The 115,343-nt window shown below is 57.0% G+C and carries 102 protein-coding genes and 1 pseudogene; 25 read left to right on the top strand and 78 right to left on the bottom strand.

Annotation, left to right across the window (positions count from 1 at the left end; genetic code table 11):
• Positions 1–377 precede the first annotated feature (377 nt).
• Entirely contained in the window at positions 378–1,493 is a 1,116-nt protein-coding gene (locus tag RX972_RS09290; protein WP_255885761.1) for a TIGR00730 family Rossman fold protein, read from the top strand.
• Positions 1,494–1,496: 3 nt separating this feature from the next.
• Here RX972_RS09290 and recX read toward each other — a convergent pair whose 3' ends face one another.
• The 3 genes from recX to RX972_RS09305 form a co-directional block, all read right to left on the bottom strand.
• Positions 1,497–1,964: a recombination regulator RecX gene (gene recX / locus RX972_RS09295; protein ID WP_231675597.1), complete on the bottom strand. Its 468-nt coding sequence runs from the start codon at positions 1,962–1,964 to the stop codon at positions 1,497–1,499.
• 6 nt (positions 1,965–1,970) lie between these two features.
• Positions 1,971–3,035, bottom strand: a complete 1,065-nt coding sequence (recA, locus tag RX972_RS09300; protein ID WP_316874538.1) for a recombinase RecA — start codon at positions 3,033–3,035, stop codon at positions 1,971–1,973.
• Positions 3,036–3,128: 93 nt separating this feature from the next.
• Complete coding sequence (locus tag RX972_RS09305) at positions 3,129–3,629, bottom strand: CinA family protein (protein ID WP_316874540.1); 501 nt, start codon at positions 3,627–3,629, stop codon at positions 3,129–3,131.
• A gap of 519 nt (positions 3,630–4,148) precedes the next feature.
• On the opposite strand from RX972_RS09305, the gene mutS reads away from it, so the two are divergent.
• On the top strand, positions 4,149–6,716 hold the full coding sequence (mutS, locus tag RX972_RS09310) for a DNA mismatch repair protein MutS (RefSeq protein ID WP_161628605.1): 2,568 nt from the start codon (positions 4,149–4,151) through the stop codon (positions 6,714–6,716).
• A 247-nt stretch (positions 6,717–6,963) separates the two neighbouring features.
• Positions 6,964–7,287 (top strand): ferredoxin FdxA, encoded by a 324-nt coding sequence (gene fdxA / locus RX972_RS09315; protein WP_316874542.1) that lies wholly within the window; start codon positions 6,964–6,966, stop codon positions 7,285–7,287.
• 553 nt (positions 7,288–7,840) lie between these two features.
• Here fdxA and rpoS read toward each other — a convergent pair.
• The 8 genes from rpoS to RX972_RS09355 all read right to left on the bottom strand — a co-directional run bounded on the left by rpoS (position 7,841) and on the right by RX972_RS09355 (position 15,061).
• Entirely contained in the window at positions 7,841–8,857 is a 1,017-nt protein-coding gene (gene rpoS / locus RX972_RS09320; protein ID WP_027898782.1) for an RNA polymerase sigma factor RpoS, read from the bottom strand.
• A gap of 101 nt (positions 8,858–8,958) precedes the next feature.
• Positions 8,959–9,825, bottom strand: a complete 867-nt coding sequence (locus RX972_RS09325) for a peptidoglycan DD-metalloendopeptidase family protein (protein WP_263270936.1) — start codon at positions 9,823–9,825, stop codon at positions 8,959–8,961.
• Positions 9,826–10,016: 191 nt separating this feature from the next.
• Positions 10,017–10,652 (bottom strand): protein-L-isoaspartate(D-aspartate) O-methyltransferase, encoded by a 636-nt coding sequence (locus tag RX972_RS09330; protein WP_176560666.1) that lies wholly within the window; start codon positions 10,650–10,652, stop codon positions 10,017–10,019.
• 41 nt (positions 10,653–10,693) lie between these two features.
• Entirely contained in the window at positions 10,694–11,443 is a 750-nt protein-coding gene (gene surE / locus RX972_RS09335) for a 5'/3'-nucleotidase SurE (RefSeq protein ID WP_231665647.1), read from the bottom strand.
• Complete coding sequence (truD, locus tag RX972_RS09340; protein ID WP_316874545.1) at positions 11,431–12,489, bottom strand: tRNA pseudouridine(13) synthase TruD; 1,059 nt, start codon at positions 12,487–12,489, stop codon at positions 11,431–11,433. The genes surE and truD overlap by 13 nt, the downstream gene beginning before the upstream one ends.
• Positions 12,486–12,959 carry a 2-C-methyl-D-erythritol 2,4-cyclodiphosphate synthase gene (gene ispF, locus RX972_RS09345; RefSeq protein ID WP_231675600.1) on the bottom strand — a complete coding sequence of 158 codons (474 nt, stop codon included), beginning with the start codon at positions 12,957–12,959 and terminating at the stop codon, positions 12,486–12,488. Before ispF ends, truD begins: the two co-directional genes overlap by 4 nt.
• A 53-nt stretch (positions 12,960–13,012) precedes the next feature.
• Entirely contained in the window at positions 13,013–13,858 is an 846-nt protein-coding gene (gene fghA / locus RX972_RS09350; protein ID WP_027898788.1) for an S-formylglutathione hydrolase, read from the bottom strand.
• A 90-nt stretch (positions 13,859–13,948) separates the two neighbouring features.
• Positions 13,949–15,061: an S-(hydroxymethyl)glutathione dehydrogenase/class III alcohol dehydrogenase gene (locus RX972_RS09355; RefSeq protein ID WP_231675601.1), complete on the bottom strand. Its 1,113-nt coding sequence runs from the start codon at positions 15,059–15,061 to the stop codon at positions 13,949–13,951.
• Between the two features lie 112 nt (positions 15,062–15,173).
• Between RX972_RS09355 and RX972_RS09360 the strand changes: the two genes are divergently transcribed.
• Positions 15,174–16,061, top strand: coding sequence for a LysR substrate-binding domain-containing protein (locus RX972_RS09360; RefSeq protein ID WP_164581730.1), 888 nt, complete (start codon positions 15,174–15,176; stop codon positions 16,059–16,061).
• A 208-nt stretch (positions 16,062–16,269) separates the two neighbouring features.
• Here the strand turns inward: RX972_RS09360 and ispD are convergent, their stop codons facing one another.
• The 23 genes from ispD to rpsB all read right to left on the bottom strand — a co-directional run bounded on the left by ispD (position 16,270) and on the right by rpsB (position 42,502).
• Complete coding sequence (gene ispD / locus RX972_RS09365) at positions 16,270–16,983, bottom strand: 2-C-methyl-D-erythritol 4-phosphate cytidylyltransferase (RefSeq protein ID WP_080237942.1); 714 nt, start codon at positions 16,981–16,983, stop codon at positions 16,270–16,272.
• 24 nt (positions 16,984–17,007) lie between these two features.
• Positions 17,008–17,286: a cell division protein FtsB gene (gene ftsB / locus RX972_RS09370; protein ID WP_027898792.1), complete on the bottom strand. Its 279-nt coding sequence runs from the start codon at positions 17,284–17,286 to the stop codon at positions 17,008–17,010.
• A gap of 189 nt (positions 17,287–17,475) precedes the next feature.
• Positions 17,476–18,762, bottom strand: a complete 1,287-nt coding sequence (gene eno / locus RX972_RS09375) for a phosphopyruvate hydratase (protein ID WP_027898793.1) — start codon at positions 18,760–18,762, stop codon at positions 17,476–17,478.
• 164 nt (positions 18,763–18,926) lie between these two features.
• Positions 18,927–19,772: a 3-deoxy-8-phosphooctulonate synthase gene (gene kdsA / locus RX972_RS09380; RefSeq protein WP_027898794.1), complete on the bottom strand. Its 846-nt coding sequence runs from the start codon at positions 19,770–19,772 to the stop codon at positions 18,927–18,929.
• Between the two features lie 17 nt (positions 19,773–19,789).
• Positions 19,790–21,421: a CTP synthase gene (locus RX972_RS09385; RefSeq protein WP_027898795.1), complete on the bottom strand. Its 1,632-nt coding sequence runs from the start codon at positions 21,419–21,421 to the stop codon at positions 19,790–19,792.
• 264 nt (positions 21,422–21,685) lie between these two features.
• Positions 21,686–23,026: a tRNA lysidine(34) synthetase TilS gene (gene tilS, locus RX972_RS09390; RefSeq protein WP_316874553.1), complete on the bottom strand. Its 1,341-nt coding sequence runs from the start codon at positions 23,024–23,026 to the stop codon at positions 21,686–21,688.
• A 137-nt stretch (positions 23,027–23,163) separates the two neighbouring features.
• Complete coding sequence (locus RX972_RS09395) at positions 23,164–24,111, bottom strand: acetyl-CoA carboxylase carboxyltransferase subunit alpha (RefSeq protein ID WP_027898797.1); 948 nt, start codon at positions 24,109–24,111, stop codon at positions 23,164–23,166.
• 113 nt (positions 24,112–24,224) lie between these two features.
• Entirely contained in the window at positions 24,225–27,746 is a 3,522-nt protein-coding gene (gene dnaE, locus RX972_RS09400; RefSeq protein ID WP_231675605.1) for a DNA polymerase III subunit alpha, read from the bottom strand.
• A gap of 74 nt (positions 27,747–27,820) precedes the next feature.
• A complete protein-coding gene (gene rnhB, locus RX972_RS09405; protein WP_316874556.1) occupies positions 27,821–28,471 on the bottom strand; it encodes a ribonuclease HII in 651 nt (216 codons plus the stop codon).
• An 11-nt stretch (positions 28,472–28,482) separates the two neighbouring features.
• Positions 28,483–29,622: a lipid-A-disaccharide synthase gene (gene lpxB, locus RX972_RS09410; RefSeq protein WP_231672729.1), complete on the bottom strand. Its 1,140-nt coding sequence runs from the start codon at positions 29,620–29,622 to the stop codon at positions 28,483–28,485.
• A 2-nt stretch (positions 29,623–29,624) separates the two neighbouring features.
• The gene (gene lpxA / locus RX972_RS09415) at positions 29,625–30,401 is read right to left on the bottom strand and encodes an acyl-ACP--UDP-N-acetylglucosamine O-acyltransferase (protein WP_027898800.1); all 777 of its coding nucleotides are present in this window, start codon (positions 30,399–30,401) and stop codon (positions 29,625–29,627) included.
• On the bottom strand, positions 30,398–30,838 hold the full coding sequence (gene fabZ / locus RX972_RS09420) for a 3-hydroxyacyl-ACP dehydratase FabZ (RefSeq protein WP_027898801.1): 441 nt from the start codon (positions 30,836–30,838) through the stop codon (positions 30,398–30,400). Before fabZ ends, lpxA begins: the two co-directional genes overlap by 4 nt.
• Before the next feature lie 111 nt (positions 30,839–30,949).
• Positions 30,950–32,005, bottom strand: a complete 1,056-nt coding sequence (gene lpxD, locus RX972_RS09425; protein WP_316874559.1) for a UDP-3-O-(3-hydroxymyristoyl)glucosamine N-acyltransferase — start codon at positions 32,003–32,005, stop codon at positions 30,950–30,952.
• A gap of 3 nt (positions 32,006–32,008) precedes the next feature.
• The gene (locus RX972_RS09430; RefSeq protein ID WP_027898803.1) at positions 32,009–32,512 is read right to left on the bottom strand and encodes an OmpH family outer membrane protein; all 504 of its coding nucleotides are present in this window, start codon (positions 32,510–32,512) and stop codon (positions 32,009–32,011) included.
• A gap of 45 nt (positions 32,513–32,557) precedes the next feature.
• A complete protein-coding gene (gene bamA / locus RX972_RS09435; protein ID WP_316874562.1) occupies positions 32,558–34,930 on the bottom strand; it encodes an outer membrane protein assembly factor BamA in 2,373 nt (790 codons plus the stop codon).
• Between the two features lie 79 nt (positions 34,931–35,009).
• Positions 35,010–36,362: a sigma E protease regulator RseP gene (gene rseP, locus RX972_RS09440; protein ID WP_316874564.1), complete on the bottom strand. Its 1,353-nt coding sequence runs from the start codon at positions 36,360–36,362 to the stop codon at positions 35,010–35,012.
• 60 nt (positions 36,363–36,422) lie between these two features.
• The gene (gene ispC / locus RX972_RS09445) at positions 36,423–37,613 is read right to left on the bottom strand and encodes a 1-deoxy-D-xylulose-5-phosphate reductoisomerase (RefSeq protein ID WP_099269918.1); all 1,191 of its coding nucleotides are present in this window, start codon (positions 37,611–37,613) and stop codon (positions 36,423–36,425) included.
• Positions 37,610–38,425: a phosphatidate cytidylyltransferase gene (locus RX972_RS09450; protein ID WP_263270920.1), complete on the bottom strand. Its 816-nt coding sequence runs from the start codon at positions 38,423–38,425 to the stop codon at positions 37,610–37,612. The genes ispC and RX972_RS09450 overlap by 4 nt, the downstream gene beginning before the upstream one ends.
• Positions 38,425–39,180 (bottom strand): polyprenyl diphosphate synthase, encoded by a 756-nt coding sequence (gene uppS / locus RX972_RS09455; protein ID WP_027898808.1) that lies wholly within the window; start codon positions 39,178–39,180, stop codon positions 38,425–38,427. Before uppS ends, RX972_RS09450 begins: the two co-directional genes overlap by 1 nt.
• A gap of 16 nt (positions 39,181–39,196) precedes the next feature.
• Positions 39,197–39,754 carry a ribosome recycling factor gene (gene frr / locus RX972_RS09460; protein ID WP_027898809.1) on the bottom strand — a complete coding sequence of 186 codons (558 nt, stop codon included), beginning with the start codon at positions 39,752–39,754 and terminating at the stop codon, positions 39,197–39,199.
• Positions 39,751–40,494 carry a UMP kinase gene (gene pyrH, locus RX972_RS09465; RefSeq protein WP_027898810.1) on the bottom strand — a complete coding sequence of 248 codons (744 nt, stop codon included), beginning with the start codon at positions 40,492–40,494 and terminating at the stop codon, positions 39,751–39,753. Before pyrH ends, frr begins: the two co-directional genes overlap by 4 nt.
• A 207-nt stretch (positions 40,495–40,701) precedes the next feature.
• Positions 40,702–41,571 carry a translation elongation factor Ts gene (tsf, locus tag RX972_RS09470; RefSeq protein WP_027898811.1) on the bottom strand — a complete coding sequence of 290 codons (870 nt, stop codon included), beginning with the start codon at positions 41,569–41,571 and terminating at the stop codon, positions 40,702–40,704.
• Between the two features lie 190 nt (positions 41,572–41,761).
• Complete coding sequence (gene rpsB, locus RX972_RS09475; RefSeq protein ID WP_027898812.1) at positions 41,762–42,502, bottom strand: 30S ribosomal protein S2; 741 nt, start codon at positions 42,500–42,502, stop codon at positions 41,762–41,764.
• 1,293 nt (positions 42,503–43,795) lie between these two features.
• Between rpsB and map the strand changes: the two genes are divergently transcribed.
• The 8 genes from map (at position 43,796) to RX972_RS09515 (ending at position 53,142) form a co-directional block, all read left to right on the top strand.
• Complete coding sequence (map, locus tag RX972_RS09480) at positions 43,796–44,578, top strand: type I methionyl aminopeptidase (protein ID WP_099267693.1); 783 nt, start codon at positions 43,796–43,798, stop codon at positions 44,576–44,578.
• 41 nt (positions 44,579–44,619) lie between these two features.
• Positions 44,620–47,316, top strand: coding sequence for a [protein-PII] uridylyltransferase (locus RX972_RS09485; protein WP_231677718.1), 2,697 nt, complete (start codon positions 44,620–44,622; stop codon positions 47,314–47,316).
• A gap of 76 nt (positions 47,317–47,392) precedes the next feature.
• Positions 47,393–48,586: a succinyldiaminopimelate transaminase gene (gene dapC, locus RX972_RS09490; RefSeq protein WP_316874662.1), complete on the top strand. Its 1,194-nt coding sequence runs from the start codon at positions 47,393–47,395 to the stop codon at positions 48,584–48,586.
• A gap of 301 nt (positions 48,587–48,887) precedes the next feature.
• Complete coding sequence (locus RX972_RS09495) at positions 48,888–49,799, top strand: hypothetical protein (protein ID WP_231677719.1); 912 nt, start codon at positions 48,888–48,890, stop codon at positions 49,797–49,799.
• Between the two features lie 257 nt (positions 49,800–50,056).
• A complete protein-coding gene (locus RX972_RS09500) occupies positions 50,057–50,398 on the top strand; it encodes an ArsC family reductase (RefSeq protein ID WP_027900581.1) in 342 nt (113 codons plus the stop codon).
• A 36-nt stretch (positions 50,399–50,434) separates the two neighbouring features.
• A complete protein-coding gene (gene dapD / locus RX972_RS09505; protein WP_122397370.1) occupies positions 50,435–51,469 on the top strand; it encodes a 2,3,4,5-tetrahydropyridine-2,6-dicarboxylate N-succinyltransferase in 1,035 nt (344 codons plus the stop codon).
• Positions 51,470–51,526: 57 nt separating this feature from the next.
• The gene (locus RX972_RS09510; protein ID WP_263270911.1) at positions 51,527–52,732 is read left to right on the top strand and encodes an aminotransferase class V-fold PLP-dependent enzyme; all 1,206 of its coding nucleotides are present in this window, start codon (positions 51,527–51,529) and stop codon (positions 52,730–52,732) included.
• The gene (locus tag RX972_RS09515) at positions 52,729–53,142 is read left to right on the top strand and encodes a SufE family protein (protein ID WP_263270909.1); all 414 of its coding nucleotides are present in this window, start codon (positions 52,729–52,731) and stop codon (positions 53,140–53,142) included. The genes RX972_RS09510 and RX972_RS09515 overlap by 4 nt, the downstream gene beginning before the upstream one ends.
• On the opposite strand, the gene tcdA is transcribed toward RX972_RS09515, so the two are convergent.
• The gene (tcdA, locus tag RX972_RS09520) at positions 53,118–53,963 is read right to left on the bottom strand and encodes a tRNA cyclic N6-threonylcarbamoyladenosine(37) synthase TcdA (RefSeq protein WP_027900577.1); all 846 of its coding nucleotides are present in this window, start codon (positions 53,961–53,963) and stop codon (positions 53,118–53,120) included. The two genes, RX972_RS09515 and tcdA, sit on opposite strands and share 25 nt — an antisense overlap.
• A gap of 516 nt (positions 53,964–54,479) precedes the next feature.
• Here tcdA and dapE point away from each other — a divergent pair.
• From dapE to RX972_RS09535, 3 genes are all read left to right on the top strand, one after another.
• On the top strand, positions 54,480–55,631 hold the full coding sequence (gene dapE, locus RX972_RS09525) for a succinyl-diaminopimelate desuccinylase (protein ID WP_231677722.1): 1,152 nt from the start codon (positions 54,480–54,482) through the stop codon (positions 55,629–55,631).
• The gene (locus RX972_RS09530) at positions 55,631–56,440 is read left to right on the top strand and encodes a putative RNA methyltransferase (protein ID WP_316874573.1); all 810 of its coding nucleotides are present in this window, start codon (positions 55,631–55,633) and stop codon (positions 56,438–56,440) included. Before dapE ends, RX972_RS09530 begins: the two co-directional genes overlap by 1 nt.
• A 77-nt stretch (positions 56,441–56,517) precedes the next feature.
• Positions 56,518–56,895 carry a hypothetical protein gene (locus RX972_RS09535; RefSeq protein ID WP_099267685.1) on the top strand — a complete coding sequence of 126 codons (378 nt, stop codon included), beginning with the start codon at positions 56,518–56,520 and terminating at the stop codon, positions 56,893–56,895.
• Positions 56,896–57,289: 394 nt separating this feature from the next.
• Here the strand turns inward: RX972_RS09535 and RX972_RS09540 are convergent, their stop codons facing one another.
• The 4 genes from RX972_RS09540 to RX972_RS09555 all read right to left on the bottom strand — a co-directional run bounded on the left by RX972_RS09540 (position 57,290) and on the right by RX972_RS09555 (position 60,225).
• A complete protein-coding gene (locus tag RX972_RS09540) occupies positions 57,290–57,838 on the bottom strand; it encodes a C39 family peptidase (protein ID WP_049826977.1) in 549 nt (182 codons plus the stop codon).
• 89 nt (positions 57,839–57,927) lie between these two features.
• Positions 57,928–59,181: a transporter gene (locus RX972_RS09545; protein WP_316874577.1), complete on the bottom strand. Its 1,254-nt coding sequence runs from the start codon at positions 59,179–59,181 to the stop codon at positions 57,928–57,930.
• A gap of 351 nt (positions 59,182–59,532) precedes the next feature.
• Positions 59,533–59,751, bottom strand: coding sequence for a hypothetical protein (locus RX972_RS09550; RefSeq protein WP_316874580.1), 219 nt, complete (start codon positions 59,749–59,751; stop codon positions 59,533–59,535).
• A gap of 15 nt (positions 59,752–59,766) precedes the next feature.
• Positions 59,767–60,225 (bottom strand): hypothetical protein, encoded by a 459-nt coding sequence (locus RX972_RS09555; RefSeq protein ID WP_316874582.1) that lies wholly within the window; start codon positions 60,223–60,225, stop codon positions 59,767–59,769.
• 3 nt (positions 60,226–60,228) lie between these two features.
• Here RX972_RS09555 and RX972_RS09560 point away from each other — a divergent pair, with 3 nt between their 5' ends.
• The 3 genes from RX972_RS09560 (at position 60,229) to RX972_RS09570 (ending at position 63,924) form a co-directional block, all read left to right on the top strand.
• Positions 60,229–60,516: a hypothetical protein gene (locus tag RX972_RS09560; protein WP_147471388.1), complete on the top strand. Its 288-nt coding sequence runs from the start codon at positions 60,229–60,231 to the stop codon at positions 60,514–60,516.
• Positions 60,517–60,617: 101 nt separating this feature from the next.
• Positions 60,618–63,119 carry a glycerol-3-phosphate 1-O-acyltransferase PlsB gene (gene plsB / locus RX972_RS09565; protein ID WP_255885749.1) on the top strand — a complete coding sequence of 834 codons (2,502 nt, stop codon included), beginning with the start codon at positions 60,618–60,620 and terminating at the stop codon, positions 63,117–63,119.
• A 115-nt stretch (positions 63,120–63,234) separates the two neighbouring features.
• On the top strand, positions 63,235–63,924 hold the full coding sequence (locus RX972_RS09570; protein WP_255885748.1) for a DUF4197 domain-containing protein: 690 nt from the start codon (positions 63,235–63,237) through the stop codon (positions 63,922–63,924).
• Between the two features lie 314 nt (positions 63,925–64,238).
• Here RX972_RS09570 and RX972_RS09575 read toward each other — a convergent pair whose 3' ends face one another.
• The gene (locus tag RX972_RS09575; protein ID WP_316874589.1) at positions 64,239–67,307 is read right to left on the bottom strand and encodes an efflux RND transporter permease subunit; all 3,069 of its coding nucleotides are present in this window, start codon (positions 67,305–67,307) and stop codon (positions 64,239–64,241) included.
• A gap of 6 nt (positions 67,308–67,313) precedes the next feature.
• A complete protein-coding gene (locus RX972_RS09580) occupies positions 67,314–68,414 on the bottom strand; it encodes an efflux RND transporter periplasmic adaptor subunit (protein ID WP_316874591.1) in 1,101 nt (366 codons plus the stop codon).
• A gap of 90 nt (positions 68,415–68,504) precedes the next feature.
• Between RX972_RS09580 and RX972_RS09585 the strand changes: the two genes are divergently transcribed.
• Positions 68,505–69,152: a TetR/AcrR family transcriptional regulator gene (locus RX972_RS09585; protein WP_122396157.1), complete on the top strand. Its 648-nt coding sequence runs from the start codon at positions 68,505–68,507 to the stop codon at positions 69,150–69,152.
• Between the two features lie 192 nt (positions 69,153–69,344).
• On the opposite strand, the gene RX972_RS09590 is transcribed toward RX972_RS09585, so the two are convergent.
• The gene (locus RX972_RS09590; protein WP_263270892.1) at positions 69,345–70,142 is read right to left on the bottom strand and encodes a class I SAM-dependent methyltransferase; all 798 of its coding nucleotides are present in this window, start codon (positions 70,140–70,142) and stop codon (positions 69,345–69,347) included.
• 96 nt (positions 70,143–70,238) lie between these two features.
• Between RX972_RS09590 and RX972_RS09595 the strand changes: the two genes are divergently transcribed.
• The gene (locus RX972_RS09595; protein WP_122396159.1) at positions 70,239–70,862 is read left to right on the top strand and encodes an energy transducer TonB; all 624 of its coding nucleotides are present in this window, start codon (positions 70,239–70,241) and stop codon (positions 70,860–70,862) included.
• A 105-nt stretch (positions 70,863–70,967) separates the two neighbouring features.
• Here RX972_RS09595 and RX972_RS09600 read toward each other — a convergent pair whose 3' ends face one another.
• From RX972_RS09600 to ppc, 7 genes are all read right to left on the bottom strand, one after another.
• On the bottom strand, positions 70,968–71,666 hold the full coding sequence (locus tag RX972_RS09600; protein WP_164581775.1) for an extensin family protein: 699 nt from the start codon (positions 71,664–71,666) through the stop codon (positions 70,968–70,970).
• A gap of 2 nt (positions 71,667–71,668) precedes the next feature.
• Entirely contained in the window at positions 71,669–72,502 is an 834-nt protein-coding gene (locus RX972_RS09605; RefSeq protein ID WP_231677731.1) for an oxaloacetate decarboxylase, read from the bottom strand.
• Positions 72,503–72,553: 51 nt separating this feature from the next.
• On the bottom strand, positions 72,554–73,423 hold the full coding sequence (locus RX972_RS09610; protein WP_316874598.1) for a DUF72 domain-containing protein: 870 nt from the start codon (positions 73,421–73,423) through the stop codon (positions 72,554–72,556).
• A complete protein-coding gene (locus tag RX972_RS09615; protein WP_027902465.1) occupies positions 73,420–73,731 on the bottom strand; it encodes a hypothetical protein in 312 nt (103 codons plus the stop codon). The genes RX972_RS09610 and RX972_RS09615 overlap by 4 nt, the downstream gene beginning before the upstream one ends.
• A gap of 266 nt (positions 73,732–73,997) precedes the next feature.
• Positions 73,998–74,672, bottom strand: a complete 675-nt coding sequence (gene tsaB, locus RX972_RS09620) for a tRNA (adenosine(37)-N6)-threonylcarbamoyltransferase complex dimerization subunit type 1 TsaB (RefSeq protein WP_316874599.1) — start codon at positions 74,670–74,672, stop codon at positions 73,998–74,000.
• Positions 74,673–74,762: 90 nt separating this feature from the next.
• Entirely contained in the window at positions 74,763–75,410 is a 648-nt protein-coding gene (gene adk / locus RX972_RS09625; protein WP_231677734.1) for an adenylate kinase, read from the bottom strand.
• A 276-nt stretch (positions 75,411–75,686) separates the two neighbouring features.
• On the bottom strand, positions 75,687–78,323 hold the full coding sequence (gene ppc / locus RX972_RS09630; protein WP_316874602.1) for a phosphoenolpyruvate carboxylase: 2,637 nt from the start codon (positions 78,321–78,323) through the stop codon (positions 75,687–75,689).
• A 247-nt stretch (positions 78,324–78,570) separates the two neighbouring features.
• Here ppc and RX972_RS09635 point away from each other — a divergent pair, with 247 nt between their 5' ends.
• The 3 genes from RX972_RS09635 to RX972_RS09645 all read left to right on the top strand — a co-directional run bounded on the left by RX972_RS09635 (position 78,571) and on the right by RX972_RS09645 (position 80,439).
• Positions 78,571–78,909, top strand: a complete 339-nt coding sequence (locus RX972_RS09635; RefSeq protein ID WP_316874604.1) for a pilin assembly protein — start codon at positions 78,571–78,573, stop codon at positions 78,907–78,909.
• Positions 78,910–79,167: 258 nt separating this feature from the next.
• On the top strand, positions 79,168–79,596 hold the full coding sequence (locus RX972_RS09640) for a DUF4398 domain-containing protein (RefSeq protein WP_027902470.1): 429 nt from the start codon (positions 79,168–79,170) through the stop codon (positions 79,594–79,596).
• A gap of 60 nt (positions 79,597–79,656) precedes the next feature.
• Positions 79,657–80,439, top strand: a complete 783-nt coding sequence (locus RX972_RS09645) for an OmpA family protein (protein ID WP_027902471.1) — start codon at positions 79,657–79,659, stop codon at positions 80,437–80,439.
• Positions 80,440–80,639: 200 nt separating this feature from the next.
• Here RX972_RS09645 and RX972_RS09650 read toward each other — a convergent pair whose 3' ends face one another.
• From RX972_RS09650 to RX972_RS09735, 18 genes are all read right to left on the bottom strand, one after another.
• Positions 80,640–80,969, bottom strand: a complete 330-nt coding sequence (locus tag RX972_RS09650; protein ID WP_316874607.1) for a hypothetical protein — start codon at positions 80,967–80,969, stop codon at positions 80,640–80,642.
• On the bottom strand, positions 80,966–81,820 hold the full coding sequence (locus tag RX972_RS09655; RefSeq protein ID WP_316874665.1) for an alpha/beta hydrolase: 855 nt from the start codon (positions 81,818–81,820) through the stop codon (positions 80,966–80,968). The genes RX972_RS09650 and RX972_RS09655 overlap by 4 nt, the downstream gene beginning before the upstream one ends.
• Before the next feature lie 192 nt (positions 81,821–82,012).
• Complete coding sequence (locus tag RX972_RS09660) at positions 82,013–83,290, bottom strand: flavohemoglobin expression-modulating QEGLA motif protein (RefSeq protein WP_027897880.1); 1,278 nt, start codon at positions 83,288–83,290, stop codon at positions 82,013–82,015.
• 14 nt (positions 83,291–83,304) lie between these two features.
• Positions 83,305–83,892 carry a hypothetical protein gene (locus tag RX972_RS09665; protein ID WP_255879358.1) on the bottom strand — a complete coding sequence of 196 codons (588 nt, stop codon included), beginning with the start codon at positions 83,890–83,892 and terminating at the stop codon, positions 83,305–83,307.
• Positions 83,893–83,917: 25 nt separating this feature from the next.
• Positions 83,918–84,649: a TetR/AcrR family transcriptional regulator gene (locus RX972_RS09670; protein ID WP_099267667.1), complete on the bottom strand. Its 732-nt coding sequence runs from the start codon at positions 84,647–84,649 to the stop codon at positions 83,918–83,920.
• Between the two features lie 289 nt (positions 84,650–84,938).
• Entirely contained in the window at positions 84,939–86,441 is a 1,503-nt protein-coding gene (gene lysS, locus RX972_RS09675) for a lysine--tRNA ligase (RefSeq protein WP_122396167.1), read from the bottom strand.
• Positions 86,442–86,514: 73 nt separating this feature from the next.
• Positions 86,515–87,610 (bottom strand): peptide chain release factor 2 gene (gene prfB, locus RX972_RS09680; RefSeq protein WP_316874615.1). Its coding sequence is split into 2 segments (ribosomal slippage): positions 86,515–87,537 and positions 87,539–87,610, totalling 1,095 coding nucleotides; the frame shifts between segments, so codons are not numbered across the junction.
• Positions 87,611–88,753: 1,143 nt separating this feature from the next.
• Complete coding sequence (locus RX972_RS09685; RefSeq protein WP_231676148.1) at positions 88,754–89,758, bottom strand: PleD family two-component system response regulator; 1,005 nt, start codon at positions 89,756–89,758, stop codon at positions 88,754–88,756.
• A gap of 45 nt (positions 89,759–89,803) precedes the next feature.
• Positions 89,804–90,814: a chemotaxis response regulator protein-glutamate methylesterase gene (locus RX972_RS09690; protein ID WP_316874617.1), complete on the bottom strand. Its 1,011-nt coding sequence runs from the start codon at positions 90,812–90,814 to the stop codon at positions 89,804–89,806.
• Entirely contained in the window at positions 90,811–93,216 is a 2,406-nt protein-coding gene (locus tag RX972_RS09695) for a hybrid sensor histidine kinase/response regulator (RefSeq protein ID WP_316874619.1), read from the bottom strand. Before RX972_RS09695 ends, RX972_RS09690 begins: the two co-directional genes overlap by 4 nt.
• The gene (locus tag RX972_RS09700; protein WP_027902619.1) at positions 93,213–93,902 is read right to left on the bottom strand and encodes a chemotaxis protein CheW; all 690 of its coding nucleotides are present in this window, start codon (positions 93,900–93,902) and stop codon (positions 93,213–93,215) included. The genes RX972_RS09695 and RX972_RS09700 overlap by 4 nt, the downstream gene beginning before the upstream one ends.
• Positions 93,899–95,200 carry a protein-glutamate O-methyltransferase CheR gene (locus tag RX972_RS09705; protein WP_316874621.1) on the bottom strand — a complete coding sequence of 434 codons (1,302 nt, stop codon included), beginning with the start codon at positions 95,198–95,200 and terminating at the stop codon, positions 93,899–93,901. Before RX972_RS09705 ends, RX972_RS09700 begins: the two co-directional genes overlap by 4 nt.
• Complete coding sequence (locus RX972_RS09710) at positions 95,197–95,736, bottom strand: chemotaxis protein CheW (protein WP_027902617.1); 540 nt, start codon at positions 95,734–95,736, stop codon at positions 95,197–95,199. Before RX972_RS09710 ends, RX972_RS09705 begins: the two co-directional genes overlap by 4 nt.
• Before the next feature lie 9 nt (positions 95,737–95,745).
• Complete coding sequence (locus tag RX972_RS09715) at positions 95,746–97,368, bottom strand: methyl-accepting chemotaxis protein (RefSeq protein WP_231676162.1); 1,623 nt, start codon at positions 97,366–97,368, stop codon at positions 95,746–95,748.
• A 515-nt stretch (positions 97,369–97,883) separates the two neighbouring features.
• Entirely contained in the window at positions 97,884–98,621 is a 738-nt protein-coding gene (locus RX972_RS09720; RefSeq protein WP_027902615.1) for a tellurite resistance TerB family protein, read from the bottom strand.
• Between the two features lie 232 nt (positions 98,622–98,853).
• Complete coding sequence (locus RX972_RS09725) at positions 98,854–99,960, bottom strand: NADH:flavin oxidoreductase/NADH oxidase (protein WP_316874625.1); 1,107 nt, start codon at positions 99,958–99,960, stop codon at positions 98,854–98,856.
• Positions 99,961–100,062: 102 nt separating this feature from the next.
• On the bottom strand, positions 100,063–101,778 hold the full coding sequence (recJ, locus tag RX972_RS09730; RefSeq protein WP_316874627.1) for a single-stranded-DNA-specific exonuclease RecJ: 1,716 nt from the start codon (positions 101,776–101,778) through the stop codon (positions 100,063–100,065).
• 174 nt (positions 101,779–101,952) lie between these two features.
• Positions 101,953–102,495, bottom strand: a complete 543-nt coding sequence (locus RX972_RS09735) for a YaeQ family protein (RefSeq protein ID WP_027902612.1) — start codon at positions 102,493–102,495, stop codon at positions 101,953–101,955.
• A gap of 277 nt (positions 102,496–102,772) precedes the next feature.
• Here RX972_RS09735 and RX972_RS09740 point away from each other — a divergent pair, with 277 nt between their 5' ends.
• Entirely contained in the window at positions 102,773–103,663 is an 891-nt protein-coding gene (locus RX972_RS09740) for a TIGR02285 family protein (RefSeq protein WP_231676166.1), read from the top strand.
• 171 nt (positions 103,664–103,834) lie between these two features.
• Here RX972_RS09740 and RX972_RS09745 read toward each other — a convergent pair whose 3' ends face one another.
• On the bottom strand, positions 103,835–104,131 hold the full coding sequence (locus RX972_RS09745; RefSeq protein WP_027902610.1) for a DUF3509 domain-containing protein: 297 nt from the start codon (positions 104,129–104,131) through the stop codon (positions 103,835–103,837).
• Positions 104,132–104,173: 42 nt separating this feature from the next.
• Here RX972_RS09745 and RX972_RS09750 point away from each other — a divergent pair, with 42 nt between their 5' ends.
• A complete protein-coding gene (locus RX972_RS09750; RefSeq protein ID WP_231676168.1) occupies positions 104,174–104,317 on the top strand; it encodes a hypothetical protein in 144 nt (47 codons plus the stop codon).
• Here the strand turns inward: RX972_RS09750 and RX972_RS09755 are convergent.
• The 10 genes and pseudogenes from RX972_RS09755 to ffh all read right to left on the bottom strand — a co-directional run.
• Positions 104,301–106,580, bottom strand: a pseudogene (locus RX972_RS09755) (transporter substrate-binding domain-containing protein); the annotation flags it as partial. The gene RX972_RS09750 and the pseudogene RX972_RS09755 sit on opposite strands and share 17 nt — an antisense overlap.
• A 173-nt stretch (positions 106,581–106,753) precedes the next feature.
• Positions 106,754–108,163, bottom strand: coding sequence for a threonine synthase (thrC, locus tag RX972_RS09760; RefSeq protein WP_027902609.1), 1,410 nt, complete (start codon positions 108,161–108,163; stop codon positions 106,754–106,756).
• Positions 108,164–108,269: 106 nt separating this feature from the next.
• On the bottom strand, positions 108,270–109,574 hold the full coding sequence (locus tag RX972_RS09765) for a homoserine dehydrogenase (protein ID WP_316874633.1): 1,305 nt from the start codon (positions 109,572–109,574) through the stop codon (positions 108,270–108,272).
• Positions 109,575–109,677: 103 nt separating this feature from the next.
• Positions 109,678–110,418: a DsbC family protein gene (locus RX972_RS09770; RefSeq protein WP_027902607.1), complete on the bottom strand. Its 741-nt coding sequence runs from the start codon at positions 110,416–110,418 to the stop codon at positions 109,678–109,680.
• Positions 110,419–110,568: 150 nt separating this feature from the next.
• Positions 110,569–111,465: a site-specific tyrosine recombinase XerD gene (xerD, locus tag RX972_RS09775; RefSeq protein ID WP_027902606.1), complete on the bottom strand. Its 897-nt coding sequence runs from the start codon at positions 111,463–111,465 to the stop codon at positions 110,569–110,571.
• 111 nt (positions 111,466–111,576) lie between these two features.
• Complete coding sequence (gene rplS, locus RX972_RS09780; protein WP_027902605.1) at positions 111,577–111,927, bottom strand: 50S ribosomal protein L19; 351 nt, start codon at positions 111,925–111,927, stop codon at positions 111,577–111,579.
• A gap of 42 nt (positions 111,928–111,969) precedes the next feature.
• Positions 111,970–112,722, bottom strand: coding sequence for a tRNA (guanosine(37)-N1)-methyltransferase TrmD (trmD, locus tag RX972_RS09785; protein WP_027902604.1), 753 nt, complete (start codon positions 112,720–112,722; stop codon positions 111,970–111,972).
• Between the two features lie 3 nt (positions 112,723–112,725).
• On the bottom strand, positions 112,726–113,262 hold the full coding sequence (rimM, locus tag RX972_RS09790) for a ribosome maturation factor RimM (protein ID WP_027902603.1): 537 nt from the start codon (positions 113,260–113,262) through the stop codon (positions 112,726–112,728).
• Between the two features lie 5 nt (positions 113,263–113,267).
• Positions 113,268–113,525 (bottom strand): 30S ribosomal protein S16, encoded by a 258-nt coding sequence (gene rpsP, locus RX972_RS09795; RefSeq protein WP_027902602.1) that lies wholly within the window; start codon positions 113,523–113,525, stop codon positions 113,268–113,270.
• Between the two features lie 248 nt (positions 113,526–113,773).
• Complete coding sequence (ffh, locus tag RX972_RS09800) at positions 113,774–115,150, bottom strand: signal recognition particle protein (RefSeq protein ID WP_099267649.1); 1,377 nt, start codon at positions 115,148–115,150, stop codon at positions 113,774–113,776.
• Positions 115,151–115,343: the final 193 nt, after the last annotated feature.

Consider the following 115,343-nt stretch of genomic DNA (forward strand, 5'->3'; position numbering starts at 1 on the left):
CCCCCGAGTGGTCAAACCAAGGCCGGTCAAATATCCAAAGAAAAAACCAACGGAGCTTAACTGACAGGCATTAGGGCTTGCCCGCGATAAGGGCGACTCGGTTCAACTGACACACCGAGGTGCCTGCATCGCGGGCAAGCCCGGCTCCCACAGAACCGCTTTGGCAACGGGTTCGCGATGGTGCCTGCCCGCCAGTGCTCCGTGTGCCCTCTATTCCATCCGCCAACCCCTCCCGGTTCGATCAGCGGAAATTTGATGCCATAAACAAACGTTGCCAGTTCCATGCAGGCTAGGCACATTATCGAATTGGAATAAGCGTCACGCTTCAGACGGCGGTGCGAGCTGGAGCGATGATTTCGCGCACGGAGAAGCCCTTAATGCCCTATGTACCCAACGACCTTTTAAGCAGCCACTTTCAAAGTAACGGTAACGACCTCATCAGCAAGATCGAGGAACAGATCAATCTGGTAGCCCCCAACAGCCCGAACCTTCCGCTTTACCGCGACATGATGCTCACTGTGCTGCGCATGGCTCAGGACGACCGCAATCGCTGGAACGCCAAAATCACGCTGCAAGCCTTGCGCGAACTGGACAATGCTTTCCGGGTACTTGAGCAATTCCGCGGACGTCGCAAGGTGACGGTATTCGGCTCGGCGCGCACGCCGGTTGAGCATCCACTGTATGCAATGGCCAAAGAGCTTGGCGCGCTGCTGGCCAAAGCAGATCTGATGGTCATCACCGGTGCAGGTGGCGGCATCATGGCTGCGGCCCATGAAGGCGCCGGGCTCGATCACAGCCTGGGCTTCAACATCACGTTGCCGTTCGAGCAACATGCCAATGCCACAGTGGAAGGGACCGGCAATTTGCTGCCCTTCCATTTCTTCTTCACCCGCAAGCTGTTCTTCGTCAAAGAGGCCGATGCGCTGGTGCTTTGCCCAGGTGGGTTCGGCACGCTCGATGAAGCGCTTGAAGTACTGACGCTGATTCAGACAGGTAAAAGCCCGCTCGTGCCTATCGTGCTGCTGGATGTGCCGGGCGGGAGCTTCTGGCAGAGCGCACTGGACTTCATCAAGAATCAGCTTGAAGACAACCGCTACATTCTGCCCAACGACATGAAGCTAATGCGTCTGGTCTACAGCGCAGAAGAAGCAGTTGAGGAGATTCATCAGTTCTACAGCAACTTCCATTCAAGCCGCTGGCTGAAGAACAAATTCATTATCCGCATGCATCATCCACTCACCGAGCAGGCGCTTGCGACCATGCAGGAAGCCTTCGCCGATCTGCGGCTGGCTGAAGACTTCCAGCAACATGCTTATCAGGGTGAAGAGCACGAGGCTGATTTCAGCCATCTGACGCGTCTGGTTTTTACTTTCAGTGGACGCAATCAAGGGCGTTTGCGGGAATTGGTGGACTACATCAATTTGTCGGAGAACTGGGCTCAGCCAAGAGCAGAGATGAAGATCCGGGAATCCGAATCGTCAAAGGAAACCTGAGAATCAGTCATCCTCGCCACGGCCGCTCAACAAGCGGCCGATCATATCCATTGGATAACCGCGATAACTCAGAAAGCGCCCCTGTTTGGCGCGCTCCCGCGCATCTGCTGGCAACTGACCGGCAAACTTGCGCTGCCAGGTTTCGTGCATCTTTTCCTGCCAGTTGAAGCCACACTCCCGAATCGCCTGCTCGACTTCCGCCCGTTGCAGCCCTCTCTGGTTCAGCTCCTCACGAATACGTGCAGGACCGTAGCCCGAGCGTGCACGGTATGAGACAAAGCTTTCGAGATAGCGAGCTTCGGACAGCAGCCCTTCTTCCACAAGACGGTCGAGGGCGGGTTCGATGAGTTCAGGAGTTGCGCCACGCTGACGCAGCTTGCGCGTCAGCTCGACACGACCGTGCTCGCGTCGTGCGAGCAGGTCCATTGCGGTGCGCCTTACGGCGACGGGTGTATCAAGTACCGCTGACATGATCTATCAGATATCAACGTCAGCTTCGGCCATGTCATCAGCTGGCGCTGGTGCACGGGAGGCTTCGGACTTGGTATCAACACCTGGGGTCAGCAGCTTCTCGCGAATCATCTTCTCGAGTGTGGCACCGACTTCCGGGTTATCTGCCAGAAACTTGGCCGAGTTGGCCTTGCCCTGACCGATCTTGCTGCCCTGGTAGCTATACCAGGCACCGGATTTCTCTACGAAGCCATGCAACACGGCCAGATCAATGATCTCGCCATTGAGGTAGATACCCTTGCCGTAAAGAATCTGGAACTCTGCCTGACGGAACGGCGGAGCCACCTTGTTCTTGACGACTTTGACACGGGTTTCGCTGCCGACGACTTCGTCGCCCTCTTTCACAGCACCGGTACGACGGATGTCCAGACGGACCGAAGCGTAGAACTTCAGAGCGTTACCACCGGTAGTGGTTGCCGGGCTCCCGAACATCACACCGATCTTCATACGAATCTGGTTGATGAAGATGACGAGGCAGTTGGCGTTCTTGATGTTGCCGGTGATCTTGCGCAGCGCCTGAGACATCAGACGAGCCTGCAGACCCACGTGCATGTCACCCATTTCGCCTTCGATCTCGGCCTTTGGCACCAGCGCGGCAACGGAGTCGACCACGATCACGTCGATGGCGTTGGAGCGCACCAGCATGTCGGTGATTTCCAGGGCCTGCTCGCCGGTGTCCGGTTGCGAAACCAGCAAATCGTCAACATTGACGCCCAACTTGCCTGCGTATTCTGGATCGAGAGCATGCTCGGCATCGACGAACGCACAAGTAGCACCCATTTTCTGGGCCTGGGCGATAACCGAAAGGGTCAGCGTTGTTTTACCGGAAGATTCCGGACCGTAGATTTCAACGATCCGGCCTTTCGGCAAACCGCCAATACCCAGCGCGATGTCCAGCCCGAGCGAACCGGTGGAGATAGAAGGAATCGCCTGGCGGTCATGGTCACCCATGCGCATTACGGCACCTTTACCGAATTGACGCTCGATCTGACCCAAGGCCGCAGCCAAGGCTTTCTTCTTGTTGTCGTCCATTGAAGTCCTCACGTAATCAAATTCAATTAGGGGCCTGACGGCCACAACACCTGTATAAGTAGCCAGTATTATTCCACAGGGTTGAGCGCGCGCCTACCCCTGAGTTGGTATTTCTGCATCGACAAGCTGGATCAGCCCTTTCAGCGCGGCCTTCACCGTTTGTCGGCGCACCTCGTCACGATCTCCGGCGAACTGTTCGCGACGGGAAATCAGCTTTTCACCCACACCCCAGCACAGCCATACCGTGCCAACCGGTTTCTCGATCGAGCCGCCATCCGGGCCGGCTACACCACTGACTGCCACGGCAAACCGTGCGCCGCTGTGACGCTGGGCACCCGACACCATGGCGCGCACCACTTCCTCACTGACCGCCCCGACACGAGCAAAGAGCTCGGCTGGCACTTGCAGCTGGAGATTTTTTTGATGATTGGAGTAAGTGACATAACCGGCTTCAAACCAGGCTGAGCTGCCGGGTATACGGGTAATCGCCTCGGCAATGCCACCCCCCGTGCAGGATTCGGCGGTAGTCACCTGAGCGTTGATTGATTGCAGATGCTCGCCCAGTGTCGCGGCAAGCCGGGTGATTTCATCCAAGGTGCTTTTCCTTTAGATAAGCAGGTAAAAGAAAGCCAGCTAAACCGTCACCGTACACGAGCGCTTTCAAGGTTCAAGCAGAAGCGGCCGCCAGGGACCGCTTCCTTCGAGCAATCATTTGTCTTTCGGTTTCGGGCAGTGCGGTTTCCTGATGGTTTCGACAGTCGTTTCTTTGGGGCGACGACGAGCCTCTTCAATGGGAATGAAACGCCCGCTTCCGGAATCCCTTCCGCGCTTGTTAGCCATAAAAATTCCTTTCACATAGACGCCTGCTCGGGATTGAGTGGCGACGCAGCAAAGTCTATACAGCGATTTCAATCTGTGGGCGCCTGGAAACGCGCCGTGACGAATAAGCCATTTTGCAGCGGGCCTGCGTCGCGAAGCCTCGCGTGGTAATCTTGCGCCCATCGCAAAACGCACGGACTTACCGACCTGTTAGCCCAAAAGGGATATCAGGCACGCCTCCGAATTTGCCCCATCTTTCTAACGAACTTGCCTAACTATCTGATGAATAAAGCAATTTCCGATCTTTCTTCACACACCCCGATGATGCAACAGTACTGGCGGCTGAAGAATCAGCACCCTGACCAGTTGATGTTCTACCGCATGGGCGATTTCTACGAAATCTTCTACGAAGACGCGAAGAAAGCCGCCAAATTGCTGGACATCACCCTGACAGCCAGGGGCCAGTCCGCCGGTCAGAGCATCCCCATGTGCGGGATTCCGTATCACGCTGCCGAGGGTTATCTCGCCAAGCTGGTGAAGCTCGGTGAATCCGTGGTGATCTGTGAGCAGGTTGGCGACCCGGCGACCAGCAAAGGCCCGGTAGATCGTCAGGTAGTACGCATCATCACCCCCGGCACTGTGAGCGATGAAGCTCTGCTGGATGAGCGTCGCGACAATCTGATCGCAGCCGTATTGGGCGATGAACGTCTGTTCGGCCTGGCGGTAATGGACATCACCAGTGGCAATTTCAGCGTGCTGGAAATCAAGGGTTGGGAAAACCTCCTCGCTGAACTTGAGCGCATTAACCCGGTAGAGCTACTGATTCCGGATGATTGGCCACAAGGCCTGCCAGCGGAAAAACGTCGTGGCGCGCGCCGTCGTGCACCATGGGATTTCGAGCGTGACTCGGCACTCAAAAGCCTTTGCCAACAGTTCTCCACTCAGGACCTGAAAGGCTTCGGCTGCGAAAACCTGACCCTCGCCATCGGTGCCGCGGGCTGTCTGCTGGGCTACGCCAAGGAAACCCAGCGCACTGCCCTGCCGCATTTGCGCAGCCTGCGTCACGAGCGTCTGGACGATACCGTCATCCTTGATGGTGCGACCCGACGCAACCTGGAACTGGACACCAACCTGGCCGGTGGTCGCGACAATACGTTGCAATCGGTGGTTGATCGTTGCCAGACCGCCATGGGCACACGCTTGCTGACCCGCTGGCTGAATCGTCCATTGCGCGACCTGTCGATCCTCAAGGCACGCCAGTCGTCGATCACATGCCTGCTGGAACGCTATCGCTTCGAGAATCTGCAACCGCAACTCAAAGAAATCGGCGACATTGAACGAATCCTCGCGCGTATTGGCCTGCGTAACGCCCGACCACGGGATCTGGCACGTCTGCGCGACGCACTGAGCGCGCTGCCTGAGCTGCAAGTGGCGATGACCGAACTTGAAGCGCCGCATCTGCAGGAGCTGGCAAGGATCGCGGGTGTCTATCCCGAGCTGGCCGACCTGCTGCAACGCGCCGTCATTGATAACCCCCCAGCGGTAATCCGCGACGGCGGCGTGTTGAAGACCGGTTATGACGCCGAGCTGGACGAACTGCAGTCTCTGAGTGAAAACGCCGGACAATTCCTGATTGATCTCGAGGCCCGTGAAAAAGCGCGTACCGGGTTGGCCCACCTGAAAGTTGGCTACAACCGGATCCACGGCTACTTCATCGAGCTGCCAAGCAAACAGGCCGAACAGGCACCTGCGGACTATATCCGTCGACAGACGCTGAAAGGCGCCGAGCGCTTTATCACGCCTGAACTGAAAGAATTCGAAGACAAGGCGCTGTCGGCCAAGAGCCGTGCGCTGGCGCGAGAAAAGATGTTGTACGAAGCGTTGCTGGAAGACCTGATTGGTCATCTTGCGCCGCTGCAGGACACCGCATCGGCACTTGCCGAGCTGGATGTGCTGAGCAACCTGGCCGAGCGCGCCCTTAATCTTGATCTGAACTGTCCGAAGTTCGTCGATGAGCCTTGCATGCGCATCGATCAAGGTCGCCACCCGGTGGTAGAGCAAGTGCTGACCTCACCGTTCGTGGCCAACGATCTCGACCTTGATGACAAAACCCGAATGCTGGTCATCACCGGCCCGAACATGGGCGGTAAGTCCACCTACATGCGCCAGACCGCGCTGATCGTGCTGCTGGCCCATATCGGCAGCTTCGTACCAGCGGCGAGTTGTGAATTGTCGCTGGTTGACCGGATCTTCACGCGGATCGGTTCCAGCGATGACCTTGCTGGCGGACGCTCGACCTTCATGGTGGAAATGAGTGAAACGGCCAACATCCTGCACAACGCCACGGACCGCAGCCTGGTACTGATGGATGAAGTGGGACGCGGCACCAGCACCTTCGACGGTCTGTCATTGGCATGGGCTGCGGCAGAATGTCTCGCCCAGTTGCGCGCCTACACTCTGTTCGCCACGCACTATTTCGAGCTGACTGTGCTGCCTGAAAGCGAACCGCTGGTCGCAAACGTGCACCTCAACGCAACAGAGCACAACGAGCGAATCGTGTTCCTTCACCGGGTGCTGCCAGGGCCGGCCAGTCAGAGCTATGGCCTGGCCGTAGCCCAATTGGCGGGGGTTCCAGCCAACGTCATTGTCCGGGCGAAAGAGCATCTACACCGGCTGGAGACCACCAGTCTGCCCCACGAACAACCTCGTCCCAAAGCAGGTAAACCGGCTGCGCCTATGCAGAGCGACATGTTCGCCAGCCTGCCGCATCCGGTGCTCGAAGAGCTTTCCAGGGCAAAACTCGACGATGTCACGCCACGTCAGGCGTTAGAGTTGTTATATGCACTGCAAACTCGCATCTAACGAGAACCGTAACAAGCTGTTAGAATCCCGCGCGGTTTGAGACGCTGACAGCTTTTAGCCTGGCTGAGCAGTTGATCCGGGCCGCGTGAGACGTAGCGAACCCAAGGTCGAACGCCCTGTCGTGCAGTCGATCTGCATTCAGCAGCGTTTACCTAATGCATGTGTTTCACACGGCACGGGAGAATCCCGAACCCGGCAACCCTAAACCGAAGGGCTCTGCTGTCGCCGCCTGAGGAGAGAATTAGAAATGACCTTCGTCGTCACCGACAACTGCATCAAGTGCAAATACACCGACTGTGTGGAAGTCTGTCCGGTGGACTGCTTCTACGAAGGCCCGAACTTCCTGGTGATTCACCCGGATGAGTGCATCGACTGTGCGCTTTGCGAGCCTGAATGCCCCGCTAACGCCATTTTCTCGGAAGACGAGATCCCTGCCGGGATGGAAAACTTCATCGAGCTCAACGCCGAGCTCGCGGACGTCTGGCCGAACATCACCGAGAGAAAAGACCCATTGCCAGACGCAAAAGAGTGGGACGGCAAAACCGGCAAGATCGCAGACCTGGAACGCTAAGAATTCCCGGCTGTTGAAGAAGGCCCCTTTCGGGGCTTTTTTTGTAGGCGTCGTCCGGACTTGAAAGCACTTTTCTCCAGACGAAAAAAGGGGCGGTATGACCCGCCCACATTTTTTCCCTAATCCTTTTAATCCCTTTCATCATCCTGATGAATCGCGTCCTGCGATGTCCTTGACTGTCTTCCTTGACGGCCTGTGCCCATCCGTGGGCACAGTTCTGATAGTAGTGATTTTTACGGCGCGAGCAAGCAGGTTAAATCTTTCAAGATCTTCCAGACCTGAACCGATCTAAAAATAAAACCATATTTATCAACAACTTAATAAACTACTACACTCGAAAAAGCCGATGTTGTTCACGGTATTTCGCAAAGACTTACAGCACGCGTAAGTAATGGCTTACAACGAAAGAGTCAAGTTACGAACCGACCGTGCAGTATTTGAAAAGCCACTAATGGCAGCCAGCTAGTTTCCCGTGCAATAAAAAACACCCCTGAACGGGGTGTTTGTTTTGTATGAAAGATAAACACACAGTTTATCTTCATGAACATTCACATCATTGAAACAATGACTCGCTCGACAGACCATTTTTTTCGAGGATCTCACGCAGACGCTTGAGGCCCTCTACCTGGATCTGTCTGACACGCTCGCGGGTAAGGCCGATTTCCAGCCCTACATCTTCCAGCGTGCTGCTCTCATGTCCGCGCAAGCCGAAACGCCGTATCACGACCTCTCTCTGCTTGTCGGTCAGCTCTGAGAGCCATTGGTCAATGCTCTGTGAAAGATCATCGTCTTGCAGCAACTCACACGGATCGGTAGGGCGATCATCGGTCAGGGTATCGAGCAATGTCTTGTCGGAATCCGGACCGAGAGAAACGTCGACAGAGGAAACACGCTCATTCAGACCAAGCATGCGCTTGACCTCACCCACCGGCTTTTCAAGCAGGTTGGCGATTTCTTCGGGAGAGGGTTCGTGATCGAGTTTTTGCGTCAGTTCGCGAGCAGCCCGCAAATAGACGTTGAGTTCTTTGACGACATGAATCGGTAACCGAATGGTGCGGGTTTGATTCATGATCGCACGTTCAATGGTCTGACGAATCCACCATGTCGCGTAGGTTGAGAAACGGAATCCACGTTCCGGATCGAATTTTTCGACTGCTCTGATGAGCCCGAGGTTGCCCTCTTCGATCAGGTCCAGCAATGACAATCCACGATTCACATAGCGCCTGGCGATTTTTACCACCAGCCGGAGATTGCTCTCAATCATGCGTTTGCGCCCGGCCGGATCACCTTTTTGCGAGAGCCTCGCAAAATGGACTTCTTCTTCCGGGGTGAGCAACGGGGAGAACCCGATTTCATTGAGGTACAACTGGGTCGCATCAAGCGCCCGGGTGTAGTCGATATATTTGTGCTGTTTGAGTGATGTGGAGTTTTTGGTTCTGGATCGGGGAGCAGAGGCAGCATGAGTCTGCTTCTCGTCCGTTTCAAGCTCCGACTCCAGAACGATGCCGGTTTCCATAAGGAGAACCTCATCGTCGATGTCAAACTCCGGCGCTTCTTTGCTAAGAGCCATTGTTATAGTCCTTTGGTGAGTTCGACCTCAAGCTCCAGCGACGCCAGTTCCATGGCAACGCTTGAGCCTGTCCCTCTACGCCAGGAACAGGCTGGCAACAATCAACGACGTGGCAGGAATTGCAGCGGATCTACAGGCTTACCTTGGCGGCGAATCTCAAAATGCAGCTTCACCCGGTCAGTTCCCGTTGACCCCATCTCGGCAATCGTCTGCCCAGCTTTGACCTGTTGCCCCTCCCGAACCAACAGCCTACGGTTGTGGCCGTAAGCACTTACGTAGGTATCGCTGTGTTTGATGATGACTAATTCGCCGTAGCCCCGCAACCCACTCCCGGCGTAAACCACTGACCCATCAGACGCAGCTAAAACAGGCTGTCCCAAATCTCCAGCGATATCAATGCCTTTATTCAAACTACCGTTTGAAGAAAATTTCCCGATCAAAACACCGTTCGACGGCCACGTCCAGCCCTTGGGAGACGGCCCGGCAGGCACTGTAGAGCTGCCCGCTGGAGGCGGAACCACCGTCACCGGCTTGGAAATAACCGTGGTTTTCACAGAGCCAGAAGGACTTGTTGTCGTTGAAGTCGTCGTGGACGCAACAGGTGGACGCCCGGTTCCAGATGAACTCGCGACGGCCGACGATGTTGAATTTGAACGCCCGTCGAAGCGAATCGTCTGACCCGGACGAATCGTGTAGGGTTCAGGAATCTGATTACGCGCCGCCAGCGCCTTGTAGTCCCAGCCGTAACGGAAGGCAATGGAAAAAAGCGTATCGCCACGACGGACGACATATTGTCCGGTGGTCACAGTTGGACGCTGAGGGGCAGCATTGTTATTACGATCGACAACACGCACGCCACCGGACGGCGCACTGGAACAACCGACCAAGAGGACACTGAGCGCAATGCCAATCACCAGCCGCTGAAAACTTGTTGAATAACTACGCTGCCGAATGACTGTGCGACTCACCCGCCACTCCCTTTACTGGTGACTGAATTAAAGATGCCTATTGTGCCGTAATAACGGCTGGCAGCTACTGCTTAATGCTTTGAAGCCAATGGATACATCAGGGCTCGCCGTTTCTCGAGCTCAACTGCGCTGCCGGCCCTCAATGCCATGAGGTAGACAGGCGGTGGTGCGCAGAATTCAGTGAGTTGTCATCAAGCCAGCGGACCATTGAGCAAAGGTACAAAACGTACCGCTCCCAGCACATGCCGGGAGAACCCGTTTTCCTCACGCACAATCAGCATCAACTGCTGCACCTCGCCCGATCCGACCGGGATAACCAATCGCCCTCCGGGTGCAAGCTGGTCAAGCAAAGCCTGCGGCACGTCGGTTGCTACGGCGGTCACGATAATCCCGTTGTACGGTGCCAGCGCCGGCCAGCCTTCCCAACCGTCGCCCCAGCGAAACACGACGTTGCGAAGGTTCAGCTCAACCAGACGCTCCTTGGCGCGATCCTGCAGGACCTTGATGCGCTCAACCGAAAACACACGCTCTACCAACTGTGCCAGCACGGCAGTCTGGTAGCCGGAACCGGTACCGATCTCCATGACCTTGTCCAGAGGACCTGCCGCCAACAGCAGCTCGCTCATGCGCGCGACCATGTAAGGCTGAGAAATGGTCTGGTTATGACCAATCGGCAGCGCCGTATCTTCGTAGGCGCGATGAGCCAGAGCTTCATCGACAAACAGATGCCGCGGGGTCTTGCGTATGACTTCCAGCACCTGCGCGTTGGACAGCCCTTCATCGTAGAGACGTTGAATCAGACGCTCGCGAGTCCGCTGGGAGGTCATCCCGATTCCACGACGTAACAGATCATCTTGCTCGCGCGACATCAAAGAAGGCCCTCCAGCCATTTGTTCAGGCTAGCGAACCCGTCCTGGTAAGTACGATCAAGCTGCAAGGGAGTAACAGAAACATAACCCTGCATCACTGCATGAAAATCCGTGCCTGCACCGCCATCCTCTGCGTCACCGGCAGCTGCAATCCAGTAGCCGGCCCGACCGCGTGGGTCGACGACCTTGATCGGCGCTGCAGCTCTCGCCCGATGACCAAGACGGGTCAATTGAATACCCCGAATACGATCAACGGGCAGATTGGGAATGTTCACGTTCAACACTGTGCGCGGTGGCAAATCAAGCTGCTCATGAGCCTCGACCAGCATTCGCGCGTAATGCGCAGCGGTCGCCAGGTTATCCGGCTGACGCGACAGGAAAGAGAACGCAAATGAAGGCTTGTTCAGGAATCGACCCTCAAGCGCTGCCGCCACGGTACCGGAATACAGCACGTCGTCCCCCAGGTTCGCGCCCAGGTTGATACCCGACACGACCATATCCGGTTGCACGTCCAGCAACCCGTTAAGGCCCAGGTGCACACAATCGGTCGGCGTACCGTTGACGCTGATGAAACCGTTCTCCAAGGCATGGGGATGCAAAGGCCGGTCGAGCGTCAACGAGCTACTGGCGCCGCTTTTGTCTTGATCGGGGGCGATCACCACGCACTCGCTGTAATCGGCCAGCGCCGCATACAACGCAGCGAGACCGGGTGCGGTGACCCCGTCATCGTTAGAAATCAGAATACGCATGAGCTGTCCGTCTGCCCAACCGGCGCCAGATCAACAAGTTCGCGCACCAGTACAGTGGCGAAGCATCCGGGCGGAAGGACGAATTCCAGTTGCAGAATGTCAGGCTCGGGATAATGCCACGTCAACCGCCCAATGGGCAGTCGCAGGATGCGTCGTTCGTGCTCCATTCCTGCTCTTGTGAGCCAGTCGCGCAATGCCGACTCGCGATTGGCCACGTCATTTTCCAGCGCGGCCGTGGCTCCGGAGGCTGGCGATGGGCCTTCTCCCCATTGCGGACCGGTCGGATGCAGATCGAGAATCGCCAGCCGAGGATCGCTGCATTCATTTTCGCCCGCCGGGAAGAAACTGCGGCTGTCGGTGAATGCCAGCAAATCGCCCACCTGAGCAACCTGCCATGAACCATCAGCAACACGGGACGCCAGGACCTGATTGAACAGGTAACTGCGAGCAGTGGATAACAGTCGGGAACGCACTGCACGCTGCTCCGGCAATGCCTGACGCGCAGCGTAATCGCGTGCTTCCCCCAGATTCCCGCCCTGGTAGCCAAATCGCTGGGCACCGAAGTAATTGGGGATCCCGGCCTTGGCGATCAACTCAAGTCGCGCGTTCAGCGCGTCTTTGTCGACATTCAGTTGGGTCAGACGCAACGTGAATCCATTTGCAGCATGGGCACCGCGTTGAAGCTTGCGCTTGTGACGGGTGCTTTGAAGAATTTTCAGGGTCTCGTTTTCCGCCGAACTCAAGTCGGGGTCAGCCTTGCCCGGCAACTGGATGCTGAACCATTGACGAGTCAGGGCCTGACGATCCTTCAACCCGGCATAGCTGACAGTCCTCAACTGAACGCCAGCAGCACGCGCCAGACGGCGGGCGGCTTCCTCAGTGTTGAGGCCGCGTTTCTCGACCCATAACCATAAATGCTCGCCATCGCCGGAGAGCGGGATGTCCAGCACTTCATCGACCTGAAAATCTTCGGCGGTCGCCTTGAGCACCGCGCTGCCCAGCGGCTGACCATAGGCTTGCGGGCCCAGCAGTTCTGATTCGGTCATGCGGACAGCAACAGCGCGACGGCGTGAACGGCGATGCCTTCTTCACGACCTGTGAAACCGAGCTTCTCAGTGGTGGTTGCCTTGACGTTCACTTGATCCAGCTCGACTTGAAGATCCTCTGCGATCAATGCCCGCATGGATTCGATATGAGGGGCCATTTTCGGTGCCTGAGCAACAATCGTCGCGTCCACATTGCCCACTTTCCAGCCCTTTCTTTTCACCAGCTTCAAGACGTGGCGCAGCAATGCGCGGCTGTCAGCGCCTTTGAACTGCGGATCGGTGTCCGGGAAATGCTTGCCGATATCACCCAGTGCGGCAGCGCCGAGCAATGCATCACTCAAGGCGTGCAGCAGAACATCACCATCGGAATGAGCGAGCAGGCCGAATCGGTGAGCAATGCGCACGCCACCCAGGGTGATGAAGTCGCCTTCAGCGAAACGGTGCACATCATAGCCATGGCCAATACGCATAAAAAAACGCCCTGAAAAAAGTCAGGGCGTGATTCTACCTACTTTGTCGACGCTTAGCTGTTCAACGCGTCGCCATGATGCCGCAGGTGGTCTTCAATAAAGCTGGCGATGAAGAAATAGCTGTGGTCGTAACCGGGCTGCATCCGCAATGTCAGAGGATGCCCCGCCGCTTTCGCCGCCTGAACCAGCGCTTCGGGCTTGAGCTGGTTGGCGAGAAAGTCATCGCGATCACCCTGATCCACCAGGATCGGCAGCTTCTCGCGCGCATCGGCAATCAGCACAGTGGCATCCCATTCGCGCCAGCGGGAGCGCTCTTCACCCAGGTAACGGGAAAAGGCTTTCTGCCCCCAAGGGCAATCCATCGGATTAGTGATCGGCGAAAACGCCGAGACCGATTTATAGCGCCCCGGATTACGCAACGCGCAGATCAGCGCACCATGGCCGCCCATGGAGTGGCCGCTGATCCCACGCGCCTGCGAAGCCGGGAAATGCTCCTCGACCAACGCAGGCAATTCGTTCACCACATAGTCATGCATGCGGTAATGCCTGGCCCACGGTTCCTGGGTGGCATTGAGATAGAACCCGGCACCGAGGCCAAAATCCCACGCGCCATCAGGATCGCCCGCAACACCAGGGCCACGCGGGCTCGTGTCCGGAGCGACGATGATCAACCCCAACTCGGCCGCGACGCGTTGAGCCGCCGCCTTCTGCATGAAGTTTTCATCAGTACAGGTCAGACCGGAAAGCCAGTACAGCACTGGTAACTTGCCACCCTGCTCCGCCTGCGGCGGCAGGTAGACAGCAAACACCATGTCACAGCCGAGCACCTCGGAATGATGCTTGTAACGCTTGTGCCAGCCGCCAAAGCTTTTCTGACAGGAAATATTCTCTAGAGCCATGGTCGTAAACTCCCAGGCACAAGCTACAAGCTTCAAGCTGCAAGAGGCGCGGAACCCTCTTGTAGCTTGTCGCTTGAAGCTTGCAACTGCTTAAAAGTGAATGACTGTGCGGATGCTTTTGCCTTCGTGCATCAGGTCGAACGCCTTGTTGATGTCTTCAAGCCCCATGGTGTGGGTAATAAAGGTATCCAGCGGGATTTCGCCTGTCTGAGACTTTTCGACGTAGCTTGGCAGTTCGGTACGACCACGCACGCCGCCGAAAGCCGAACCGCGCCAGACGCGACCGGTCACCAGCTGGAATGGGCGAGTGGCGATTTCCTGACCCGACGGCGCTACGCCTATGATCACCGATTCGCCCCAGCCTTTGTGGCAGCATTCCAGCGCGGCACGCATCAGGTTCACGTTACCGATACATTCGAAGCTGTAATCCACACCACCGTCGGTCAATTCAACGATCACATCCTGAATCGGCTTCTCGTGATCTTTCGGATTAATGAAATCGGTCGCACCCAGTTCACGGGCCACGTCGAATTTCGCCGGGTTGATGTCGATTGCGATGATCCGCGAAGCCTTGGCCATTTTCGCGCCGATGATCGCAGCCAGGCCGATACCACCCAGACCAAAGATGGCGACAGTCGCACCCTCTTCGACTTTGGCGGTGTTGAGCACAGCACCAATACCGGTGGTGACGCCGCAGCCCAACAGGCAGACTTTTTCCAGCGGAGCTTCTTTCGGGATTTTGGCCAGAGAAATTTCCGGCACCACGGTGTACTCGGAGAACGTCGAGCAACCCATGTAGTGATAAACCGGCTCGCCGTTGTAGCTGAAACGGGTCGTGCCATCAGGCATCAGGCCTTTGCCCTGAGTAGCGCGAACTTTCTGGCAAAGGTTGGTTTTGCCGGACTTGCAGAACTTGCACTCCCGGCACTCGGCGGTATAAAGCGGGATCACATGGTCGCCGACTTCCAGGGACGTAACGCCTTCGCCGATGGCCTCAACAACACCGCCGCCTTCGTGACCCAGAATGCACGGGAACACACCTTCAGAATCGGCACCGGACAATGTGTAAGCGTCGGTATGGCAAACACCGGAGGCAACGGTACGAATCAACACCTCACCGGCCTTTGGCGCTTCGACGTCAACTTCAACGATTTGCAGCGGTTCATTGGGGGCAAAGGCAACAGCAGCACGTGACTTGATCATCAATCTTTCTCCAACGAGGTTAAAACGATGGAGGGAGTGTAAAGCACTGCCGTTTGGTTAATAATCCGATCAAAAGCAAAACATTATTGCTGAACAGGGATAATAGATGTACATCAACCGCTGGGAAGGCCTGGATGAGTTCGTCGCAGTGGCTGAATGCGGGCAGTTCACGGCAGCAGCTGAACGTATGGGCGTTTCGTCCTCGCACATCAGTCGGCAAATCGCCCGCCTCGAAGAACGCTTGCAGACCCGCCTGCTGTATCGCAGCACCCGGCGGGTCGCCCTGACCGAAGCGGGTCAGACGTTTCTGCACCATTGCCAGCGCTTGCAGGATGGTCGCGAGGAAGCGCTGCGCGCAGTGGGTGACTTGACCAGCGAACCCAAAGGCTTGCTGCGCATGACCTGCGCGGTGGCTTACGGCGAACGCTTTATCACGCCGCTGGTGACGCGCTTCATGGACCTCTATCCGCAGATCCGGGTGGAAATCCAGTTGAACAATGACACTTTGGACATGGTTCATGAGGGACTGGATCTGGCCATCAGGTTGGGCCGATTACAGGATTCACGCCTGGTAGCAACCCGCCTCGCGCCACGCCGGATGTACCTGTGCGCATCGCCGTCCTATCTGGAGCGATACGGGCGACCGCACAGCCTGTCGGAGCTAAGCCGACACAATTGCCTGATCGGCAGCAGCGACACCTGGTTGCTTCAACAAAACGGACGGGAGTTTTCCCAGCGTGTTCAGGGTAACTGGCGCTGCAACAGTGGGCAGGCGGTGCTTGATGCTGCGCTGCACGGCGTGGGGTTGTGTCAGCTACCGGATTATTACGTGTTGAGCCATCTCAACAGTGGCGCGCTGGTTTCCCTGCTAGAGACTCATCAACCGCCGAATACTGCGGTATGGGCATTATATCCCCAGCAGCGGCATCTGTCGCCAAAGGTGCGCAAGCTGGTGGATTATCTGAAAGAAGGGTTGGCGTTACGGGATGAGTACCGGTAGCGGGCATTCGCTTAACCAGCAGGGAGTCGATGTCCGCGTGCTGGCTCAAAATCCCCTGTGGGAGCGAATTCATTCGCGAAGAGGCCGGTACATCCGCTAGTTATCGATCAATAGAAATACCGCCTTCCCGAATAAATTCGGTCCCACAGGTCCTCTGTTTTCCATCCGAGCGCGCTACGGCAAGATCACTGGCGAGCACCTAAAGAAACTAGCGATTGAACTCGCTACGCCGCTGCCGCAACCACTCAAGATCCTCAGGGCGAGTGACCTTGATGTTGTCCGAGCGTCCTTCGATCAATCGGGGCGACTGTCCTGCCCATTCGATGGCAGACGCTTCATCGGTAATGGCAACGTCGGAAACCAGACCGTCAGCCAGCGCACGGTGCAGCGCGCCCAGGCGAAACATCTGCGGGGTATACGCTTGCCAGATCAGGCTACGGTCTACCGTTTCGGTGACCCGGCCATCAGGCCCCGCACGCTTGAGCGTGTCGCGGGCTGGAACGGCCAGCAGACCTCCGACCGGGTCATCGGCCAGCTCACCCAGCAGGTTATCCAGATCTGAACGCGCCAGATTAGGCCGCGCGGCATCGTGCACCAACACCCAATCATGGTCATCCGCACCTTGGGCATGCAAATGCAGCAACGCGTTTAGCACCGAATCCGCACGCTCTTTGCCGCCATCAACCCGCGTAATCCGCGAATCCAGCGCACACGGCAGATTGGGCCAGTAAGGGTCGTCCACAGCCAGACTGATCACCAGGCCCTTGAGACGGGGGTGATCGAGAAAACAGAGAAGGCTGTGTTCAAGAATTGTCAGGCCGCCCAGTTGCAAATACTGCTTGGGACGATCTGCGGCCATACGGGCACCAACACCCGCGGCAGGAATGACTGCCCAGAAGGCAGGAAGGATGCACTTATTCACGAGGTAAGCTTCACAGAGCCAGCTTCATTGTGCCAACTGATAGAGCGTTTCGCCTTCCTTGACCATGCCCAGTTCATGACGGGCACGCTCTTCGACGGTTTCCATACCTTTTTTGAGCTCAAGCACTTCAGCGTCCATGACCCGATTGCGCTCAAGCAGCGCTTCGTTTTCGGCATGTTGGTCAGCGATCTGCTGATTAAGGCTGGCCACTTGCGCCAGACTCCCGTTCCCTACCCACAGGCGATATTGCAGGCCTGCAAGCATCAGGATCAGGACGAGAAACAACCAGTTAGGACTGCGCATTGAATATCAGGTACCCAGTAAAAAAGACAGCAGAGCCGACAACGTGAAGCCAACAATACAACAGGGACTGAGGGCATAGAGCCTGGCAGGGCCAGGCTCTATAGCGGTGTTAGCCGCATCAATGCTGATCAATCATCCGGGAAAGCAGGCGATTGTCACAGCACCGGCTGTCTTTTTACCATCTCGGTGTCAGCCGCGAAACTCGCCGCGACCACGGTATACCGCCTTGGCACCCAGTTGCTCTTCAATACGCAGCAACTGGTTGTACTTGGAAATACGATCAGAACGGCTCAACGAACCGGTCTTGATCTGACCCGCGGAAGTACCCACTGCCAGATCGGCGATCGTGGAATCTTCGGTTTCGCCAGAGCGGTGCGAAATAACAGCGGTGTAACCAGCAGCCTTGGCCATCTGAATGGCTTCCAGCGTTTCGGTCAGGGTACCGATCTGGTTGAACTTGATCAGGATCGAGTTACCGATTTTCTTGTCGATGCCTTCCTTGAGGATCTTGGTGTTGGTCACGAACAGGTCGTCACCTACCAGTTGCACCTTGTCGCCGATCTTGTCGGTGAGAATCTTCCAGCCATCCCAGTCGGACTCGTCGAGACCGTCTTCGATAGAGATGATCGGGTGCTTGCTGACCAGATCGGCCAGGTAGTCAGCGAAACCGGCGGAGTCGTACTCGCCCTCTTCGCTCAGAACGTATTTGCCGTTCTTGTAAAACTCGCTCGCCGCACAGTCCAGCGCCAGGGTCACGTCGGTCCCCAGCTTGTAGCCAGCGTTGGCAACAGCTTCGGCGATAGCGTCCAGTGCATCGGCATTGGAGTTGAGGTCAGGTGCAAAACCACCTTCGTCACCTACCGCGGTGTTCAGGCCACGAGCCTTCAGCACAGCTTTGAGGTGATGAAAAATCTCGGTGCCCCAGCGCAGGCCTTCGGAAAAGGTCTTGGCGCCGACAGGCTGAATCATGAATTCCTGAATGTCGATGTTGTTATCGGCATGCTCGCCACCGTTGATGATGTTCATCATCGGAACCGGCATCGAGTAAACGCCCGGCGTACCGTTCAGGTTGGCAATGTGCGCGTACAACGGCAGATCCTGATCCTGAGCAGCGGCTTTCGCGGCGGCCAGGGATACAGCGAGGATCGCGTTGGCGCCCAGGCTGGCTTTGTTTTCAGTACCGTCCAGAGCAATCATGGCGCGGTCCAGCGCTTGCTGATCAACCGGATCCTTACCCAGCAACAGGTCGCGGATCGGGCCGTTGATGTTGGCTACAGCCTTGAGAACGCCCTTGCCCAGGTAACGGCTCTTGTCGCCATCACGCAGCTCCAGCGCCTCGCGCGAGCCGGTTGAAGCACCGGACGGAGCGCATGCGCTGCCGATGATGCCGTTGTCGAGGAGCACATCTGCTTCCACGGTGGGATTGCCACGGGAGTCGAGAACTTCACGACCTTTGATGTCGACGATTTTTGCCATTGTTGTAAACACTCCAAGATTGACGAAAACGACGCAGCTGGGAAATGCCTGTCGCTCAAGGGCTCATTACAGGGCAGACCTTAGAGCGACAAACCCCGACCTGGGGCCGGGGGATGTAAACGTGCGGCACTTTACCGGAGGCTAACCTGCCGGAGAAGCCCGATTTAAGCGGTTTCTACTGCCGGGAAGCTTTTGACCAACTCATCCAGAGCCTTGAGCTGAGCCAGGAATGGCTCCAGCTTGTCCAGACGCAAGGCGCAAGGGCCGTCGCATTTGGCATTGTCCGGATCAGGATGAGCCTCAAGGAACAATCCAGCGAGGTTTTGACTCATGCCGGCCTTCGCCAGTTCCAATACCTGCGCACGACGACCGCCAGCAGAATCCGAACGACCGCCCGGCATTTGCAAGGCGTGGGTCACGTCGAAAAATACCGGGTAGTTGAACTGCTTCATGATGCCGAAACCGAGCATGTCCACAACCAGGTTGTTGTAGCCAAAACTGGTGCCGCGCTCACAGAGGATCAGTTGATCGTTACCGGCCTCCTCACACTTGCTCAGGATGTGTTTCATTTCCTGAGGGGCGAGGAACTGGGCTTTCTTGATGTTGATCACAGCGCCAGTGCGGGCCATGGCAACCACCAGATCGGTCTGACGCGACAGGAAAGCAGGCAGTTGAATGATGTCGCAAACTTCAGCGACAACCTTGGCCTGCTCTGGCTCATGCACGTCAGTGATCAACGGAACATTGAAGGTCTTTTTAACCTCTTCAAAGATCCGCATGCCCTCTTCCAGGCCAGGGCCACGGTAGGAGTGCATGGACGAACGATTAGCTTTGTCGAAACTGGCCTTGAACACGTAAGGGATTCCGAGCTTTTCGGTAACCCGCACGTATTCTTCGCAAATCTGCATGGCCATGTCACGGGACTCGAGAACGTTCATGCCACCGAAAAGCACCATTGGCTTGTCGTTGGCAATGTCGATTGAGCCTACGCGGATAGTTTTCTGAGCCATGTTCTGAGTTTCCCGAATCAAGAATTTTTCTTGTGTTGAGTCAGTGCGGCCTTGACGAAGCCGCTAAACAGCGGGTGACCGTCGCGAGGTGTCGAGGTGAACTCAGGGTGGAACTGGCAAGCCACGAACCATGGATGATCCGGGGCTTCGACCACTTCTACCAGCGCGCCATCACCGGAACGACCCGACACTTTCAGGCCGGCTTCCAGCAACTGCGGCAGCAGGTTGTTGTTCACTTCGTAGCGATGACGATGACGCTCGACGATCACATCGCTGGCGTAGCAGTCGTGCACCAGCGAACCTGGCTCAAGCTGACATTCCTGAGCGCCCAGGCGCATTGTGCCGCCCAGATCGGAGCTCTCAGTACGGGTTTCGACTGCGCCAGTGGCATCTTCCCACTCGGTGATCAGACCAACGACGGAGTGCGCGCCATTACGATCAAACTCGGTGGAGTTGGCGTCTTTCCAGCCCAGCACGTTACGAGCGTATTCGATCACGGCCACTTGCATGCCCAGGCAGATGCCCAGATACGGCACCTTGTTCTCACGAGCGAACTGAACGGCAGTGATCTTGCCTTCCACGCCACGCAGACCGAAGCCGCCCGGGACCAGAATCGCATCCACACCTTCCAGCAGCGCAGTGCCCTGGTTCTCGATGTCTTCAGAGTCGATGTAGCGCAGGTTGACCTTGGTACGGTTGGTGATGCCAGCGTGACTCATCGCTTCGATGAGCGACTTGTAAGCGTCCAGCAACTCCATGTATTTGCCGACCATGGCGATGGTGACTTCATGCTCAGGATTGAGCTTGGCGTCTACCACAGCGTCCCACTCGGACAGGTCTGCGCTGTTGCATTGCAGGCCGAAGCGCTCGACGACGAAATCGTCCAGACCCTGAGAGTGCAGGATGCCCGGAATCTTGTAGATGGTATCGGCGTCTTCCAGAGCGATGACGGCGCGCTCTTCGACGTTGGTGAACTGAGCGATCTTGCGACGCGACGAAATGTCGATCGGGTGATCGGAACGGCATACCAGAACGTCAGGCTGCAGGCCGATGGAACGCAATTCCTTCACCGAATGTTGGGTCGGCTTGGTTTTGGTTTCGCCAGCGGTCGCGATATAAGGAACCAGTGTCAGGTGCATCAGCATGGCGCGCTTGGCACCTACTTCGAAACGCAACTGACGGATCGCTTCCAGGAACGGTTGCGACTCGATATCACCCACGGTGCCGCCGATCTCGACCAGAGCAACATCGGCATCGCCTGCGCCCTTGATGATCCGGCGTTTGATTTCGTCGGTGATGTGCGGAATAACCTGAATCGTCGCCCCCAGATAATCACCACGGCGCTCTTTGCGCAGGACGTGTTCATACACACGGCCAGTGGTGAAGTTGTTGTTCTGGGTCATGGTCGTGCGGATGAACCGCTCGTAGTGGCCAAGGTCCAGATCGGTTTCGGCGCCGTCATGCGTGACGAACACTTCACCGTGCTGGAACGGGCTCATGGTGCCCGGATCGACGTTGATATAGGGGTCAAGCTTCAGCATGGTGACCTTAAGTCCCCGCGCCTCCAGGATGGCCGCCAATGAAGCCGAGGCAATGCCTTTCCCCAATGAAGAAACAACACCGCCCGTGACGAAGATGTAGCGCGTCATGAAAAACCCTAGAAGTCTGCGTTAAAGCGGTCAGAGCCGCCGGGGAAAGCGAAGGAAGGCCGAAGCCCCCGATTACCGACAAAATTCACGGTGAACTCCGAACTGCTGCGTTGAAACGGACTGACTGAAAAAGCCTGTCAATTGCGCGCCACATGTCAAGAATCATCCAGCAAAGACTGGTTGGTAACCGGCAACTCATGTCGATCCAAAAGGATCCACAGAAGCTGTATCAAGAAGGGAGCGTAGTCTACCGGAATTGGGCTTTCAGCTCAAACTTTGGTCATTCGTCGGCGGCACCCAATGCAACACCCAGCTTTCATGGCCGCAAACATTGAGCGCAGGCAGGTTTGCCACCGCCAGAATTTCGCCGTTCCGGAACAGCAGCGGCAATCGGCCGCGGACAAATAGCGGTATTTCGCGCTCATTGAGCAGACGCTTGAGATCGCGACGTCCGCGGCCCGGCAGGCTGAGCACCTCTCCTCCCTGGCGATAGCGCACCTCCAGCAGTCCCGAAGGAGTTTCACCGTCAATGAAAACCTGACCGTTACCAGGCAGCTCCAGCGCAAGTCGCGCGTCCATCCAGGATTGAGCGGGCTGCATCAGTGGCTGCAGCCAATTGTCGGAAAGCCACCAGATACGCCCCTGATCACGATGCAGTTCCCCATCGGCCAGCCGCCACACCGGGCGCCCGCCCGGCCCCGCGTCCCGGAGATTTTCCCAGCCAACCCAATGATCGCTGTCCGGCAGTCGGGTCAGCGGTGCAAGCCAATGGCGCAGCGCGTTTCGTTGCCTGGCGGGAGACAGGTTAGCCAGCTCAGGCAGTGCCAGAGAGGGCACCTTGAGCCAGCCAAATGCATGGAGTGATTGCGCCGACTCCAGATCAGCCTGGGCCAGTTCCTCAAGCAGTTGCTGCGCTTCATCCAGATGAGCGGCCGTGCGCGCCATACTCGCGGTCGCCTGCGGCCAGCGGGACTTCACTACCGGCAGCACCTGACTGCGCAGGTAGTTGCGCGAATAATGAGAGTCTTCGTTGCTGGGATCTTCGACCCACAGCAGACGATGCTTAGTCGCATAGGCTTCCAGCTCCTCCCGGGAAATACTCAGCAAGGGCCTGAGCAGATGCCCCTGTCCCAACGTGCGGCTAACCGGCATGCCCGCCAGCCCCCGAACCCCCGCGCCGCGCAACAAGCGAAACAGCAGGGTTTCAGCCTGATCGTCCTGATGCTGACCGGTCAGTAGCACTTCATCTTCAGCAAGGAGATCGCTGAAAGCGGCGTAACGCGCATCACGCGCGGCCTGTTCGAGGCTAGCGCCCGACTTCACCTGAACGCTGATCACTCGCAAAGGAACGCCAAGCGCCTCGCAAACCTGCTGGCAATGCAGCGGCCATGCATCAGCAACAGCCTGTAGGCCGTGATGGACATGTAGGGCATTTAGAGACGGCAGGCTTTCGCGTTTTGCGAGTTCAGCCAGAAGGTGAAGCAAGACAGTTGAATCCAGGCCACCGGAAAAACCGACATACCAGGCTGGCGCGCTACGCCAGGGTGCCAGGACTTGAAGAAGCCTGGCGGGGAGATCATGACCGGAGGGTTTGGATGTGGTCATTAGACTTCATTGCTTCCTGTGGGAGCGAATTCATTCGCGAAGAGGCCCGTACAGCCAAAACATCTTCACCGTCTTACTGAATGCCTTCGCGAATAAATTCGCTCCCACAAGAACGCGATTGAAGCGTCGCCTCTGAATCAGAGACCGTAGCTCATCAAACGATCATAACGACGAGCCAGCAGCGCATCGTTATCGAACTTCTTGAGCATCGCCAGCTGGCTGCTCAATTCCTGACGGATTGCCAGTGCAGCAGCGGCCGGGTCGCGGTGTGCACCGCCCAGAGGCTCGGAAATGACTTTATCGACAATACCCAGGCCTTTCAGGCGATCAGCCGTAATGCCCATGGCTTCAGCAGCGTCAGGAGCCTTTTCTGCGGTTTTCCACAGAATCGACGCGCAACCTTCCGGAGAGATAACTGCGTAGGTGGAGTACTGGAGCATGTTCAACTGATCGCAGACACCGATTGCCAATGCGCCGCCAGAACCACCTTCGCCAATAACAGTGGCAATGATCGGCGTTTTCAGACGCGCCATGACCCGCAGGTTCCAGGCAATCGCTTCACTCTGGTTACGCTCTTCGGCGTCGATACCCGGGTATGCGCCCGGTGTGTCGATGAAGGTCAGGATCGGCATCTTGAAACGCTCGGCCATTTCCATCAGACGACAGGCCTTGCGATAGCCCTCAGGACGCGGCATGCCGAAATTACGACGAACCTTTTCACGCACTTCACGGCCTTTCTGATGGCCAATGATCATAACCGGCTGACCTTCCAGACGGGCAACACCGCCAACAATCGCAGCGTCGTCGGAGAAGTGACGGTCGCCATGCAGCTCATCGAACTCGGTGAAGATGTGCTGAATGTAGTCCAGAGTGTACGGACGACGCGGGTGACGCGCCATGCGTGCAATCTGCCAACTGGTCAGGTTGCCGAAAATGCTTTCGGTCAGCGTGTTGCTCTTGTCTTGCAGTCGCGAGATCTCATCGCCAATGTTGAGCGAGTTGTCATTACCTACCAGGCGCAATTCTTCAATCTTGGCTTGCAGGTCAGCGATCGGCTGTTCGAAATCAAGAAAATTCGGGTTCATAGGCATCCGTCTTGGGTCGACGGCCAAGAGGCCGGCCGGTTGATCCGTTAGCGCCTTACCTTACGGGAACAGGCGCATTCAGGTCGAGTTTAAAAAATTCTGGGCTGATGCTTTCAGCGATACTGCAGGAAGACGTTCTCACGTCCGAACTGGTCACGCAGAGCTTGAATCAAGCTGTCTGCGGGATCAATTCGCCACGCTTCGCCGAACTGCAGCAAGGCCTTGGCATCCAGCCCGGTGTAATCCAGAGTAATCGGGCACGCACCGCGATGGCGCTTGCACAAATCGCCAAGCCAGCGCAGCCGGTCGCCTTTCAGCGCTTCGGCACGCACAGTCAGACGCAAGCTTTCTGCCAGATTTGTACGCGCATCTTCGATGCTCATCACGCGCTTGGCACGCAAGCGAAGACCACCAGAGAAATCGTCGTTGCTGACCTCACCCTCGACCACCACCATCGCGTCGGTCTGCAGCAAGGCCTGCGCCGAATGAAACGCTTCGGCAAAAAGCGAAGCTTCTATTCGTCCAGAGCGGTCGTCAAGGGTGATAAACCCCATCTTGTCGCCCTTCTTGTTCTTCATGACCCGCAACGCGATGATCAGACCTGCGACGGTCTGAGTGTCACGCGCCGGCTTGAGGTCGATGATTCGTTGCCGTGCAAAACGGCGAATCTCGCCTTCATATTCGTCAATCGGGTGACCGGTCAGGTACAGCCCAAGGGTTTCCTTCTCGCCGCGCAAACGGTCCTTGAGACTACCTTCCTTGGCCTTGCGATGATTGGCATACACATCGGTATCTTCTTCGACGAACAGTCCGCCGAACAGGTCCGAATGGCCGCTGTCATGACTGCGTGCAGTCTGCTCGGCGGCCTGAATCGCTTCTACCAGGGAGGCCAGCAACACTGCGCGGTTGCGGTCGATATTGGCTTGGTACGCTTTGGGTTCGGTTTCAAAGTAAGGACCGAGACGATCAAGTGCACCACTGCGAATCAGACCATCCAGGGTCCGCTTATTGACGCGCTTGAGGTCGACACGGGCGCAGAAATCGAACAGATCCTTGAACGGTCCGTCTTCACGGGCTTCGGTAATCGCTTCAACCGGGCCTTCACCCACCCCCTTGATCGCGCCAAGGCCGTAAATGATGCGGCCGTCTTCACTCACCGTGAACTTGTATTCGGACGCGTTCACATCCGGCGCATCCAGGCGAAGCTTCATGATCCGCACTTCTTCGATCAAGGTCACGACCTTGTCGGTGTTGTGCATATCCGCCGACAGCACCGCGGCCATGAACGGCGCCGGGTAATGGGCTTTCAGCCAGGCCGTCTGATACGACACCAGGCCATAGGCAGCCGAGTGAGATTTGTTGAAGCCATAACCGGCGAATTTTTCCACCAGGTCGAAAATGTTACCGGCCAGATCCGGGTCGATATTGTTGGTCTTGCAACCCTCAATGAAGCCGCCGCGCTGCTTGGCCATTTCTTCGGGTTTTTTCTTACCCATGGCACGTCGCAGCATGTCCGCACCGCCGAGGGTATAACCGGCCATGACCTGGGCGATCTGCATTACCTGTTCTTGATAAAGAATGATGCCGTAAGTCGGCGCCAGAACAGGTTTGAGCCCTTCGTATTGATAATCGACGTGCGGATACGACAGTTCAGCGCGACCGTGCTTACGGTTGATGAAGTCGTCCACCATGCCCGATTGCAGAGGCCCCGGACGGAACAGGGCCACTAGTGCGATCAAATCTTCCAGGCAGTCGGGCTTGAGCTTTTTGATCAGCTCCTTCATGCCGCGCGACTCAAGCTGGAACACCGCTGTCGTTTCAGCTTTCTGCAGCAACTGATAAGTCGGCGCGTCATCCAGCGGAATGAAGGCGATATCCAGCGGCTCTTCGTTGACCTTGGCACGGTCACGGTTAATTGTTTTCAGCGCCCAGTCGATGATGGTCAGGGTCCGCAGACCGAGGAAGTCGAACTTCACCAGCCCCGCCGCCTCGACGTCGTCCTTGTCGAACTGCGTCACCAGACCACTGCCCTCTTCATCGCAGTAAATGGCCGAGAAGTCAGTCAGTTTGGTCGGTGCGATAACCACACCACCGGCGTGCTTGCCGACGTTACGCACAATGCCTTCGAGCTTGCGCGCCATCTCCCAGATTTCGGCAGCCTCTTCATCGACCTTGAGGAAGTCCCGCAGGATTTCCTCTTGCTCGTAGGCTTTCTCAAGGGTCATGCCGACTTCGAACGGGATCATCTTCGAGAGGCGATCAGCCAGGCCGTAAGACTTGCCCTGGACCCGCGCCACGTCCCGCACCACCGCCTTGGCGGCCATGGAACCGAAGGTGATGATCTGGCTTACAGCATTACGGCCATACTTCTCGGCCACGTAATCAATCACGCGGTCCCGGCCATCCATGCAGAAGTCGACGTCGAAGTCGGGCATGGATACCCGCTCCGGGTTCAGGAAGCGTTCGAACAGCAGGTCATATTCGAGAGGATCAAGGTCGGTAATCTTCTGCACATAGGCCACCAGCGACCCGGCACCCGATCCCCGGCCGGGACCTACCGGTACGCCGTTGCTCTTGGCCCACTGAATAAAGTCCATAACGATCAGGAAGTAGCCGGGAAAGCCCATCTGGATAATGATATCCAGCTCGAAATTCAACCGGTCGACATACACCTGACGCTTGGCTTCATAGTCCGGCGTCGTCTCTTTAGGCCAAAGTACCGCGAGGCGCTCTTCAAGCCCTTCAAACGAAACCTTGCGGAAATACTCGTCGATGGTCATGCCATCAGGAATCGGGTAGTCAGGCAGGAAGTGAGTACCCAGCTTCACGTCGATGTTGCAGCGCTTGGCGATTTCCACCGAGTTTTCCAGCGCTTCGGGCAGGTCGCTGAACAGCTCTGCCATTTCCTCGGCGCTTTTCAGGTACTGCTGGTCGCTGTAATTGTGCGAACGACGCGGGTCATCCAGCGCACGCCCTTCACCGATGCAGACACGGGTTTCATGCGCTTCGAAATCTTCCTGCTTGATGAATCGCACGTCATTGGTCGCCACCAGCGGCGCACCGTGGCGGTCGGCCAGGGCTACCGCGGCGTGAAGATGCTCTTCGTCATTGGGGCGATTGGTGCGCTGCACTTCGACGTAGAAACGATCAGGAAATACCGCCATCCATTCGCTCAACAGCTGATCGGCATCTGAGGGGTTATTACCCAGCAACGCCATACCGATCTCGCCCTCTTTCGCCGCTGACAGCGCGATCAGGCCTTCGTTGGCTTCGGCAACCCACTCGCGCTCAATGATGATCTGGCCGTTGCGCTGACCATCAATGAAGCCACGGGAAATCAGTTCAGTCAGATTGCGGTAGCCCTTGGCATTCATGACCAGCAGGCTGATGCGACTCAACGCGGCATCTTCGTCCTTGTTCGACAGCCACAGGTCTGCACCGCAGATAGGCTTGATCCCCGCGCCCATTGCCGCCTTGTAAAACTTGACCAGCGAGCACAGGTTGTTCTGATCAGTCACCGCCACGGCAGGCATATTCATGGCTGCGAGGGTTTTGACCAGCGGTTTGACCCGTACCAGGCCATCGACCAGCGAATATTCGGTGTGCAGGCGTAGATGAACGAAAGAAGCCGGCATGGAGATCCTATAGCGCTAGAACAAAAACGAAGGCCCGGATTGTACCGGGCCTTTGGCAAAACATCAGCCCACTGTCAGTTCAATGGGAAAATCGACGCTGAAGACATCGTCGACTGGATCATTGCATCCCGCGCAGCATAAGCCGCACGCACCGGCCCGAATGAGCGCCTGTGAATCGGCGTCGGTCCGAGACGCGCAAGGGCTTCGAGATGCACGGGTGTTGGATAACCCTTGTGCCCGCCGATCCCGTAACCGGGATACTTGAGTTCCATGGCAGCCATCTCACGGTCACGGCTGACCTTGGCCAGAATAGACGCAGCGGCGATCGCCGGAACCTTGGAGTCGCCCTGAACCACCGGCGCACTGGGCACAGACAATTGTGGACAACGATTACCGTCGATCAAGGCCAGTTTCGGCGTAATCATCAGGCCTTCAACAGCACGCTTCATGGCCAGCATAGTGGCGTGCAGGATGTTCAACTCATCGATCTCTTCGACTTCTGCCCGGGCAATGTGCCAGGACAGGGCTTTCTCGCAGATTTCATCGAACAGCAATTCGCGCCTGGCTTCTGTCAGTTTCTTCGAGTCGTTGAGCCCCAGAATCGGGCGAAGCGGATCGAGAATTACCGCGGCAGTCACCACAGCACCACAAAGCGGACCGCGACCCACCTCATCAACGCCTGCAACCAGTTCTTCTACCAGATTGAAATCCAGACCCATTTGCATTGAACACGAACTCACAGTGAAGGCGAATGGCCAATCAGGTTCAACACCGCCTCAGCGGCCTGATTGGATGCATCGCGACGCAAGGTCCGGTGTATTTCGTCAAAACCCGCAGTCTGCACCAGACCATCATCCAGAAGCGGCAGCAATTGCTGCACCAACGCATCAGGAGTGGCTTCATCCTGCAACAGCTCAGGCACCAACAGGCGCTGAGCCAGAAGATTGGGCAGCGAGACGTAGGGGCTTTTCACCAGACGCTTGAGTATCCAAAAAGTAAGCGGTGCCATGCGATAGGCAACCACCATGGGGCGCTTGTACAGCAGTGCTTCCAGGGTCGCCGTGCCCGATGCAATCAATACCGCATCGCAGGCGGCCAGCGCTACATGAGAGCGACCGTCGAGCAACGACACCGGTAAATCGCGACCCTGCAACAATTGCTCGATCTGCAGGCGACGCTGGGGGCTCGCGCACGGCAAGACAAATCTCACCTCGGGGCGCACCGCCAGCAGACGCTCGGCAGCGTCGAAGAACAAACTGCCCAGACGCCCGACTTCACCACCACGACTTCCAGGCATCAACGCAATAACCGGACCATCACCAAACCCTAGTTCGGCACGAGCAGCAGCTTGATCCGCCTGCAGCGGGATAGTGTCAGCCAACGGATGCCCGACAAACTTGACCGGCACGCCTTTTTCTTCATAGAAGCGTGCCTCGAAGGGCAGCAACGTCAGCATCAGATCGCAGCCTTCGCGAATCTTGAGGACGCGCTTCTGCCGCCACGCCCACACCGACGGGCTGACGTAGTGCACCGTCTTGATGCCGGCACGACGCAGTTGAAGCTCGATATTGAGGGTGAAATCCGGTGCATCGATGCCAATAAAAACATCTGGCTTTTGATCGATGAGGGTCTGAATCAGCGCCTTGCGTTTAGCCAACAACTCGCGCAAACGACCCAACACCTCAACCAGCCCCATGACCGAAAGACGTTCCATCGGGAAATAGGAGGCCATACCTTCGGCTTCCATCAGCGGGCCGCCTACTCCGATGAACTCAACCTGAGGATGGCGCGCCTTGATGGCACGCATAAGACCGGATCCGAGAATGTCCCCGGACGCCTCGCCAGCGACTAAAGCGACACGCAATACGCTGGACATGATTAGCGGGTGATGCCGCGGGTCGAAGTCTGGATGGACTCAAGGAACACCGCAACCTCCGGAAACAGGGCAGCAGGCTCAGCCAGCTCGGCGATGGCCTGATCAACCGTCAGCCCCTGGCGATAAACTACTTTGTAGGCGCGGCGCAACGCGTGAATAGCCTCTTCACTGAAGCCGCGACGACGCATGCCCTCGAAGTTCATGCTCCGGGCTTCGGCAGGGTTGCCAAATACGGTAACAAACGCAGGAACGTCCTTGCCAATGGCGGTACCCATGCCGGAAAAACTATGGGCGCCAATGTGGCAGTACTGATGGACAAGGGTGAAACCGGAAAGGATCGCCCAATCCGCAACGTGCACATGACCCGCCAACGCAGTGTTGTTGACCAGAATGCAGTTATTGCCGATAACACTGTCATGACCGATGTGTGCATAGGCCATGATCAGGTTGTGGTCGCCAATCGTGGTTTCAGCACGGTCCTGGATGGTGCCGCGATGAATCGTAACGCCCTCGCGAATCACGTTGTGATCGCCAATGACCAGACGCGTCTCTTCACCTTTGTACTTGAGATCGGGCGTGTCCTCGCCTACCGATGAAAACTGGTAAATGCGATTGTGCTTACCGATCCGGGTCGGCCCACGCAGAATCACGTGAGGCCCAACCACTGTACCCTCGCCAATTTCCACACCAGCTCCGATGATCGACCAAGGGCCGACCTCCACATTGTCAGCCAGAATGGCTGTCGGATCGATGATTGCGCGAGGGTCAATTAAACTCATAGTTTACGTTCCGCACAGATGATTTCTGCGGAGCAAACAGGCTTGCCATCAACCGAGGCGCTGCACTCAAACTTCCAGATCTGACGCTTGCAGCTGAGGAACTTCGCCTCAAGAATCAACTGGTCGCCCGGCAGCACTGGCTGGCGGAAACGCAATTTGTCCGATCCCACGAAATAATACAGCGTGCCATCGGCAGGCTTGGCGCCCAGCATTTTGAAACCAAGGATCCCGGCAGCCTGAGCCATCGCTTCAATGATCAACACACCCGGCATGATTGGATGCGCCGGAAAGTGGCCGTTGAAGAACGGCTCATTGATGCTGACGTTTTTATAAGCGCGAATACTTTTGCTCTCGACATCGAGCTCCACTACGCGATCTACCAACAGGAACGGGTAGCGGTGCGGCAGGTATTCACGAATTTCGTTGATGTCCATCATTTCGAGGGGAAGCCTGTAGTCAAGATTGGGAGTGCGCGGCAATTGCGCTGCACTCCTCTGCAAATCAAGGAAGCAATTTATCGGCAGTGCACGCTTGATATGAAAAAAGTATCAGCCATCTGATGAAGCATTAACGCCTGAGGTCACTCCCTCAACAATCTTTTCCAGCTTCTGCAGTCGACGTGCCATGTCGTCGAGTTTGCGAATACGTGCGGCGCTTTTGCGCCATTCGCCCGCAGGCTGCATTGCCGTACCAGATGAATAAGAGCCTGGCTCGGTAATGGAGTGGGTCACCATGGTCATGCCGGTGATGAAAACACCGTCACAAATATCGATATGGCCTACCAACCCAACGCCACCGGCCAGCATGCAGTGCTTGCCGATTTTGGTACTGCCGGAGATACCCACACAAGCGGCCATGGCAGTGTGATCACCGATCTGCACGTTGTGAGCGATCTGAATCTGGTTGTCCAGCTTCACACCGTTACCAATTCGGGTATCGGCCAATGCGCCGCGGTCAATGGCGGTATTCACGCCAATTTCCACATCGTCACCGATCAGTACGCCACCAATCTGGGCAATCTTCTGCCAGATACCTTTCTCGTTGGCGAAACCGAAGCCCTCGCCCCCCAGAACAGCACCTGACTGAATGACCACCCGCTTGCCGATGCGTACATCGTGATAAAGCGTAACCCGTGGAGCAAGCCAGCCGCCTTCACCGATTTCGCAACGGGCACCAATGAAACACTGCGCCCCTACGGTAACGCCAGCAGCAATGCGCGCCCCGCTTTCAACCACAGCAAACGCGCCGATACTCGCAGCAGGATCAATCTGCGCATCATCAGCAATGACTGCCGTCGGATGAACTCCGGCAGCTGCCTTCGGCTTCGGATCAAACAGGTGGGAAATACGTGCATAGGCCAGATACGGATCCGGCACCAGCAAGGCATCGCCAGCATACGAATCAGCATCGGCAGGCTTCAAAAGCAACGCCGAGGCTTGAGTATCAACGAGGAATTTACGGTACTGCGGATTTGCCAGGAAACTGACCTGACCTGGACCGGCCTCTTGCAAAGTGGCTAGCCCGGTAATTTCTTTATCCTCGGCGCCACGTAGCGTAGCCCCGAGAAACTCGGCCAACTGGCCGAGCTTGATAGTCGCGGTCATAGGTTACTTCAGCTGGTTCATGCGCTCGATGACCTGGCGAGTAACGTCATACTGTGGCTTGACGTCAATCACTGCACCGCGCTCGAAGACCAGATCAAATGCACCTTTCTTGATCACTTCTTCAACAGCCTGATCCAGTTTTGGCTTCAGTTGCTTGAGCATTTCACGGTCAGCAACGGCTTTGGCTTCGTTCAGTTCCTTGGACTGGAACTGGAAGTCACGGGCTTTCTGCTTGAATTCAAGCTCAAGACGCTCGCGCTCAGGCTGGGCCATTTTGTCGCCACCGCTCACCAGACGATCCTGAATGCCCTTGGCGCTGCTTTCCAGAGTTTTCAGCTTGGTCAGTTGCGGACCGAACTTCTTCTCTGCATCAACGGCATATTTCTTGGCCGCATCAGATTCCAACAAAGCCATTTGATAGTTCAGAACGGCAATTTTCATGTCGGCAAAAGCCGGGCCTGCTGCGAGAACGGTTGCCAACAGTACCAATTGAGTCAACTTACGCACGATGTACTCCTACAGAATTCGCTGTCGTTATCTAAAGTCAGACGCTTAGAAAGTCTGACCAAGGGAAAATTGGAAAACCTGGGTTTCAGCCTCATCATCCGGTTTCTTGATCGGCATCGCCAGGGCGAAGCTCAATGGACCGAGCGCCGTGACCCAAGTCACGCCTACACCAACGGAGCTGGCCATACCGGACAGATCAACGTTGTTACATTCAACTTTCTCGCCATTGCGGGTGCGGTTTGAGTCGCAGTTCGAGTCAAACACATTACCGACGTCCCAGAACAAAGAGGTACGCAGAGAACGTTGATCCTTGATGAACGGCAGAGGGAACATAACCTCTACACCACCTTGAACAAGGACGTTGCCACCGAACGGAAGTGGATCCTGATCCGGGTCAACTCGCGTGCCTGGACGAGTACCACTGCTAGGCGTACTGCGTGGGCCAAGAGTGCTGTCCTTGAAACCACGAACCGAGTTGAAGCCACCGGCATAGTAGTTTTCATAGAACGGCAGACCTGAAGTCGAACCGTAGCCGTCGCCATAACCCAGCTCAGTGTGCAGACGCAGGGTGTAGTTGTCGGTAATCGGGTGGAAGTACTGGGCGCGATAGTCCAGTTTGTAGAACGACAGGTCGCTACCCGGCAACGTGGTTTCCAGTGTCAGGCTTTGCGAGTGACCGCGAGTCGCCAGTACACCTTTGTTCAGAGTCGATTCGGACCAGCCGATCGAGCCCTTGAAGTTCAGGTACTTGTCGCCTTCCTTGTCCACGAAGTCGAAGATTTCGTCGACGGTGTAGGTACCGGTCTTGATTTCGTCCTGCTGCACGGTCAGACCGTAAGTCAGACGAGAGGTCTCGTTGATCGGGTAGCCCATGCTGATACCAGCACCCAGGCTATCTACCGCATAGCTTGCAACATCGACATCAAGGTCATCGTAGTCAGTGGTTCGGTAGAACGCGTTGTAACCCAGGCTCACACCATCAGCGGTCCAGTAAGGATCGACGTAGCTGAAGTTGTAACGGCTCTGGTATTCGCTGCGCGTCAGGCCGATGCTGACCTTGTTACCGGTACCGAGGAAGTTGTTCTGACTGATCGAACCACCGAGGATCAAACCTGCGCTCTGTGCGAAGCCAACGCTGGCGGTGATCGAACCGGATGCCTGCTCTTCTACCGCATAGTTGACGTCGACCTGATCGTCAGTACCCGGTACGGCAGGTGTCTCGACGTTCACTTCTTTAAAGAAGCCCAGACGGTCCAGACGAGTCTTGGACTGGTCGATCAGGTAGGTCGAAGCCCAGCCGCCTTCCATCTGACGCATCTCACGGCGCAGCACTTCGTCGGCAGACTTGGTGTTACCACGGAAGTTGATGCGGTTTACATAAGCACGCTTGCCTGGATCAACCACGAAGGTGATGTCGACGGTGTGATCTTCGTCGTTAGGTGTCGGCACGCCATTGACGTTGGCGAAGGTATAACCTTCGTTACCCAGACGGCGGGTGATCAGCTCGGAAGTCGTGGTCATGACCTTGCGCGAGAACACCTGGCCTGGTTTGACCAGCAGCAGGGATTTGACCTGATCTTCCGGAACCTTGAGGTCACCGCTCAACTTGACCGACTTGACGCTGTACTTCTGGCCTTCGTTGACATTGACCGTGATGAAAACGTTTTTCTTGTCAGGCGTGATCGAGACCTGAGTCGAGGCGATATCCATGTTGATATAGCCGCGATCGAGGTAGTAGGAACGCAGACGCTCGAGGTCGCCGGAAAGTTTTTCCCGGGCGTACTTGTCGTCGTTCTTGAAGAAAGAAAGCCAGTTGGTGGTCTTGAGTTCGAACAGGTCGATCAGGTCTTCATCAGGGAAGACACTGTTACCCACCACGTTGATGTGCTGGATGGACGCGACCGTGCCTTCATTGATGTTGATCTTCAGGCCAACCCGGTTGCGTGGCTGAGCAACGACCTCAGTCGCAACTTCAGCCGAATAGCGGCCCTGAGCAACATACTGGCGCTGGAGTTCGTTACGCACACCTTCAAGAGTTGCCCGCTGGAAGATTTCGCCTTCAGCCAGACCCGACTGTTTCAGACCCTTCATCAGGTCTTCAGTGGAGATGGCCTTGTTACCTTCGATTTCGATACTCGCAACAGATGGACGCTCGACGACGGTGATGACCAGCACGTTGCCGTCACGACCCAACTGGATATCCTGGAAGAATCCGGTTTTGAACAGTGCGCGAGTGGCATCCACCAGACGACCATCATCCGCTTGCTCGCCAACGTTCAGCGGCAACGCACCAAATACACTGCCCGCGGATACCCGCTGCAGGCCGTTGACACGGATATCGGAGATAGTGAAGGACTCGGCGTGAACTTCGGCAATCATCAGTACGGCAAGAACCGCAGTTAGCAGCAGACGTTTCATGAAGTCCTTTCTTATTCCAACTGGCAATAAACAAACTGCCGCAAAATGCGGCAGATTCGCAACTCAGCAAAGCTAAGCTTTACAGTCGACCCAGATCGTTGACCAGTGCGAGCAACATAACGCCCACCACCAGACTGATACCAATCTGAATCCCCCAACCTTGAACCCTTTCTGAAAGGGGGCGACCACGTGCCCACTCAATCAGATAGAACAACAGATGCCCCCCGTCCAGCACTGGAATAGGCAGTAAATTCAGGACTCCCAGGCTTATGCTCAGATAAGCGAGGAAATTCAGGAAATCACCTATGCCCGACTGGGCCGAAGCGCCCGCCACTTTAGCAATGGTTATCGGTCCACTCAAGTTTTTTACCGAGAGCTCGCCGAACAACATTTTCCTGAGTGAATCGAGCGTCAATACGCTCATAGTCCACGTACGGCTGGCGCCCACGGCCACAGCGGCCAGTGGACCATAACTGACTTCGCGCAGCATCTCCGGAGGCCAGTCGATACCTTTGACGCCAGCCCCCAGATAACCGCTCGAAGCCTCGCCTTCACCACGCGCCGCGAGTGTCAGCGGCACATCAAGTTGCGCACCTTCACGCTCAACACGCAGGGAAATTTTCGCATCAGGGCGCTCGCGCACCCAATCAACCACTTGCTGCCACTCTTCTACCGGACGACCATCCAGAGCAACGAGCCTGTCACCGGTTTTCAGCCCAGCTGCCTGTGCAGGACCTTTCGGATCCAGCTCGGCCAGCACCGGAGGCAACGCCGGACGCCATGGGCGAATACCCAACGACTTGATCGGGTCCGGCTCTTCTGCCCCTTTCAACCAGTTATCCAGTGCCAGGCTGTGAGCGGTATCGACCGTCGCGCCAGGCTCGCGCACCTTGAGGGCGACCGTACCGCTTTCACCCAGCCGACGCACCATCTGCAGATTCACGGCTGACCAGCCTGCAGTAGCTTCGCCATCGACAGAAACAATTTCCTGACCGGCACTCAGCCCTGCCTGTTGCGCAATACTGCCAGCCTCGATTGCACCGATAACCGGGCGTACTTGCTGGGTGCCCAGCATGGCCAGGATCCAGAAAAAAACAATTGCCAGAAGAAAGTTCGCAATCGGGCCAGCGCTGACGATGGCAATGCGCTGATAAACCGACTTGCGATTGAACGACTGATCAGCCAGCTCGGGAGGGACGTCACCTTCACGCTCATCGAGCATTTTTACGTAGCCACCCAACGGGATGGCTGCGATTACGAATTCGGTGCCCTGCCGATCATGCCAGCGAACAAGTGGTGTGCCGAAGCCGACCGAAAAGCGTAAAACCTTGACGCCACAACGCCGTGCGACCCAGAAGTGGCCGTATTCGTGAAAGGTAACCAGCACACCCAGCGCAACCAGGGTGCCGACAATCATATAGAGCGCGCTCATCAACTTTCTCCGGGTACCGTCTGGGTCAAGCCCCGAGCCAGTACCGTCTAGCGTCTGCGATTAACGCCCGTTGCGACTGAGCCATTGCTCGGCCAGAACGCGCGCTTTTGAATCCGCACTGAATACAGCTTCCAGATCAGGAAGCGGCACAACGGGTTCAAGATTCAAAACATCGTCGATCATACCCGCGATTTCCGGATAACGGATGCGCCGATCGAGAAATGCAGCTACAGCTACTTCGTTTACTGCGTTCAGCGTGGCCGGGGCGCTGTTGCCAGCCTCGGCAGCTTGCCGCGCCAGACGCAGACACGGGAAGCGCTGTTCGTCAGGTGCCTGAAAGTCCAGACGTGCGATGCTGAACAGGTCCAGAGGTGCCACACCTGAATCAATACGCTGCGGCCAGGCCAGCGCATGAGCAATCGGCGTACGCATGTCCGGATTGCCCAATTGGGCAAGCACCGACCCATCCACATAGTCGACCATCGAATGAATGACGCTCTGCGGATGAATCACCACTTCAATCTGATCCGGCCGTGCATCGAATAGCCAGCAAGCCTCAATAAGCTCGAGACCTTTGTTGATCATGCTGGCAGAGTCCACTGAAATCTTGCGCCCCATCGACCAGTTGGGATGAGCGCAGGCTTGCTCAGGAGATACATCGTTCAATTCGCTCAACGGTGTCTCGCGAAACGGCCCGCCCGATGCAGTCAGCAAAATGCGTCGCACACCAACCGGCGCCAGCCCGCGCGCGTAATCAAGCGGCAGACACTGGAAAATCGCATTGTGTTCGCTATCGATAGGCAGCAGAACCGCGCCACTTTGACGAACCGCCTGCATGAACAGCGCGCCAGACATGACCAGCGCTTCCTTGTTCGCCAGCAGAATTTTCTTGCCGGCCTCGACAGCCGCCAAGGTAGGCCGCAGTCCAGCAGCTCCGACAATCGCGGCCAGCACGGTATCAACCTGCGGGTGGGCGGCAACGTCACAAAGCCCCCTCTCCCCCACCAGCACTCGAGTATCAAGACCTGCTGCGGCCAGATCGTCCTGCAATTTGCGCGCAGACTCCTGGGTCGGCAGCACAGCAAAGCGCGGCGTGTGCTTGATGCACAGTGCCAGCAACTCGCTCTGCCGGGTAAAGCCAGTCAACGCAAATACCTGATAGAGATCAGGATGACGAGCAATAACGTCCAGCGTACTCAAACCGACCGAGCCGGTAGCGCCTAAAACGGTAACCTGTTGAGGACGACTCACAGCACGCCCCAATCAGCAGCCCACAGCAGCACTGCAAAAACCGGAATAGCAGCCGTCAGACTGTCGATACGATCAAGCACTCCGCCATGGCCAGGCAGCAGATTGCTGCTGTCCTTGATACCGGACTGGCGCTTGAACATGCTTTCAGTCAGATCACCCACCACAGAAATGAACACGACAATCGCGGCACCCAGCAAGCCAAACACGAACTGTGAAGCGGACCAGTCGCGAACAACACCGACAACAACAGTGATCAGCAAGCAGGTCAGCAAACCACCGTACACTCCCTCCCAGCTTTTACCCGGGCTGACTTTCGGCGCCAGCTTGCGCTTGCCAAAAGCCTTGCCAGAGAAATAGGCACCTATATCCGCCCCCCAGACCAGCACCATGACCGACAGAATCAACCAGTTACCCAGCGGCCATTGCTTGATCAGTACCAACCCCTGCCATGCAGGCAGCAGGATCACCAGACCGATAGCCAGCTTGCAGATCGCACTGGACCAGTGCCGACTGGATTCCGGGTAGGTCAGTACCAGCCAGGTTGCCAGCACCCACCAGATAACCGCAGCTATCAGAATCCAGGGAGCAAGCCCCGGCATGAGATAGAGAAGAAACGATAGCGCCGCCACGGCAGCGGCATAAGCGATGCGCGCCGACTGAGCGGGGAAACCGGCGAGACGCGCCCATTCCCAGGCACCAAGGGTTACCACTACGCCGATGAACAGGGCGAAGCTGGCCCCGGAAAGCAGGAAAAATCCGCAAAGCGCAATCGGCAGCAGAATAAGTGCAGTGATAATCCGTTGTTTCAGCATTAAACCCGGGCTCCAGCTTCGATCTGCTCGCTCGTTTTACCGAAGCGACGCTGACGCGAAGCGAAATCGGCCAGCGCAGCGCGCATGGCATCGTGTTTGAAGTCCGGCCAGAACAGGTCGGAGAAGTACAGCTCGGCATACGCAAGCTGCCAAAGCAGGAAGTTACTGATGCGGTGTTCGCCACCTGTACGAATACACAAATCCGGCAACGGCAAATCACCGGTCGCCAGACAGGTTTGCAGCAATTCAGGCGTAATGTCATCCGGACGCAGATGCCCTGCCTGCACTTCGCGCGCGAGTCGCTGTGCAGCCTGGGCAATGTCCCACTGACCACCATAGTTGGCGGCGATCTGCAGGACAAACCGATCATTGCCGGCAGTGCGGTTTTCAGCTTCTCGCATGGCCGCCTGAAGCTCGGGGTGAAAACGGGATCGATCACCAATGATGCGCAAACTGATCTCGTTTTCGTTCAGGCGCTTGGTTTCACGGCGCAAGGCCGTGAAGAAAAGCTCCATCAACGCCCCGACTTCTTCGGCTGGCCGCTGCCAGTTTTCACTGGAAAACGCAAAAAGCGTGAGCACCTCGACCTTGGCCTCAGCACACACCTCAATGACCGCGCGAACCGCATCCACACCCGCTTTGTGCCCGGCAACACCGGGCAACAGGCGCTTCTTCGCCCAGCGATTATTACCATCCATGATGATCGCGACATGACGCGGCACCGATGACGGCGCGGTCGATTTTGTCTTTTCCATGAAAGCGCCCCGAACCTTATACGGCCATCAGGTCTGCTTCTTTTGCCTTGGTGGCCGAATCGATATCAGCCTCTGCCTTGTCGGTCAGTTTCTGGATATCTGCAGCGGCACGACGTTCTTCGTCTTCGCTGATTTCCTTGTCCTTGACCAGCTTCTTCAGGTCACCCAACGCATCACGGCGAATATTACGCACCGCGACACGAGCGTCCTCAGCAGCGCTACGTGCCTGCTTGGTGAAGCCCTTGCGGGTCTCTTCGGTCAACGCCGGCATGGAGATCAGCAGCAGCTCACCGAGGTTGGTCGGATTAAGGTTCAATCCAGCGCTCTGGATTGCCTTGTCGACAGCCGCCAGCATGTTGCGCTCAAAGGCAACAACCTGAAGGGTGCGGGAGTCTTTGACAGTCACGTTGGCAACGCCACTCAAAGGGGTGTCAGCGCCGTAGTAAGGCACCATCACACTGCCCAGAATGCTTGGGTGAGCCTTGCCGGTACGAATCTGGCCAAATGCGTGGCTCAAGGATTCCAGGGATTTCTGCATGCGCTCTTGAGCGTCTTTCTTGATTTCGTTGATCATTGTGCGCCTTCCTCGATCAGGGTTCCTTCAGCGCCGCCATGTACGATGTTCAGCAGGGCGCCGGGCTTGTTCATATTAAAAACACGGAGTGGCATCTTGTGATCGCGGCACAGACAGATTGCCGTCAGATCCATCACGCCCAGCTTGCGATCCAGGACTTCATCGTAAGTCAGATGATCGAACTTCTCTGCATGCGGGTCTTTGAATGGGTCTGCGGTGTACACACCATCCACTTTCGTTGCCTTGAGGACAACGTCAGCGTCGATTTCGATGGCCCGCAAGCAAGCAGCCGAATCGGTGGTGAAGAACGGATTGCCAGTACCTGCCGCGAAAATCACGACTTCTTTTGAACTCAGGTGACGCATGGCTTTGCGCCGATCGTAATGATCGGTCACACCAACCATCGAAATGGCAGACATCACGATGGCAGAAATGTTGGCGCGCTCCAGCGCATCACGCATTGCCAGGGCATTCATCACAGTGGCCAGCATGCCCATGTGATCGCCCGTGACACGGTCCATTCCAGCAGCACTGAGTGCGGCACCACGGAACAGGTTGCCACCGCCGATAACCAGTCCGACCTGGACGCCTATGCCAACCAGCTGGCCGACTTCAAGCGCCATGCGATCCAGTACTTTTGGATCGATTCCGAACTCTTCGGAGCCCATCAGGGCCTCGCCGCTAAGCTTGAGTAGAATGCGTTTATAGCGAGCCTGATAACCACTGCCCTGCTGAGCCATTGCGAATCTCTCCTGCGGCGTTTTCTGAAAAAAATCTGTGCGGGCACTTTAAGCCTGCGCTAACTCTAGCTTGACGCTGCGACAGCGTCAGAAGAATGCAGCCTTGTAAGCCACTTCTCCAAGGAAAACAAACACCTTTTCCTTTTTGACAAAGAGGCTGCGCGCGTAAGCGGGCAGCCTCTTGGGTACGACAGTCAGTGAACCGTCTTACTTCTTGCTTGCAGCTACTTGCGCAGCGACTTCTTCAGCGAAGTTGTCGACTGGCTTGTCGATGCCTTCGCCCACTTTGAAGTAGGTGAAGGAAACGATTTCAGCACCGGCTTTCTTGGCCAGCTCGCCAACCTTGACTTCCGGGTTCTTGACGAAAGCCTGCTCAACAAGGCTGGCTTCAGCCAGGAACTTGGTGATACGACCGGCAACCATTTTCTCAACGATTTCGGCTGGCTTGCCTTTGATCTTGTCTTCGTTCAGTTGCAGGAAGACGCCCTTCTCGCGCTCGATCGCTTCGGCAGAAACTTCCGAAGGCAGCAGGAACTCAGGGTTGCTGGCCGCTACGTGCATAGCGATGTCTTTGGCCAGTTCAGCGTCGCCGCCTTTCAGGACAACGACAACACCAATCTTGTTGCCGTGCAGGTAAGCGTTGACCACGTCACCTTCGATGCTCGCCAGACGACGGATGTTCACGTTCTCGCCAACTTTGGCAACCAGAGCAGTACGCTCGACTTCCTGCGCTTCGATCAGCGGAGCTGCGTCGGTCAGTTTGTCAGCGAACGCTTTTTCCAGGCTGCTGGTGACGAAGTTCTTGAAGTCGTCTTGCAGGGCCAGGAAGTCGGTCTGGGAGTTGACTTCGATGATGGTAGCGCGCTTGCCATCTTCAGCAACCTTGACAGCGATAGCACCTTCAGCAGCGACGTTGCCTGCTTTCTTGGCAGCCTTGATAGCGCCCGAAGCACGCATGTCATCAATGGCTTTTTCGATGTCGCCGCCAGCCTTGGTCAAGGCCTTTTTGCAATCCATCATGCCTTCGCCGGTGCGCTCGCGCAGTTCTTTAACCAACGCTGCAGTAATCTCTGCCATTTCAAAATCCTCTTGGACAGGTCTTTAACCATTCCACCCGCCTGAACGGGCATTCAAATTCTTGAAACCCATGCTGGCATGCCGCACATGACAAGAAAGTCATGACAACGCCAACACATGGTTCTCGAGGTGGCAAAAAGGGGGCCAAGCCCCCTTTTTGCGTACTGAGTAAACGCTAGGCGTTAATTACTCAGCCTTCAACTGCAGCTGCTGGAGCTTCTTCGACGAAAACGTCGGTGCCGCCAGCAACGTTGTTGCGACCGCGGATTACAGCATCAGCCATCGAACCCATGTACAGCTGGATAGCGCGGATTGCGTCATCGTTGCCTGGGATGATGTAGTCAACGCCTTCCGGGCTGCTGTTGGTATCGACTACGCCGATAACCGGGATGCCCAGCTTGTTGGCTTCGGTGATCGCGATGCGCTCGTGATCAACGTCGATAACGAACAGTGCGTCTGGCAGACCGCCCATGTCCTTGATACCACCCAGGCTACGATCCAGCTTTTCCAGATCGCGAGTGCGCATCAGCGCCTCTTTCTTGGTCAGCTTGGCGAAAGTACCGTCTTCAGCCTGGATTTCAAGGTCACGCAGACGCTTGATGGACTGACGGATGGTTTTGAAGTTGGTCAGCATGCCGCCCAACCAGCGGTGATCGACGTACGGCGAACCGCAACGTGCTGCTTCTTCAGCAACGATCTTGCCAGCGGAACGCTTGGTGCCGACGAACAGAATCTTGTTTTTGCCCGAAGCCAGTTTCTCAACGAAAGACAGAGCTTCGTTGAACATAGGCAGGGTTTTTTCAAGGTTGATAATGTGAATCTTGTTACGCGCGCCGAAAATGTATTTACCCATTTTCGGGTTCCAGTAACGGGTCTGGTGACCGAAGTGCACACCGGCCTTCAGCATATCGCGCATGTTGACTTGGGACATGATAGTTCCTTGATAAGTCGGGTTAGGCCTCCACGTATCCCAATGACCAACCAGCGGCTTCTAGCCGAGGGCACCCAGGTCATCGTGTCGACACGTGTGTGGGTTAGTGCTTGCGGGGCTTACCCCGGAAAGCGGCGCATTTTATACCATAGAAGTCTGGATAACGGAACTCGAATTACGTGCAGACTGCACGGCGCTTTACTGCCCCACTCATTAGCCCTGTGTGAGCACGAATAATGCGGAGGCGATTTTTTGCGTACATATCCGTTACCGCGGTCACGACTGCTATAGGTTGCGCTTTTACAGCGCCTCACTTTTGAAAGCGCAAAAGTAAGCAAAACGCTCATGCCCCACCACTCGGCACCTCGCTGTCGCTCGGTGTACCCGCCCACAGATCCTGAACCGTGGGCCGCCGCAATGGGCCATCCATGGCCCGGGGCGGATAACCCGGCATCCTTGCCGGGTTGCCCACGGTTCAGAATCTGCGTTCGGCCAGCGTGGTTTAACGGGGCGCCCAAGATCAAAATCAAGAGCGCGGCGGCCTGACAGCCGACCTGGTTGTGTGAGCTTCCCGATCTCCTGTAGGAGCTGCCGAAGGCTGCGAAGCGGTGTGTCAGACAACGAATGCGTTGACCTTGCTGGCGTCTCGCGAACAAGTTCGCTCCTACCCAGACTGTGTGAAAACTACTGCAGGCTGGGCACCTTCGGTGCTACGCGCACAATACTGCGTTAAAAACAGGCGAAAAATGCTCATTTAGAACACTAGAGTCGGACGCGACCCCGGCCGTTTTTCGCCTGTTTTTGCCTTGTCTTGCCGTCGCTCGCTACGTTTTCACACAGTCTGTACCGGTCCGAGACGATCCCGCTGCTTTCGCTCTGCTTTTGATCTGCTCTGCTTTTGATTTTGATCTTAGGCGCCCCGTTAAACCACACCGGCCGGAATTCGACATTGGTGCGTGGGGCAAACCGGCAGGGATGCCGGTTTAGCCGCCTCAGGCCATGGATGGCCGGTGGCGGCGGCCCCACGCAGCAATGTCGGATTACGGGCATGCCGAGCGACAGCGAGGCACCAAGTGGTGGGGCATGAGCGTTTTGCTTACTTTTGCGCTGTTCAAAAGTGAGGCGCCGTAAGGGCGCAACCAATTTCAGCCGTTACCGCCATAACGGATATACACACAAAACTAAAAGCCCCAGCACCCTATATAAGGAAGCAACAATCCCCCACCTGCGACGGTCTGCTAGAATCGCCGTTTTCCGTATTAGCCGCGCCCCCTGTGCGCCGAGAGAGTTCGTATGACCGTCACCATCAAAACCCCCGAAGACATCGAAAAAATGCGCATTGCCGGTCGTCTGGCTGCCGATGTCCTGGAAATGATCGGTGCTTACGTCAAGCCTGGCGTCACCACTGAAGAGCTGGACCGCATCTGCCACGATTACATCGTCAACGAGCAGAAAGCTATACCGGCTCCGCTGAATTACAAAGGCTTCCCCAAGTCGATCTGCACCTCGATCAACCACGTTGTGTGCCATGGCATCCCGAATGAAAAGCCATTGAAAAATGGCGACGTTCTGAACATCGACGTCACCGTTATCAAAGACGGCTACCACGGCGATACCAGCAAGATGTTTCACGTAGGCAAAGTCCCCGAGTGGGCCGAGCGCCTGTCGAAAATCACTCAGGAATGCCTGTATAAAGGCATCGAAGTTGTCCGCCCTGGCGCAACATTGGGTGATATCGGCGAAGTCATCCAGAAACACGCTGAAAAGAGCGGCTTCTCCGTAGTTCGCGAATATTGCGGCCACGGCATTGGCAAGGTGTTCCATGAAGAGCCGCAAGTCGTGCATTACGGCAAGGCTGGAGAAGGCATGGCATTGGTAGAAGGCATGACCTTCACCATCGAGCCAATGATCAATCAGGGCCGTGCCGAAACCCGCCTGCTGGGTGACGGCTGGACTGCGATCACCAAGGACCGCAAGCTGTCAGCACAGTGGGAGCACACCATTCTGGTGACCGCTGAGGGCTATGAAATTTTTACCCTGCGCAGCGACGACACCATCGCCCGCACATCAGCCTGATCACAACGCTCGCTTGATCTAGATAAAAGGAAAGCAGTTCCATGCCGCAGGTGGATCCCGATTTGTTCGACCGTGGTCAGTTCCAGGCCGAACTGGCGTTGAAGGCGAGTCCGATTGCCGCGTTCAAGAAAGCCATCCGCAACGCGCGGGAGGTGCTCGATGCGCGCTTCAAGGCTGGCCGTGATATTCGACGCCTGATCGAAGATCGCGCCTGGTTTGTGGACAACATCCTGCAACAGGCATGGGACCATTTCGACTGGAGCGAGGAAGCCGATATCGCTCTACTGGCCGTCGGCGGTTATGGCCGTGGTGAATTGCATCCTTATTCGGACATCGATCTGCTGATCTTGCTGGACAGTGCTGACCACGAAGTTTTCCGCGAGCCCATTGAGCGCTTTCTTACGTTGCTTTGGGACATCGGCCTTGAAGTAGGCCAAAGCGTGCGCTCGGTGGATGAATGCGCAACTGAGGGTCGTGCCGACCTGACGGTGATCACTAACCTGATGGAAAGCCGCACTATCGCCGGACCTGAACGCCTGCGCCAGCGCATGCTGGAAGTCACCAGCCCGAAACAGATGTGGCCCAGCAAAGAGTTTTTCCTGGCCAAGCGTGCCGAGCAGAAAACCCGGCATCACAAGTACAACGACACCGAATACAACCTTGAGCCTAACGTTAAAGGCTCGCCCGGTGGCCTGCGCGATATCCAGACCATTCTATGGGTCGCCCGCCGCCAGTACGGCACGTTGAATCTCCACGCACTGGCGGGCGAAGGCTTTTTGCTGGAAAGCGAAAACAACCTGCTGGCCTCCTCACAGGACTTCCTCTGGAAAGTGCGTTACGCGCTGCACATGCTGGCTGGCCGCTCTGAAGATCGCCTGCTGTTCGACCATCAGAGCAGCATCGCCAATCTGCTGGGTTATCAGGACAATGACGCCAAGCTGGCCATCGAACGCTTCATGCAGAAGTACTACCGGGTGGTGATGAGCATCGCGCAACTCAGTGATCTGATCATCCAGCATTTCGAAGAGGTCATCCTGACCGACGACGAAGGCGCGATCACTCAACCGCTCAATTCACGCTTCCAGGTGCACGACGGTTATATCGAGGCGACCCACGCCAACGTCTTCAAACGTACGCCGTTTGCCATGATCGAGATTTTTGTGCTGATGGCCCAGCACCCGGAAATCAAAGGTGTGCGCGCCGACACCATTCGGCTGCTGCGCGAACACCGGCACTTGATCAACGACGATTTCCGTAACGATATTCGCAACACCAGCCTGTTCATCGAACTATTCAAGTGTGAGCTGGGCATTCATCGCAACCTGCGCCGAATGAACCGTTACGGGATTCTCGGGCTTTATTTGCCGGAGTTTGGCCATATCGTCGGGCAGATGCAGCATGACCTGTTCCACATCTATACGGTTGATGCGCACACGCTGAATCTGATCAAACACCTGCGCAAGCTTCAATACACGCAGGTGTCGGAGAAATTCCCGCTGGCCAGCAAGGTCATGGGCAGGTTGCCGAAGCCGGAGTTGATCTACCTCGCCGGTCTTTATCACGATATCGGCAAGGGCCGCGGTGGCGACCACTCGGAACTCGGTGCCGTTGATGCTGAGGCCTTTGGCATTCGTCATCAGTTGCCGACATGGGATACGCGCCTCATCGTCTGGCTGGTCAGCCATCACCTGGTGATGTCCACGACAGCTCAGCGCAAGGACTTGTCCGATCCGCAGGTGATCCACGATTTCGCCCAGTTCGTGGGGGATGAAATCCACCTGGACTATCTCTACGTGCTGACCGTTGCCGACATTAATGCCACCAACCCGACGCTGTGGAACTCATGGCGGGCAAGCCTGTTGCGCCAGCTGTACACCGAAACCAAGCGCGCCCTCAAGCGCGGCCTGGAAAACCCGGTGGATCGCGAAGAACAGATACGCCGCACACAAACTGCTGCGCTGGACATCCTGGTTCGCAACGGCACCGATCCGGACGATGTCGAGCAGCTCTGGTCACAACTGGGCGACGATTACTTCCTGCGCCACACCGCTGGCGACGTGGCCTGGCACAGCGATGCGATATTGCAGCAGCCTTCAGATGGCGGCTCACTGGTCCTGATCAAGGAAACCACCCAGCGCGAGTTTGAAGGCGGTACCCAGATATTCATTTATGCCCCGGACCAGCATGACTTCTTTGCAGTGACCGTGGCGGCGATGGACCAGTTGAACCTGAACATTCATGACGCCCGAGTCATCACCTCAAGTAGCAAGTTCACGCTCGACACCTACATCGTGCTGGACAACGACGGCGGTTCCATCGGTAATAACCCCGAGCGTATCAAGCAGATTCGCGAAGGCCTGACCGAAGCATTGCGCAACCCTGACGACTACCCGACGATCATCAAACGTCGCGTACCGCGCCAGCTCAAGCATTTCGCCTTTGCGCCTCAGGTAACGATCCACAACGATGCCCAGCGTCCGGTGACCATTCTGGAGCTGTCAGCACCGGATCGCCCCGGCCTGCTGGCGCGGATCGGCAAGATATTTCTGGAGTTCGACCTGTCGCTGCAAAACGCCAAGATCGCCACGCTGGGCGAACGAGTGGAAGACGTGTTCTTCATCACCGATGCCAACAACCAGCCGTTGTCCGATCCGCAGCTATGCAGTCAGCTGCAGGACGCCATCGTCGAGCAACTGAACGTCAATCACGAGCCCGGCGAATTGCGCATCAGCATCTGAGTCAAAATGACGCTGTTCAATGAATCGACTTATGGCGCTCAGCCACTTGAGCGCCCTGCTTCTGGAAGCCAGCCCCATGAATAACGCGATGCAACTGCTCCAGCCCTACCCTTTCGAAAAGCTTCGTGCCCTGCTCGGCAGCGTGACGCCAAACCCCGACAAGCGCCCGGTTGCGCTGTCCATCGGCGAACCCAAGCATCGCTCGCCGGACTTCGTCGCCAAAGCCATGACCGACAACCTGGACCAGATGGCCGTCTACCCAACGACGCTGGGCATCCCGGCGTTGCGCGAAGCCATTACCGGCTGGTGCGAGCGGCGCTTTGGCGTGCCGAGTGGCTGGCTGGACCCGGCGCGTAACGTGTTGCCAGTCAATGGCACCCGCGAAGCACTGTTTGCCTTCACCCAGACCGTGGTCAACCGTGGCGACGACGCGCTGGTTATCAGCCCGAACCCGTTCTATCAAATCTACGAAGGCGCAGCGTTTCTGGCAGGTGCAAAGCCGCACTACTTGCCGTGCCTGGCTGAGAACGGCTTCAACCCTGACTTTGACGCAGTGTCGGCCGATACCTGGAAGCGCTGTCAGATTCTATTCCTGTGCTCTCCGGGCAACCCGACCGGCGCGCTGATCCCGGTAGAAACCCTGAAGAAGCTGATCGCACTGGCAGACGAACACGACTTCGTGATCGCCGCCGACGAGTGCTACAGCGAGCTGTACTTCGACGAACAAACCCCGCCTGCCGGCCTGCTCAGCGCCTGCGTGGAGCAGGGTCGCCAGGATTTTAAACGTTGCGTGGTTTTCCACAGCCTGTCCAAGCGTTCCAACCTGCCGGGCCTGCGTTCCGGTTTCGTGGCAGGCGACGCAGATATCCTCAAAGCGTTCCTGCTCTATCGCACCTACCACGGCTGCGCGATGCCGGTACAAACCCAGTTGGCCAGCATTGCGGCCTGGAATGATGAAGAACACGTGCGCGCCAACCGTGATCTATATCGCGAGAAATTTGATGCAGTGCTGGAGATTCTTGCACCAGTGATGGATGTGCAGCGTCCCGACGGTGGCTTCTACCTGTGGCCAAGCGTTGGCGGCGACGACGCAGAATTCTGCCGCGATCTGTTCGTTGATCAACATGTGACCGTGGTGCCGGGCTCCTATCTGTCCCGCGAAGTGGACGGTTTCAACCCGGGTGCTGGACGCGTGCGCCTGGCACTGGTTGCGCCGCTGGCCGAATGCATTGAAGCGGCAGAACGAATTCGCGACTTTATCAACAAGTGATGCGTATTCCCCACGGCATGCAATGTGCCGTGGGGTGCTGATAACACAAACACTGTGCCCCCTCCCCTCAGTAGGAGCTGCCGAAGGCTGCGAAGCATTTCTCCTGAAACACCGCGATCGCAGCCTTCGGCAGCTCCTACAGGTCCTATGTTTGCTGCGAGACAGGCCGGTGTCAGGGACAGGACGGCTACAGATATCCTGTCCTGCTGGCAGACCCGATGGTTTAAGGGCTCCAGAGGACCCCCTTCAGAAATCTGTATCAAAGCCGATACAAGCTGACACTCACGTCATGGATGAACATATGAGCCTTGTATCGACGCTCTCCAACAGTGGCACTGCCGCCTATAACGGTGTCAATGCAGCGACTAGCCCAACCAGGATCGCTACCGCATCAACGACTGCCCTCCAAGAGGAAGCACCGAGCGTCGATAAGGCGACCTTTTCCAGCGCAGCGCTCGAACTCAGTCAGAAAACCTCCTCAGCCTCAAAACTGTATCCAACTCGTCCCGGCATGAGTGCCAATGCTTTGTTGATGGCAGTTGCCAACCCTGGTCTTGAATCAAGCTCCAAGGGCCTGTCTTTCGCTGATGTCGCCACTGACGCCCGTGCTCGCATGGACGACAAGTACGCACAGATGAAAGCCAGCGGCACCCCCTATAACCGTCACGACAAGGAAGCGGCTGACACCAACTCGTTGCTGGGCGATCTTGACCGCAGGTCTCTGTACGCGGTGAGCAAGAATGAAGGCGGCCTGTTTACCAAAGCGGAGCAGGAGGAAGCATCGGATGCGATGAACCGTCAGTTTGGCCTGGCGATGGGCCTGTACAGTGGCTTGACGTCGCTGGAAAACGACTTTGTCGATCCATACAAAGGTGACGATCTCACGCGCTTCAAGGTGGGCCTGAAGTTCTTGAACCAGGTCAGCAGCGAAGAAAAAAGCTCTGCAACCTGGATGCGCATGCACCAGGGGCTGGAGGAGAGCATCGCGAGTCTGGAAAACCCGGAGAAGCCCAAAGTTCAGAAAACCCTGTTCGACATCATTGCCGAAATGAACTCGGAAAAAGTCGAAGAAGACGAGGAAGACCCATTCACCGGCAAAAAAACCAGCTCGACGGGCGGGACAGCTCAGCCGGTTGTCGCTTTAAATGTACCTGACGCCACAAGTGCACCGAGCACGGCAGCCACCTCTGAGAAGACGGCTAGCCAGGGTTAATCTACTTTGCCACGCGCGGTTTGGCCTCATTGAGACCCGACTGCGCCATTCCGTCGTGGCACCCATCGAAGTGCCATATTGGCGGCTTAAACTATCGCGTCACCTTCAGCCAACGGCAGGACACAGGCAAAAAAGTCGTGCCTGGGGACATAAACACGTCGGCAGGACACGCCCAGCCCGCGTGTCCATGGCATAATCCGTGACCGTTTTTCAACCGTCTCAAAGGGGGCAAGCTCGTGGCTGATGAAATCAACAAGTTGCACCTGTATGGGATCAAAGCGTGCGACACGATGAAAAAGGCCCGCACGTGGCTCGATGAAAAGCCGGTGAGCTACGATTTTCACGACTACAAAACCCAAGGTATTGACCGCGAACATCTGACCCGGTGGTGCAACGAGCACGGCTGGCAGACAGTGTTGAACCGCGCAGGCACCACCTTTCGCAAGCTGGACGAGGCGCAGAAAGCCGACCTCGATCAGGATAAAGCGATTGAACTGATGCTCGCTCAACCGTCGATGATCAAGCGCCCGGTGCTCGATCTCGGCGACAGAACCCTGATTGGCTTTAAACCAGACCTGTATGCAGCGGCTATCGCCTGACTGAGATAGCCCTTTAAATTAGTAAGAGGTATTTGCATGTCCACTTCCCTGTTCAGCCTGGCCTTCGGTGTCGGCACTCAAAACCGTCAAGGCGCATGGCTGGAAGTTTTCTACGCCCAGCCGCTGATCAACCCGTCCGCTGAATTGATCGCAGCTGTAACGCCAGTACTGGGTTATACCGGTGGCAACCAGGCCATTACCTTCAACACCGATCAGGCGTCGAAGCTGGCTGAGGCTCTCAAGTCCGTTGACGCCGGTCAGGCTGCATTGCTGACCCGTCTGGCCGAGAGCCACAAGCCATTGGTCGCGACCCTGCTCGCTGAAGATGCTGCTCTGACGTCCACCCCTGAGGCTTACCTCAAGCTGCATCTGCTGTCCCATCGTCTGGTCAAGCCACATGGCCTGAGTCTGGCCGGGATTTTCCCGTTGCTGCCAAACGTCGCCTGGACCAGCCAGGGTGCCATCGACCTGAACGAACTGGCCCCGCGCCAGCTGGAAGCACGCCTCAAGGGCGAGCTGCTGGAAGTGTTCTCCGTCGACAAATTCCCGAAAATGACCGATTACGTCGTACCGACCGGCGTGCGTATCGCTGACAGCGCGCGTATTCGTCTGGGCGCTTACATCGGCGAAGGCACTACCGTGATGCACGAAGGTTTCGTCAACTTCAACGCAGGCACCGAAGGCCCGGGCATGATCGAAGGTCGTGTTTCGGCTGGCGTCTTCGTCGGCAAAGGCTCTGACCTGGGCGGCGGTTGCTCCACCATGGGTACCTTGTCCGGTGGCGGCAACATCGTCATTAAAGTAGGCGAAGGCTGCCTGATCGGTGCCAACGCAGGTATCGGCATTCCATTGGGCGACCGCAACACCGTGGAGTCGGGTCTGTACGTGACCGCTGGCACCAAGGTTGCGCTGCTCGATGACCAGAACAAGCTGGTCAAAATCGTTAAAGCCCGTGATCTGGCTGGTCAACCTGACCTGCTGTTCCGTCGCAACTCCGAAACCGGCGCTGTGGAATGCAAAACCCACAAGTCGGCCATCGAGCTGAACGAAGCGCTGCACGCTCACAACTGATCGATGCTGCATCAGGTCCGATCCCATGATCGGGCCTGACTCACCGAGTCAAAGCAAATGCCCCTCTTTTCCCCTTGGCGCGCTGACTTTCCAGCCATCGACGCCCTGCAACGGCAAGGCCAGACCTATCTGGACAACGCCGCGACCACCCAGAAACCTCAAGCCCTGCTCGACGCCCTTAATCATTACTACGCCAATGGCGCAGCCAATGTGCATCGCGCCCAGCATCTGCCGGGTGCGCATGCGACTCAGGCGTTCGAGGATAGCCGCAGCAAAGTTGCCCATTGGCTCAATGCCAGTGAGACAGGTCAGATTATTTTTACCCATGGTGCTACTTCTGCCTTGAACATGCTGGCCTACGGCCTGGAGCATGAGTTCGTCGCGGGCGATGAAATCGCCATCAGCGCACTGGAACATCACGCCAACCTGTTGCCTTGGCAGCAACTGGCTCAACGCCGCGATCTGAAGCTGGTCATTCTGCCGCTCAATGAGCAAGGGCTGATCGACCTGAGCGCCGCTGCGCAACTGATCGGTGACCGCACCCGCCTGCTTGCTGTGAGCCAATTGTCCAACGTGCTGGGCGCCTGGCAGCCACTGCCGGAATTACTCGCACAGGCCAAGGCCCACGGCGCACTGACTGTTGTCGATGGCGCTCAAGGTGTCGTCCATGGTCGACATGACGTGCAAGCGCTGGGCTGCGACTTCTACGTGTTTTCCAGCCACAAGCTATACGGCCCGGAAGGCGTCGGCATTCTGTATGGCCGCAATGACGTGCTGCCGCGCCTGCAACACTGGCAGTTCGGCGGCGAGATGGTCCTGACCACTGATTACGACCATGCGAAATTCCGCCCGGCACCGCTGGGTTTCGAAGCCGGGACGCCACCGATTGCCGGTGTGATCGGCCTTGGCGCAACGCTGGATTATTTGCAGAGCCTTGATCACCGCGCAGTGCTGGAGCATGAAGCAGCGCTGCACGCGATGCTGCTTGAAGGCTTGCGTCAGCGGGATGGTGTGCGGGTGCTGGGCGAGCCGCAACTGGCGTTGGTCAGCTTTACAGTGGAAGGCGTGCACAACGCCGACCTCGCGCATCTGCTGACAGAACAGGGCATCGCCGTGCGTGCGGGTCATCACTGCGCTATGCCGCTGCTGAAAAGCCTTGGCCTGTCGGGGGCAATTCGGGTTTCCCTGGCGCTCTACAACGACTCAAGCGACTTGCAACACTTCTTCAACGCGCTGGATCAGGCGCTGGAGTTATTACGATGAACCTGCCCGTCGACGCACAAACCGCACTGGACACCTTTGCTCAACCTCAAGGCTGGGAGCAACGTGCGCGATTGCTTATGCAATGGGGCGAGCGATTGCCTGCACTGAACGACGAAGAAAAGTCAGACGAAAACCTGGTCCACGGTTGTGAGAGCAAGGTCTGGCTGCTGGGTTATATGACGGACAGTCACTGGCAGTTTCGCGCGGCCAGCGATGCGCGGATGATTCGTGGTCTGGTGGCGCTATTGCTGGCTCGGGTCAACGGCTTGTCGGCAACAGAGCTCCAGCACGTGGATTTGCCTGACTGGTTCAACCAGCTCGGCCTGAGCCGTCAACTCTCCCCTTCACGCAGCAACGGCCTGAATGCCGTGCTGCAAAGGATGCGTCAGCTGACGGAAGCGGCGGGCTGAGACGGCGGTACCGACACCGGCTTGGCACGCTCCGATGGACGACGTACACCAGCAACAATTTTGTCTACTGCCTTGGTGGCCGCGACCATGCCGAAGGTCGCTGTCACCATCATCACCGCGCCAAAACCACCGGCGCAATCCAGCTTGACCCCATCCCCGACAAAACTCTTCTGCAGGCAAATGCTGCCATCCGGCTTCGGATAGCGCAGTTGCTCAGTGGAGAACACGCACGGCACGCTGTAATGACGATTCATGGTCCGCGAGAAGCCATAATCGCGGCGCAGGGTCGAGCGTACTTTTGAAGCCAGTGGATCGTTGAAGGTACGGTTCAAATCGCAGACCTGAATCAGCGTCGGATCAATCTGCCCACCCGCACCGCCGGTGGTGATGATCTGGATCTTGCGACGCTTGCACCAGGCAATCAGCGCTGCCTTGGCGTTGACCGCGTCGATGCAGTCCAGCACGCAATCCAGATCCGGTGTGATGTACTCGGCCATGGTGTCGCGAGTGACGAAATCAGCCACCGCGTGTACAACGCAATCCGGATTGATCGCCCTCAGACGCTCAGCCATCACTTCAACTTTGGGGCGACCCACGGTGCTGTCCAGCGCATGCAACTGACGATTGCTGTTGCTGACGCAGACGTCATCCAGATCAAACAGGGAAATCTCACCCACCCCAGAACGCGCCATGGCTTCAGCCGCCCAGGAACCGACACCGCCGATACCGACCACAGCAACATGGGCGGCACGCAGCCGCTCCAGACCTTCGATGCCGTACAAACGGGCGATACCTGCAAAACGCGGATCTTCTGAACTCATGACCAATACCCCAAAAACCGGCGCGCATTATAGGGCTTTGGCTGGGTTAGGGCATCCTGAAGGTGGGGTGATTGGTCAGAAAATGTACTGAGGTGGGGCTGACGCGGTTATTCACGCATACCGCCTCGCGAACAAGTTCGCTCCTACCAGGGCGACGCGGAGGCCCAGACTGTTCGGTTTTAAAGGTAGGAGCCAACTTGTTGGCGAGAGGGGCTGACGCGGTTATTCACGCATGCCGCCTCGCGAACAAGTTCGCTCCTGCCACGGCGACGCGGAGGCCCAGACTGTTCGGTTTTAAAGGTAGGAGCCAACTTGTTGGCGAAAGGGGCTTACGCGATTTGAAGCACGCTCACGATACCGGCCCGATGCCACCCCTTTCACTGGAGAAAATAAGCGCCCTTATCCATAAACGGAGGCTCCCCCTTCCCGTTTTGCTTTAAGATAAGCGCCTTTTTCGCGCCCTTATATGATCCGTGCGTCACCGGACCATCCGCGCTATCAACCGGAGTTTTGTACATGACGGCCCCAGCCGACCTTTCGCCTACGCTGCAACTTGCCTGCGACCTGATAAGTCGTCCTTCGGTCACGCCCATTGATGCCGATTGTCAGGCCGTGATGATGGCGCGCCTCGGGAACGCAGGCTTCAAGCTGGAGCCGATGCGAATCGAGGACGTGGATAATTTCTGGGCCAGCCATGGCAACAACGAAGGGCCGGTATTGTGCTTTGCCGGTCATACCGACGTGGTCCCGACCGGCCCGGTTCAAGCCTGGCAAAACGATCCATTCGATGCGCTGATCGATGCAGACGGCATGCTGTGCGGACGTGGCGCAGCCGACATGAAAGGCAGTCTGGCCGCAATGGTCGTGGCCGCCGAGCGTTTCGTCGCTGATCACCCTGACCACAAAGGCAAAGTCACTTTCCTGATTACCAGTGACGAAGAGGGTCCGGCGCATCATGGCACCAAGGCCGTGGTTGAGCGGTTGCGTGAGCGCAACGAGCGGCTGGACTGGTGCATCGTTGGCGAACCGTCGAGCACCACGCTGGTGGGCGATGTGGTCAAGAATGGCCGTCGCGGCTCCCTAGGCGCGACGCTGACCGTACGCGGTAAACAGGGCCATGTGGCCTATCCACATCTGGCTCGCAACCCGATTCATCTGGCGGCTCCGGCTCTGGCAGAACTCGCCGCCGAGCATTGGGACGAAGGCAATGATTTCTTCCCGCCGACCAGCTTCCAGATCTCCAATCTGAACTCCGGCACTGGCGCAACCAACGTGATACCGGGGGATCTGGTAGCGGTGTTCAACTTCCGCTTCTCTACCGAATCCACCGTCGAAGGTCTGCAGCAGCGGGTGTCGACCATCCTCGACAAGCATGGTCTGGACTGGCATGTGGACTGGGCACTGTCCGGTCTGCCGTTCCTCACCGAGCCAGGTGATTTGCTCGATGCGGTCTCGGCGAGCATCAAGGCCGTCACTGGCCGCGAGACCAAAGCGTCCACCAGCGGCGGCACCTCTGACGGGCGTTTCATCGCCACCTTGGGTACGCAGGTTGTAGAGCTGGGTCCGGTCAACGCGACGATTCACCAGGTCAACGAGCGCATTCTGGCCAGCGATCTCGATGTCTTGACCGAGATCTACTACCAGACTCTGGTCAAGTTGCTCGCTTGATGCTGACCTGCCCGATCTGCTCTGCCCCGCTGACTGCGGTGGACAATGGTGTGGCCTGCCCGGCCAACCACCGTTTCGACCGCGCGCGTCAGGGGTATCTGAACCTGTTGCCGGTGCAGCACAAGAAAAGCCGCGACCCTGGTGACAATCAGGCCATGGTCGAGGCGCGCCGGGATTTCCTCAATGCCGGGCATTACGCGCCGGTAGCCAAGCGCCTGGCAGAACTGGCCGCTGAACGTGCCCCCGCGCACTGGCTGGACATCGGTTGTGGTGAGGGTTACTACACCGCGCAAATAGCCGAAGCCCTGCCGGACGCCGATGGCTATGCACTGGACATCTCCCGAGAAGCGGTCAAACGCGCCTGTCGTCGCAATCCGAAATTGACCTGGTTGATTGCCAGCATGGCTCGCGTGCCACTGCCGGACGCCAGCTGCCAGTTTCTGGCTAGCGTGTTCAGCCCGCTGGACTGGAACGAAGCCAAGCGCCTGCTGACGCCGGGCGGCGGTTTGATGCGGGTCGGCCCGACCAGCGAGCATTTGATGGAACTGCGCGAGCGACTCTATGACGAAGTGCGGGACTATGCCGATGACAAACATCTGGCTCTGGTGCCGGAAGGCATGTCGCTGGCTCATAGCGAAACCCTGCGTTTCAAGCTGAGCCTGGTTGACGGTCAGGCCCGCGCCAATCTGCTGGCCATGACGCCCCACGGCTGGCGAGCCAGCGCGGAACGTCGTGCAGATGTGATTGAGCAGGCCGCACCTTTCGAGGTCACCGTTTCCATGCGCTACGATTATTTCGTATTGCAATAACAACCAACGAAGATGCTCGGTACCGGGCATCCGACTGAATCCGCGAATGGATTTTTTCACTTTCTCACGAGGCATCCATGCGCCAACCCGATATCGAGATTTACCTGAAGGACACTGACGTTGATCACAAGGCCATCGCCGAGTGGCTCAGTGTTGCGGTCGGCCCTTGCACCGACTGGGTACAGAAAGGCCAGACCTGGAAATGCAAGGCAGGAAACGTACCGGTGACCTGGCTGCCAAAAGCAGTAGGCAAATGGAACAGCCTGCATCTGGACAGTGACAACACGCCATGGGAAGACGACATCGCCTGCGCCCGCGCTGCGTTCGCTACCCTGAACGTAGAAGTACGCTGCGCACCCGGCACCTGGGTCGAAGAAGAAAGCGACGAAACCGCCGACCGCTGGATACGTATCAGCGCCGATGGCGAGGAAGAGATTACCTGGAAGACGGCGTAACGCTCGAACATCTCTCCTGTGGGAAACCTCCGGTGTCCATGGCACCACGCTGTATCGCGCAAACAGAGGATCTGTAGGAGTGCACGAGCAACGCGAGGCCGCGATAGCGGTGTATCAGACAGGGCGCAATCGCTGCCTCGCGTTGCTCGTGAGCTCCTACAGAAAAGCATTCCAAATCAGATAGTTGTAGTTTGATAGGAGCGCACCTGCTGGTGAGGCATTGGTACAGCCAACTGATGAATGTCGCCGGATAGCCCCTTCGCCAACAAGTTGGCTCCTACAGATACTATGTTTGCCGCGAGACGGCTCGGTGCCACGGACACGGAGGCCGCGCCTTTAAAACAAGGATCCGCTCTAGCATCTGCACAACCGGATCCTTGGTCTGGGCCAAACTTCAGTTGATTGGAATTCGCTGCATATCTCTGACCACGTCTCGCTCGGGAGCTACGTGCCCACCGTTAGGAAGGGAAAGCCCGTGCAGGCCCGGAAGACCGAACCCTTCCCTACCAAGCACTAACGCTTCACCTTTCCACTCTTGAAACAACTCGTAAGCGGGAACCCGCACATGCCCACGAGACGGATCGGCTAAAAAAGCCCGACCTTGCTTGATACCCTTGAGCACCACAAAGTGATTGGACTTCTCGCGACGTAACAGGATGATCACGGGTCCTTTCAATGCCAACGCAGCGCCCATTGAAAGGACTACACCCTCAGCCACGTATCCCAATCGCTCGGCAGACTGCTTAAGGTCAAGCATCGAAAAACCAACTTTTTGCTTTTCCTTGAGCTCATCCTCAGACAATCGAAAAACAATGTCCGCCAGGACCTCTCGCTCTTGCCATTTATCGTCGAAATAGTTTTTTAAAAGAAATGCCAACGCCGCCGCTCCGCATGAATAATCGAGGGTTTGCCGAGCAAGCCCATCCATCTGTAGATAACTCATGGATCGCAATCGAGGACCTTCGCTGGCACATAGCGCACAGGACGCAAGCTGAGCCACAAAAAATACCACCCACCACTTTGCGCCTTGCATCAGTTGAATTGCCGTTTGACGTTCAGCGCAAGCAAGGGTTGCCCAGCGTCCTGGTTAATCCCAAACGTGATCTGAGGTGAGATAACCCAACGATCGAAAGCTCTGTATGAAGCATTGAAGGAAAGCTCAACTGGGTCGACATCCGAACCCAAAATCTTTTCGCGATTCACCATCATATTCTCCCGATGGGCATAGGACAGCCTGCTCCCCAGTGACAGCTTTTCGTTCAAGCCAAAACCGATGCCAAAATAACTACCGAGTAAAGCACCAGGCTTCACGCGGTAACCATCGATCGTTTCTGAAAAGTAATACCGATAGCTAATACCTCCAAACAAAATAGCCGGATCCACATTACGTGCGAAGGCCAGACCGGGCGCGACACTCCAGTGACCGCTGCCGTTATCCAAAGGATCCTTCCAGTCGTGAAACTGATCCCTGTACCTTTTCTTACCGGTTGGGGCCGAACCATCGACGGTTAAAGAAAACGCGGGTAAATTCGCTGTTTCAGCAGTCAATTGATACTGAAGACCGAATCCAAGATCTGATACATCCCACGCCTCGGCATCACGGACATACTTGTTCGAAGACACGTCCTCAACATGGGTATAGGTGACCGGTACACTGACGTACCCCTCGATGCCCGCCATCAAGCCGGCGCGAAGGCTACTTCTTACTTCAAACATCCGGGCCGAACGCGTTGATTTCTGAAAACGATCGACGCTGTACAAAGAGTGCTTATCCCGAAATTGCTTATAGGACATACCCACGTCCAACTCATACTGCCCTGGTGCCAAGAGAACGGTTGAGCCTGTCAAAAAGTCCAAGGGAGTCTCATCGATCTTCTGTTGACCGTACTGTTGTGGTTTCATCGATTTGTTAAGTGTCTGACTGCCGTTGCCGCCATCAAACTTCTTAACCAAGCCCACCACATTGGAAAACTCTATATCAACACGCTCTAGATTTTCGGACATCAGGATGCCCTGCCTGGCTTCGTTCTCCTCTAATAGCCCGGTTGCCCTGTCTCCATTCACAAACACCACCTCGTATTCAGCCTCAGTCATCAGTGAGGTTATGTCCTCTGACTGAAATTTTAAGGGCGGACCGTACGAGGACTTGAACACGACAATACCCTGCCCAAACGAAATCATTTCGCCAGATAACAGATCACCATTTTTTAAACGAATCGTATCCGCCTGAACGCCATGTATCGAAGCTAACATCACGATTAAAAATATAAACCACTGCTTAAACATCAAACCACCTGCAGACAACCAGAATAAAAACCTCAGACTGTTAAGTCTGAGGTCGGTAGTGGATCACCAACGAAACGTTGACATCGGCCTGTTCCATCTCGACTCTCGGAAACCTAGCTCTCGAGGAAGCCGAGTGTTTTTATCCAGCACCTGATAGTGGTACTCCACCATTTCAAACTGAGCTTTATTCCACAACTGGGCATTGCCCGAGGTGTCAGCCATCCATTTATCACCTGCAACATTGGTTGGCTCGGCAAAGCCAGCCCATTTATAGGTAAAACCATAGCGATTATCGTGGTGATCACCAAGATAATTGTAAGACCTGTAATCGCCCTTGTTTCCAAATTTCTTTCAAGACACGTAGTGATAACGCATACCGGTTGTCACACTAGGCATGGATAAGTCAGCTATCAGCCTAGTCCCTTTAAGCTTCGCTAATTTTTCATCCCCTAATCGTTCCAAGCCAAAATATTGCTCCTCCAGCGAATCCAAAATTGGATTACCTGCGAAACCAAGACCCGGAAAGACCGCTAACCCCAGCAACAACGGAACATATCTAATAGACTTCATTCCACACTCCATAAATCAACCTCTAAAACAACAAATTGCGTTCGACATCTTCAATATCTCCTCTTCGCGCTCAGCAGCACTCTTGGAGAGCCATTGCTTTTCAAAATCTGAGCATTCTCGCGCGACTGGAAGACCGTCTAGCTCTGCAAAATGCAATTCCAGCAACGAAAAATATTTAGCCATTTCCTCTTCTGAAGTCATCATCTCAACATCATAAATATGCGACGACTGATCACCTACATGCTTCAAAGCAACGACACCCGCGCCACTTACAACGTCTTTATTAGCTGCGTTCATAGTGGGGTTATTCTCCGCATCCCTCAATGACTCTTTTAACAGTGGCGACATCGTCTCTACCAACATCACATTAAAAGAGTCAATAGCCTCAGCTTTTTCCATGCTCATCAAAGACGGCGAAGCCATTACAGCCCCACGCACCACACTATTGCCCTGCAAAGCCAAACCAACAGACATAAAATGCCCTCCAAACTTTTATTGGTTATTTATAACAGCGATTATCAGACAGACAGCAAGCACTGCACCGAGAAAGAAATTATGCTCAACAAAACAACATGTCAACCAACCAAACACACACAAAAACCGCTTCCTACAACACTTCTAACCGCCACTCTCTTAATATATAAAGACCCATCTTATACTTCTGTAGGAACAATCCCTGAAAATGACTTACCAACAACACAACCCCATGTTTTAAAAAGGTTTTTTATTCCTAACCAAGCGCCGCACAATAAAAATTTATTTTAGGTTTATTTTTTGATGCGCAGGCCCTTCCGCTTTTGCCCAACCCCCCCAGATACGGCACACTAGCGTCCTCGCGGGCACCGCCCCCTTTTCGCAGATGCCGTATGACCCGATCACCGTTCCGCCGCCTTGTATTCGGCACCTTGCGCCGTCTGCTCTATCTCTGGGTTCGTTCCGAGACCATTAATCAGTCGTCGTTCACGCTCAACCTGGATCGCAGTCGCCCGGTGTTTTACGCCTTGCAGTCGCCGTCCATGAGCGACCTGGCGGTGATCGACACCGAATGCCGCAAGGCCGGCTTGCCGCGTCCTATCCTGCCGGTGTCGGTGGGCGAGCTGGTTGAACCGGCTGCGTACTTCTACCTGACGCCTTCGCCAGACTGGCTGGGCCGTCAGGACAAACGCGGCGCGCCGCCGACGCTTGAGCGACTGGTCAGCGCAGTCAGTCAGAACGCGACCGAGGACGCGCAAATCATCCCGGTCAGTGTGTTCTGGGGACAGTCACCGGATCGTGAATCCAGCGCCTGGAAGCTTTTGTTTGCTGACAGCTGGGCCGTTACCGGTCGTCTGCGGCGTTTCGTCAGCATCCTGATTCTGGGCCGCAAGACGCGGGTGCAATTCTCTGCGCCGATCCACATGCGCGATCTGGTCAACGAAAACAAAGGTCATGAGCTCACCCTGCGTATGGCCCAGCGTCTGCTGCGTACGCACTTCCGCAATCTGAAGACCGCCGTTATCGGCCCCGACGTGTCGCACCGGCGCAATCTGGTCAACGGCCTGCTCGACGAACCCTTGGTCAAACAGGCCATTCTCGAAGAAGCCGAAAGGGAAAAGATCCCTGAAGCCAAAGCCCGGGAACAGGCGCTGCGTTATGCCAACGAGATCGCTTCGGACTACACCTATTCAGCAATCCGCTTTCTGGAAGTGATCCTGAGCTGGTTCTGGAACAAGATTTACGACGGCATCAAAGTCAGCCATATCGAAGGCGTGAAAGACGTTGCTCAGGGTCACGAAGTCATTTACGTACCGTGCCATCGCAGCCACATCGATTATCTGCTGCTGTCCTATCTGCTGTTCCGCAACGGCCTGACCCCTCCGCATATCGCGGCGGGCATCAACCTGAACATGCCGGTGATTGGCGGTCTGTTGCGTCGTGGTGGCGCATTTTTCATGCGCCGAACGTTCAAGGGCAATCCGCTGTACACCTCGGTTTTCAACGAGTATCTGCACACGCTGTTCACCAAGGGTTTCCCGGTGGAGTACTTCGTCGAGGGCGGGCGCTCGCGGACCGGGCGCATGCTGCAACCCAAAACCGGCATGCTGGCAATTACCCTGCGCAGCTTTCTGCGTAACTCGCGGATGCCGATTGTGTTTGTGCCGGTGTACATCGGTTACGAGCGCGTACTGGAAGGTCGCACTTACCTGGGCGAGCTGCGCGGCGCGACGAAAAAGAAAGAGTCGATCTTCGATATTTTCAAGGTCATCGGAGCGCTCAAGCAGCGTTTCGGTCAGGTCTCGGTGAACTTCGGTGAGCCGATCAAACTGGCTGAGTTTCTCGACGATGAACAACCGGACTGGCGGGAGCAACAGTTGGGCCCGCAGTTCAAACCGGACTGGCTGAACGAAACCACCAATCGCCTGGGTGAACGCGTGGCTCAGCACTTGAACGAAGCCGCGGCGATCAATCCGGTCAATCTTGTAGCGCTGGCCCTGCTGTCCACACAGAAACTGGCGCTGGACGATCAGGCCATGGAGCGGGTACTGGATCTGTACCTGACGCTGTTGCGCAACGTGCCTTACTCGCCCCACACCACCCTGCCGGAAGGCGATGGGCGAGCCTTGATTGAACATGTGAAAGGCATGAACCTGCTGTCGGAACAGAAGGATGCCTTGGGCAAAATTCTGTATCTGGACGAGCAGAACGCGGTGTTGATGACCTATTACCGCAACAACATCCTGCACATCTTCGCCCTGCCCTCGTTGCTGGCGAGTTTCTTCCAGAGCTCGTCGCGCATGAGCCGCGAGCAGATCCTGCGCTACACCCGTGCGCTGTATCCGTATCTGCAGTCGGAGTTGTTCATTCGCTGGCCGGTGAACGAGCTAGACGAAGTGGTGGATCAATGGCTGCAAGCCTTCGTCGAACAAGGCCTGCTGCGCTTTGAAAACAACGTCTACATGAGGCCAGCGCCAAGCTCTCGAGAGTTTGTGCTGCTGACCCTGTTGTCACGAGCCATTGCTCAGACCCTACAGCGCTTCTACATGGCCATCGCCTTGCTGCTCAACAGCGGGCAGAAGACCCTCAGCGCCGAAGAACTGGAAGACCTGTGTACGGTGATGGCCCAGCGGTTATCGATTCTCCACGGCCTGAACGCGCCGGAGTTTTTCGACAAGAGCCTGTTCCGTCATTTCATTCAGACGCTGCTGGACCTGGGCGTGCTGCGCAAGGATCCGGCCGGCAAGCTTAGCTATCACCCGCTGTTGGGCGAGCTGGCGGAAGGTGCGGCGAAGCGCGTGTTGCCTGCGGAAATCCGGCTGTCGATTCGTCAAGTGGCGCTGCATCAGACAGAGGAGCCTGGCGAACCCGAGCCCGCTGAGGAAAGTCGCTGACCGTTGGAATTGCGTGCAGCCAGCCAGACTGAGTTCCTGATAGGCTCTGTGCATTACCGCGTCGAGGTTCAGCTCGGCGCGGTCTCCGAATCAAGTCAAAGAAAAGGATGCCCCCATGTTCCGTCTCCCCTTTACGTTTGCCAGCGTGTGCGCGGGCCTGATGCTGTCGAGCAGTGTATTTGCCTTGTCACTGAACGATCTGTCGCAATCGGACGCCACCGGCGGTTTGAAGGATGCGTTGACCCAGGGTGCCCAGATCGCCGTCAAGCAACTGGGTAAACCCGGTGGTTTCAGCAACAATGAAGAAGTGCGCATCGAGCTGCCGGGCAAACTGGGCAAAGTCGCGAAAAAAATGAAGCAGTTCGGCATGGGCGACCAGGTTGACCAACTGGAAACCAGCATGAACCAGGCCGCTGAAGCTGCCGTTCCGCAGGCCCAGGCGTTGCTGGTAGATGCTGTGAAAAAGATGAGCGTGGCTGACGCCAAAGGCATTCTCAGCGGTGGCAAGGATTCAGCCACTCAGTACTTGAACAGCAGCAGCCGCGAGCAGATCCGCGCCAAATTCCTGCCTATCGTCAAGCAGGCTACCGACAAGGTCGGCCTGGCGCAGAAGTACAACGCTTTCGCGGGTCAGGCAGCCACATTGGGTGTGCTTGATGCCAAGAGCTCGAATATCGAAAGTTATGTGACCGAGCAAGCGTTGAACGGTTTGTTCGAGATGATCGCCAAGCAGGAAGAAAGCATTCGCGCCAACCCCGCAGCGGCGGCGACGAGCCTGGCGAAGAAGGTGTTTGGGGCGTTGTAAGCAGCCACCACCGGGTACTGCGGTTGAAATGCCATCCCTGTGGGACCGAATTCATTCGGGAAGGCGGTTTTTCAGACGGTGGAGATGTATCGCCTGTAACTGCCCCTTCGCGAATGAATTCGCTCCCACCGGGATTTGAGCCGTCATGCAAACACAGGATGCGGAAGACTCTGTGGTTGCCAGCAAACTGATGTGCGATGCAAATCCTGTGGGACCGAATTTAGTCGGGAAAGCTATATTTCAGGCGATACATAAGCTGCGAATGTAACGCCCCCTTCGCGAATGAATTCGCTCCCACGAACATGCACCCCGTTTTAATCCACCTTCTTCACTCTGAACCACGCCGCATACAGCGCTGGCAGAAACAGCAGCGTCAGCGCTGTCGCGACGATCAGGCCGCCCATGATAGCCACGGCCATAGGGCCGAAGAAGACGCTGCGTGACAGCGGAATCATCGCCAGCACCGCCGCCAGCGCGGTCAGGACGATGGGCCGGAAGCGGCGCACGGTCGCTTCGATAATCGCCGACCACTGATCAAGCCCTCCCGCAATATCCTGCTCGATCTGGTCCACCAGAATCACCGAGTTGCGCATGATCATCCCCGACAAAGCAATGGTGCCCAGCATGGCGACGAACCCGAATGGCTGGTTGAACACCAGCAGGAATAACGTCACGCCGATCAATCCCAACGGTGCGGTCAGGAACACCATCAACATCCGGGAGAAGCTGCGCAGTTGCAGCATCAGCAAGGTCAGCACTACCACGATAAACAGCGGCACACCCGCCTTCACAGAGTCCTGTCCGCGAGCGGCGTCCTCCACCGTTCCGCCGACTTCCAGCAGATACCCATCCGGCAATTCATTGCGGACGTCCGACAGCGTGGGGAGGATTTGCTGCACCAGCGTTGCGGGCTGTTCCTTGCCGTAAATATCGGCACGGACCGTCACGTTGGGCAGTCGATTACGGTGCCAGATCACGCCCTCTTCGAAACCGTATTCAAGCGTCGCCACCTGCGACAGCGCCACACTGGTGCCGTTTTCAGTCGGCACCGCCAGACTCGCCAGCGCCCCCAGTTGCTGGCGCTCATCAGGTGTGCCCCGCAGAAGGATTTCGATCAGTTCGTCGTCTTCGCGGTATTGGCTGACGCTGGAGCCGGTCAACGAACGCTGGAGGAATCTCGACAGTTCGGCCGTGGTCACGCCCAAGGCGCGCGCCCGGTCCTGATCCAGATTGAGGAACACCACCTTGCTCGGTTCTTCCCAGTCCAGATGGACGTTGGCAACGTGAGGATTCTCCCGCACCTTGGCCGCGACCTTGCGAGCTAACTCGCGGACTTCGTCGATGTGCTCGCCGCTGACCCGGAACTGCACCGGGTAACCTACCGGTGGGCCGTTTTCCAGCCGCGTTACCCGTGAGCGCAAGGTCGGGAATTGTTCATTGAGACTGCTAATCAGCCAGGTCCGCAAGGCTTCGCGGTCTTCAATACTTTTGGCCAGGACCACGAACTGCGCAAAGCTGGTTGCAGGCAGTTGTTGATCAAGGGGCAGGTAGAAACGTGGCGAACCGGTCCCGACATACGACACATAATTGTCGATACCCGGATGATCCTTGAGCATCTGCTCAAGACGCTTGACCTGCTCGGCCGTGCTGTTCAGCGAAGCGCCTTCAGTCAGCTTCAAGTCCACCATCAGCTCCAGGCGACCGGACGCCGGGAAGAACTGCTGCGGGACAAACTTGAACATCACCACCGACAGCACGAACAAAGCAACCGTGGCGACGATCACCGTTTTGCGCCAGCGCACGCACCAGCCCACCATCGCCCGCACCCGCTGGTAGAACGGCGTACCGTGAGGGTCCACTGCGTCAGGTCCAGTGCCATGTTTTTTGGCGTGAATCTTCGCCAGATCGGGCAGCAGCCGCTCGCCCAGATATGGCACGAACACCACGGCAGCTACCCAGGAAGCCAGCAGCGCGATGGTCACCACCTGGAAGATCGAACGGGTGTATTCGCCCGTGCTCGACTGCGCGGTGGCAATCGGCAAGAAGCCAGCAGCGGTGATCAGCGTGCCGGTCAGCATCGGGAAAGCGGTGCTGGTCCAGGCGAAACTCGCAGCACGCAGCCGGTCGTAGCCCTGCTCCATTTTGATCGCCATCATTTCCACGGCAATGATCGCGTCGTCCACCAGCAGGCCCAGCGCCAGCACCAACGCACCGAGGGAAATCTTGTGCAAGCCGATGCCCAGGTAGTACATACAGGCGAAAGTCATGGCCAATACCAGCGGTATCGCCAATGCGACCACCATGCCGGTACGCATGCCCAGTGAGAAGAAACTCACCAGCAACACAATCGCCAGTGCTTCGGCTAGTACCTGAACGAACTCACCGACGCCGGTTTTCACCGCAGCAGGTTGATCAGAAACTTTGCGCAGCTCCATTCCGGCAGGCAGGTTTTTCTGCAGGCGGGCAAACTCGCCCTCAAGCGCCTTGCCCAGCACCAGAATGTCGCCGCCCGGCTTCATCGCCACCGCCAGCCCGATCGCCTCTTCGCCCATGAAACGCATGCGCGGCGCAGGTGGGTCATTGAAGCCGCGATGTACTTCGGCCAGATCACGGATACGCAGCGTGCGATCACCCACGCGGATCGGAAATTCACGAATCTCATCAACCGTCTGGAAACGACCGCTGACGCGCAGTTGAATACGCTCGCTGGGTGTTTCAAAGAAGCTGGTAGCCGAGACGGCATTCTGCGCTTCGAGCGCCTGCTGCACAGCTTGCAACGGCAGCCCCAACGTGGCGAGCTTGACGTTGGACAGCTCGATCCAGATCTTCTCGTCCTGCAAGCCGATCAGCTCGACCTTACCCACATCGTTGATGCGCTGCAGTTGAAGCTGAACGCGGTCGGCGTAATCCTTGAGCACGGCATAGTCGAAGCCCTTGCCGGACAGCGCGTAAATATTGCCGAAGGTAGTGCCGAATTCATCGTTGAAGAACGGGCCCTGTACACCCGGAGGCAGGTTCTGACGGATATCCCCGACCTTTTTGCGGATCTGATAGAACAGCTCCGGCAGGTACGAAGAGAAGATCGAGTCACGGGCAATAAAAGTAACTTGAGATTCGCCGGGACGCGAGAACGATACGATGCGGTCGTACTCGCCGGTTTCCATAAGTTTCTTTTCGATGCGATCAGTGACTTGCCGCGCCACCTCCTCAGCGCTTGCGCCGGGCCACAGCGTGCGGATCACCATGGCCTTGAAGGTGAACGGAGGGTCTTCGCTTTGGCCCAGCTTGGTGTAGGACAACGCACCGACTACCGCCAGAACAATCATCAGGTACAGGACGATTTGCCGATTGCGCAACGCCCATTCGGAGAGATTGAATCGCATCCGTGCTTACTCCTTCGCAGCCAGTTTGACCGCACGGTTTTCACGGTCCACAGGGCGCACCTGTTCACCTTCGTGCAACACATGCACACCCGCAGCGACGATCCAGTCACTGGCGGTCAGCCCTTCGAGCACTGGCACCGACTCCTGACCATAAGGCCCAAGTCGGACACTGACGCGTTTGAGGGTGCTGTCGGCCGCGACTCGCCAGACGTAATTGATGCCGTTCTCCGATGTCACGGCAGAGAGCGGTACCGACAGCGGCACGGCTTGCTCGGTCGCAATGAATACCCGCGCACTCTGGCCCAATTCCGCGGGCACTTTGCCGCTGGCGAAAGCAACACGCGCGGCGAAAGTCCGCGAACGCGGGTCAGCCGCAGGCGACAATTCGCGAATGCGCCCGGGGAAGCGTTGTTCGCGCTGAGTCCATAACTCGACGGTGACGGGCTGCCCTGTCTTGAAGCGGGCGAAGTTCTGTTCCGGCAGGCTGATCAAGACTTCCCGCTCACCATCAGCAGCAAGGGTAAAGACCGTTTGCCCGACAGCGACAACCTGACCGACTTCCACCAGCCTTTTTGCCACCACGCCGTCCTGTGGCGCGCGCAGCACGGCATAACTGGTCTGGTTGTCAGCAACGGTCAGCTCGGCCTTGATCTGCTTGAGACGGGCCTCACCGGAGCGATAGAGGTTTTCGGCGTTGTCGTACTGCGAACGGCTGACCATCTGCCGATCCATAAGGGTCTTGTAGCGATCCCGCTCGGAGCGCACCAGCTGCAGGTTGGCCTCGGCGGCGGCGACTTGAGCGCGCGTGGCATCCAGTTGCAGACGAACGTCCTGAGCATCCAGCTCGGCCAAGGGCTGATTGGCCTTGACCCGTTGCCCCTCTTCCACCAGACGCTTGCTGACCTTGCCGCCGATCCGGAACGCCAGATCCGGCTCAAAGCGGGCGCGGACTTCACCGGGATAACTGTCCACGGACTGCGCGGATGGCGATGGCTGAATAACCATGACGGGACGAATTGTGGTCGGTGCAGTTGCTTCCTGGCCACAGCCAGACAGCAGTGACATCAGACCCAGAGGCAGGACGAGGCACAGGAACTTGCGCAACATGGTGGAGGCCTTCGCAAAAGATGCTTGGAATAATTGTACTGACGAGTATATTAAAAATTACCAAACTCACCAGTACATTATTAAACGAACATGCCTGACCATTCTCAAAGCAGCGCTCAAGGCAATCCGGGGCCCGGTCGGCCAAAAGATCAGGCCAAGCGCGGGGCCATTCTTGATGCGGCAAAAGAGTTATTTGTGCGCAATGGCTACGCCGGCACCAGCATGGATGCGGTTGCAGCAGAGGCCGGGGTTTCGAAGCTCACGGTCTACAGCCACTTCAATGACAAGGAGACCCTGTTTACCGCAGCCGTGGTGGCACGTTGCGAAGAGCAGTTGCCGGAATTATTCATTGAGCTGAACCGCGACTTACCGGCAAAGACCTTGTTGCTGAGTGTTGCGCGGGGTTTCCAGATACTCATAAACAGTCCTGAATCCGTTGAGTTGCACCGCCTGATGGTGACGCTGGGCACTCAGGATCCGAAGCTGTCGCAGATATTTTTCGCCGCAGGACCACAGCGGGTTCTTCAGGAAACCGAGCGTTTGCTGAGGCGCCTGGAGCAGCGCGGGCAACTGAAGTTTGAATCCCCTGGAACCGCCGCCGAGCACTTTCTCAGCCTGATCAAAGGCGTCTGCAACTTCCGCCTTCTGGTGGGCTGCGGCGAACGGCCGGATGAAGCCAGCGCAGAAGCGCACGTGCAGGACGTGGTGGCATTGTTTATGCGGGCGTATTCGGTTTGATCAGGCTCTCTGGATCAAGGTGGAATTCGAGGCTGATGCAAAACCGTGGGAGCCGAGCTTGCTCGCGATGCAGGCGCTGCAATAGCTAAAGCTACACCCCCGTTATCGTTCATCGCGAGCAAGCTCGGCTCCCACAAAGAATCCGCAGCAGCGCAACAGGAGACCTGTGGCGCGCCAGAGAAATGATCAAGATCACACCGACTTCAACGCCTTCTTCGGATAGATGTCATACCTGCTGGATTTGCCATCCAGCGCGTAGCTCGGCTTGGGGCCTTCGATGCACGGGGCTTTGCGTGGGCGTTTTACCACTACGCGGTGGGTGGCCAATGCCAATGCAGCTTCCAGCAGCGCAGGCGCGTCCATGTCGTCGCCTACCAACGGGCGGAACAGGCGCATTTCCTTCTTCACCAGCGCAGTTTTTTCCCGATGCGGGAACATCGGGTCCAGATAGATCACTTGCGGCGGCTCGCTTTCCCAGCCCCGAATCAACTCGATGGAGTTGCCGGTCAGCAAGCGCATCTGGCTAATGATCGAACCCACTTCCCGATCCTGCCGTCCACGGCTCAGGCCGTCTTCCAGCAATGCCGCGATGATCGGTTGGCGCTCGATCAGGCTCATCTGACAGCCAAGGCTGGCCAACACGAACGCATCCTTGCCCAGGCCCGCCGTTGCATCCAGCACCGAAGGCCGAACGCCAGGCTGAATGCCCACCGCTTTGGCGATCATCTGCCCGCTGCCGCCACCGAACAGACGCCGATGAGCCACCGCCCCCTCAACGAAATCCACCCGCACCGGGCCTGGCACGTCATCACCCAACTGCTGCAATTGCAGGCCATCGTCTGTCACTTGCAGGGCAAAGTCCGCGTCAACGTCCTCTAACGGCAGGTCCAGACGCTGTGCCCACTGCGCGGCCTGTTCCTGACTTTGGCTACCTGAGGGGCTACCTAGGGCTTCGACCCGGATGCGACTGCCCGCTTGTTGCTCACTCATTGTGTCCACACGCTCAAAAAGTGTTAATGATCGGCAAAATCTGCCGATAAAGAAGTATCAGGCATTCTGCCAGACCTACGACGTGTAACGATCGATATGTCAGACATTCAGCAATCATCCATAGGTTATCTAACGCACGCAGGTGATTTTACCCTGCGTAACAGCCGGGCTCTGGGCGGTGTTACCCAGATCTGGTCGGATGCGTTTGCCCGTGTGATGGCTGAACAAGTACGCGATACAACGGCTGAACCCGTTGATCCAGCCAGCGTTGCGACTGATGTTGCTACAGGCGAGCCTGTTGCCGGTGCGCGTACACTGGGCAAGATCGTCGAGCAGCGCGCCTGCCCGGTTGAAGACATGCCACGTGTTCCTGCCGAGCCGCTGTTTCTTCCGATCGCTGAATTTGAACTCGACCTGCTGCCACCTCCGAACGAACCGTTCAGCATCAGCGAAATGATCGCTCAGCAACGCGATCTGGAGTTCGACAGCGAGTGGGTTCGTCCGAACGTACTGAATCCTTACGACGACAGCGTGATTCCAGGCCCGGGCCCTCAGCCTCGTCCGCTGCACTTGCCAATCGCCGAATTCGAATGGGACCTGGCTGACAAGCCTGCCCTGCCACTGGATGACGCCACCATGGTCGCCCAGCAACGCGCCCTGAATTTCGACATGGGCTGGGCACGTCCGATCATCCTGCAAAACCTGCGCATGGCTGCTTGATTCCGTTGATTCGGTGACATCTGTAGGAGCTGCCGAAGGCTGCGAATGGATTCCCATGACACGCCGCCTTCGCAGCCTTCGGCAGCGCCTACATAAACATCTACCTCAGCGACACACCCGCCAACCGCCCATATCCAGATGAAAATGGTTTTGATGCGCCGCGTTGTAATCAGGCCCTAACACCGTATTGAAGTTCTTGCAGGCTCCGTCGCGAACCTCACGCAAGAACCGGCCCTTGTCGCCCTCGTTCTTCCAGTCCCGCAACAGGTTGATCCGCTGCCCATCGGCCAGGCGAAAACCGGCGATGTCCAAGGCATTTGCGGTCGCATGCTGACTCAGCCGCCCGCTGCTTCTTCCGTAGACGTTGCGACAGGCAAAACTGCCCAGATGGTCGATACGCGTCACTCGCTGACCAAATACCGCCTGGGCCGCGGGCTGCAAGGTGTGAACTTCAAACAGCGCGTAGGCCACCGCCAACGGACAACTGGCGAGGAAGCTGCTGCTCAGCCCTACATCACCACCCTGCACTCGTAGCACGCCGGTGAGCGGGCAATCTGCGGAGGTGGGGCTGTCGGCTTGACGGCTGAAACGAAGGCTTGATGAACTCAGCACCTGATCGCACAACTGTGGATCATTCTTGACCCGCGACAGCTTCCAGGAGGTCAGGAAGTTGGGTTCAGCCTGAATATCCAATGGCGCCCAGGGATTCCATTGCGCTGGCACCTCGATCCAGCCCCGCCATACCGCAGCGATGGCGCCAGCACAGAGCAGCAGGAAAACCAGAAACAGCGTCGAGCCCCGCACACTCAGTCCTTGAACAAGGCATTGAGTTGAGCAAACGGCAGCGCTTGCTCAGCGTAGGTAAACGTCCCCTGGGTACGGATTTCCTCTGCAGCGCGGTACAAGCCGCCGAACGCCGCGCGCACAAGGGATGAGCCGACGCTGATACGCTTGACGCCGCACTCACTGAGTTCAGCGACGGTCAGCGTGACACCGCCCAGCCCCATCAACACGTTGACTGGCTTGGGCGCAACGGCACGGACCACCGCAATAACTTCTTCGCGAGTGCGCAAGCCGGGCGCGTAAAGCACGTCAGCTCCGGCATCGGCGTAGGCCTTCAGCCTGTTCAAGGTGTCCGCAAAATCCATCCGGTCGTTGAGCAGGTTTTCCGCTCGAGCAGTCAGCATGAACGGGAACGGCAAGCTGCGTGCAGCCAGTGCCGCCGCCCTGACCCGCGCTACGGATAACTCGTAATCATAAATCGGCTGATCGGTCTTGCCGGTGGCGTCTTCGATAGAAGCACCAACGATGCCAGTCCGCGCCGCTGCCAGCAGGTTGGCTGCACAGTCTTCAGGGCTATCGGCGAAACAGTTTTCAAGATCGGCGGCGACCGGCAAGTCTGTTGAAGTAACGATTGCCCGAAGATTTTCCAGCGATTCGGCGAAGCTCAGCGCACCTTCGGCATCCGCCCGACCCAAGGTGAAAGCCAGACCCGCGCTGGTGGTGGCCAACGCTTCGAAGCCCATGGAGGCCAACAGTTTGGCCGACCCTGCGTCCCACGGATTGGGGATCACAAAAGCATGATCACGCTCGTGCAGTGCCTTGAAAGTTTGTGCGCGAAGAAGCTGTTGCGAATCCATTGCTGACTCCTGTGATCGTTAATACGGCTATTGAAGCCATAGTTATCGACCTCAGAGCAAGCCCAGTTGCTGCACCGGTGGTGCGCGCTCCAGTTCAACCAATGGCGGTAAACCTGGCAAGCGTTCCATCAACTGACTGTGGAAACGTCGGGCCAGAAGCGGCGCTTCGAGGTTGTCCGGGGTGTGCAGGAACACATAAGGCGTACGCCCTTCTTCAATCCAGGCTGCGACTTTAGCCACCCACTGGACCAGAAACGGGTCATTGGCCTCCAGCACGGGATGACCAATGAAGCGCACCTGCGGAAATTGAGTCAGCGCTGCCGGACGGGCTGGAACCTTGGGTTTCTTCGACTGTGCATGCAGTACCGCCGGATCGCTGGACACACAGCTGAACAACGCGCGTGAGTCCAGACAGATGCGCTCAACGCCACGCTCCAGCAAAAGGCGATTGAGCATGCGCTCTTCATCACCCTTTCCGAAAAACGCCATATTGCGCACCTCGACGGCCAACGGACACTTCAGCTCGTCAATAAACGTGACGAGTTCGGCAAGCCGCTGCGACGTGAAGCTGGCAGGCAACTGCAGCCAGAAAGGTGCAACGCGTTCGCCCAAAGGTGCCAGCAACTGGATGAATGTTTCCGCGGCCTGCAATTGCAGGCGCAAATCACCGCCATGGCTGATATCGCCGGGAAATTTGGCCGTAAAGCGAAAATCATCGGGCAGCACTTCAGCCCAGCGCTGCACAGTGGAGGGCGCAGGCCGCGCGTAAAAAGTGGTGTTGCCTTCAACGGCGTTGAAGACCTGTGAGTACAGGCCTAGAAATTCGTTAGTACGAGCGTCTTCGGGATAAAGTGATTCGCGCCAGGCGTTTTCACTCCATGACGGACATCCCAGAAAGTAAGGCAGGCGAGAATCATTCAAACGTGGAGATCAAGCCCTGAAACTTCCAGATCCCAGTCAACGAAGCTGGCGGTGGTCAGGTAACTGGCCAGCGCAGTGGCAACGCGAGTGCTCATGGAACGCGGGAAGATGATGTCTTGCGGACGTGCAGGAACGTTGGCAGTCGAATTGGCCTGTGCATTACCACCTGAGCGAGCGCTTTGCGCTGGCTGCTGGGCAACTTCGGCGTCGTTTTCGACTTCTTCGAAGGTGCCATCAACGATCGCAGGCTGATTACGCGGCTTGCGTTTGATGGGGTATGAACGTTGTGAAGGGCCGTCTATGCGCATTAGTGCGTACTCTGCATCTTATAGTGGCAATCTAACTTCACGGGCAGAGTGTTGCAATTACCCGAACGATAACTAGACCACACAATTTGAAAAAGTTTCGCAACAAGCGGGAAGTTGAGGATTTTAGGCGATGAAAGGTCGTGTTTATTGAGCTGATACATTTCCTGTAGGAGCTGCCGAAGGCTGCGAAGTACTTATCCTTACACACCGCCATCGCAGCCTCCGGCAGCTCCTACAGGAAATGCATTTCAAAACAGCATTTCCAGCTATCGGGCTTTGGGCGTGGCCACTTTATCCCGCAGATAAACCGGCTGTGCATCGTCTGCAACGATGGCCTCACCGCGCTGCCAGGCGAAGGTCGCTAGGGTCAGTAAATCCTGAGCATGGGGGAGCATACTGGAGTCGTGACCTATGACGCTGACCGGCAGACGCTCGGCGTACTCCCAGCCTGTGCCGGACCCAAACCATTCACCACTCGCATCAACGGGCAAAGCAACCTGCTCTGGCGGCAGTACCGCTTCGGCGCCAAGCAGACGCATCTCCCCCGCCACCTCGCTATAGCACCCCCAGTAAACCTCATCCATGCGCGCGTCGATGGCCGACGCAACCTGATGGGCACCGTGCTCGCGCATGGCTCGCTGGGCCAGTACTGCCAGATTGGAAACGGGGAGAACCGGACGCTCCAGACCAAAGGCCAACCCCTGCACAACGCCAATGGCGATCCGCACGCCCGTAAAGGCACCCGGACCACGGCCAAAAGCAATGGCATCCAGCGCTGACAGGCCAATACCCGCCTCTGCCATGATCGCTTTGATCATGGGCAGCAAACGCTGGGCGTGCAGGCGCGGGATCACCTCGTAGTGGCTCAGCACCTTGCCGTCGTGCAGCAAAGCGACCGAGCAGGCTTCAGTGGCGGTGTCCAGGGCCAGCAAGGTGGTCATCAGGGTTATCCATCGAGATCAAAAAAGGGGCGCATTATAAACGACAAAACGGCCCGCAAGCGGACCGTTTGTTGACTCAAGCCAGTGCTGTCAGCTCAGAGCTTCAAGCACTTTTCTGGTGATGTCTTCAACCGAACCGACGCCTGCGATGTGGCTGCACTTAGGCTTGCCATTTTTCGCTTCGAGTTTGCTGTAGAACTCAACCAGCGGCTTGGTCTGGTCGTGATACACGGCCAGGCGATGGCGAACGGTTTCTTCGACGTCATCCTTGCGCTGCAACAGTGGCTCGCCAGTCACATCATCAATGCCTTCAACCTTGGGCGGATTGAAAATGGTGTGATAGATACGGCCAGAGCCTTCGTGTACACGGCGACCGGACATGCGCTTGACGATTTCCTCGTCATCTACAGCGATCTCCAGCACGTGGTCGATTTCCAGACCCGCCGCCAGAAGCGCTTCCGCCTGTGGAATGGTGCGGGGAAAACCGTCAAACAGCACGCCGCCGGCGCAATCAGGCTCGGACAGACGATCCTTGATCAAACCGATGATCAGGTCATCGGAAACCAGACCGCCGTTGTCCATGACGCTCTTGGCTTTAAGGCCCAGTTCAGTGCCAGCCTTGACGGCAGCGCGCAGCATATCGCCTGTGGAAATTTGCGGGATGCCGAATTTTTCGGTGATGAATTTTGCCTGAGTACCTTTACCGGCCCCGGGAGCTCCCAGCAGAATCACGCGCATCGATGTGCTCCTCAAATTTTTTATATGTAAACGTCGGATTCGCCACTACTGGACCAATCTCAAATGTGGTTCGAGCCGAAGAATGGCCAAAGGCTGATCAAGATACACAGCCGACACAAGTGGCACAAGCCGCCAAAAGTCGCAGTATCCACTACCCGGTCAGAGGTAGCAGAGTGCGAAATTGGTTCAGGTGGCTTGAGCCAGTCAAAAGCGCGCAAGTCATTGATGCCAATGGCGCACTGGCAATTGACGGCGCGCCATTAACGGAAGCGCTGACTAACCGGTGTTACGCAATCCGGCGGCAATACCCGCCACAGACACCAGCAGTGCCTGCTCCAGAGGACTGTCCAGACTTGCCTCACGGTTGCGTGAACGGGCAAGCAACTCTGCCTGAAGCAGATGCAGTGGATCCAGATACGTGTTGCGCAGGCTGATGAATTCAAGCGTCGCAGGGCTATGAGCCAGCAGTTGCGATTGCCCGGTCAGCCCCAGCACTACGGAGCATGCCTGCGACAATAGGTCGCGTAAATGCGTACCCAAATGTTGCAGTTTCGGCTCAACAAGACGCTGATCGTACAGTTGGGCAATATCGTGGTCGGCTTTGGCCAGCACCATCTCCAGCATGTCGATCCGGGTGCGGAAGAACGGCCAGTGTTCACGCATCTGCCCTAACAGTTCACCTTCGCCACGTTCGAGGGCCTTATTGAGCGCTGCCTCCCAGCCAAGCCAGGCGGGCAACATCAATCGCGTCTGGGTCCAGGCGAAAATCCACGGAATGGCCCGCAGGCTCTCTACGCCCCCTTCCCTGCGCTTGGCCGGACGACTCCCCAAAGGCAAGCGACCCAGTTCCTGCTCTGGCGTGGCCTGACGGAAGTACTCGACAAACTCCGGATGCTCACGCACCACCGCGCGATAAGCGCTGACGCCATCGGCCGCCAGGTTATCCATCATCTCTCGCCATGCAGGCTCCGGCGGCGGTGGCGGTTGCAAGGTGGCTTCCAGCACCGCGGCCAGATACAGATTGAGGTTCTGTTCGGCGATATCTGGCAGGCCGAACTTGAAGCGGATCATTTCACCCTGTTCGGTGGTGCGGAAACGCCCTGCGACCGAACCCGGTGGCTGCGACAGAATCGCCGCGTGAGCAGGACCACCGCCACGGCCGACGGTGCCTCCGCGACCATGAAACAACAGCAGCTCGACTTGCTGGGCGCGGCAGATATCAACGAGTTTTTCCTGCGCCCGATACTGCGCCCAGGCCGAGGCAGTGGTGCCCGCATCCTTGGCGGAATCGGAATAGCCGATCATTACTTCCTGCGGGCCGTGCAGACGTGACCGGTAACCCGGCAGGTTCAACAACTGTTCCATGGCTGGTCCGGCGTTATCCAGGTCCGCGAGGGTTTCGAACAGCGGCACGACGCGCATAGGGCGCTGCAAGCCCGCCTCTTTGAGCAGCAACTGCACCGCCAACACGTCCGAAGCAGCACCGGCCATGGAAATCACATAGGAACCCAATGAGGCGGCAGGCGCAGCAGCCACCTCGCGACAGGTTGCCAGCACCTCGGCGGTGTCAGCGGCCGGTTTGAAGTGCGCAGGCAGCAACGGACGTCGGCTGTTCAATTCCCGCAACAGGAAATCAACGCGTGCCTGCTCGTCCCACTCCTCATAGCGGCCAAGACCAAGGTAGTCGGTAATTTCGGTCATGGCCGACTTATGCCGGGTGGAGTCCTGACGGACATCCAGACGCACCAGAAACAGACCGAACGTTACTGCACGACGCAGACAGTCCAACAGCGGACCATCCGCGATCACGCCCATGCCGCACTCATGCAGCGACTGAAAGCAGAGCATCAGCGGCTCAAGTAGCTCGCGATTATCATGCAGCACGTTATCTGGCGCGGGCTGTGTGACGGCCAGCGAAGCCTGAGCCCAGTTGCGGGTCGCCCGTAGCCGCTCGCGCAGTTGCTTCAGGACAGCACGATAGGGTTCAGCGCTGTCGCCTGCACTGGCACGTAACACATCACTGGCTTGCTGCATCGACAATTCGGCTGCCAGTTGATCGACGTCACGCACATATAGATCCGCCGCCATCCAGCGGGCCAGCAACAGCACCTCTCTCGTAACCGCCGCCGTGACGTTGGGATTACCGTCACGGTCGCCGCCCATCCATGAGGCAAAACGAATCGGCGCAGACTCCAGTGGCAGATGAAAACCGGTGGCTGCATGCAACGCGTGATCGGCCTTGCGCAGGTAATTGGGTACTGCATGCCATAACGAATGCTCGATAACGGCGAAACCCCATTTCGCCTCATCCACCGGGGTCGGTCGGGTGCGGCGAATCTCTTCAGTGTGCCAGGCTTCGGCAATCAGGCGCTGCAGGCGCTCGGTGATCTGCTCACGTTCGGCGCTGCTCAGATCACGATGATCGAGGGCCGCAAGTTGTGCGGCGATGGCGTCGTACTTCTGAATCAGGGTGCGGCGTGCCACTTCGGTGGGGTGCGCAGTGAGGACCAGTTCGATTTCCAGCTTGCTCAACTGCCGAGCCAAGGTCTCGGGTTTATGTCCTGCACTTTTGAGGCGGTCGAGCAGCTCAGGCAGCACTCGAGATTCAAACGGTTGCGGCTGTGAATCGTCACGCCGCCGGATTAGTTGATATTGCTCGGCGATGTTGGCCAGGTTGAGAAACTGATTGAAGGCCCGCGCAACCGGCAGTAATTCATCTTCGGCCAGGCCATCAACACTGGAAGTAAGCTGCTCGGCGCCCTCAGCCGAACCGCGCCGACCGGCCTTGGCTCCTTTGCGAATACGTTCGATCTTGTCGAGAAACTCACTCCCGCGCTGATCGCGAATGGTATTGCCCAACAGCTCACCCAGCAGGTGCACATCCTCGCGTAAACGCGCGTCGATATCAGCCATCGTTCCTCTCCCCCTGATTTTTGTGTGGGCGCCACCCGCCTCAAAGCGTTAGCGACTGAACAGGCGTGCAGAATTCTGATCTATCCCTTTTCTACCATCAGTGCAGCAAAATCAACAGCCACGCCAACACCCGGTGAATAAACCTTTTGAAATAACCCGGCTAATCTCATCGGTGAACCATGGCTGAGCACTCAATGAATCAGCACTCAAGCAGACCTGCCATCGGTGGGCAAACAAAGAGGTCCCTATGAAAATCCGTGAACTCGCCAACCATTGGGAAGAGAACGCCAAAGGACGGCTGACCAAGACTGAATATGCGATCCACCTGGACATGGAGTCCGCTGCGCGCTTGAGCGCGCTGACAGAGATGTACCCCAAACATCATCCTGAAGAGTTACTGGGCGAGCTGATCGGTGCAGCCCTGGAAGAACTCGAAGCGAGCTTCCCTTACGTCAAAGGCCAGCATGTCGTGACCACTGATGAAGAAGGTGACCCGGTCTACGAAGACGTGGGCCCGACCCCGCGTTTCCTGGCGCTTTCACGGCGGTATCTGCATGAGTTGTCCGAAAAAAAGGACACTGAGTAATAACCCGCTTACGCGTCGCGCGGGCCTCAAGACGGCCTGGCAGTGACGTGCCAGGATCGTTTTTTCACACGATTTGTTCCCCGACCCCACTGACTATTGACGTCAAAAAAAACCTGAACTATTCAAAAAGCTCATGTGTCCGAGCCCATAGCCATTACAGAAAAGCCTACGGATAGCCAACGGCGCAGCCAGACGCTACCTCGCACGCTTCAGGCCAACGACTGTCATGGAACACTCAAGATTTTCAGGAGTTAAATAATGGAGTCGATCACGATGAACACGCTTACTGCCAACACCAAATTCAAAGGCCTGCGCGGTCTGAAACTGACTGCTCTGGCACTGGGTGCCAGCTTCGTACTCGCTGGTTGTGCAGGTAATCCTCCGACCGAGCAGTACGCTGTGAGCCAATCGGCCGTCAACAGCGCCGTCAGCGCCGGTGGTACCGAGTTCTCCGCAGTGGAAATGAAATCGGCGCAAGACAAACTCAAGCAAGCCGAGCTCGCCATGCAAGAGCAGAAATACGACGAAGCACGCCGCCTGGCTGAACAAGCTGAATGGGACGCTCGCGTAGCAGAACGTAAATCCCAGGCTGCCAAGGCAGAGCGAGCTGTGCAGGATGCCCGTCAAGGCGTCAACGAACTACGTGAAGAAGGTCTGCGTCAGGTGCAACCGGCACCGGCCCAGTAACCAACGTTGCAGCCAACGTTTTTCATGCATTTCGAATTCGATTGAAAGGACGAAACTATTATGCGCAAACAAGTGATGATCCCTGCCCTGCTGGCCATGAGTGTTGCACTGGCCGCTTGCTCGACGCCGCCTAACCAGAATCTGGAACAGGCTCGCACCAACTTCTCCGCTCTGCAGACCAACCCGCAGGCTACCAAAGTAGCGGCGCTGGAAACCAAAGACGCCAGCGACTGGCTAGACAAGGCTGACGCAGCCTATCGCAACAGCGAAGACGAGAAGAAAGTCGACCAACTGGCTTATCTGACCAACCAGCGTGTTGAAGTTGCGAAGCAGACTATTGCCCTGCGCACCGCTGAAGAGGAACTGAAAGGTGCCTCCGCTCAGCGCGCTCAAGCCCGTCTGGATGCCCGTGACGCTCAGATCAAGGCACTGCAAAGCAGCCTGAACGCCAAGCAAACCGAGCGCGGTACGCTGGTGACTTTCGGCGACGTGCTGTTTGACCTGAACAAGGCGGAGCTGAAATCCAGCGGTCTGGTTAACGTCAACCAACTGGCGACCTACCTGCGTGATAACCCGGATCGCAAAGTGATCGTGGAAGGTTATACCGACAGTTCGGGTTCCGATTCCTACAACCTGTCTCTGTCCGAGCGTCGCGCCAACTCTGTGCGCATGGCACTGGTGAAAATGGGCGTTGATCCAGCCCGCGTAGTTTCCCAGGGTTATGGCAAGGAATACCCGGTTGCCGACAACACCAGCGCTTCGGGCCGTGCCCAGAACCGCCGTGTGGAAGTGACCGTTTCCAACGACAACCAGCCGGTAGCGCCACGTTCGTCGATGAAGTAAATCGCTGACGCTGCAATCCAGAAGCCCGGCCTGTGAAAACAGGCCGGGCTTTTTTGTTGTAGTTTACTTAATACGGATCTGAGTGAGTTCTCCTGTGGGAGCAGGGCTTGCCCGCGATAAGGCTGAATGCGGTTCACTTTAGAACGCATTCAGCCTTATCGCGGGCAAGCCCAGCTCCCACAGGGGATCGCATTTCACAATCAAGGCTGAAGTTGCTGTGGCGTCTCCTGGCCTGCACAGCGCACTGCCTGCTTCCTGTTATTGATCAGAACTCCTGACAGTCCCTTCTGCGCTGTATCAAACAACACCAGCACGCCATCAATGCACTGCGCGACTTCGGCGGCAGGTGCGGCGGCGATTTTATAGTCTTCGCCCGGCACGGTTTTGAGCATCGTGAACTCGTTGAGCAACAGCGCATCCTCAGGTTTGGCGAAATGCAGATAGCCGTAATACCAAAGCGTGCCGACAGTGACGAAGATCGTGCAGATACCCGTGATGATCAGGGGAATGGCATTGCGCTCGTCACTCATTTGCGGTTCTCAGGTGTTTCTTTTTCAGAGGGATCCGGGTAATTCGGCACTTCACCGAGACGACGCAGACCATTGAAGTGCTGCGGATCTTCCAGATAGCGGATCATCACCTGACGCCAGGTGGGGTCAGAGAATGTCTGCACATGACCGCCACGGGTCAGTTGCAGCACCCGTGGCAGCGGCGCGGCCTGATAGAGGCTGATGCCGTTGTCGAGCGGCACGAGGGTGTCGTCCATGCTCTGGAATATCAGCATCGGCGTCCCCTTCAATTTCGGCAGGCCATTGATGGCGCTGTCGCCGTCGGGTATCAACCAGGAAAGCGGTGTTTTGAACGGCCAGGTCAGCCATGAAGTACTCAGCGTATATCGAGCGACTTCACGGTAACTGGCGGGCGCTCCATCGAGAATCAGCGCCTTGAGCCGCGAACGTTGCTGCGGATGCTCCGACAGGTAATGAACTCCCAAGGCCCCGCCGATGCTTTGACCGAGCACGACCAGCGGCTTGCCCTGCACTTCAGGGGCTCTGTTCAGCCAGTCGAATGCTGCATCCACGTCCTGATAAATCGCAGGCAGGCTGGGCGCCCCTTGGGATAAACCATAGCCGCGATAGTCAAGGATCAGAACCTGATAACCCTGCTCCGGCAACCACCAACTACCGCCCAGGTGCCAGGCCAGATTGCCGCCATTGCCATGCAAGTGCAGCACCGTGCCTTTGACTTCAACGCCTTCTTTGGCAGGCAACCACCAGGCATGAAGTTGCGTGCCGTCGGCAGCGGTCAGGGTCACGTCGCGGTATTTCAGGTGGGCTTTTTCAGGGGTAAACGGCAGGCCCGGTTCCGGGTAGAACAGCATCGAGCTGCAGCCGCTCAGGGACAAGAGTAGCGTGAGGGTGATGAGGAATTTCAAGCGGGATTCCTTTTGTTTTTTGATGCGGCTCGGATCAATAAAATACATTTTCTGTAGGAACTGCCGAAGGCTGCGATCGGATTCTAATGACACACCGCCTTCGCAGCCTTCGGCAGCTCCTACAAGAGATCTGAGGCGCTACAAAATATTCGAATAGTCCGCCTCGATCCGGTCCAGGCTCAGGTGGTTCAGGAAGTTCGAGAAGCACATCCACGCCGACAGCGCGTTCATGTCCCGGAACTGCTCGGGCAGGTATTTAGGCGGCACGACCAGGCCTTCATCCACCAACTGACGCAATGTACGCATGTCCTCAAGGGTGGTTTTGCCACAGAACAGCAGTGGCACTTGTTCCAGCTTGCCCTTGCGCACGGCGAGCTGAATATAGTTGTAAACCATGATGAAACCCTTGAGATAGGACAGGTCCTTGGTGAACGGCAGGCCATTGGGCACCGAGCCGCGGAAAACCCGGCTGGCATTACCGTAGCTTTCAGACATGCCAAAACCTTGCTCACGGTAGAACTCGAACACCTGAAGGAAATCTGCGCCCTCCTCGGCCATGTGGATAGCGCGAGTACGGTTGGTCAGCTTGCGCAAACGACTTGGGTAGGAGGCAAAGGCGATGACCTCCATGAGGATCGCCAGGCCTTCCTGCGTCACCGTCGAGGACGGCGGTCCTTTTGACAGGAAGGTACAGATCGGCTGATTCTGGCCATTCAGCGTGGTGCCCACATGCACCAGACCCTCATGAACTTCCAGCGCACGGACATCGCGCTCGTTGAACATCGCGTCGGAGCGAATCTTGATGTAGTCGGCGCCTGCCGCGGCATCGGCGACGATGCCGTCGGATTCGAAGACGCGAATGGTCTCTTCGGCCTCACCAAAAACCTTGTTCAGACGACTTTGCAACAAAGACACCGCGTCTTTGGCCGTCAGGATTTTCGGTTCATCCTTGAGGTCACCGCGACCGGCGATGTTATTGAGGTAATCAGAAAGCATCAAACCCAGATCAGCCAGGGTTGGATCACCGGCATGAAAAGCGTCAGACGCCGCGCCGTACAACTCCTGGGAGATCAGCCCGAAATCCGCAGTGCCTCGGGCCTCCAGCATGCGGACTACCATGCGGTACTCCTTGCACATGCGGCGCATGATCTGGCCCACCGGGTTGAACTGGCCCAACTGACGGGTGATGTCGCGCTCGATATTCTGGAACTCGAGCTTCAGTTCAGAAGAGTCAAAACCCAGAGGCCGATTTTCGTAGTAGGCGCGATCCACCGCAGGTAAGGCCTTGCCTTTGGCCGCAAGAAAATCCTTGCGCACCGTGTCGTCCCACTTCACCGCATCCAGAACCCGAATCGGCGTCTGGGCTGCGACGATCCGATCCGACAACGTTCGTATAGTCTGCTGGTACTCGTCCACCCCGTGCTCCTTGGTTATTGCGCCTTGGTCGGCCCTTGGTTGGTCGGGCGTGTGCCCTGCTCGGGCAGCCGCTGGTAACGCGCTACCTCGAGAAAAACATCAGAATTGGCCGGATCGTTCAGGTAACCAAACACTTGATCCAGAGGGCTGGTGATCAACAATCCGTCGTCTTTCCCGATTGGCATTTTTTCGCCACTGAGCACTTTTTGCTCAACCCATTGGTTGAAGCGATCCATGTCCAGGTTGTAGACCACCAACTCGCCGGTTTGCGCCAGTTCAAAGCCAGCCATTACGAAATGGCCGCCATATTTTTCCGGCAGACCGGCGCTCAGGTACCAGCGACTGCCATGCCGGGACACGGTAAAAGCGTATGTATCGCGGCGCTTGCGATCCCCCTTACGGTAGCTGACCGCCTTGTACTCGTTGCTGCCGGTCCGGCTGATTTCCAGCTCAAGCGGCTCGCCCCAGGCATTCTTGCTGGTCCAGTTGCCCAGCAGTTGCGCTGGCGCTGCTTCGCGCGCAGGAATCGAATCCTTGAACGTCACCAGGCAGCCACTCAACAGCAGGAACGACAAGGCGACAAGCAGACGCCAGGCTTTCATTGGCTACTCCCGAGAAGGGGGCTTGTCACTCGTCGAGCGGCTTTGTCGTGCCTAATACCAGATGCATCTGACGGGTGAGAATACCGAGGTTTTCTTTGTCCGCGTCGGGCTGCGGGCCATGTAGCAGACCTTGATACTCCATCCGACACATGACCCCCGTCAACACTTGAGCGTCCTGAAGCGGCTGAACCGAACCCATGACCTGCAAAAGGCGGTAGGCACCTTGCAGCAGAATATCCCGATGCGCATCCACCAGTCGGGCCAGACGCGGGTTAATCAACGCCTCACAATGGAAGGCATGTTCGGCAATCAAATAATCGCGGCGGGTCGACAGTTGCCGACGAATATATTCCATGGCCATGATCGCGATTTCATCAGCCAGACGCGCACGACCAGCAGTCGTGCCGTCAGTACGCCCCACCATTTCGCGCAAGGTGACTTCGGTACTTTCCCAGAGCTTGGCCATGTACGCGGCGCTGCGTTCGACGTACTGAGAAAAAGCGTCGGTGAGCAGATCATCGATGTCCTTGAAGTAGTACGTGGTGGCCGACAGCGGTACACCCGCTTCCGCAGCCACTGCGCGGTGACGCACCGCACGCACGCCGTCACGGACCACGATGCGCATGGCGGCATCGAGAATGTCCTGCCTGCGCTGTTCACTGCCCTGTCGACTTGCCTTGCGACCTTGATACTCGACACTTTGCACCACGGCGCTGGCAGCACCAGCGGCTCCATTTTGAGCAATCGAACGGGTCACGGTAGAAATTTCCTTTTTTTACTTAACGACCATTTTTTGTAGGAGCTGCCGCAGGCTGCGAAGCGTTCATCCTGACATACCGCGATCGCAGCCTTCGGCAGCTCCTACAGGTCCAGTTAGCGCTGTGTCGGGGACAAGAGCAGTTGCTACAGAAGATCTCAATGACATGTGGCCAAGATGCCAGTTGCGCTGAAAATGTAAACCAACATGTCTGAACTGAAGCTTTCAGAGGCCAAATCGTCACGCAAAAAAAAGCCGCCCATCACAGGCGGCTCGTTTTTCACGTCACTTACGCTTGTGGGCGCATGTGCGGGAAGAGGATCACGTCCCGGATCGACGGGGCATTGGTTAGCAGCATGACCAGACGGTCGATGCCGATGCCTTCACCGGCAGTCGGCGGCATGCCGTACTCCAGCGCACGCACGAAGTCAGCGTCGTAGTGCATGGCTTCGTCATCGCCCGCGTCCTTGTCGGCAACCTGAGCCTGGAAGCGCTCGGCCTGATCTTCCGCGTCGTTCAACTCGGAGTAAGCGTTGGCGATTTCACGGCCGCCGATGAACAGCTCGAAACGGTCGGTGACGTTCGGGTTGTCATCGTTGCGGCGTGCCAGTGGCGACACTTCGAACGGGTACTGAGTGATGAAGTGCGGCTGCTCCAGCTTGTGCTCGACCAGCTCTTCGAAAATCATCACCTGCAGCTTGCCCAGACCTTCGAAGCCCAGCACTTTGGCGCCAGCTTTCTTGGCGATGGCACGAGCCTTGTCGATGTCTTGCAGGTCAGCAGCGGTCAGATCCGGGTTGTACTTGAGGATCGAGTCGAACACCGACAGACGCACGAATGGTTCGCCGAAGTGGAATACCTTGTCGCCGTAAGGCACATCAGTAGTCCCCAGAACCAGTTGAGCCAGTTCGCGGAACAGCTCCTCGGTGAGGTCCATGTTGTCTTCGTAATCCGCATACGCCTGATAGAACTCAAGCATGGTGAACTCAGGATTGTGACGGGTCGAGACGCCTTCGTTACGGAAGTTGCGGTTGATCTCGAACACTTTCTCGAAGCCGCCAACCACCAGACGTTTCAGGTACAGCTCAGGCGCGATACGCAGGAACATTTCCATGTCCAGCGCATTGTGGTGAGTTTCAAACGGCTTGGCTGCTGCGCCGCCAGGAATGGTCTGCAGCATTGGCGTTTCGACTTCCAGGAAGTCACGCTTCATCAGGAAGCTGCGGATGTGAGCGATGACTTGAGAACGCACACGGAAGGTATCACGCACTTCTTCGTTGACGATGAGGTCAACGTAGCGCTGACGATAGCGCTGCTCGGTATCGGTCAGACCGTGGTGCTTGTCCGGCAGCGGGCGCAGGGATTTGGTCAGCAGACGCACGCTGGTCATTTCAACGTACAGGTCGCCTTTGCCCGAACGCGCCAGAGTGCCTTCAGCAGCAATGATGTCGCCCAGGTCCCAGGTTTTCACTGCGGCCAGGGTTTCTTCCGACAAAGTCTTGCGGTTGACGTAGACCTGGATGCGACCGGTCATGTCCTGAATCACCATGAACGAGCCACGGTTGAGCATGATGCGACCGGCAACCTTGACCGGGATCGCCGCTTCAGCCAGCTCTTCCTTGGTCTTGTCCACGTACTTTTTCTGCAGGTCATTGCAGTAGCTGTCGCGGCGGAAGTCATTAGGAAAGGCCTGACCCTTGGCGCGCTCGGCAGCAAGCTTTTCCTTGCGCAGGGCGATCAGGGTGTTTTCTTCCTGTTGCAGGGCTTGCGGGTCGAGTTGTTGGTCGCTCATGTCTTTAAATATTCCATCACAGGTTCGTTGCCCCCGCGTTTGCACGGGGGTCTTGAAGATCAAGGCTGACGGGTTACAGCCCTTGTTTCAGGCTCGCAATCAGGTACTCGTCGAGATCGCCGTCCAGCACCTTGTCGCAGTCACTGCGTTCGATGTTGGTCCGCAGATCCTTGATCCGCGAGGCGTCCAGCACGTATGAACGGATCTGGTGACCCCAGCCGATATCGGACTTGGTGTCTTCCAGTGCCTGGGAAGCGGCGTTGCGTTTCTGCACTTCCTGCTCATACAAGCGCGCCCGCAACATTTTCATCGCGGTGTCTTTGTTCGCGTGCTGGGAACGTTCGTTCTGACAGCTCACCACGGTGTTGGTCGGTACGTGAGTAATCCGCACGGCCGAGTCAGTGGTGTTAACGTGCTGACCACCGGCACCGGACGAACGATAGGTATCGATACGCAGGTCCGACGGATTGATGTCGATTTCGATGTTGTCGTCGATTTCCGGAGAAACGAAGACCGCCGAGAACGAGGTGTGACGACGATTACCGGAGTCGAACGGGCTCTTGCGCACCAGACGGTGCACGCCGATTTCGGTACGCAGCCAGCCAAAGGCGTATTCGCCCTTGATGTGCACGGTAGCGCCCTTGATACCGGCGACTTCACCGGCGGACAGTTCCATGATCGTAGCGTCGAAACCGCGCTTGTCAGCCCAGCGCAGGTACATGCGCAGGAGGATGTTGGCCCAGTCCTGTGCTTCGGTACCGCCGGAACCGGCCTGGATATCCAGGTAGGCGTTGTTAGGGTCCATCTCGCCGCTGAACATGCGACGGAATTCAAGCTTCTCAAGCGACGTACGCAGGCGCTCGACTTCGGCAGCCACGTCATCGACGGCAGCCTGGTCTTCTTCTTCGGCGGACATCAGCAGCAGGTCTTTGGCATCGGCCAGACCGGAGGACATTTCGTCCAGGGTGTCTACAATCTGCGCCAACAGCGAACGCTCGCGGCCTAGTTCCTGGGCGTAGCTTGGGTTGTTCCAGACATTTGGATCTTCGAGCTCGCGGTTAACTTCGGTCAGACGATCATGTTTGTGATCGTAGTCAAAGATACCCCCGAATGGTTTCGGAGCGCTCGGACAGGTCCTTGATGCTGTTTAGGATCGGGTTGATTTCCATGGTGGGCAGCACTCGCAGGCGAAATTTTCAAAGCCGGTGAGTATACCCGAGTGAACCGGATGAAGGCAGCCCGTTGGGCAGTGGTTTGGCGTGAAAGCCACTGATAGGGTGTGAGATCTGCAGACTCTGCGGTGATCTTATCGCGGCATAGGTCTACACATCTTTCCATGCATCGATCGTGTACATATCCGTTATAGCGGTCATGGCTGATATTCGTTGCGCTTTTACAGCGCCTCACTTTTGAAAGGAGCCCAAAAGTAAGCAAAAGGCTCTTGCCCCACCACTCGGCACCTCGCTAGTGCTCGGTGTACCCGCCCGCAGATCCTGAACCGTGGGCCGCCGCAATGGGCCATCCATGGCCCGGTGCGGCTAAACCGGCATCCTTGCCGGTTTATCCACGCTTCAGAATCTGCGTTCGGCCAGCGTGTTTAACGGGGCGCCCAAGATCAAAATCAAAAGCACGGCGGCCTGACAGCCGACCTGATGCGTGAACTTTCCGGGTTTCTGTAGGTGCTGCCGAAGGCTGCGAAGCAGTGTGTCAAACGATGCAGGTGGTGATTGTGGTAACGCCTCGCGAACAAGTTCGCTCCTACCCAAGCTGTGTGAAAACCCTCAGACAAAAACAAACTGCGCGCGCTCACGTGAAATCTTTAAAAGTTTGTGTGGGTCACAGACCTCAAACTCACGTAGGAACGCGTTTTTTTGAGCGTTTTTTAGCCAGCTAATTGGCTCGTGAGGTTTTCACACAGCCTGTACCGGTCCGGGGTGAAATCGCTGCTTTTGATCTGCTTTTGACTTTGATCTTGGGCGCCCCGTTAAACCACGCCGGCCGGAATTCGATATTACTGCGTGGTGCAAACCGGCAGTGATGCCGGTTTAGCCGCCTCAGGCCATGGATGGCCGGTGGCGGCGGCCCCACGCAGTAATGTCGGATTACGGGTATGCCGAGCGACAGCGAGGCACCTAGTGGTGGGGCAAGAGCGTTTTGCTTACTTTTGTCTGGGCCGGCTTCCGGATGTTCAAAAGTGAGGCGCTGTAAAAGCGCAACCAATTAAAGCCGTGACTACGGTAACGGATATGTACACAGATACAGAATTTATCTAGATACCTATGCTCGCCGCGATACAGTCACCACAATTCCCCCTACGCCACCGAAACCTGATTACGCCCATTATGCTTGGCCGCATAAAGCCCTTTGTCCGCTTCCTGAATCAACTGGCGGCTGTTGGTGCCAGGCTGCGGGACGATGGTCGATACGCCAATGCTGACCGTCAACGAAGCGCCAGGTGTCGGCGCGATGTGCGGGATGTTCATGCCCGCGACGGTCATGCGCAGCTTCTCGGCCAGCAGCCGTGCGCCACCCGGTGACGTATTGGGCAGCACCAGCGCGAACTCCTCACCGCCATACCGCGCAGGCAGGTCTGATGGGCGAGCCGAACTGGCGCGAATGGCCTTGGCCACCTGACGCAGCGCTTCGTCGCCTTCCAGATGGCCGAAGTTGTCGTTGTACGCCTTGAAGAAATCGACATCGATCATCATCAACGACAACTGGGTCTGATCACGGCTCGCACGACGCCACTCCAGCTCCAGGTACTCGTCGAAGTGACGACGGTTGGACAGGCCTGTCAAACCATCAGAGTTCATCAGGCGCTGCAGCACGAGGTTGGTATCGAGCAACTGCTGCTGACTCACGCGCAAGGCACGGTAGGCTTCGTCACGTTGCAACAGGGTCATGTACGAACGTGAGTGGTAACGAATCCGCGCCACCAGCTCGATCGTGTCCGGCAGTTTGACCAGATAATCGTTGGCACCGGCAGAAAACGCCGCGCTCTTGATCATCGGGTCTTCCTTGGTCGAAAGCACGATGATCGGAATGTCTTTGGTCAGCGGATTATTGCGGTACTCGCGCACCAGCGTCAGGCCGTCCAGGCCTGGCATGACCAGATCCTGCAGGATAACCGTGGGCTTGATCTGGATCGCCTGAGCAATGGCCTGATGCGGATCAGCGCAGAAGTGAAAGTCGATTCGGTCCTCGTTGGCCAGACTACGCCTGACCGCTTCGCCGATCATCGCCTGATCATCGACCAGCAGCACCATGGCCGAGTTTTCGTCATCTGGCTGGAGGGAGTCCAGCAGCAAGTCATTCATTCCCGAACTCCTGTCCAGCGCCTGATAGTGATTTCGCCTGAATACTCATGGGGCGAACACCTCTTTCAAACGCATCGAAATAGTCTCCAGCGGTCTGATCTCGACCGCCGCATCAATGGCAGCTGCCGCTTTGGGCATGCCGTACACCGCACAGGACTGTTGATCCTGAGCGATGGTCAAATAACCTTGCTGGCGCATGAGTTTGAGGCCTTGAGCCCCGTCGCGTCCCATGCCCGTCAGCAAAACACCTACTGCTTCTCCGGTCCAGTAACGCGCCACGCTTTCAAAAAAAACGTCAATGGATGGCCGATAAATTTCATTGACCGGTTCTGCCGTATAGGCCAGCGTGCCGTTCTTCAATAAACGGATATGGTGATTGGTGCCCGCCAGCAGCACCGTGCCAGGCCGAGGCGGTTCGCCTTCCTGAGCCAGCCGCACCGGCAACCCCGAGGAGCTGCTGAGCCATTCAGCCATGCCAGCGGCAAAAACCTGATCCACGTGCTGCACCAACACGATGGCCGCCGGGAAATTGACCGGCAAGCCTTTCAGCAATATCTCCAGCGCTGCGGGCCCGCCTGCCGACGAACCGATAGCCACCAATTGCTGACGCTGACTACTGGAGCGCAACGGTGCCGAAACAATCGGTTCGGAGCGTTGCTCCGGGCGCATTAACCAGCCGATATTGAGGATCTTGCGCAACAGCGGTGCGGCGGCGTCCCTGGGGTTGCCTGCGCCGATGGCGGGCGTATCCACGACATCCAGCGCACCATGCCCCATCGCTTCGAACACACGATTCATATTTTGCTGGCGGTCGACGGTGACGATCACAATCGCGCAAGGCGTCGCAGCCATGATCTGCCGGGTGGCTTCGACGCCGTCCATGACCGGCATGATCAGGTCCATCAGAATGACGTCCGGAAGCAGCTCGGCGCATTTACGCACCGCCTCTGCCCCGTTGCCCGCCACCCACACCACTTCGTGCGAAGGCTCCAGAGCCACCGCCCGACGCAAGGCCTCGACTGCCATAGGCATGTCATTGACGATCGCGATCTTCATGCCTGAGCATCCCCAATCAATTCAGCAACGGCATCGAGTAACGCGTCGTCATGGAAACTGGCCTTGGCCAGATAGTAATCAGCCCCCGCATCCAGACCACGACGGCGATCTTCTTCGCGATCCTTGTAGGAAACGACCATCACTGGCAGGGACTGCAATCGAGTATCCCGACGTACCAGCGTGACCAGTTCGATACCGTCCATGCGGGGCATGTCGATATCGGTGATGAGCAAATCGAAATCTTCTGCGCGCAATGCATTCCAGCCATCCATACCGTCCACGGCAACGGCCACTTCGTAGCCGCGATTGACCAGTAACTTGCGCTGCAACTCACGTACCGTCAACGAATCGTCGACCACCAGCACACGTTTGCGCGATACAGCGTCAATCTGACGATTGCGCCGATCGATGCGCTCCAGACGTCCGGTGTTGAGCAACTTCTCTACCGAACGCAGCATATCCTCGACATCGATGATCAGCACCGCCGAGCCATCGTCGAGCAAGGCACCCGCGGAGATGTCCTGGACCTTGCCCAGCCGGGGATCCAAAGGCAATACCACGAGCGTGCGCTCGCCGATAAAACGCTCGACAGCAACGCCATAGACCGCATCCCGCTCACGGATCACCACGACTTTGAGCACACCTTCAGAGCTCTGGCTTGGTGGCCGGTGCAGTAACTGGCTAGCGGCGACCAGGCCGACGTGTCGCCCTTCATGCCAGAAATGCTGGCGCCCTTCGAGCTGGACAATATCGTCGCTGTGCACATCGCTCATGCGCTCAATGTGCGCCAACGGGAACGCATAGGCTTCGCCGCCGACCTCTACTACCAGGCTGCGCACTACCGACAGGGTTAACGGCACTTCCACCACAAACCGGGTGCCATGGTTTGCCTGCTGTTCAGCGAAGACCACGCCGCGCAGTTGGCGAACCATGTCATGGACAGCGTCAAGGCCGACGCCACGTCCGGAAATTTCGGTGACTTTGTCTTTCAAACTGAAACCGGGCAGAAACAGGAACGTCAGCAGTTCTTCTTCGCTCAATTGCGACGCCGTTTCAGCAGGCGATAATTGACGCTTGATGATATTGCTGCGCAACCGCTCAAGGTCAACACCGCCGCCGTCATCGCTGAGCTCGACCTGCAACTGGCCCGCTTGATGGGACGCTTTGAGACGAATCAGTCCTTCTGCCGGTTTACCCGCAGCCAGCCGCGTTTCAGGTAGCTCGATGCCGTGGTCCACAGCGTTGCGCAGCAAATGGGTCAGCGGGGCCTCGAGCTTTTCCAGCACATCACGATCGACCTGGGTTTTTTCGCCTTCGATTTCCAGCCGGACCTGCTTGCCCAGCTCGCGTCCGAGATCACGCACCATGCGCGCCTGACCGGCCAGAACATCGGCAAACGGTCGCATCCGGCAAGCCAGTGCAGTGTCATAAAGCTCCTGCGCTCGCTGCCCCGCCACCCAGCCGAATTCGTCAAGTTCAGCAGTCTGGCTAACCAGCATCTGCTGCGCTTCGGCGAGTAGACGGCGCGCTTCGTCCAGGGCTTTTTGCGCATCCGGACCAAGACCGGCCTCACCAAAACTGGCCTCAAGATCATCCAGCGCGCGACTGCTGCCGGTCTGGATACGCTTGAGCCGCTGCATATTGGCCAGATAAGGCTTGATGCGTTGCGTCTCGACCAGTGACTTGCTCGATAGATCCAGCAAGCTGTTCAGTCGCTCGGCCGTCACCCGCAACACGCGCTCGCCGCCCTCGGATGCCCGACGGTTACGCCGCATGGCAGGCGCAGCAACAGGCTCAACCGGGCCTTCGTCGACAGACGACAACGGCTCCGGCACTGGCACTGGCACTGGCACAGTCGCAATACCGGGCACCGGATTTTCGTCAGGAAGCTTGAGTGCGAGCAACGGATCAAGACCGGAAGGCGTCGATTGCGTCAACCCCATCGCGGCCGCCAACAAGGCATCGTCCGCGGACGGTGTTGATAGCGTCGCACCGCGCAGCATACCGCTGCCCTGGGTCATCAGGGTGTTCATCCGTTCTACGTAAGCGTCGATATCGGCCTGCGCGACGCTGCTCACGCCAGGCGTCGCAATACGCATCAACAGATCAGTCCCTTGCAGCAAGGCGTCGATATGTTCGGGCTGCAGATAAAGACGACCTTCCTGAGCGCTGACCAGACAATCTTCCATGACATGGGCAACGCTGACACCGAAATGGACACCGACGATACGTGCCGCGCCTTTGAGTGAGTGGGCGGCACGCATGCAGGCTTCCAGGTGATCGGCCTGGGTCGGGTCACGCTCAAGGGCAAGCAAACCACCGCTCAGTACTTGAGTCTGGGCTTCGGCCTCAAGGGTGAACAGCTCGAACAGCGAGGCATCGCGCATTTCATCTGGCGTCATGAAAGGCTCCGATTGATCGCCGACAACAGTTGTTCTTCATCGAGCAGACGCAGGCTGTAATCCTTCCATTGCAAGACACCTCGGGTAAAGCGCGCGTTGGCATGCGTTCCGGAAGTCGAAGCCGAGTCCAGCAGATCTTCTTCGATGGCATGGATACCGTGAATTTCATCCACCGGCACCACCACCGGACCGCCGTCAGCGGCCACGATCAGCATGCGCGGCATAATCCGGCTCGATTGCGCAGGCACAACCGTCGTATCAAGCCCCAACAATTCCACCAGTGAAAGGCAGGCAACCAGCGCACCACGCACATTGGCCACACCGAGCAGTGCCCGGGAACGCTGATGCGGCAGCGAATGAATGGTTTGTGATGGTGCAATCTCGACCATACAGCGAGTGGGGAACCCCAGCCACTCTTCGCCCAGACGGAAAACCAGAATCGAGCGCGTCCTGGTCTTGACCTTGAAATCGGCCCCTTGCACATGATCGTCATCGCCTCGGGTCAGCGCGTAGCGATCCAGCAAGCTGGTAGCCGCTGCGGCATAGACCGGGCAGTTACGGCAGTGGATATGCTCCACCAGCAGCGGGCACGACCGGTCACCATGAATGCCGATGCGATTCCAGCAGTCATCGATTGCCTGCGCATCCTCGTGGATGAAGCTCGAATAGCTGAAGATTCTGCTCATCGCGGGCTACCACCTTGCTTGTTCATACTGCGGGCCGCACGTTCATTCAGCCTGCGTGCCCCGGCGCTATCACCCTGGGCCGCCAGCAACGCTGCAAGTTGCGCCAATGCCTCCGGGTGTTGCGGCTGCAAATACAGCGCCTTGCGATAAAAGCCCTGAGCCTGGGCATTGCTGCCTTCGACCTCGCTGAGCAACCCCAACCAGTAAAACACCTGCGCCACGGGTTCATGGCTTTTCAGAAAGCGCTCACACGCAGCGCGTGCATCAGCGCTTTTGCCTTCGTTGGCAAGGCTGGCGATGGTGGCGAGCAATGTCGCAACGTCGTCTCTACCCGTTGCCGTAACAGGGCTCCCCGTTGCAACGGAAGGTGACCGTTGCGTAGGCGCAAGCGACACGGTGGTCGGTCGCGGCGGAGTACGCGAAACGCTTCGCGGGTTGAAACCCGGCGGGACAATTGCACTGCGCGGAGAGGGCTCAGCAGGCAGCGGTACGGGCTCTTGCGGAGCGCTGTAATGACTGAACGCAAAAGTCTGGGGAATACCAATCGAGCGCATGCCCATGCGCGTCAACAGGCTGCCTTCGGCAGGCCCGATAAACAGAATGCCGTCATCGCGGGTCAGGCGCTTGAGCACCTCAAACACATGTTTCTGCGTGGGCTGATCGAAATAGATCAGCAAATTACGACAGAACACGAAGTCATAGGCCGTCTGGTTTGTCAGTGCCGGATCGAGCAAATTGCCGGCACGGAAGCTGATCCGTTCACGCACCCGATCCTGTAACTCGAAACCGTCGTCGGAGGCGTTGAAATAACGATCACGATAAGAAATGTCATCGCCGCGAAACGAGTTTTTACCGTACACGCCGCGCTCTGCGCGCTGAATTGATATCGGGCTGATATCCATTGCATCGATGGTGAACTGCGCTGCCAGCGCACCCGCATCCAGCAGAGCCATGGCGATGGAATAAGGTTCTTCACCCGTGGAACACGGCAGGCTGAGGATACGGATCGGCCGTAAGCCGTTCAGCTCGGCAATGCGTGCCTTGGCGAGGTTGCCTAATGAAACAAAGGATTCCGGATAGCGAAAAAACCAGGTTTCGGGAACGATTACAGCCTCGATCAACGCCTGTTGCTCTTCAGCCGATGACTGCAGAAGCTGCCAGTAACCGTCGCTGTCGATAGCCTTGGTGGCCAGATAACGCTGACGAATCGCACGCTCGACGATCGCCTCACCTATGGAAGCGACATCAAGACCGATGCGGTCCTTGAGAAAACCGAAGAAGCGCGCCTCCTGGCTCATGGTGCCTCTCCAATCAATTCAGCTTCCGGGGGCTGCGCCGGATAGAGCAACTCACGCACCTGATCACTGAGCAAGTCCTGGACGTGGATCCACTGCACAAGCCCTGACGCGTCTTCGCGTACCGGCCCCAGATAGGACGCCTCAGGATTGTCCAGGCCGTAGTCCTTGAACTCGTCCGGCGCGCATCGCAGCATGTCGGTGGCCTGCTCGATAATCAGCCCCAGCAAGCGCTTGGGCTGTCCGGCATCAACCTGGTAATGCACCAACACCAATCGCGTACTGGTTCGCGACTTGGCGATCTGCCCGAACGCCAACGCTGCAAGATCAATCACGGGGATCATATCGCCGCGATGGGCCAACACACCTGCGACCCATCGTGGAGCCTGGGCAATGGCCTTGAGCGGTAGACGCGGCAGCACTTCGGCGACTTGCAGCGCCTCCAGTGCGTAGCGTTCATCGCCGATACGAAATAGCAGGAACAGCTTGTTTTTCGGCACTACCGAGGAACTGCCGCGACTGACCGGTTGATCGCTCATGGTCAGTACTCAGACTTTGAAACGCGAAACGCCGCTACGCAAACCGACCGCCACCTGACTCAACTCATCAATGGCAAAACTGGCCTGACGCAAGGACTCCACAGTCTGGCTACTGGCATCGCCCAACTGCACAAGCGCCTGATTGATCTGCTCGGCGCCGGTGGCCTGAGCCTGCATGCCTTCGTTGACCATCAACACCCGAGGCGCCAACGCCTGCACCTGATGAATAATCTGCGTCAACTGTTCGCCGACCTGGGTGACTTCGAACATGCCGCGGCGCACTTCCTCGGAGAACTTGTCCATGCCCATCACACCGGCAGACACCGCCGACTGGATCTCACGGACCATCTGCTCGATGTCATAAGTCGCCACCGCAGTCTGGTCAGCCAGACGGCGTACTTCTGTCGCAACCACCGCAAAACCACGGCCATACTCACCGGCTTTCTCAGCTTCGATGGCAGCATTGAGCGACAGCAGGTTGGTCTGGTCAGCAACCTTGACGATGGTCACGACCACCTGATTGATGTTGCCGGCCTTCTCATTGAGGATCGCCAGTTTGGCGTTGACCAGATCCGCCGCGCCCATCACCTGGTGCATGGTGTCTTCCATCCGCGCCAGGCCCTGCTGGCCGGAACCGGCGAGGATCGAAGCCTGATCAGCAGCACTGGTCACTTCGGTCATCGTGCGTACCAGGTCGCGGGAAGTGGCCGCAATTTCCCGGGAAGTCGCGCCGATCTCGGTGGTCGTCGCTGCGGTCTCGGTCGCCGTGGCCTGCTGCTGCCGGGAGGTTGCAGCGATCTCGGTGACGGAGGTCGTAACCTGTACCGAAGAGCGTTGCGCCTGGGAAACCAGCCCGGTCAACTCGGTCATCATGTCGTTGAAGCCGGTTTCCACAGCGCCGAATTCGTCTTTGCGATCCAGATTGAGCCGTTTGCTCAAGTCGCCCGTGCGCATGGTTTCAAGGATGCTGACGATGCGTTGCATCGGCGACATGATCGAGCGCATCAGCAACAGCCCGCATGATGTCGCAGCAATGATCGCAATGAGCAGAGAAAGCCCCATGCTGATTTTTGCGCCGGTAACAGCCACGACAATTCGGTCGGTAGCGTCATCAGCTACTTTTTTGTTGATGACGATGATGTCGTTAAGTTGCTTACGACCCGCCGACCATACTGGTCTGGTCTGATCATAAAACTCGGTCTTGGCTTTTATATAGTCGCCGCGCTGGAAACTGGTGTGCACGTCATTGAGCAGGCGCGTGTACGTCTCGCGCTGCCGCTCGAAGTCAGTGAAATTTGCGCGATCGTTATCGTCGAAGATGGTCTGTTTATAGTTGTCCACCTGCTGCTGAAGACGCGCCTCGAAATCCTTGAACTGGTCTTTTTCCGGGCCGGTCAACTCACGTCCTTCTCCTTCACCGATCAGCTCGAGAGTGCGGATGTAACTTTCTCCCCAGGCGCTGCGCAGCAGGGTGCTGTAGTACACGCCTGGAAGTGCATCAAGGCGAACTTCTTCTTCACTGGACTGAATGGATAGCAGGCGGGAAAACGACACGACAACCATCATGAGCATGATGGCGATAATTACGGCGAAACTCGCCAAGATCCGTTGGCGTAAGGTCCAGTTCTTCACGGTCATCCCTCAAGAGTTCAACACCGGACTTCACGCCGGGTTCAAGAAGCGGACCGACTAACGGCCCAACGCGGCCTGAGTATAGCCCAGGCTCTGACGAACTAAGGGGGTTGTTTCAGAGATAAATTAGGCATATTCCCACAAGACCCCGAGAATTTTCTTAAAGGCCTTGGGTATTCGAAGGAATGCAGGGTGCGATGGAGTTTTACAAATGGGTATTTTGGCAGCTGGACACAAGAACTGTGGGAGCCGCCCCGGTGTCACTGACACCACGCTGTCGCGCAGCAAACACGGGACCTGTAGGAGTGAGCTTGCTCGCGATTCGATCTGTTGGTCGATGAATATATTGCCTGTGCTGAAGCTATCGCGAGCAAGCTCACTCCTACAGAAAATGCATTTCAAATCAGGTAGTTATTTCTTGTTTGATAGGAGCGAGGCTTGCCCGCGATAAATGAGACACGGTTGAAAGGCATACCGCGTTGTCATTTGCTGCGAGCAAGCATAATCGACTGCAATCAACCCTGAGCCTGGCGCACCTGTATCTCCAACTCAGCTTTCAACGCGGGTGCCAGCTTGAGCTGACGGGCCAGTTCGTCCAGATAAACACGCTCCATGAATTGCTCTTCATCCACCAGCATCACACTGGCGATGTACATTTCTGCAGCCATTTCCGGCGTCTTCGCGGCGCGCGCGACTTCAACGGGGTCCAGTGGCTTGTTCAGTTCGGCGTGCAGCCATTGTTGCAGCTCCTGATCACCGGTCAGCTTGGTAAATTCACCTTCGATCAACTCACGTTCGCGCTCATCCACGTGACCGTCAGATTTTGCCGCGGCAACCAGGGCCCGAAGGATTGCCTGACTGTGCTCCTCGACTTGCTCCGGTGGCAGACGATCAATGGTTTGTGGCTCACCCTGAGTGGCCAGACCCTGCTTGGCCTGCCAGTTGCCATATGCCTTGTAGGCAATGACGCCCAGCGCCGCCAAGCCACCATAGGTCAGCACTTTGCCGCCGACTTTGCGCCCGCCCTTGCTGCCCATCAGCAAACCCATGGCACCGGAAGCCAGGGCACCACCACCCGCCCCCGACAACAGACTGCTCAAACCACCGCCGCCAGCACCGCCCAGCAAACCACCCAGGCCGCCCGCGGCAGAGGATTTCTTGCCGCCTTGCTGATGCCCGGCACCACCGGCCTTGTTCTGCAGCATCTCCTGGCCGGATTTAAGAAGTTGGTCGAGTAAGCCACGCGTGTTCATGGAAAGCCTCCACAGACTTTTTTCATTCGATTGGGTACACGGCAGAGTAAAACGAAGTGTGTCAGGACTGGAGAGTCGGTGTGCTTCCAGATGTTGCAACGACGCGGGACCGGCATTAGCCGGGAAGGCCGAATGACTGGCGACAGAAATGAGCCGACTGTATCGGCCCATTCCCGGCTAGCCGGTCCCACGGTGTGATGCTTGTTCGCAAGCGCCGACTCTCACTCAGGCACTAATCCCGCAAATCAGACTCATGAATCGGCTGGTCGCGATGGGTCGCACGTTGATACTGCGCAGGCCAGGTTGCCTTGCGGCCGCCGAGGTCATCGTCGGCATGCAGCGGCCAGTAGGGATCACGCAACAGTTCGCGGGCGAGCAGGATGATATCGGCCTGCCCAGTGCGCAGGATATGTTCGGCCTGAGCCGGTTCAGTGATCATGCCTACGGTGCCCGTCGCCATGTCCGACTCCTTGCGAACCCGTTCGGCGAAGCGCGTCTGATACCCCGGACCCACCGGAATTTCAGCATTGGCTGAAGTGCCGCCCGACGACACGTCAATCAGGTCAACACCCAAATCTTTCAAGCGGCGCGCCAGTTCAACGGTTTCATCGGGGTTCCAGCCATCTTCCACCCAGTCAGTGGCGGAGACCCGCACAAACAAAGGCAACTCTTCAGGCCACACGGCACGGACCGCTTGAGTCACCTCCAGCGTCAGGCGAATACGGTTTTCAAATGAGCCGCCGTATTTATCCTGACGCTGATTGCTGAGCGGCGACAGGAACTGGTGCAACAGATAGCCGTGGGCGGCATGCACTTCAACCACCTTGAAACCGGCCGTCAGCGCCCGCTTTGCAGAGGCCACGAAGGCTTGAATGACGTCCTGAATCTGCGCCTCGCTCAATTGCACCGGAGCAGTATGTTTGGGATCGAAAGCAATCGGCGATGGCCCCCAAGGCGTCCAGCCGCCCTCTTCGGCTTTGATGCTGCCCGACTTGCCCAACCACGGCCGCCAGGTGCTGGCCTTGCGCCCGGCGTGAGCAAGCTGAATGCCTGCAACAACACCTTGAGCGTTGATGAAGCGGGTGATTCGCTGCAAGCCTTCGATCTGCTCATCGTTCCACAGGCCAAGGTCTTCAGGCGTGATTCTGCCATCTTTGGTGACCGCAACGGCCTCGGTAAAGACAAGGCCGGCACCGCCCACTGCTCGGCTGCCAAGGTGAACCAGATGCCAGTCGTTTGTCAGGCCATCGAGCGCTGAGTACTGACACATCGGGGATACCGCGATGCGGTTGCGCAGGGTTAGCTGGCGTAAGGTGTAGGGTTCTAACAACAAGCTCATGGGAACCTCTCAGGCTGTAATAGGCAGCAGGGCACGTGATAAAAAAACGTGCCTGAAGCCTAGTCGACAACCCAATACCTTTGAGGGTTCCTGCTGTTTGCCCTAGCGCGGCGCGATGTGCGCGACCATGAGCTGGACGGTTTCATTGCCGCGAAACTCGTTGAGATCCAGTTTATAGGCCAGTTCGACCCAACGGATGTTCGGGTTCGGCCAGACATCACGATCCACACCAAATGCGATGGCATCAAGTTTCACGCTGCCGCACTCACTTTTTAGCACCATCTTCAGATGACGCTCACCTACCACCCGCTGCTCTACCAGCTGGAAGAGACCGTGAAACAGCGGCTCGGGGAAGTGCTGACCCCACGGACCTGCATTGCGCAGTGCGCGGGCCAGCTCCAGGTGAAATTCTTCGACCGCCAACGCGCCGTCAGACAGCAGACGGCCGGTCAGGTCCTCTTCATTCAATTGGCGCCGCACTTCTACATCGAAAGCTTCGGCGAACGCCGGGAAGTTCTCCTCCGGCAATGACAATCCCGCCGCCATTGCGTGGCCGCCAAACTTGCTGATCAGTTCGGGATGGTGGGCAGCCACAGCGTCCAGTGCGTCACGAATGTGGAAACCGGGTACTGAGCGAGCGGACCCCTTTAGCATGCCCTCACCAGCACTGGCGAATGCGATGGTCGGACGGTGGTAACGCTCTTTCATGCGCGACGCGAGGATGCCAATCACCCCTTGGTGCCAGTCTGGTTCGAACAGGCAAAGGCCGAACGGCATCGACTCCAGCGGCAAGTCCTTGAGCTGGGCCAGCGCCTCACGCTGCATGCCTTGCTCAATGGATTTGCGGTCCTGATTCAGCTCATCCAGTTGCACGGCCATTTCACGGGCCAGGGTTTCGTCTTCGCAGAGCAGGCATTCGATACCCAGACTCATGTCGTCCAGACGCCCCGCCGCGTTCAGTCGCGGCCCGAGAATGAACCCCAGGTCAGTAGAGGTAATGCGTTTGTGGTCGCGACGTGCAACTTCGAGAATCGCTTTCAGGCCTGGACGCGCACGGCCTGCGCGTATACGCAGCAAGCCCTGATGCACCAGAATGCGATTATTGGTATCCAGCGGCACCACGTCGGCGACGCTGCCCAAAGCGACCAGATCCAGCAATTCGCCCAGGTTGGGTTGTGCGCGCTGATTAGCCTCGAACCAGCCACTGTCTCGCAGCCGCGCACGCAACGCCATCAACACATAGAAAATAACCCCGACGCCAGCCAGGGCCTTGCTTGGGAACGTGCAGCCTGGCTGATTGGGATTGACGATAGCGTCAGCCGCAGGCAGTTCGTGGCCTGGCAAGTGATGATCGGTGACCAGCACATGCAGGCCTGCCGCTTTCGCCGCGGCGACACCTTCAACGCTGGAGATGCCGTTATCGACAGTCATCAGCAGTTGAGGCTCGCGCTCCAGCGCAACTGCGACAATTTCCGGGGTCAGGCCGTAACCGTACTCGAAGCGATTGGGCACCAGATAATCAACATGCGCGGCACCCAGCAGCCTCAGCCCCAACACGCCTACTGTGCTTGCTGTAGCGCCATCAGCATCAAAATCGCCAACGATGAGGATCCGCTGCCGCTCGTTCAGCGCCGCGACCAACAAGTCTACCGCCGCATCGATCCCCTTGAGTTGCTGATAAGGAATCAACCGCGCCAGGCTCTTGTCGAGTTCGGCTTCTGACAGCACACCCCGCGCGGCATACAGCCGGGTCAGCAACGGCGGCAGATCGCCGAGAAAAGGCAGGGTTTGCGGCAGGAGACGAGGTTCGATGCGCATGCGGTTTTTTTGATTCCGACCAGACGTTAAATAACTGACTAACTGAATTTAAATGCTTTTCTGCAGGAGCTCATGAACACCGCGAGGCAGAGATGGCGGTCTGCCTGATAAACCGCTATCGCGGCCTCGCGGTGCTCGTGCGCTCCTACAGGAGGCGTCGAGACCTGGACGACCTCAGCCGCGCTCGCCGGTAAGCCATTGCAGCTGGACTTCATGCTGACCACGATCATCCGTGACGAATATGGTCCCTTCGCTGATCATCACATCCCACTTGATGACCCGCGGCATGTCCTTGGCCAGCACCTCGAGCACTTCTTGCGGAACAGCGGCGACGTTGACGTTTTTCAGGTTCTTGATAGCCGGAATAACCTTCCCTTCCCACACGCGCAGGCTGCCATAGGCCAGCAGACTGGTACGTTCGGTACGGCGCGAACACCATGTCAGGCGATCAGAGTCAGGCTGGCCAACTTCGATCCAGTGCAGGACGCGGTCATCAAGACTTTTTTCCCACAGCGCAGGCTCATCCACATCCGAAAGGCCACGACCAAAAGACAGCTGCTCGTTGTACCAGAAGGCATAAGCCAGCAGGCGCACGGTCATGCGCTCCTCGGTTTCCGAAGGATGACGGGCAATGGTCTGTTTGACGGTTTCGTAAACCCCACGATCAAGATCGGTAAGGTTGAGTTCGAATTTGTAGGTCGTGGACGGCTGGGCCATGAACGGGCTTCTAGATACGGGGAAAGGCGGCAAGTCTACCCGATGCAGCCCCATTGAACGACCCGCTCCAGCCGATTGGCTGTGATGTCTGCAGTGGTTGATGATCCGGAGCGGTTTGCACAGTGACAAATACCCTTAAGGGGGGTCAGGCAAAGCCCGATATTCCTGGCGACGGGTTATGAGTGATACTGCGCGGCACGCTCGACCTGGAGCGTCTATTCTCCTGCGCGTCATCTGACGCCTATACTCCAGCCATTTCCCGGGGACGACATCCGCGATGCCTTATCGCAACTCGCATCCCGCCAGACCGACACTGGTCATCTGCCTCGCCCTGCTGAGTCTCATGGCTCTGCCACGCTTCAGCCATGCAAAGGACACGCTGATATGGCTGCTAAGGGACTTGCCTCCTTCGACGATTTTTTCCGGCCCTGATGAAGGAAAAGGCGCTGTCGACAGACTGATGCCATTACTCATCGCCCGGATGCCTGAATATGACCATCTGCTGATGCGCGTGAACCGTGCACGCGGGATGCAAATGCTCAAGGAGGGCGTTTTTGCGTGCGACCCCACCTTACTCTGGACGCAGGAACGGGCCAAAAGCATTGTATTTTCGATCCCGACTTTTGCGGCATTCAGCAACGGTTTGATTGTGCGCCAGCAGGACATGGCCCAGTTCACTCCGTATGTGGATCGCAGCGTGGTCGATCTGGATGCCGTGCTGAAAAGCAAGACCGTGAAGATAGGCGTGGTTGCCGAGCGCAGCTATGGACTGGTCATTGATCAGATTCTGAGCAAGGTTGCGGACGACGAATTGAGCATGCATTACGGCGGCGATGCCGTTGGCAGTTTATTGCAAATGGAGCGACTGGGACGCTTGCAAGGTCTGATCAGCTATTGGCCGGAAGCGCTTTATCAAGCACGCCAGCAAGGAATACCCGAACAGGATCTGGTCTTCTTGCCGGTCAAAGGCGCTCCCAAGTACCAGTTCACGCATATAGGCTGCTCGAACACAGTGCAGGGTCGGCAAGCCATGGAGATCATCAATCGCGAGATGCGGATACTGCGCGAGACGAAGCTGGTGGGATTCTATGCGCAGTGGCTACCGCCCTCAAAACGCGAGGAATATCTGGAAGACGCCAAAACGTTTTTCGAGAAGCCGGGCATGTAAAACGGAATTGCGCAGGCTTGAAAAAAAGAAACCCCGAGCAGCGGGGAGACTACTCGGGGTAAACCGTGGTCCATTCGGGACCAGTACGAACAGGTTGAGCCACCGGAGCACAGTGTCTGAACCTGCCGTAAAGAGTCAGAGCACTAATGGACCGTAAGGTTCCAGATCACTTCAAACAAAGCCCGGCGCCGGGATGAACGGACGACCCAGGGCTGCGTTGCGCATTGCCGCAATCACGCAAGGCTCGATGCGCCCTTCGGCCACCATCAAATCACGACGCAAACCATCAACTACATCCGTCAGCTGGCGTTTGTCACACAGATGCGCTGCGGTGAATGTGCGCTCGATTACTACTGCACCGGCTGCATCCTTGATAGACACCAGGCGCTCACCCAATGGTCCAACAGGCCCAAGGTCGGCCTGGTAAGGTGCCAGCGCTTCACTTAGCAGTAAGCTGATATTTTCCATCCGGATCACCACTCAACAATTTGAATGCAAAGGTGCTTATCAATGACCATCGGCATCGATGGAAAGTTTCGATGGTTTAACGATGTCACCGTTCGAGCATGCCTGCCGAACATGACAGAGAAAAAACCATCGACCGGTACTAAGCACAATATCGAGAGATTGCGCATCACGCCGCCTCGTCGCTAACGTCGATCATTTCGAGAACCGAACGGGCTGAAACAAGGGCCACTTCCACAGAGCTGGACGGCGTCTGCCCCTTATGCAGAGCCTCCTTAAGTTCCAATTCCAAAAAGCCGACAATCACTTCCAGATTTCTGCGCATTTCATGACCGACATCCTTCATGAAAAGCTTTTTGGCATCATTGACTGCGCTCGCTTGCTCCTTGGCTTCACACAGTTGAGTTTCCAGTCGCTTGCGCTCGCTGATGTCGATCCAGCCCCCCAGCAATCCCTGAACCTCGCCATCGGCACGATAGAAAGGCACCGTCCAGTGCAAGGCATCAATCTGCTTGTCTCCCAGAAGCATGGTGCGGTCAGCGAAAATGGGCTGACGCGTTTCCAGCAGCTTGATGTAATCCCCGTGCAATTGCTCCGCGGTTTCTCTAGGTATCAGCTCCACGTCAATCAAGCGCCGACCATTCATCTGCTCGAAGCTGATTCCCAGATTCTCTTCATAACTTCGATTGCAGGAAATCAATCGCCCTTTCAGGTCCCTGACGTAGACCGGGTTGGGTATTCCGTCAAACAGCGCGTGCTTGAAGACCAACTGGTCGTTGAGCGCCGCTTCGGCCTGGAGACGCTGAAATATCTGAACCTTGAGACGGCTACTCCAGATCAGCGAAACCAGCCCCAGCGCCAGCGCGACACTGAGCCCCCAATACACCCAGCCGGGAATCCGGCTCAACAGACTGGTCTGCTGCACAGCAGACGACATCCACCTTGTGCGGATGGCACGCATCTCGCTGACCGGAAACTCTTCCAGCGCCTTATTGATGATATTAAGCAGTTCTGGTTGAGACTTGATGACAGTCATTCGGTCAGAGGACCACCATCCCTCCACACTGCGACCAACTTTCAGCACGCCTCGCGGATCCAGATAAGCCCCGGCCTCGTTCTGAATCGTCGCCACAGCATCCCCGGAGGCGACCAGTTGGCGAGCTTCTTCATAGTTGGCTGTAAGGATTAAATTTATACGTGGATGCTCGCGCCTTATGATGCCTTCCAGAGCATGCCTGGCAGGCAACGCCAGAGTGCGCCCGGCCAGGTCTCGCAGTGAATGCAGAGAAGCCTCTCCTGCACGCAACACGAATACCCAGCTATTACCGCCAAATGAATAGCTGAAATCGAGCATCTCCCGACGCTCTGCATTCTCTGCAAGCGTCGTGTTCATCTGGGCCTGACCGCTACGCAGGAGGTTGAACGTCTGCTCAATGCTCAAGGCCTCTTCATGCTTGAACCGCAGACCGGTGATGCGCGAAATTCGATTCAATATGTCGACATTAAGCCCGACCCAATTCCCATCCCCATCACGATAGATGTACGGTGGGTGCTGCTGAGAAGCAACTGTGACCACCGGGTGCCTGCTGATCCAGCGTCTTTCTGCACGACTTAGCGCGATTCGCTGAGTGCTGGCGTCAGCGCCCAGCCCCAGAGTCCAGCGTCCCAGTATCTCCCGGGTAATCGCGGACCCCAGGCTGGCCAGCGCAGTGTCGATCAGAGACAGTAACTGCGTCTGGTCCGAACGCACGGCAAATGAAAAGCTGTCCTGAGGCAAAAGACTGTCAAACAGAACCTGTAATCCAAGATAAGGACGCAGCGCCATGTAGGAGCGGACGATGACGTCATTGCCAATGAAGACATCTGCTTCTCCGTGGCTCACAGCCTCCATGGCACTGAAGAGGCTGGGGGCAATAATGATTTCGCTCTCAGGGTAGGCGATCTGCACCGCCAGGAGATCCATGTAGCTCTCAAGAACCACAACCTTGTTTCCCTTGAGCGACTCCTCCAGACTTCGCCCGTTACCGCGTCCGACGACTACCGAACGATCAGGCATATAGCCCATCGACAACCGAAGGTCGCCAAAAACGCGCTCAAAATCATTGGCAGTGGCAATAATGTCGATGGTGCCATCCCGCAGCGCGTTGATTGCCCCTTCAGGCCTGGGAAAACCGCGCACCTGCATTCTCACATTGAGCTTGCTGGCGATCAGACTCAAATAATCGGCAGTGATGCCCTGATACCGGTTGCGATCACTGGTGATATCCACAGGCTCATAATCGACGGTAACAACCCCGACGCGTAGCGCAGGTTGATCATCGAGCCATTCACGATCCGAGGCAGATAACTCCAGAGGCTCCAGAGCCACGAACGGCGCAACAAGGCTGAACGAAAGATTCCGCTCAGCATGGCTTGGCTGAACGAACAACACAGCCAGTAATAGTGACAGCACCACCAGTGTGCTTTTTATGGGAGCGAGGTTCTTGCCTTCGAAGAAGCTCCCTTTGCTTGCAATTTTCACAGCGACTAACTCATCCGTAAGTGTCTAAAACTCCCGAAGTGTGGCATGCAGAAATGAGAAGGCCCGCTGGGGGGCGGGCCTTAAGTTGTTACATGGATATACCGTTAGAGCGGTTTACCCCGGTTTCCGTGCTGACTAACGAAGGCCTGTATGGCTTTCAGGTCATTCGGCAAAACCGTGCAGCGTTCGTCCCGCTCGAACAAATCAGACAAATGTGCAGGTAGCTCGAGCGCTTTTCCTACACCCGCTTTCTCCACTGCTTCCGGGAATTTGACCGGATGCGCCGTCCCGAGGATCACCATCGGCGTATCCAGGCTGCGACGGCAGGCCCGAGCGGCCTTTACACCGATCGCAGTATGCGGGTCCAGCACCTCGCCAGTCTTTGCAAAAACATCCGCAATGGTCTCGCAGGTTTCAGCGTCGCTGACAGCCAGGGAGTCAAACAGCTTGCGGGTTTCGGTCCAGCGCTCTTCGTCGACGCTGAAACCACCGCCTTGTTTGAAGCTGTCCATCAAGCCTGCGAGCGTGGCACCGTTACGACCGTGCATATCGAACAGCAGACGCTCGAAGTTCGACGAGACCATGATGTCCATGGATGGCGACAAAGTCGCGTGCAAGGTCTCTTTTACATACTGATTGCCGCTCATGAAACGGTGCAGAATGTCGTTGCGGTTGGTGGCGACGATCAGCTGATTGATCGGCAGCCCCATATTGCGCGCCAGGTAACCCGCGAAAATATCGCCGAAGTTGCCGGTAGGTACCGAGAACGAAACAGAACGTGCCGGGCCACCCAACTGCAGCGAGGCGTGAAAGTAGTAGACGATCTGAGCCATGATCCGCGCCCAGTTGATCGAGTTAACGGCTACCAGGCGCGTGCCCTTGAGGAAACTCTGATCAGCAAAGCTGTTCTTGACCATTTCCTGGCAATCATCGAAGTTGCCTTCCACAGCGATGTTGTGAATGTTGTCGCCGAAGATAGTCGTCATCTGCCGACGCTGTACATCCGATACCCGGTTGTGCGGGTGCAGGATGAAGATATCGACGTTATCGCACTTGCGGCATCCTTCAATGGCTGCCGAACCGGTGTCGCCGGAGGTTGCACCGATGATCACTACACGCTCGCCACGCTTGGCCAGCACGTAATCCAGCAGACGACCCAGCAATTGCAGTGCGAAGTCCTTGAAGGCCAGCGTCGGCCCGTGGAACAGTTCCAGCACCCACTCATTGCCATTCAACTGACGCAATGGCGCAACCGAGCTGTGGGCAAATACGGCGTAGGTTTCTTCAAGGATCTTTTTGAAGTCCGCATCCGGAATGCTGCCGGTCACGAACGGGCGCATCACCCGGAAGGCCAGTTCGTGATAAGGCAGCCCAGCCCAGGAAGCGATTTCTTCCTGGGTAAAGCGAGGCAGGTTTTCCGGAACATACAAGCCGCCGTCGCTGGCCAGACCAGTCAGCAATACGTCTTCGAAATTCAGGGCCGGCGCCTGGCCGCGAGTACTGATATAGCGCATAAGATTCAAACCTTCGGTTTGAGCCTCAAGCTTCAAGCTTCAAGCGGCAAGTTCGAAGCGATCGGCTTCTGGCTTGCAGCTTGTAGCTGACAGCTTGCAGCTGTATTTAATTGAGATGTTCGACGCGGATCCGGACTACCGGGCCAACCACGTCCTGCACCGCTTCCAGGGCCTCAATGGCGTCATTCATACGCTGTTCCACCACACGATGGGTCAACAGAATCATCGGCACCAGGCCGTCATGTTCTTCGACTTCCTTCTGCATGATCGACTCAATGTTAATCCCGCGCTCCGACAGAATGCTTGCCACCTGGGCCAGCACGCCCGGATGATCCTTGGCCTGGATGCGCAGGTAATACGCGCTTTCGCAGGCTTCGATCGGCAGAATCGGATGAGCAGACAGCGAGTCGGGCTGGAATGCCAGATGCGGTACGCGATTTTCCGGATCGGACGTCATCGCACGCACCACATCGACCAGATCGGCAACCACCGACGAAGCGGTAGGCTCCATGCCAGCACCCGCGCCGTAGAACAGCGTCGAGCCTGCAGCGTCGCCATTGACCATGACTGCGTTCATCACGCCGTTGACGTTGGCGATCAGTCGATCAGCAGGAATCAGCGTCGGGTGTACCCGCAGTTCGATACCGGCAGATGTACTGCGCGCGACGCCCAGATGCTTGATGCGATAACCCAGCGCTTCGGCGTAATTCACGTCAGCAGTGGTCAGTCTGGTGATGCCTTCGGTGTAGGCCTTGTCGAACTGCAGCGGGATACCAAAGGCAATGGACGCCAGAATGGTCAGCTTGTGTGCAGCATCAATACCTTCGACATCGAACGTCGGATCGGCTTCGGCATAACCCAGAGCCTGAGCCTCAGCCAGAACGTCAGGGAAGGTACGGCCTTTCTCGCGCATTTCGGTCAGGATGAAGTTACCTGTGCCGTTGATGATCCCGGCAACCCAGTTGATGCGGTTGGCCGACAGACCTTCACGAATTGCCTTGATGACCGGGATACCGCCGGCAACCGCAGCTTCAAACGCTACGATCACGCCCTTCTCACGCGCCTTGGCGAAAATTTCGTTACCGTGCACGGCAATCAGCGCTTTGTTGGCAGTGACTACATGCTTGCCGTTTTCAATGGCCTTGAGAACCAGATCGCGGGCTACGGTATAGCCGCCGATCAGCTCAATGACGATATCGATTTCAGGGTTGGTTGCCACCGCGAAGACGTCGCTGGTGGTCGGTGTACCGGTAATCTGGCAGTTGGGGTTTGGCGTACGCATGGCAATTTGTGCCACTTCGATTCCACGACCCGCGCGGCGGGCAATTTCCTCGGCGTTACGCTTAAGTACGTTGAAGGTACCGCCACCGACGGTACCTAGCCCACAGATGCCTACTTTGACCGGATTCACTATGAACTCCCCGTAAAAACGGCCGGCTTGGAACCGACCGTGGAAAACAGCCGTGCATCACACACGGCTCTCTATTTACTCAACGGTCATGGGACGCGCTGACTTATTTGGCGCCGAGCGCCAGTTTGGCCACTTGTGCAGCGGGTTGGTAACCCGGAATCAACTGGCCGTCAGCCAAAACGATGGCCGGTGTGCCGTTCACACCGATCGATTGGCCCACTTCAAATTGTTTGGTGACAGGGTTGGCGCACTTGGGCGCCTCGATGTTCTTGCCATCGACCATGCGATCCATGGCAGCCTTGCGATCCTTGGAACACCAGACAGCCTGCAGTTGTTCGTCGCCCGGCGAGCCCAGCCCCTGGCGTGGGAAAGCGACGTAACGAACTTCGATGCCCATTTTGTTCAACTGCGGCACTTCGGCATGCAGCTTGTGGCAATACGGGCAAGTGGTGTCGGTGAACACAGTGATATGCGATTTGGTTTCGCCAATGGCCGGGTACACCACCATCTCGGCGGTCGGAATACCATTGATGGTCTTGGCGATAGCCAGACGTTCGGTCTTTTCGGTCAGGTTGACCGGCTTGCCATCCTGGATCTGAAACAGATAGCCCTGCATCACGAACTGGCCATCAGCGCTGGCATACAGCACGCGGCCGCCCTTGAGTTTGACTTCGTACAGACCGCTTAACGGGCTGGCACCGATGCTTTCAACCGGCAGCTCGAGCTTTAGCGATTCAAGGGTCTTGCGAATGGCTTGATCGGCGGGAGCATCCGCCTGGGCAAACATACTGAACGTACTGGCCAACGCAACGGCTGCGGCGGCGATAATCGTGGTCACGCGCATGAAAACTCCTCGGGCGGTGGGCAGACTGGCTTGGGCAAAAAAAGCGCCCGTCAGCTTCAATCTGCGAAACCGGCAAAGACTACCACATAAGGGCCGTAAACCTTACCCGGACCGACACAGACGGCCTGCAAAAGATACCGTCCTGACCTTTCAGCCGCGCGGGTGATGTTTGGCGTGCATGTCCTGCAATCGGGCACGGGCAACATGGGTATATATTTGTGTCGTGGACAGATCACTGTGTCCCAACAACATCTGCACCACGCGCAAGTCAGCGCCATGGTTGAGCAAGTGGGTTGCGAAAGCATGCCGCAATGTATGCGGCGACAGCGACTTGCTGATACCTGCAACCATGGCCTGATGTTTGATCCGGTGCCAAAAGGTCTGGCGGGTCATCTGCTCTCCCCGCTGACTGGGAAACAACACATCACTGGGACGCCCCGCCAGCAATTCATCGCGAGCCCCGCGCATGTAGCGTTCGATCCAGACAATGGCCTCTTCGCCCATGGGGACCAGACGCTCCTTGCTGCCCTTGCCCATCACCCTCAATACACCCTGACGGAGATTGACCTGCTCCAGGGTCAGACTGATCAGCTCGGTGACTCGCAAGCCACAGGCATAAAGCACTTCGAGCATGGCTTTATCCCGCTGGCCGATAGCTTCACTCAGGTCAGGTGCAGCCAGTAACGCGTCAACGTCTGCTTCCGACAGTGACTTGGGCAATGGCCTGCCAAGCTGAGGCATATCCACCTGCAGCGTGGGATCGACCTGAATCAGTTTCTCTCTCAGCAGGTAACGGTAGAAGCCACGTGCACCTGAAAGAAACCGTGCCGTGGAGCGAGGCTTGTAGGCCTTGTCCACTCGCCAGGCCAGATGATCAAGAATCGCCGAGCGTCCAACATTGATCAATTCCAGGCCTTGCTCCTGCAACCAGCCGTTGAACAGGGCAAGGTCACTGCGATAGGCATCACGCGTATTGTCCGAGAGCCCCTTCTCCAGCCAAAGGGCATCAAGAAACCGGTCGATCAGAGGGTCATCGATAGCAGACATGGGTATTCGCGCTTGAGCAGTGCTACATAAGTTACAGACTGAGGACAATAAAACCCCAGACGCAAAAAAGCAGCCCTTAGGCTGCTTTTTTCTTGCATCGAAAAACTGTACTCAGGACAGTTTTTCCTTGATGCGAGCTGCTTTACCGGACAGGTCACGCAGGTAGTACAGTTTGGCTTTGCGAACGTCACCGCGACGTTTCACAGCCAGGCTGTCGATTTGCGGGCTGTAGGTCTGGAAAGTACGCTCAACGCCAACACCGTTGGAGATTTTACGAACAGTGAAGGCACTGTTCACGCCACGGTTACGCTTGGCAATTACTACGCCTTCAAACGCCTGCAGACGAGCGCGGTCGCCTTCCTTCACTTTCACCTGAACGACAACAGTGTCGCCCGGGGCAAAGGTAGGGATCTCTTTGGTCATCTGCTCTGCTTCGAGTGCAAGGATGATTTTGTTAGTCATGCTGTGCTCCTAAGGTAAATCGTCTGATCTACCATCGATACGTTAACTATCGTCCCGTTCGCGGATGTATTCCGCGAGCAGCTTCTTCTCTTCTCCAGAAAGCGAGCGGCTTTCCAGAAGATCGGCGCGTCGTTCATAGGTCCGCCCGAGGGACTGCTGTAAACGCCAACGCCGGATGTGCGCGTGATTGCCACTTAGCAACACGTCGGGAACACGCTGATCCGCATACACCTCCGGTCGGGTGTAATGCGGGCAATCCAGCAGACCATCAGTGAAGGAATCTTCCTCCGCAGAGTCCGCATGCCCTAAAGCTCCAGGCAGCAGCCGCGTAACCGCATCGATCAGCACCATTGCCGGCAGCTCGCCGCCAGACAGTACATAGTCACCAATCGACCACTCTTCATCGACATGAGCATCAATAAAACGCTCGTCAATGCCTTCATAACGACCGGCGATGAGGATAATCGCTTCCCCCTGCGCCAGTTCGCGTACCGCAGACTGATTCAGTTGGCGGCCTTGTGGCGACAGGTAAATCACCTTCGCCGCATCCCCTGCCGCTTGCCTGGCCTGAACCAGAGCATCTTCAAGGGGCTTGATCTTCATCACCATGCCCGGACCACCGCCAAATGGGCGATCGTCAACAGTGTGATGTCGATCCGTGGTGTAGTCCCGCGGATTCCAACAAGTCAGCTGTAACAGCCCTTGTTTCACCGCACGGCTGGTAATGCCGTATTCGCTGATGGCGGAAAACATCTCGGGAAACAGACTGATCACTTCTATGCGCAGGCTAGCCATTGCTTAGAAGTCCGAATCCCATTCCACCTTCATCTCGCCAGCTTCCAGATCAACTGCCAACACGCATTGCTCCGTATAGGGCAACAAACGTTCGCGATCATCCAGGCTGCCAGCGCAGGGCTTGACCACCATTACATCGTTCGAGCCTGTCTCCAGCAGATGATCGATCTTCCCGAGCAATTGCCCTTGATGGTCGATAACCTTGAGACCCTCCAGCTGGTACCAGTAGTACTCGCCATCGGTGAGATCAGGGAACAGGTTGCGCGGCACACAGATTTCAAAACCGGCCAGAAGACGAGCTTCTTCACGGTCATCAAGACCTTTGAGCTTTGCGACCAGGAACTTGTTTTGCAAGCGTCCGCTGACCAGCTCTACCTGTTTAACGCTGCCTTCGCGCCGAAGCGTCCAGGTTTTGTAATCCAACAGGTTTCCAATCGGATCAGTAAAGGAAAAGACCTTCACTTCGCCGCGAACGCCATGTACCGAATAAATCTTGCCAATGACGATCAAGTCGTCGGCAATCGTAGGCGCCGCGTTCATATTGCTCAGGCCGCGACCTTGGTCTTGGCGTGTTCTTTCAGCAACTGGGCAACGCGCTCGGATGTTTGTGCACCCACGCTCAGCCAGTAGTTAACGCGCTCTTCGTTCACGGACAAACGAACTTCCTGACCACGGGCAACCGGGTTGAAGAAGCCAATTTGTTCCTTGTGCGAACCGTCGCGCGCATTGCGGCTATCGGTAACAGTCAGGTGGTAAAACGGGCGCTTTTTGGAGCCGCCCAGAGCAAGACGAATGGTTAGCATTGAACATCGTTCCTGTAGTCGGTGCTGCAAATCTAAGATGCACAGCGGGCATAGGTGCCCGAAAGGCCGCATATTCTAAGGAATATCCGGACTTTTGCAAATGTCTTTTTCTGACACATGCTCTTGTGTCATCCAGATTTGCCAGGGAGCCGTCGCTTTCGACGGCCGGTGTAGACCCGCAAAGCGGGAATTTACGTAGGGGCGAGCCCCCATGTGGAATGCGCGCAGAGCTTCCTGCGCGCGATACATCACATTTTTGGCATGCCGCCGCCGGGCAACATTCCGCCCATGCCGCGCATCATTTTGGCCATTCCGCCTTTGGCGGAAAACTTCTTCATCATCTTCTGCATCTGCTTGTGCTGCTTGATCAGACGCCCGATGTCCTGCACCTGCGTGCCCGACCCCATCGCGATGCGGCGCTTGCGAGAACCACTGATCAGCTCGGGATCGCGACGCTCTGCAGGGGTCATCGAGTTGATGATGGCTTCCATCTGCTTGAACTGCTTCTCTGCCACGCCCTGGGCATTACCCATTTGCGACAGGTTGACGCCGCCGATACTCGGCAGCTTGTCCATGAGCCCGCCAAGGCCGCCCATGTTTTTCATCTGTTGTAGCTGATCGCGGAAGTCTTCGAGATCGAAGCCCTTACCTTTCTTCAGCTTTTTGGCCAGTTTGTCGGCCTTGTCCTTGTCGAGGGTCTGTTCGGCCTGCTCGATCAGGCTGAGCACGTCGCCCATGCCCAGGATTCGCGACGCAATACGGTCCGGGTGGAACGGCTCGAGCGCATCGCTCTTCTCGCCCATACCGATGAACTTGATCGGCTTGCCGGTGATAGCACGCACGGACAATGCCGCACCGCCTCGGGCATCACCGTCGACTTTGGTCAGGATCACGCCAGTCAACGGCAGTGCATCACCGAACGCCTTGGCAGTGTTGGCGGCATCCTGACCGGTCATGGCGTCTACGACGAATAGCGTCTCGGCCGGTTTGACCGCTGCGTGCAGCGCCTGGATCTCGCCCATCATTTCCGCGTCGATGTGCAGGCGACCCGCGGTATCGAGAATGACGACGTCAATGAACTTGAGCTTCGCTTCCTTTATTGCCGCTTCAGCAATGTCTACCGGCTTCTGGCTGATGTCGGACGGGAAGAACGTAACGCCGATGTCGGCCGCCAGCGTTTCAAGCTGCTTGATGGCTGCAGGACGATATACGTCGGCAGACACAACCATGACGGTCTTCTTCTTGCGCTCTTTAAGGAATTTGGCCAGCTTGCCTGCAGTAGTGGTCTTACCCGCACCCTGCAGACCTGCCATCAGAATCACGGCAGGCGGCGTGACATTAAGGGTCAGCTCTTCGTTGGCCGCCCCCATCATGTCTTCCAGCTCGGCCTGAACGATCTTCACAAAAGCCTGGCCCGGCGTCAGACTGCGGGACACTTCGGTGCCGACAGCGCGCTCCTTGACCTTGTTGACGAAGTCTTTGACGACCGGCAAGGCAACGTCGGCCTCAAGCAAAGCCATACGCACTTCGCGCAAGGTGTCTTTGATGTTGTCCTCGGTCAGCTTGGCCTTGCCAGTTACATGGCGCAGCGTCTGCGAGAGACGGTCTGTCAGATTTTCAAACATGCGCGATCCTTTCAGGCTCTTGGCGAACCCCGGTTGATGCGGCCCGGCCCGTTATAAAATGGCGCTCGGCGAGCCTGCGGCTTGAGCAGGTCGCGGATTATAGCGAAGACTCTGCGGCACGGACACCATGGAGTCTGCATCTGTGGTCTTTCGTGAAATGACGGTTGTATGCCAAACTCAGCGTCTTTAGAGG

It is taken from the genome of Pseudomonas syringae group sp. J309-1 (genome assembly GCF_032582135.1).
GTDB lineage: Bacteria > Pseudomonadota > Gammaproteobacteria > Pseudomonadales > Pseudomonadaceae > Aquipseudomonas > Aquipseudomonas quasicaspiana.

Coding starts and splice junctions, on each gene's coding strand:
- xerD (WP_027902606.1), bottom strand. CDS start 111,465: ATGTCTGCTATCGATGACCCTCTGATCGACCGGTTTCTTGATGCCCTT.
- rpoS (WP_027898782.1), bottom strand. CDS start 8,857: ATGGCTCTTAGCAAAGAAGCGCCGGAGTTTGACATCGACGATGAGGTT.
- RX972_RS09595 (WP_122396159.1), top strand. CDS start 70,239: ATGTCAGACATTCAGCAATCATCCATAGGTTATCTAACGCACGCAGGT.
- RX972_RS09690 (WP_316874617.1), bottom strand. CDS start 90,814: ATGAAGATCGCGATCGTCAATGACATGCCTATGGCAGTCGAGGCCTTG.
- tcdA (WP_027900577.1), bottom strand. CDS start 53,963: ATGAGTTCAGAAGATCCGCGTTTTGCAGGTATCGCCCGTTTGTACGGC.
- RX972_RS09725 (WP_316874625.1), bottom strand. CDS start 99,960: ATGAGCTTGTTGTTAGAACCCTACACCTTACGCCAGCTAACCCTGCGC.
- kdsA (WP_027898794.1), bottom strand. CDS start 19,772: ATGGCTCAGAAAACTATCCGCGTAGGCTCAATCGACATTGCCAACGAC.
- surE (WP_231665647.1), bottom strand. CDS start 11,443: ATGCGTATTCTGATTTCTAACGATGACGGGGTCACCGCACCCGGTCTC.
- thrC (WP_027902609.1), bottom strand. CDS start 108,163: ATGCGCTATATCAGTACTCGCGGCCAGGCGCCGGCCCTGAATTTCGAA.
- ftsB (WP_027898792.1), bottom strand. CDS start 17,286: ATGCGCAGTCCTAACTGGTTGTTTCTCGTCCTGATCCTGATGCTTGCA.
- lpxD (WP_316874559.1), bottom strand. CDS start 32,005: ATGACCGCGACTATCAAGCTCGGCCAGTTGGCCGAGTTTCTCGGGGCT.
- RX972_RS09535 (WP_099267685.1), top strand. CDS start 56,518: ATGCGCCAACCCGATATCGAGATTTACCTGAAGGACACTGACGTTGAT.
- RX972_RS09700 (WP_027902619.1), bottom strand. CDS start 93,902: ATGAGCAGAATCTTCAGCTATTCGAGCTTCATCCACGAGGATGCGCAG.
- RX972_RS09290 (WP_255885761.1), top strand. CDS start 378: ATGCCCTATGTACCCAACGACCTTTTAAGCAGCCACTTTCAAAGTAAC.
- RX972_RS09770 (WP_027902607.1), bottom strand. CDS start 110,418: ATGCGCGTGACCACGATTATCGCCGCCGCAGCCGTTGCGTTGGCCAGT.
- RX972_RS09645 (WP_027902471.1), top strand. CDS start 79,657: ATGCGCAAACAAGTGATGATCCCTGCCCTGCTGGCCATGAGTGTTGCA.
- rpsB (WP_027898812.1), bottom strand. CDS start 42,502: ATGTCCCAAGTCAACATGCGCGATATGCTGAAGGCCGGTGTGCACTTC.
- RX972_RS09745 (WP_027902610.1), bottom strand. CDS start 104,131: ATGGAAAATATCAGCTTACTGCTAAGTGAAGCGCTGGCACCTTACCAG.
- ispF (WP_231675600.1), bottom strand. CDS start 12,959: ATGCGTATTGGCCATGGCTATGATGTGCACCGTTTCGCTGAAGGCGAC.
- map (WP_099267693.1), top strand. CDS start 43,796: ATGACCGTCACCATCAAAACCCCCGAAGACATCGAAAAAATGCGCATT.
- RX972_RS09560 (WP_147471388.1), top strand. CDS start 60,229: ATGCCCTCCAAACTTTTATTGGTTATTTATAACAGCGATTATCAGACA.
- fdxA (WP_316874542.1), top strand. CDS start 6,964: ATGACCTTCGTCGTCACCGACAACTGCATCAAGTGCAAATACACCGAC.
- RX972_RS09495 (WP_231677719.1), top strand. CDS start 48,888: ATGAGCCTTGTATCGACGCTCTCCAACAGTGGCACTGCCGCCTATAAC.
- tsaB (WP_316874599.1), bottom strand. CDS start 74,672: ATGACCACCTTGCTGGCCCTGGACACCGCCACTGAAGCCTGCTCGGTC.
- RX972_RS09720 (WP_027902615.1), bottom strand. CDS start 98,621: ATGAACACGCGTGGCTTACTCGACCAACTTCTTAAATCCGGCCAGGAG.
- uppS (WP_027898808.1), bottom strand. CDS start 39,180: ATGGAAAAGACAAAATCGACCGCGCCGTCATCGGTGCCGCGTCATGTC.
- RX972_RS09355 (WP_231675601.1), bottom strand. CDS start 15,061: ATGATCAAGTCACGTGCTGCTGTTGCCTTTGCCCCCAATGAACCGCTG.
- RX972_RS09735 (WP_027902612.1), bottom strand. CDS start 102,495: ATGGCCCAGCCGTCCACGACCTACAAATTCGAACTCAACCTTACCGAT.
- RX972_RS09590 (WP_263270892.1), bottom strand. CDS start 70,142: ATGAGTGAGCAACAAGCGGGCAGTCGCATCCGGGTCGAAGCCCTAGGT.
- rnhB (WP_316874556.1), bottom strand. CDS start 28,471: ATGCAAATGGGTCTGGATTTCAATCTGGTAGAAGAACTGGTTGCAGGC.
- tilS (WP_316874553.1), bottom strand. CDS start 23,026: ATGACCACATCCAAACCCTCCGGTCATGATCTCCCCGCCAGGCTTCTT.
- bamA (WP_316874562.1), bottom strand. CDS start 34,930: ATGAAACGTCTGCTGCTAACTGCGGTTCTTGCCGTACTGATGATTGCC.
- lpxB (WP_231672729.1), bottom strand. CDS start 29,622: ATGTCCAGCGTATTGCGTGTCGCTTTAGTCGCTGGCGAGGCGTCCGGG.
- RX972_RS09640 (WP_027902470.1), top strand. CDS start 79,168: ATGGAGTCGATCACGATGAACACGCTTACTGCCAACACCAAATTCAAA.
- RX972_RS09540 (WP_049826977.1), bottom strand. CDS start 57,838: ATGAGTTATCTACAGATGGATGGGCTTGCTCGGCAAACCCTCGATTAT.
- RX972_RS09615 (WP_027902465.1), bottom strand. CDS start 73,731: ATGCGCATAGACGGCCCTTCACAACGTTCATACCCCATCAAACGCAAG.
- dapD (WP_122397370.1), top strand. CDS start 50,435: ATGTCCACTTCCCTGTTCAGCCTGGCCTTCGGTGTCGGCACTCAAAAC.
- RX972_RS09510 (WP_263270911.1), top strand. CDS start 51,527: ATGCCCCTCTTTTCCCCTTGGCGCGCTGACTTTCCAGCCATCGACGCC.
- fghA (WP_027898788.1), bottom strand. CDS start 13,858: ATGGCTCTAGAGAATATTTCCTGTCAGAAAAGCTTTGGCGGCTGGCAC.
- RX972_RS09635 (WP_316874604.1), top strand. CDS start 78,571: ATGAAAATCCGTGAACTCGCCAACCATTGGGAAGAGAACGCCAAAGGA.
- lysS (WP_122396167.1), bottom strand. CDS start 86,441: ATGAGCGACCAACAACTCGACCCGCAAGCCCTGCAACAGGAAGAAAAC.
- rpsP (WP_027902602.1), bottom strand. CDS start 113,525: ATGCTAACCATTCGTCTTGCTCTGGGCGGCTCCAAAAAGCGCCCGTTT.
- pyrH (WP_027898810.1), bottom strand. CDS start 40,494: ATGGCTCAGCAGGGCAGTGGTTATCAGGCTCGCTATAAACGCATTCTA.
- RX972_RS09385 (WP_027898795.1), bottom strand. CDS start 21,421: ATGACGCGCTACATCTTCGTCACGGGCGGTGTTGTTTCTTCATTGGGG.
- fabZ (WP_027898801.1), bottom strand. CDS start 30,838: ATGATGGACATCAACGAAATTCGTGAATACCTGCCGCACCGCTACCCG.
- RX972_RS09515 (WP_263270909.1), top strand. CDS start 52,729: ATGAACCTGCCCGTCGACGCACAAACCGCACTGGACACCTTTGCTCAA.
- RX972_RS09570 (WP_255885748.1), top strand. CDS start 63,235: ATGTTCCGTCTCCCCTTTACGTTTGCCAGCGTGTGCGCGGGCCTGATG.
- dapE (WP_231677722.1), top strand. CDS start 54,480: ATGACGGCCCCAGCCGACCTTTCGCCTACGCTGCAACTTGCCTGCGAC.
- trmD (WP_027902604.1), bottom strand. CDS start 112,722: ATGGCTAGCCTGCGCATAGAAGTGATCAGTCTGTTTCCCGAGATGTTT.
- RX972_RS09555 (WP_316874582.1), bottom strand. CDS start 60,225: ATGTCTGTTGGTTTGGCTTTGCAGGGCAATAGTGTGGTGCGTGGGGCT.
- lpxA (WP_027898800.1), bottom strand. CDS start 30,401: ATGAGTTTAATTGACCCTCGCGCAATCATCGATCCGACAGCCATTCTG.
- eno (WP_027898793.1), bottom strand. CDS start 18,762: ATGGCAAAAATCGTCGACATCAAAGGTCGTGAAGTTCTCGACTCCCGT.
- RX972_RS09395 (WP_027898797.1), bottom strand. CDS start 24,111: ATGAACCCGAATTTTCTTGATTTCGAACAGCCGATCGCTGACCTGCAA.
- RX972_RS09580 (WP_316874591.1), bottom strand. CDS start 68,414: ATGTTGCGCAAGTTCCTGTGCCTCGTCCTGCCTCTGGGTCTGATGTCA.
- RX972_RS09650 (WP_316874607.1), bottom strand. CDS start 80,969: ATGAGTGACGAGCGCAATGCCATTCCCCTGATCATCACGGGTATCTGC.
- RX972_RS09685 (WP_231676148.1), bottom strand. CDS start 89,758: ATGAATGACTTGCTGCTGGACTCCCTCCAGCCAGATGACGAAAACTCG.
- frr (WP_027898809.1), bottom strand. CDS start 39,754: ATGATCAACGAAATCAAGAAAGACGCTCAAGAGCGCATGCAGAAATCC.
- RX972_RS09605 (WP_231677731.1), bottom strand. CDS start 72,502: ATGGATTCGCAACAGCTTCTTCGCGCACAAACTTTCAAGGCACTGCAC.
- rseP (WP_316874564.1), bottom strand. CDS start 36,362: ATGAGCGCGCTCTATATGATTGTCGGCACCCTGGTTGCGCTGGGTGTG.
- plsB (WP_255885749.1), top strand. CDS start 60,618: ATGACCCGATCACCGTTCCGCCGCCTTGTATTCGGCACCTTGCGCCGT.
- RX972_RS09330 (WP_176560666.1), bottom strand. CDS start 10,652: ATGACCTCCCAGCGGACTCGCGAGCGTCTGATTCAACGTCTCTACGAT.
- RX972_RS09705 (WP_316874621.1), bottom strand. CDS start 95,200: ATGAGCCAGGAGGCGCGCTTCTTCGGTTTTCTCAAGGACCGCATCGGT.
- RX972_RS09485 (WP_231677718.1), top strand. CDS start 44,620: ATGCCGCAGGTGGATCCCGATTTGTTCGACCGTGGTCAGTTCCAGGCC.
- recX (WP_231675597.1), bottom strand. CDS start 1,964: ATGTCAGCGGTACTTGATACACCCGTCGCCGTAAGGCGCACCGCAATG.
- truD (WP_316874545.1), bottom strand. CDS start 12,489: ATGACCGAATCAGAACTGCTGGGCCCGCAAGCCTATGGTCAGCCGCTG.
- RX972_RS09695 (WP_316874619.1), bottom strand. CDS start 93,216: ATGACGCCAGATGAAATGCGCGATGCCTCGCTGTTCGAGCTGTTCACC.
- recA (WP_316874538.1), bottom strand. CDS start 3,035: ATGGACGACAACAAGAAGAAAGCCTTGGCTGCGGCCTTGGGTCAGATC.
- RX972_RS09740 (WP_231676166.1), top strand. CDS start 102,773: ATGCCTTATCGCAACTCGCATCCCGCCAGACCGACACTGGTCATCTGC.
- RX972_RS09585 (WP_122396157.1), top strand. CDS start 68,505: ATGCCTGACCATTCTCAAAGCAGCGCTCAAGGCAATCCGGGGCCCGGT.
- adk (WP_231677734.1), bottom strand. CDS start 75,410: ATGCGCGTGATTCTGCTGGGAGCTCCCGGGGCCGGTAAAGGTACTCAG.
- tsf (WP_027898811.1), bottom strand. CDS start 41,571: ATGGCAGAGATTACTGCAGCGTTGGTTAAAGAACTGCGCGAGCGCACC.
- rplS (WP_027902605.1), bottom strand. CDS start 111,927: ATGACTAACAAAATCATCCTTGCACTCGAAGCAGAGCAGATGACCAAA.
- dnaE (WP_231675605.1), bottom strand. CDS start 27,746: ATGCCGGCTTCTTTCGTTCATCTACGCCTGCACACCGAATATTCGCTG.
- RX972_RS09575 (WP_316874589.1), bottom strand. CDS start 67,307: ATGCGATTCAATCTCTCCGAATGGGCGTTGCGCAATCGGCAAATCGTC.
- RX972_RS09450 (WP_263270920.1), bottom strand. CDS start 38,425: ATGCTGAAACAACGGATTATCACTGCACTTATTCTGCTGCCGATTGCG.
- ppc (WP_316874602.1), bottom strand. CDS start 78,323: ATGGCTGATATCGACGCGCGTTTACGCGAGGATGTGCACCTGCTGGGT.
- recJ (WP_316874627.1), bottom strand. CDS start 101,778: ATGCGCATCGAACCTCGTCTCCTGCCGCAAACCCTGCCTTTTCTCGGC.
- RX972_RS09655 (WP_316874665.1), bottom strand. CDS start 81,820: ATGCTGTTCTACCCGGAACCGGGCCTGCCGTTTACCCCTGAAAAAGCC.
- ffh (WP_099267649.1), bottom strand. CDS start 115,150: ATGTTTGAAAATCTGACAGACCGTCTCTCGCAGACGCTGCGCCATGTA.
- rimM (WP_027902603.1), bottom strand. CDS start 113,262: ATGAACGCGGCGCCTACGATTGCCGACGACTTGATCGTCATTGGCAAG.
- RX972_RS09665 (WP_255879358.1), bottom strand. CDS start 83,892: ATGAAAGCCTGGCGTCTGCTTGTCGCCTTGTCGTTCCTGCTGTTGAGT.
- RX972_RS09750 (WP_231676168.1), top strand. CDS start 104,174: ATGACCATCGGCATCGATGGAAAGTTTCGATGGTTTAACGATGTCACC.
- RX972_RS09550 (WP_316874580.1), bottom strand. CDS start 59,751: ATGAAGTCTATTAGATATGTTCCGTTGTTGCTGGGGTTAGCGGTCTTT.
- RX972_RS09530 (WP_316874573.1), top strand. CDS start 55,631: ATGCTGACCTGCCCGATCTGCTCTGCCCCGCTGACTGCGGTGGACAAT.
- dapC (WP_316874662.1), top strand. CDS start 47,393: ATGAATAACGCGATGCAACTGCTCCAGCCCTACCCTTTCGAAAAGCTT.
- RX972_RS09545 (WP_316874577.1), bottom strand. CDS start 59,181: ATGTTTAAGCAGTGGTTTATATTTTTAATCGTGATGTTAGCTTCGATA.
- RX972_RS09710 (WP_027902617.1), bottom strand. CDS start 95,736: ATGAGCGATCAACCGGTCAGTCGCGGCAGTTCCTCGGTAGTGCCGAAA.